This window comes from Zavarzinia marina, assembly GCF_021568905.1.
In the GTDB taxonomy this organism is placed as follows: domain Bacteria; phylum Pseudomonadota; class Alphaproteobacteria; order Zavarziniales; family Zavarziniaceae; genus Zavarzinia; species Zavarzinia marina.
The window spans coordinates 340,750-453,294 of sequence record NZ_JAKGSB010000002.1; the positions used below are offsets into that span (position 1 = coordinate 340,750).

The following is a 112,545-nucleotide window of genomic DNA, read 5'->3' on the forward strand; positions in this document are numbered from 1 at the left end:
AGGGCCGCGAGCTGACCGCCACCCTGATGTTCGAGATCGAGGATCCGTTTCGCCGCGCCCGCATCCTCGCCCGCCTCGGCGGCGTCGAGGATACGATCGAATTGCGCCTGGGCGCCCATGTGATCAAGGCGGTTCCCGAAGGCGACGTCGAGCGCACCCGCGAGGACGGCAAGACCTCCGCCGTCCATTTCCTGCATTTCCCCTTCACCGATGCCGCGATCGCGGCACTGGGCGATCCCGCCGTCGAGGCCAGCCTCGGCTTCACCCACCCCGAATACGGCCACATCGCCCTGCTGCCCCCCGCCACGCGCGACGCCCTGGCGGCTGATTTCGCGTGACGGCGGGAGCGAATGGTTTCATCGCAAAACATAGTCTATTATAGTCTAGTTTGATCCAGCCCATGGACAGAAGATGAACGACCGCCCCTGGACCGTCAGCGAAGCGAAGGCCCATCTTTCCGAAATCCTGCGCCGGGCCCGGACCGAGGGGCCGCAGCGGATCGGCGCGCGCGAGACCTTCGTCGTGGTACCGGAAGCGGAATGGCGGCGCCATGTCGAGCCACGACTGCCCCTGGGCCGATGGTTGCTGGAAAACATGCCGACCGGGGATGAAGTTCCCCTGCCCGACCGCCGTGATCCCGAACGCCCCCTGCCCTTTGCCGAACCGGAAAAGGCATGACCGGCTTCCTGCTCGACACCAATCTGGTTTCCGAGACGGCACGCCCAGCGCCAGCGCCCGAGGTTCGAGAATTCCTGGAGCAAAGTCGGGATACTTGGCTTTCGGTCGTCACCATTCACGAGTTGACCTTCGGTATCCGGCGCCATCCGTCACCGCGCCGAAGGGCGGAACTGGACGATTTCATGTCGAGCCTGCTGGCGGAATATGGCGATCGAATCATTCCCGTCGACCGTGAAGAAGCCGAGGCCGCGGCAGCCATGCGCGCTGCCGCAGCTGCCGTCGGCCGTACGTGTCATCTGGCGGACGCCCTTATCGCCGGAACCGCCAAGGTTCACAGTCTGACCCTGGCGACACGAAATACCGGGGATTTCGAGGCTCTCGGGATCGCCCTCCACAATCCCTGGCAGGCCTGATCTCACCCGCCCCGGACGCGGCGCATGATTTTCCGCGCCAGCGGCAGAACGCGGCGGCGGAAGCGGCGGTCGGGGTCTTCCTGGCGGATTTGCAGCAATTCGTCGAGGCCGCTTTCGATCGCCGCCGAGACTTCGTGGCGCAATGCCCAGGCATTCTCGTCGGTCACCTCGCCCTTGAAACGGCTCGCGTCGATCGCGGGGGCGAATTTGAAGTAATAGCGTTCGGGGCGCGGCAGCGCGGTGAGGCCGAGGCCGCGATAGAGACCGATATAGTCGGTCTTCAGCTTCAGCCGTTCGGCCAGCGCGGCGGCGCCCGGGATCTTCAGGATTTCGTCGGAGCCGAGCAGGATCGAATAGCTGTCGTCGGCGCCGACCGACGAGAAGGGGATCACCGGGCAGCCGGCCTCGATGGCGAGGCGCGCGAAGCCGACCCGCTGCTTCCAGCGAAGCGCATATTTCTCGCCCTTCCGCTTGAAAACCTCGCCGACGCCGCCGGGAAAGACGATGACATGGGCACCGATCGCCATCAGGGACCGGAAGCCTTCGGGCGTGCCCTCGACGGCACCCGCCGCCTTGAACAGGTCGCGCCAGCGCGGAATGGAGAAATGGACATGATCCGCGAGGCCGCGCGGCCAGATGCCGAGCCGTTCCCGAAGCCCGAAGACCATGACCGCCGCATCCAGCGTGCCCATCATGCCGTGATTGCCGACCAGCAGCGCCGGCCCGTCGAGGGGGATGTTCTCGATCCCGATGAACCGGGGATCGGTCAGCGCCGTCCAGGCGTCGACCGCCGGCCCGATGATCCGCCGCAGCTTCCTGAAATCCTCGTCCCCATAGGGGGTCACGGGCGCTGCGGCATCGGTCATGGCGGGATTCCTATGTCCCGCCGCAGACGGGGCAAGCGGGATCGCGGGCGAGACGGAGGGTTCGGAAGCGGGTACTCAACGCGTCGTACAGGAGAAGACGCCCGGCCAGCGATTCCCCGGCCCCGGTCAATTCCTTCAGCGCCTCGACCGCCATCAGGCTGCCGACGACGCCGGTCACCGCGCCCAGCACCCCCTGGCCCGCGCAATTGGCGGCTTCGGCGGCGCCTTCCGGCACGAAGCAATGGTAACAGGGCTGATCGCCGCCAAGATGACCTTTGCCAAGGTACCCCTTGAAGGTGGCGACCTGCCCTTCGAACTGCGCGACGGCGCCCGAGACCAGCGGACGGGAGACGGCGACGCAGGCACGGTTCACCACATGCCGGGTCGCGAAATTGTCGGTCCCGTCGAGGACCAGATCGTAATCCTGGATCAGGGCGCGGGCCGACGCATCCTCCAAATGCAGGTCGTGGGCGATCACCGTCACGGCGGGATCGAGTCGGTGCAGGGCCTCGGCCGCCGCCGTCACCTTGGGCCGGCCGACATCCTCGGTCCGATAGAGGATCTGGCGCTGGAGGTTGGACAGCGCCACACGGTCGTGATCGACGAGGCCGATGGTGCCGACCCCCGCCGCCGCGAGATAGACTGCCGCCGGCGCCCCCAGCCCGCCGGCGCCGACGATCAGCACCCTCGACGCCAGCAGCCGCGCCTGCCCCGCCCCACCCACTTCGCGCAGGATGATGTGGCGGGCATAGCGGTCGAGCTGTTCGTCGGTCAGCATGGGGCACCTTCGGCGAGGGGACACCACCGCAAGATGGACCGCCGGCCGCGCCGGGAAAAGCCCCTCAGCTTCCCACCCCCTTCATACCCTCCGGCGTATAGCGCGCGCCCGTCGCCGCGCCGAGGGGGAAGAGCGCATCCAGCGCCGCCATCTCCTCGCCCGTGAGCACGATCGCCGAGGCCGCCGCATTCTCGCGCGCCCGCGCCGCCTTGGTGGTGCCGGGAATGGCGATGGCATGGGGCTGTTTCGCCAGCAGCCAGGCCAGCGCCATCTGGGCCGGCGTCACCGCCCGTGCCGTGGCGAGCGCGGCAAGCCCCGCCGCGAGATCGAGATTGCGGGCCATGGCGGCGTCCTGGAAGCGGGGCAGCGCGCGGCGCACGTCGTCCGCCGCCAGGTCGTCCGGCCGGCGCAGGGTGCCGGTCAGGAACGCCCGGCCCAGCGGACTGTAGGCGACGAAGGCGGTGCCGAGATCGCGGCAGGCGTCCATCACGCCGTCCGCCTCCGGATCCCGGGTCCAGAGGGAATATTCGCTCTGCACCGCCGCGATGGGATGGACGGCGGCGGCCCGGCGCAGGGTCGCGGCCGAAACCTCGGACAGGCCGAGGTGGCGGACCTTGCCCGCCTCCACCAGCCGGGCCATGGCGCCCACGGTCTCCTCGATCGGGCGGGCGGGATCGATGCGGTGGGCGTAATAGAGATCGATGGTCTCGACGCCGAGGCGTTTCAGGGAAGCGTCGCAGGCGGCGGCGACATGGGCCGGCGAATTGTCGATCCGGCGTTCATAGGCGCCCGGGGCGCGGACGATGCCGAATTTGGTCGCGATCACCACCCGGTCGCGCCGGCCCTTCAGGAAACGGCCGAGCAATGCCTCGTTATGGCCATGGCCATAGGTATCGGCGGTATCGAAGAAGTCGATGCCGGCATCGAGGGCCGCTGCTAGGGTCTCGAGAGACGAGTCGTCGCTGCGCGGGCCATAGAATTCCGACATGCCCATGCAGCCGAGGCCGATGGCGGAAACGGCGGGGCCCGACGGCCCCAGGGAACGGTGTTCCATGATCGAACTCCGGGAGAGAAGACGGATGAGGATGGGTGGACCTTCGGCCGAAGGCAGAAGTAAACTATACCGTACCGTTTATATTGTCCAGCCATGACCGATACGCCCTCTCTCTCCCCCAGGGCCCGGAAGCCCGCCCAGATCCTGGCCGCCGCAAGGCGCCTGTTCCTCGCCCAAGGCTATGCCGGTACGTCGATGGATGCGGTGGCGGCGGCGGCCCCCGTCTCGAAGCGCACGCTCTACCAGCATTTTCCGAGCAAGGAGGCGCTGTTCGGCGCCGTCGTGCTGCAGGTCTGGCAGGGCCTGACGGCGGAGGATGCGGCGCCCCGGGGCGACGAGCCGCGCCAGGCGCTGCGGGATTACAGCCATCGCCTGATGGCCCATTGGGACAATCCGGACGTGATCGGTTTCCTGCGCCTGATCATGGCGGAAGGGCCGTCGTCGCCCGAAATGACCGCCGCCTATTACGCCCGGGGCAAGGCGCCGGCGGTCGCGGCGCTGGCCGCCTATCTCCGCCCGCTGGCGGCCGCCGGACGTCTTTCGACCGGCGATGCCGAACTGGCGGCGGTGCAATTCCTCGGCATGATCAAGGAAGCGCTGTTCTGGCCCCGCGTGCTCGGCGTGCCGACCGGCTTTTCACCCGAGACGGTGGTGGAGGCGGCGATCGACCGCATCCTGACCTGACCGATCAGGCGGCCTCGGCCGTGCCCCAGGCATCCATGGCCAGAATGCCATAGGTGTAGGAGCGGTGGCGGGCCGCCAGCCTTTCCCCCGCATCGGCCGCGCCGAGCACGGTGAAGAGCGGCAGGAGATGTTCCTCCGTCGGGTGGTTGCGCGGGCCGAAGGGCGCGCGGGCGCGATAGTCGAGCAGGCTTTCGATGTCGCCGGCGTCGAGCCGCTCCGCCATCCAGTCGGCGAAGGCGACGACCCAGGACTTGGGCGGCTGTTCCTGCACCGGGCTGCGGAATTCATGCAGATTATGGGTCAACGAGCCGGAGCCGACGATCAGCACGCCTTCGTCCCGCAGGGGCCGGAGCGCGCGACCGACGGCCAGGGCATGAGCGGGACCCAGATGGCTCTGCACCGACACTTGGGTGACCGGGACATCCGCCGCCGGATAGGCCAGTTTCAGCGGCACCCAGGCGCCATGATCGAGGCCGCGCGCCGGATCGATGCGGGCGCCGGGGACCAGGGCCGCGACGCGCGCCGCGAGATCGGGCGCGCCGGGCGCGGGATATTGCATCTCTAACAGGGCGCGGGGGAAACCGCCGAAATCATGGATGGTGCGGGGCCGTGCCACGGCCGAAACCAGGGGATCCGCGCTTTCCCAATGGGCCGACACGACGAGGATCGCCTTCGGCCGCTCGAGCGTGGTGCCGAGCCCCGCCAGAAAGCGGTGGGCGGGGCCGTCGTCGAGCGCCAGCATGGGCGAACCATGGCTGACGAAAATCGCGGGATGGCGGGACATGGGGTTCTCCGATCGTCCGGGCCCCGGCGTGGGTCCGGGGCCCATCATACATGTTACAGCCGGGCCAGCCGGCCCGGCAGCTTGCGCCCCAGGGCGAAGGCGCCGGGCCCGACCAGGGCGGAAGCGATGAGCAGCACGGTCCAGGCCACCGGGAATTCCCAGCCGCCGCCGGCGGACGAGAAGGACCAGCCGTTGCCCAGATGCTCCAGCGTCGCGCCGATCAGCACGGGCACGAGACCGAGGGCGGCGAGGCGCGGCAGCACGCCGAGGATGAGCGCGAGACCGCCCACAACTTCGGCCAGAATGACGAGATAGGCGAGCGCGCCCGGATAGCCGATCGATTCGAAATAGCCGGCCGTGCCGGCGGGGGTGAAGGTCAGGACCTTCAGGATGAAGCCATGGGCGAAGGCCAGCACGCCCAGGGTGATGCGCAGCAGGAAGGCGCCATAATCGGCGGTGGCGGGGGTCGTCGGGGTCACGCGTCGTCTCCAATTCGAAATCCGATGGCCCGACTATGATGCGGGCCCATCCATTGTTGAAATTGATGTTGATGACGATGGATATTGATTTTCATGATATCAGATCGTCTCGACCTCAATCTGCTGCGCCTGTTCGAGGCGGTGATGCAGACCGGCAATGTCACCCGCGCCGCCGAGCGCCTGGGCCTGACCCAATCCGCCGCCTCCAACGGCATCGCCCGCCTGCGCGAGAGCCTGGGCGATCCCCTGTTCCTGCGCCGCCCCGGCGGGGTCGAGGCAACGGCGCGGGCCCATGAGCTGGCCGGGCCGGTGGCGGCGGCGCTGGCCGGGCTTCGCGCCGCGCTGGACGGCCAGGCGCAATTCGATCCCGCCAGCCTGGAGACCGAGGTCGTGATCGGCACCTCGGACCATGCCGAGCTGGTGCTGGGGCCGCGCCTCGCCTGCCTTCTCGAGCGAAAGGCGCCGGGCATCGCCCTGACCTTTCGCCATTGCGACCGCGCGGACGCCCTCGCCCTGATCGACGAGGGCGGGATCGCGCTCGCCGTCGGCGCGCTGCCGGAGCCGCCCGCGCGCATGACCCGCCAGTTCCTGCTGCGCGAGGGTTTCGCCGTGCTCCTGCGCCGCGACCATCCCGCCGCCGGCCGCCTGGATCTCGACGCCTATCTGGGGGCGCGCCACATGCTGGTCTCCGCCGTCGCCAGCCGGCTGGGCGCGGTCGACCGGGTGCTGGCGGAACGCGGGCTGTCGCGCCGATTGGGGCCCGTGGTCTCCCATCATCTGGCGGCGGGGGCCATGATCGCCGGCAGCGACCTGCTGCTCACCCTGCCGCGTTCGGTCGCGGCGGTGCTGGCGCCGGCCTTCGACCTGGCGATCGGGGATGTGCCGCTGGAGATGCCGCCCGCGCGTCTGTCCATGATCTGGCACCGGCGCGACGACGCGGCCCCCCTGCACCGCTGGCTGCGGCGCGAACTGGCGGGGCTGGTCCTGGCACGCTAGAGTGCGCCGCCATGACCACCCGCTTTCCCGCCGCCGCCGACCCGACCGCCTGACCATGCCACGCCCATCCGGCCGGCCGGCGCCCGATGCCGCCGAGATCGAATCCCGCGTCCTCTACAAGGACAGCCTGATCCTGGTGATCGACAAGCCGCCGGGCCTGCCGGTGCATCAGGGCCCGGGGGGCGGGCCCAACCTGGAACAGAGTTTCGTCCATCTGCGCTATGGCCTGCCGCGCGCGCCGGCCCTGGCGCACCGCCTGGACCGGGACACCAGCGGTTGCCTCGTCCTCGGCCGCCATCCGAAGGCCCTGGCGAAACTGGGCAAGCTCTTTTCCGGCGGACGGGCGGAGAAGACCTATTGGGCCGTGGTCCGGGGCCGGCCGCCGGAAGACGCCGGCACCATCGACATGCCCCTGGCCAAGCTGACACCCAAGCGCGGCTGGCGCATGGTGGTCTCCCCCCAGGGCCAGCCGGCGGTGACCGACTATCGCCTGATGGGTACCAGCGCCGACGGTGCCCTGTCGTGGCTGGAACTGTCGCCGCGCACCGGCCGCACCCATCAGATCCGCGTCCATTGCGCCGAGATCGGCTGCCCCATCGTCGGCGAGCCGATCTACGGCCGCCCGGAGACGTCCAGCCCGGAAGGCGCGCCGGAACCGGAGGAGGTGCTGCACCTGCTGGCCCGCGCCATCCGCCTGCCGCTCTATCCGAGCCGCGAGCCGGTCGAGGTCACGGCAGCACCGCCGCCCCATATGCTGGCGGCATTGCGCGCCTGCGGCTATCTCGGCTGAACCGCGCCCGAGAGCACGGCGGCGGCCCGGCCGATGCCGAGGCGAAAGGCATCGTCGAAGGAAATGCCGCTGCCCGACCAGGGCGCGACGTCCCGCCCCGGCATCGTCCAGGTCACACGCCAGCCGAGCCCGGCCTCGTCCCAGACCAGATGACCGACGAGCAGGGCGTCGGCGCCGGCCGGCGCGGAATCGGCCGGTGCCGGATCGTCGGTCGCGGGCAGGACCAGCGGCACGCCGAAACGGGCCCCCGCGGCCAGCAGCGCCTCGACTTGGGCGCCGGCCGTCACGCCGTCGACACCGGGCACAACCCGCCAACGCCGCGCATATTGTTCCGCCGTCGCGACCACCGCCAGCACCGGCCGGTCCGCCGGCCAGACCCGCAGGCCGAGATCGGCCAGCATCGCCTCGATCGCCGCCGGCTCGAAGGTGGGGCGCAGGTAGAAGGGCCGGTCCCGGGTCCCCTGTTCGTCACCAAGTGGTAACCCCTTCATGCGATCTTCATATTCGAGGTCTTGCAATGCGTCTCGTGCACGCATCTTCATCGCCTCCAACCTGGGATCGTCCGCCACGGCAGGCTGCCCCGAAACACGGACGAGGACTTCGACCAGGCAGATCCCGAGGCCACGCTCCCGTTCCGCCGGCCCCTGCCCGGTGACGATCGTCTCGCACCAGGTCGGACGATCGATCACGCGCGCGGCCGCGTCGCCGGCCCCGGTCGAGGAAGCCGCCGCAGCCAGGAGGGCAATGCGGATCGCGGACATGACGCGCAGCATAGCGTGCCGCCGTACTCCGGCGCGGCAAAATTCACCGCAACAAAAACAGTGACACGGACGCGGTAACAGAGTAAGAGGTACGCGCAATTTGTAGTATGCGAGTGATCCAAAACAACTAGATAGACGTATAGCGACAGACATCTACTCAAATCCCCAAGCCCATCCAGCCATGCCGAAGAAGACACCCGTACGCCAATATGCCGCCCTCCCGATCGATCTTCGGTCGGGCACGGTGGAGATCGTGCTGGTCACGTCTCGCACCACCGGGCGCTGGATCATTCCGAAGGGCAAGCCCGAGGCCGGCCTGCCCGGCCACGAGGTGGCCCGCCGGGAAGCCTTCGAGGAAGCGGGCCTGATCGGCGCCACCGCCCGCAAGGCACTCGGCACCTTCGACAGCGTCAAGGGCATGGGCACCGTCGACCAGCCGGTGCGGGTCTCGGTCTATCCCTTCCGGGTGGACGGCGACACGGCCGACTTCCCGGAACGGGGACAGCGCGAAATCCTGCGCGCGTCCTTTCTCGAATCCCTGATGCTGCTTTCGGACGGTGGTCTCATTTCCCTGCTTCTACGTTACGAGGACGAACTGGTCGATCTCCTGCCCCCCCTCGACAAACGAGGCGGCGCACGCTAGCAGACAGGAGGGACCGGGAGGGGGGCACCGGCATGACGATGGAAGATGGGCGCCAAGCCCAGCCGAACGGCGGGACCCCGGCGGGCCGGCGGGCGAAGACCCGCACCAAATCGGGCGAGACGCGCGACCGCATCGCCGACGTCGCCCGCGACCTCTTCAACGAATACGGCTATCTGGCGGTCACCACCAACCGCATCGCCCGCGCCTGCGGGATTTCGCCGGGCAACCTCTACTATCACTTCCGCAACCGCGAAGACATTCTCTGGTACCTGTTCGAGGGGGTGGAGAACCACGTGCGGCAGCTCTTCTTGACCGGCGGCGCGGCGCGCGGCGACGGGCTCGAGCGTCTGCGGCGGCAGATGACCGAAGCCGGCGCGATCCTGGTCGAGTTCCGCTTCTTCTTTCCCGACCATGTCGCCATCATCCGCCGGGAGGAGCGCCTCGAGGAAGCCTTTCGCAGCCTTCAGCGCGGCGTGACCGAAGCCGTCGCCGCGAACCTCGCGCAGATGACCGGAGAGACGGCGGCGCAATCGCTGGCACTGTCCCGCGCGCTGTGGATCGTCGCCACCGGCTGGGTTTCCTTCCTCCTCGTTCAGGGCGAACGCGTCGACATGGACTCGATCGAGGGCATGGTGGACACGGTGATCGCCCTGGTGGCGCCCCGGGTCAGGCCCGCGGCGGCCCGAGCCTGACCGCCCCCGCCATCGGCGGCGTGCCGCCCTGGCCCTGGGCGCTTGCCTGGACATGGCGCGCATCCTCCTCGCCGCGGGCGCGCAGACCGCGCCCGAAATGGCGCGCCATGAACGCCCGCACGTCGTCGACGATGGTGTAGACCACGGGGACGAAGATCAGGCTGAGCAGGGTCGAGGTGATCAGCCCGCCGATGACGGCGATCGCCATCGGGGCACGAAATTCCGTATCGGCGCCGATGCCGACGGCGATGGGCAGCATGCCGGCGCCCATGGCGACCGTGGTCATGACGATGGGGCGGGCGCGCTTGTGGGCGGCGTCGATCAGGGCCTCGCGCCGGCTCATGCCCGCCGCGCGTTGAAACAGCACGTACTCGACCAGCAGGATCGAATTCTTCGCCGCGATCCCCATCAGCATCAGGATGCCGATCAGCGCCGGCATCGAGAGCGCGTTGCTGGTCACGAACAACAGGCCGAAGGCACCGCCGATCGAGAGCGGCAGGGCGGTCAGGATGGTCGCCGGATGGGCGAAACCCTTGAACAGCAGGACGAGCACGACATACATCAGGAACACGCCGGTGCCGAGGGCGACGAGGAAGCCGACCATCAGTTCCGCCAGATTCTCGACATCGCCCGTCGGCAGTTCCTGAACGCCCGGCGGCAGGTTTCTCATGCTGGGCAGGGCATGGACCCGTTCCGCCGCGACGCCAAGCGGAATGCCGATCAATTCGCCCTCGATGGCGGCGCTGGAGCGGCGATCGAGACGATAGATCTGGGCCTGGCCGGTGGCGAATTCGATATCCGCCACCGCCGACAGCGGCACCGAGGCACCATCCGCCGTCGGCACCCGCAAGGTGCCGAGCAGATCGACGTCGTTGCGCGACTCCTCGGGCAGCATCAGGCGGATCGGGATCTGGCGGTCGGGCAGGTTGAACTTGGGCAGGGCCTGATCGACGTCGCCGATGGTGGCGACGCGGGCGACGGCGGCCAGCGTCTCGGCCGAGACGCCGAGGGCCGCGGCCTTGTCGGGCTTCGGCACGATGCGGATCTCGGGCCGGGACAGATTGGCGGTCGAGGCGACATTGACCAGCCCGTCGATGCCGCGCATCTCGCGTTCCACCTGGCGCGCCACGGTCGAGAGCAGCACGGGATCGTCGCTGACCAGGGCGAGCTGGAGCTTGGCGCCGGACGAACCGTCGGCGCCGAAGCGCACGCGCGCGCCGGGCACCTGGCGCAGTTCCGCGCCCACCTCGTTCTCGAAATCCTGCTGCGACAGGCGGCGGTCGCCGCGCGGCACCAGATTGATCACCACGGTCGCGCGCCGCACCTCGCCCAGGATGGCGCCGCCGCCGCCCGGTCCGCCGGTGACCGTATTGGTGCCGATGGAGACATAGATCGACTTCACCTCGGGCCGGTGCTCGATCCGGGCGACCAGTTCCTTCACGGCGGTATCGGTCTCGTCCATCGAGACGCCGGGCGGCAGTTCGACCGACATCACGGAACGCCCCCGGTCGCTGACCGGCACGAAGTCGTTGGGCAGCAGGGTGGTCAGCCACAGCGAGCCGGCGAAGATGCCGATGCCGGCGAAGAGAACGACGAAGCGGCGATTCAGGCACCAGCCGAGGAAACGCAGATAGCCCGGCATCCAGCCCGGCTCGCGGTGGGGGTGGGCATCCTCGCCCCGCAGCATGTAGGCGCCCATCAGGGGGGTCAGCATGCGCGCGACCACCAGGGAGAAGGCGACCGAGACGCAGGCGGCGATGGCGAAGGACTGGAAGAACTGGCCGACCACGCCGGGCATGAAGCCGACCGGCATGAAGACGGCGATGATGGTGGCGGTGGTGGCGACGACCGCGAGGCCGATCTCGTCCGCCGCCTCGAGCGCCGCGCGATAGGGCTTCTTGCCCTGGGAGATGTGACGCACGATGTTCTCGATCTCGACGATCGCATCGTCGACCAGGATGCCCACGGTCAGCGAAAGGGCGAGCAGGCTGACGATGTTGATCGACTGGTCGAGGGCCAGCATCACCGCGAAGGTCGGGATCAGCGACAGGGGCATGGCGACGGAGGCGATGAAGGTGGCGCGCCCGTCGCGCAGGAACCACCAGACCACGAGCACCGCGAGCAGCGCGCCCAGCGCCAGCGCCTCGATCGAGGCATTGTAGCTCTCGATGACGAAATCGACGCCGGCCGTCACTTCCTCGAAGGAAATGTCCGCCCGTTCCCCGTCCATCTCGGCGATCGCCACGCGCACCCGTTCGGCGACATCGACTTCGGAGGTGCCCTGGGTGCGCATGACGCTGAAACCGACCACTTCCTCGCCGCCGAAACGCGCCCTCGTGCGCGGCTCGGCGAAGCCGTCCTCGACCGTGCCGAGGTCGGCGAGGCGGACGGAACGGCCGTCGGCCAAGTCGACCCGGGTCGCCGCCAGGGCTTCGATGGACGAGGCGGAGCCGACCGTGCGCACCGCCTGTTCGCCGGTGCCGATCGTGACCCTTCCACCCGGCAGATTGGTGTTGGCCCGGCGCAGGGCATAGGAGACGGCCTGTGCCGTGACCCCCAGCGCCGCCATCCGCTCGGGCGACAGGCGCACGCGGATCTCGCGGTCGACGCCGCCCTCGCGCACCACGTCCGCGACGCCCTTGATGGCGAGGAGACGCTTGGCGACGTCGTTGTCGACGAACCAGCTGCGTTCCACCGGCGTCATGTCGGGGGCGCGGACGGCATAGGTGAAGAGCACGCCGCCGGAGGCATCGACCTGCGACACCACCGGATCCTCGGCATCGCCGGGCAGATCGGCGCGGATTCCCGATACGGCGTTGCGGACGTCATTGGTCACACGATCGAGATCGACGCCCAATTGGAACTGGATGTTGGTGACGGAAATGCCGTCACTCATGGTCGAGGTGATGTGCTTCACCGAGCCGAGGCCGGCGACCGCATCCTCGACATGGCGGGTGACCTGGGTCTCCAATTCGCTCGGGGCGGCGCCCGACTGGGCGACGGTGACCGTGACCACCGGGATGTCGACGTCCGGCGTATTGTTGATGCGCAGCGACATGAACCCGGCGATGCCGGCCACCGTCAGCACCAGGAAGAGGACGACGACCGGAACCGGATTGCGGATCGACCAGGATGACAGCCCGTTCATGACCGCGCCTCCACCACGCCGACCGCGTCGCCGTCCTCGAGGAAGCCCGCACCGCGCAGCGCCACAGCGGCGCCGGGGGCGAGGCCGTCCCTGACCTCGACCAGGCCTTCGCGGCGCAGCCCCGTCCGGACCGGGGTGAAGCGCGCGACGCCTTGGCCTTGGCGATCGCCGTCGATGGTGAAGACACCCTGCACGCCGTCGCGCCAGACGATGGCGGCGACCGGCAGCATCAGGAGATCGGCGGCGCCGAGGTCGATGTCGCCGGTGGCGAACATGCCCGGCTTGAAGCCCGAATCCGCCGGCAGTTCCAGATGCGCGATGCCGAGCCGCGTGCGCGGATCGACCGTCGGCGCGAGGGCGCGGAGCCTTGCCGCCACGGGCGCATCCAGACCTTCGGCATGAACCCTGGCGGCAAGGCCGGCGCGCAGACGGGCGAAGTCGGATTCCGGCACCTCCGCTTCCAGTTCCAGGCGGCCGTCGCGGATCAGGCGGAACAATTCGCCGCCGACCACCACCACCTGGCCGACATTGGCGTCGCGTCGCGCGATGACGCCGGCGAAGGGCGCGCGGATCACGGTCTGGTCCAGGCGGGCGCGGATTTCCGCCAGACTCGCCTCGGCGACCGCGACCTGGGCCGCGGCGGTGCGTTCGGCGGCGATGCGGGCGTCCAGGTTCTGGCGGCTGACGGTGCCGCGCGGCTGCAGGTCGCGGGCACGCGCCAGATTGGCCCGGGCTTCCTTCAGGACCGCCTGGGCGGCGGCGAGATTGGCCACGCCCTGGGCTTCCTGTGCCTCGATCACCGCGGCGTCGAGCCGGGCGAGGACCGCGCCCTGTTCGACCGCGTCGCCTTCCTCCACCGCGACCTCGGCGATGGCGAGGCCCTGAGCCTCGGCGGCGATGACGATTTCCTCCCACGCCCGGACGGTGCCCGAGGCGACGACCCGGCGCGACATCGCCCGCACCTCGGCCGGGACCACGCTGACCGTCAGGTCCGGGCCGCGCGCCGCCACCGGCGCCTCGCCCGCGCCGTCGCAGGCGGCGAGACCGAGGAGCAGGACGAGAATCAGCGCACGCAGAGGACGGGCACCGATCGACGGCGAAGGAATGGACAGGGCCATGACGAGTCTCGCGACGTTCGGGATCTCTTATGGGATATATTGACTAACTCGTCGGTCAATGAAAAAATCGTCGCATGAAGCAGGAATTTCCGCCATCAGACATCGGCGGCGCCAACAACGGCGCCGCGACCGACAATGCGCCCATCGCCAATACGCCCACCGACAATGCGCCCATGACCAATGCGCCCATGACCGAAGACAACAGGAGCCCGGGTGTGCGCCAGCGCCGCAAGGCGGCGCGCCCCGGCCAGATCATCGACGCGGCCTTCGCCGAATTCGCGGAAAAGGGCTATGCCGCCGCGCGCCTCGAGGATGTGGCGCGCCGCATCGGCGTGACCAAGGGCACGATCTATCACTACTTCCCGGGCAAGGAAGACCTGTTCAAGGCGATGATCCTGGCCCATCTGCTGCCGCTGATCGACGGCATGAAGGCGATCGCCCTGACCGGCGAAATGGGCGGCCGCGCCCTGCTCGAAGCCCTGATCGAACGGGCCTATCGCGACATGGTCGGCAACGAGAAATCGCGCGAATTCGTCCGCCTGATGATCGGGGAAGCGTCGCGGGTGCGCGAACTGGCCCTGTTCTTCCATCACGAATTGTTCGACCGGGCGGACGAGTTGATCATCACCGTGATCGAGCGCGGCGTCGCCACCGGCGAATTTCACCCCCAGGCGGCCAATCGCGTCGCCGGCTTCCCCGACGCCATCGTGGCGCCGGCGGTCATGGCCTGCATGCAGGCGGTGCTGTCCCATTCGATCGGCCTGCCCATGCCCGACATCGAAGCGATGAAGGCCGCCCATCTCGACCTGCTGCTGAACGGCCTGATGGCGCGCCCCATCGGCTGAATCAGAGCCCGGCCAGGATCTCCGTCGCCAACCGGCGCAGGGTTTCGCGGTCGGCGCCGATCGGCAGGCGATAGGCGAGCCAGAGGAAGAATTTCTCTTCCTCGGTCAAGGGCCCCTTCGCACCGCTGGCATATTCCCCGCGCCCGCCGAGGCCGAGCGCGCGCAGCAGCACCCGGGCAAGGCAATTGTCCGCCTCCACCTGCGGCAGATCACGGCGGATACGGATCACGCTGTTGTGCAGCTCCCGCACCCGAAGGGGATGACCGGACATCGTGAATACGCCGCAACCGGCACCGGGCGTGTCCTCCGGTGCCGTCGCGGTGTAATAGGGAAAACGAAGCGCCATGAATTTTCGATCGGCCGCGTCGAGGCCCGACTTCAGATCGTTCCGCCATTCCACGAGCAGGACAGGGGTCCGGTCGAACGCTTCGCTGTCGAAGGGAGGTTCGGGGCCGATGCCGGTGAGGCTCCGGATCTCGTCGAGGATCGGCGGCTGGTAGCGGGAAAGACGCCGCCAATTGACGAAAATCAGGCTCGATCCGTCAGGCAGGCGCGCGAGTTTGCCGGTTTCGACCGGCAGCAGGAAAATATTGTAATAGGGCGGCCCGCCCAGCGCGGCATCCAGGAACCGTTCGACGATGTCCGGTTGTCTTGCCAATGCGGCCGCGCCGGGGGGCGGGGGCGGTGCATCCGCGAATGCCGAGCCGCAAACGAGTGTCAGCAGCGCCATGATCAGCAGGCGCCGCACGCCCGTCACCCTTCCACGCGGATGATCAGCGCGTCGATCGCGGCGAGCGCTTCCGGCTCGTCCAGGAAGGGGGCATGGCCGCGCGCCGTGACCTCGACCACCGCCAGGTCGGGCTTGGCCGCCTTCATCTTCTCGACCGTGCTTCGGGCGAGAAGGTCCGACAGGGCGCCGCGCAGCAGCAGGGTCGGGATCTGCGCCAGGCCGGCGAAGATCGGCCACATGTCGGCCGGCGGGCCGGCGGCACGCATGGCATCGCCGATCTTCGGATCGTAATTGGGGCGAAGCCCACCGTCCGGCTTCTCGACGAAGACGGCGCGGGCGAATTTCAGCCAGATCGCGTCGGCGAGGTCGGGAAACTGGTCGCCATTCACTTCGCGCAATTGCGCCACCGCCGCCGCCCAATCCGCCGGATCGCCCTGCTTGCCGGCATAGGACGCGATCCGCGCCAGCCCGGCGGGATCGAGCTCGGGGCCGATGTCGTTGAGGACCGCGCCCGCCACCATCGCGGGGGCGGCCAGCGCGACGAGCTGGGTGACGATGCCGCCGAGCGAGGTGCCGATGAAGATCGCGCGCCCGATGCCGAGGGCGGCGAGCAGGCCGATCACGTCGCCGGCATAGGTCGGCGGGACATAGCGCATGAATTCGGGATCATGGGCCGATTTGCCCCGGCCCCGGAAATCGGGCGAGAGCACCCGCCGCCCGCCGGCGGAAAGATGCGTCGCCAGATCCTCGAAGTCCGCGGAATTGCGGGTAAGGCCGGGCAGGCAGATCACCGGCAGGCGCGGATCGGCGGCATCGCCATAGTCGCGGTAATAGAGCGACAGCCCATCGGCGGACGTGTGGAATTGCGCGCGGTAGGCCGCCATCTTCCCCCCTTCGAGGTGTGTGGTTTCTTCTTGTGCTCAGTTGATGCTGGCGCGATGGGCGCTGTCGACCACCGGCGTGGTGCGCGCGCCGGCGCCGCGCAGGAGGTCGCGGGCGATGCCCATGGGCACCGGCTTGTTGCCGTTGAGGCGCAGGCGATAGACCTGGGTATTCTCCAGCACGCGCTGGACGTAGTTGCGCGTCTCGCCGAAGGGAATGCGCTCCACCCAGTCGACCACGTCGACGGAGGACGAGCGCGGATCGCCGTAGCGGTTGATCCAGCGGTCGATGCGCCCGCCGCCGGCGTTATAGGCACCGATCACCATGGCGTAGGAGCCGCCGAAGTCGCCGAGCAATTCGTCGAGGTGGGCGACGCCGAGGGTCATGTTGTAGCGCGGGTCGCTGGTCAGCTTCGTCTGTTCGAAACGCATGCCGAGACTGCGCGCCACCAGTTTGGCCGTGCCCGGCATGAGCTGCATCAGGCCGCGCGCGCCGGCCGGGCTGACCGCGTCGGCACGGAACTCGCTCTCCTGCCGGGTCAGGGCGAGGGCGAGCGCCCGTTCGGTCAATTGCCCGTTCGGCATGGACAGGATCGGATAGGCGCGATTGACCAGCACCGTGCCGGCATAGATGGCCGATTTCGCCGCGATCACACCCGCATGGGTGCCGCCGGTGGCGGCCGCCATTTCGGCGATATGGGCCCTGGCGCCCGGTGTCGGCGCCGCGTCCATGGCCGCGCGCACGAAGGGCCGGATGCGACCGGCCTCGTCGATCTCGATCAGCATGCGCACCAGGCGATACATCTCGAGCGCCTCGGCCGAGGCCCGGTCCTGGGCCGAGATCGGCGGATCGACCGGCAGGGGCCGCGCCATGGTCTCGCCCAGGGCATAGGCGGCGAGTTGGCCGTAGAAGGTCTGGGAATGCACGGCGGCGCGCCCGTACCAGGCCTGGGCCGCCTGCATGTCGCCCCGCGCGGCGGCGGCGCGCCCCGCCCAATAGGTGGCGCGCGACGACGAGATCGGTGTCTCCACCTTGGTGGTCAGGGCCGTGAAATGGCGCAGCGCCACATCCGCCTGGCCGAGGAAGCGGAGCGCGATCCAGCCCGCCATCCATTCCGCATCGAAATAGTCGACGCCGTCGCCGAGGCCATGCGCACGGACCACGCGATAGGCATCGGCATAGCGCCCGTCGTCGATCAGGCGCTGCCCGGCATAGCGAAGATTGGTCCACCAGGCTTCGGGATCGAGGGCGGTCGTGCCCGGCGGCATGGCGGCGATCAGGTTCACCGCCTGATCGTCATGGTCGAGCACGCGCAGATAGCGAATGCGGGCATAGAGCAGGCCGGGATCGTTGCGCCGCGCCGCCGGCACCGCCGCATAGGCCTTGTCGGCACTGGAGGAGCGCATGAGATAGGCGACGGCGGCGGTCCCGGCGGCGCGATAGTCCGACGGCACCAGCGCCAGCATGCGCCGCGCTTCCGACGCGTCACGGTCCATCAGCAGGCGCTGCAGGCGCGCGACGTGATCGACCGTGGTCAGGTGGGACTGATAGCGCGACAGGATCTCGCTCTCGGTCGCCGAGGGCATGTCCGCCTCGACCCAGCCCTGGCGCAGCAGCAGAAGGCCGCGCGCCTTTTCCCCCGTGGTCAGCAGGGCGGCGCCATAGCGCAACTTGCCGAGACCGCTGACCGGCGGATACTTGGAGAACCAGGCCAGTTGCGCCGCGACCGGGGTGCGGGCGTCGATCGCCGCCTCGGCCCGGGACAGCATGGTTTCCAGCCTGGGCCAGCCCGGGGTGCGCTGCACGAAATAGGTGATGTTCTCGAAGCTCGCGTTGGCGCTGCGCGACTGATAGGTCTGCCATTCGATCATGCGCGCCAGCGTGCGGTCGCGGGCAGCCGCCGCGATAGTGGCGGCCCCCTCCCAATCGCCCTGGCGGGCCCTGGCGAAGGCGCGCTGGTAGATCGCTCGATCGCCGGCGCCGAGGAGCGAGGGATATTGGCTCGCCGCCTCGGCCGTCGGGTTCGCCACGGGCGCCGCGGTCATGACGCCCGACAGGCCGGCGGTCAGAGCGACGGCGAGCGCGGCGCGCCCGATACGGTATCTGGCTATACCCATGGTTCGAGCCCCTCTCCCGACGGCGGCGGAACGCCTGGCCCGCCGACGAATCAACGCGATCAGCCCACGGAAAGTGTAGCGACGGCGGGGCCCGGATTCCAGCCGTGGCCCCGGGGTTTTCGGCCCATGCGGCGGATTTCCGCCCGGTGAGTCCCGTCCCTTGATTCGGGATCCGGGCGCAGCCGCCGCGCCAGGCACGACCGGGACCGGCCCAGATCGGGACCAGCCATGATCGGGGCGCGGGGCCGCACCGCCGGCCCGGCGCCCCACTGGCTGTTGAAGCCCGGAAACTCTGTCGCTATGGTCTGCGGCTCCTGTCAATCGAGGCTCGATGGTCATGTCCGACGTCCGCGCCCGCCTTCGCGGGTCGATTACCGCTCTCGTCACCCCGTTTCGCGACGGCAAGGTGGACGAGCGTGCGTTTCTGGATTTCGTGGACTGGCAGATCAAACAGGGCACCCATGGCCTCGTGCCCTGCGGCACGACCGGCGAGAGCCCGACCCTGAGCCATGACGAGCACCACCGCGTCGTAGAGCTGGCGATCGAGGCTTCGGCCGGCCGCGTGCCGGTGATCGCCGGCGCCGGCTCCAATTCGACCAATGAAGCGATCTCGCTGGCGAAGCACGCCAAGGCGGCGGGCGCCGATGCCGTCCTCGTGGTCACGCCCTATTACAACAAGCCGACCCAGGACGGCCTGTTCGCCCATTACGCGGCGATCGCCGAGGCCGTGGACATTCCGATCATCGTCTACAACATCCCGGGCCGCTGCGTCGTCGACATCACGCCGGCGACCATGGCGCGGATCGCCACCCTGCCGACCGTGATCGGCGTGAAGGAGGCGACGGGCGACGTTTCGCGCTATGCCAAGCACCGCGAGCTGATCGGTCCCGACTTCCTGCAGTTCTCGGGCGACGATGCCCTGGCGCTGGCCGCCATCGGCACCGGCGCCCATGGCTGCATCTCGGTCGGCTCCAACATCGTGCCGCGCGCCTATGCCGACCTGCAGGAAGCCGCGCTGGCCGGCGATTTCGCCACCGCGCTGCAGATCCAGGACCGGCTGGCGCCCCTGAACGAGGCGCTGTTCGCCGAGCCGAACCCGTGTCCCGTGAAATGGGGCGCGGCCCGTCTCGGCCTGATGCAGCCCGACCTGCGCCTGCCCATGGTGCCGGTCGGTCCCGCCACCGCCGACCGCATGGAAGCGGCGCTGAGGCGGTCCGGCGCCCTGAACTGAGGGCGCCATGGCCCCCAACAAGAAGCGGGAAGAGGCCAAGCGCTTCATCGCGGAGAACCGGAAGGCCCGACACAACTACACGATCCAGGATCGGATCGAGGCCGGGATCATCCTGAAGGGCTCCGAGGTGAAGGCGCTGCGCCTCGGCCAGAGCAATATCGCCGACAGTTACGCCGGGGCCAATCAGGGCGACGGGCTGTGGCTCTACAACGCCTATATCCCCGAGTACAAACAGGCCAACCGCGAGAACCACGAGCCGCGCCGGCCGCGCCAGCTCCTGCTGCACCGGCGCGAAATCGCCCGCCTGCACCAGGAAGTGACGCGCGGCGGCATGACGCTGGTGCCGCTGTCGATGTATTTCAACGACCGCGGCATGGCCAAGGTCGAACTCGGCCTCGCCAAGGGCAAGAAGCTGCACGACAAGCGCGAGGCCGAGAAGGAACGCGACTGGAACCGCGAAAAGGCCCGCGTCCTGAAGAACCAGGGCTGATACAATTCCTATTCTCGTCGTCATCCCGGCGAAGGCCGGGATCTCGTGACGAGAATGCGCCCTTATCGGCGAAAGATCCCGGCCTTCGCCGGGATGACGCAGCATTTCGAGGCAACGGCCATGGCGGACGAGGACAAGCCCGGCCTGATCGGGCAGATCAAGGACAAGCTGATCGGCACCAAGGAGAAATGGGCCCGCGAGGGCCGTCTCCTGACCGGCACCACGGCGGAGCACACGCAGCGCCTGCCACCCGGCCAGCGCCTGGTGAAGGATTGGCCGGTGCTCGATCTCGGGGTCCAGCCCTCGGTGCCGACCGACGTCTGGCGCCTCGATGTCGATGGCGCCGTGGTCAATGCCCTGTCGTGGTCCTGGAGCGACTTCATGGCCCAGCCCCAGGTCGAGGATGTCTCGGACATCCATTGCGTCACCGCCTGGTCGCGCTACGACAATCATTGGACCGGGGTCTCGGCCCAGCATCTGCTGGCGCTGGTGCAGCCGAAGCCGGAAGTCCGCCATGTCGTGCTGCATTCCTACGATGGCTATACGACCAACGTGACCCTGGCGAACCTCGCGGCACCCGACGTCCTGATCGCCCATGCCTGGGAAGGCCGGCCCCTGACCCGCGAGCACGGCGGCCCGGCGCGCCTGATCATGCCGCAATATTATCTGTGGAAATCCGCGAAATGGCTGAAGCGGATCGAGTTTCGCGCCGACGACAAGCCCGGCTTCTGGGAAGTGCGCGGCTATCACAACGAAGGCGATCCCTGGAAAGAGGACCGCTATAGCTGAGGCGCCGCTTGAACCCGACGGTCACAGCCATTAGTTTCCGCCGAACTTCAAGACAGGACCGGCCGTGAGCATTCTGGAAAGCGCGATCGAGAGCCGGCGCACCTTTGCGATCATCTCGCACCCGGACGCCGGCAAGACCACATTGACCGAAAAGCTGCTGCTGTTCGGCGGCGCCGTGCAGCAGGCGGGCGCCGTCAAGGCGCGCGGCGACCAGCGGCGCGCGCGCTCCGACTGGATGAAGGTCGAACAGGAACGCGGCATCTCGGTCACGGCGTCCGTCATGACCTTCGAGGCGGACGGCTGCACCTTCAACCTCCTCGATACGCCGGGCCACGAAGACTTTTCGGAAGACACCTATCGGACCCTCACCGCAGTCGACAGCGCCATCATGGTGATCGACGCCGCCAAGGGTATCGAGGCGCGGACCCTGAAGCTGTTCGAGGTCTGCCGGCTGCGCGACGTGCCCATCGTCACCTTCGTCAACAAGATGGACCGCGAGGCGCGCGACCCGTTCGAACTGATGGACGAGATCGAGAAGACCCTGGCGCTGGACGTCACCCCCGCCACCTGGCCCATCGGCCAGGGCAAGGATTTCCACGGCTGCTACGACCTGATCCACGACGAGCTGATCCTGATCGACCGGGGCGCCGGCAACAAGAAGCCGGAGATCGAGAAATGCTCCGGCCTCGACGATCCCAAGATCGACCAGAAGCTACCCGCCGACCTCGTCGCGAAACTGCGCGAGGATGTGGAGATGATCCGCGAACTCTGCCCCGCCTTCGACGAGGAGAGTTACCGCGCCGGTCACCTGACGCCCATGTTCTTCGGCTCGGCGCTGCGCTCCTTCGGGGTGCGCGAACTGCTGCAGGGCCTGGCGGAAATGGCGCCCTCGCCCCGGCCGGCGAAGGCGGCGGCGCGCCTGGTGCAGCCGACCGAGGGCAAGGTCTCGGGCTTCGTCTTCAAGATCCAGGCGAATATGGACAAGAACCACCGCGACCGCGTGGCCTTCATCCGTCTCGTCTCGGGCGAATTCAAGCGCGGCATGAAGATGAAGCACGTGCGCTCGGGCCGCATGCTTTCCATCAACAATCCGGTGCAGTTCATGGCCGGCGATCGTGAGACGGCGGACGTTGCCTTCGCCGGCGATATCCTGGGCATCCCGAACCACGGCACCTTGCGCATCGGCGACACGCTGACCGAGGGGGAGGATCTGGCCTTCCTGGGCGTGCCCTCCTTCGCGCCGGAAATGCTGCGCCGGGTGAAGCTGGACGATCCCATGAAGGTGAAGCACCTGCGCCGTGCCCTCGACCAATTGGCCGAGGAAGGCGCATCCCAGGTGTTCCGGCGCCAGATCGGCGGCGATTATGTCGTCGGCGTGGTCGGCGCCCTTCAGTTCGACGTGCTGAAGAGCCGGCTGCTGGCGGAATACGGTCTCGACATCGAATTCGAGGGCGTGCCCTTCGAGATGGCGCGCTGGGTCGATGCCGACGACAAATCCGTGCTCGAAGCCTTCTCCCAGGCCAACCGCATGAATCTGGCGGAAGACCACGACGGCGCCCTGGTCTATCTGGCGCGGAACGGCTGGTACCTGCAACGGGCCCAGGACGATTTTCCCAAGGTCCGCTTCCTCTCGACCCGGGAACAGATCACCGGTTCCGGCGACCGCCTGACGGCGGCGAGCCAGACCCACTGAGATGAGCACCGCCCGGCGCCGGGAGATGCCGCCGGGCGGCGGATTCGCCGAGATGGTGCGCGCGGGCACCCGTCTGCGCATCGCCCGCTTCACACCGCAAGGAACGCCGCGCGGCGCTTTCGTCGTGCTGACCGGGCGGAACGAATTCATCGAGAAATATTACGAGACCACGGCCGACCTGTTGGACCGGGGTTTCGCCGTCCATCTGATGGACTGGCGCGGACAGGGCCTGTCGGACCACCCCCTGGCCGATCGCATGAAGGGGCATGTGCGGGACTTCGAGGATTACGTCGGCGATCTCGAGGCCTTGATCGAACGCGTGGCGATGGAGACCACGGCCCCGATCTTCGCCCTCGGCCATTCCATGGGCGGCCATATATTGGCGCGGACCCTGGCGACACGGCCCGCCACGCGCGCCCGCCTCGCCGGTGCCGTGCTCTGTTCGGCGATGATGGAAATCGATACCGGTCGCATTACCCCCGCCTGGGCCGGTCGCATCGCCCACGCCCTCGTCCTGTTCGGCCTCGGCGAGCGGGCGATCTCGGCGCCGAAGGAGACGGGGCCCGGCTTCAACGTCCTGACCTCCGATCCCGAGCGGGCCGGCGATCAACCCCATTTCGTCGCCGCCGAACCCCTGCTCGATCTCGGCGCCCCCACCTTCGGCTGGCTCGACGCCGCCTTCCGGTCTTCCGCCCTGTTGAAACGCCCGGGCGCGGCGGAAGCGATCGATCTGCCGGTGCTGGTGGCCGTCGCCGGGGCCGACAAGGTGGTGAGGCCCGCCGCCGAACGCGCCTTCGCCGCCCGCCTGCCCCGCGCCACCCTCGTGGAGATCGAGGCCGCGCGCCACGAGATCCTGAAGGAGCGGGACGAGTTGCGCGGCCGCTTCCTCGCCGCCCTGGACGATTGGCTTGCCGTCATCGATATGCAATCTTCTCGTTGAATCAGATCATTGTTGCCATCGGTGGCTGTTTGGTAATGATGCATACAGCATTACCCAAGGCAGTTCGAACCATGGCCCCTATCGCTCAATTCGGAAAATCCTTCACATTGGCGGTGCTGGTCGCCGGCCTTGCGGTCGGCGGCTGCGCCGAGAAGCGGCTCGGCGCGCCGGGTCAGGCCCCGCCGCTCGAAACCATGGCCATGAAGGGCGAGCCCCTGGCCGTCGCCCAATGCACGCTGCAGCACATGCAGGAAGCCGACGAATGCGACACGATCGACTGGGGCCTGGGCGTCACCAGCGACGAAGTCACGGGCGCGAGCCGGCTGACCTGCTATAACGTCACGCCCAGCGCCGTCGCCGTCGGCGCGGCCTTCGGTCTGATTGGGGTGCTGGTCGGTGCCGCCGTCGGCGAGAAGGAGGACGTCGGCGAAAGCAACAAGCGACCGCCCCGCTATACCGCCGTGTTCAAACCGGTCGGGCCCGGCGAGATCGAGACCAGCTTCTGGGTCGCGACCACGATGGAGGGGCCCGAGCATTACATCGGGATCCTGAAGACCGCCATGGCCCCTTGCGACGGTGCCGGACTGGAGCCGGCCGCCGCGACGGGCGCAACGCCGATGCCGGCCACCCCGACCGGCACCGAGACGGCCGCGCCGCAATGAGACGCCATGGCGCCTGGGTCGTCGGGTTCTGTCTCGCCGCCTTCGGCCTTGCCGGCTGCGTCGAGGATCGGGCGGCCCGCCGGGTACGGCTGGACACGCTGCCGCCGCGGACCCTGACGGGGAACGGCGATCCGGTCGGCATCGCGCAATGCGTCTATGACCGTGTCCTGACCCAGGACTGCCAGGGCGATACCCAGCGCACCATCCTGACCAGGTCGCCGGCGACCGGCGATATCGTCGTCATGTGCGACGAACACCCCGGCTACGGTGGGCTGAACGGCGGCGGCTATTACGGCGGCGGCACGCCCCAGGGCGCGGTGCTCGGTGCCCTGGTCAATGCCCAGGTGGCCCAGGAATCCGTCCGGGTGGGCCGCATTCCGGGCCATTTTCCGATCTATTCGCTGGCCCTGCGGGCGCGGCCGGCCGGCGCGCTCGAAGGCACGGTCTGGGCCCTCGGCGAAGAGACCGGCGAGTCGCGTCTGACCATGATGACCGAGGCTTTCGAGGCCTGCGCGACGCCTTGATCCGGTCGGCGGCGGCCCCGTTCAGCCGTTGAGCAGGCCCAAGATCTCGTCGTGCAGGCGGGCGTCGCCGGTGGCGAGCACGGTGCCGCCGTTCTGGCAGTCGCCGCCGGTCCAGTTCGTCACCTTGCCGCCGGCCCCTTCGACGATGGGGATCAGGGCCTGGATGTCATAGGCTTCGAGCCCGGTCTCGATCACCGCATCCACCTGCCCCGCCGCGATCATGGCATAGGCATAGCAGTCGCCGCCGTAGCGCACCAATTGCGCGCCCGCCGCCACCCGATCGAAGGCGGCGCGATCCGCCTCGGTGCGGAACAGATGGGGGCTGGTGGTCATCAGGCGGGCGTGGGCGAGCGTGGGGCAGGCCCGGGTCTTCAGCGCCCGTGCGCCGAGGAAGGCGCCCGTGGCATTGCCGATGAAACGCTCCCCCGTGAAGGGCTGGTCCATGATGCCGATCACGGGCCTGGTGCCGTCGTTCAACGCGATCAGTGTGCCCCACAGCGGCAGGCCGGTGATGAAGGCCCGCGTGCCGTCGATCGGGTCGAGCACCCAGGTCAGGGGCGCCGTGCCTTTCTTTTCGCCGAATTCCTCGCCCAGGATGCCGTGGGCGGGATATTCCGCCTCGATCAGGGCGCGGATGGCGGCTTCGGCGGCCCGGTCCGCCTCGGTCACCGGGTCGTAACCCTTGGCCCCGCCCCAGAGGTCGGCCTTGTCGTCGACCGGCATTTCGGTCCGGAAGAAGGGCAGGATCACCGCCCGCGACGTATCGGCCAGACGGCCGGCGAATTGGGTCAGGGATTCGATTTCATTGGGGGAAAGCGTCATGACAACCTCGCTCGATGGCCGGCAACCTAGGGGCGCCAACCATCAAGCGCAAGCGGTCAGAGCGGACGGGCTCAGGCCAGCCAGATGGCGGTCAGCCCGATGGCGAAGATCCAGTCATAGGCGGCGCAGAAGGGCGGATACCAGGCCCGGGGCGCCACCAGGTCGCGGCTGTGCTCCAGACCGTGGTGCAGCCAGTCCCAGACCCCGTGCAGGGCATAGGCGACCGGCGCGATCCAGGGCGAGACCCAGAAGCTGGCGAGCCCGGCCACGATGAAGAGATTGGCCACCGTGCCCTCGACCAGCATGACGCGCAGCGACCCCGCCTGGATGGCGAACCCGAAATAGATGGCGCCGATCACCGCGATCAGCGTCCCCGCCAGTTCGATCGACGTCTGATGGTCGACCAGCAGGTGGATCGGCAGCGTCGCGAGGCTCAGCACGATGCCGATCATGGATGGCGCCATAATGCCGTGGCGGTGTCCGGTCGAAGCGATGGCCATGTCCCTCTATCCCCTCAGGTGGTTTGACGGGACGATAGAATGGCGCTTTGATGTCCGAAATGACGTTAATCCCGGTTTTTATGCCATGACACGCGCCATCCGCTTCCTGGTCTATCCGGGCTTCGTGCTGTTCGACCTTTCGGGGCCGCTGGAAGTCTTCAATGTCGCCGCCATGCTCTCGGGCGGCGCCTACGGCTTGAGCGTGATCTCCATCGGCGGCGGGCCGGTGGTCAGCTCGTCCGGCATCGCGGTGGTGACCGAAGCGCCGGCCGCCGCCCCCTGCGACACGCTGATCGTGCCCGGATCGCCCGCCCCCCTGGCGGACGAGAGTGCCGACGATGTGGCCGCGCTTCTGGCGGCGATGGCGCCCGATGCGCGACGCGTCGCGTCGGTCTGCACCGGGGCCTTCCTGCTGGGCGCGGCCAGGCTGCTCGACGGGCGGCGCGCCACCACCCATTGGTTCGCCGCCCCCCATCTGCAGGCGCGCCACCCGACGGCGCGGATCGATGCCGACCGGATCTTCGTCCAGGACGGCGCGGTCTGGACCTCGGCCGGCATGTCGTCCGGGATCGACATGGCGCTGGCCCTGGTGGAGGAGGACCTGGGGGCCGATCTCGCGCAGCAGGTCGCGCGCATGTTGGTGGTCTATTGCCGGCGCCCGGGCGGGCAGACTCAATTCTCGTCGCTGCTGGATCTCGATCCCGGCTCGGACCGCATTCGCCGGACCCTGTCCTTCGCGCGGGAGAATCTGTCGGCCGAGCTCCCGGTCGACCGGCTCGCCGAGGTGGCGGGCCTGAGCACGCGCCAGTTCGCCCGCGCCTTCGGCGCCGCGACCGGCCTGACGCCTGCCCGCGCGATCGAACGCCTGCGCATCGAGGCCGCCCGCCCCCTGGTGGAGGACGGGCGCCGCACCTTCGACGAGATCGCCCGCGAGACCGGCTTCGGCGATCCCGAGCGCATGTGCCAGGGCTTCGTCCGCACCCTGGGGCGGACCCCCCAGGACCTGCGGCGCGACGCGAGGCGCGCTCAGACCTTCAGCCGATAGCCCGAGCGGAAGATCCAGGCGATGCCGCCGAGGCAGAGCGCCAGGAACAGGGTGGTCATGCCCAGGCTCACGCCGATGCTCACCTCCGACTGGCCGAAGAAGCTCCAGCGGAAGGCGGAGACCAGATAGACCACGGGGTTGAACAGGCTGACCGCGCGCCAGAACGGCGGCAGCATGTCGATCGAATAGAAGCTGCCGCCGAGGAAGGTGAGCGGCGTCACGATCAGCAGGGGCACGAGCTGCAGCTTCTCGAAACCGTCGGCCCAGATGCCGATGATGAAGCCGAACAGGCTGAAGGTCACCGCCGTCAGCACCAGGAAGGCCAGCATGGCGAAGGGATGGGCGATCGACAGCGGCACGAAGAGGGTCGAGGTCGCGAGGATGATGAGCCCCAGCATGATCGACTTCGAGGCCGCCGCGCCGACGTAACCCGCGACGATCTCGAAGGGCGAGATCGGCGCCGACAGCACTTCGTAGATCGTGCCCGTGAAGCGCGGGAAATAGATCCCGAAGGAGGCGTTGGAAATGCTCTGCATCAGAAGCGTCAGCATCATCAGGCCGGGCACGATGAAGGCGCCGTATTCGACCCCTTCGATCTGGTTCATGTGCTGGCCGATGGCGGCGCCGAAGACGACGAAATAGAGCGAGGTGGAAATCACCGGCGAGATGACGCTCTGCATCACCGTGCGCCAGGTGCGGGCCATCTCGAACAGATAGATGGCGCGGACGGCGTGGAGATTCATGGCTTGGTGCTCACCAGGTCGACGAAGATGTCCTCGAGCGAGGATTGGTCCGTCTGCAAATCGTGGAAACGGATGCCGGCATCGCCGAGCGCGCCGAGAAGGGCGGTGATCCCCGTCCGCTCGCCCTTGGTGTCATAGGTATAGACGAGGGCATGGCCGCCGTCGGCGAGCGTCAGGTCGAAGGACGCCAGCGTGCCGGGCACGGCGGCCAGCGGCTGCTGCAGATGCAGGGTGAGTTGCTTCTTGCCGAGCTTGCGCATCAGTTCCGCCGTCTCCTCGACCAGGATGATCTCGCCCTGGCGGATGACGCCGACGCGGTCCGCCATCTCCTCCGCTTCCTCGATGTAATGGGTGGTCAGGATGATGGTGACGCCGGTCTCGCGCAGGCGGCGCACCATCTCCCACATGTCGCGGCGCAGTTCGACGTCGACGCCGGCGGTCGGCTCGTCGAGGAAGAGGATGCGGGGTTCGTGGGACAGCGCCTTGGCGATCATCACCCGCCGCTTCATGCCGCCGGACAATTGGCGCAGCTGGCTGTCCTTCTTGTCGAAGAGCGAGAGATCGCGGAGGATCCGCTCGATCAGGGCCGGGTTGCGCTTCTTGCCGAACAGGCCCCGGCTGAAGGAGACCGTGTTCCACACCGTCTCGAAGGCGTCGGTGGTCAGTTCCTGGGGCACGAGGCCGATCAGGGCACGGGCGGCGCGATAATCCTTCACGATGTCGTGGCCGCCGGCCAGCACCATGCCCGAGGTCGCGCGCGCGGTGCCGCAGACGATGCTGATCAGCGTGGTCTTGCCGGCGCCGTTCGGGCCGAGCAGGGCGAAGATCTCGCCCGGCATGATCTGGAGGTCGACGCCCTTCAGGGCGGTGAAGCCCGTGTCGTAGCGTTTCACCAGGTGCCGGATGTCGATGATGGGCTTTTCGGAGATCGGCTTCATGGGGCCGGACCATACCCCAGGGTCAATGCGGCACGAAGCCCCGCCCACGCATGGCAGGGCTGAGAAGGTTCCCTGCCGTGAGATTCGCCGCCGCGCCTCTTTGCCATGCTCCCGACCCCGAGAAGTGCTATGACGTCTGCGATGGGCCGTGCGGCAGGTGGGCATGACGGAACGATTTGATCTGGTGGTGATCGGCGGGGGCATCAACGGCGCGGCGGTCGCGCGCGATGCGGCCGGCCGGGGGCTTTCGGTCCTGCTGGCGGAAGCGAACGATTATGCGGGCGCGACGTCCTCCGCCTCGTCGAAACTGATCCACGGCGGCATCCGCTATCTCGAGCAATATGAGTTCCGCCTGGTGCGTGAGTCGCTGCGGGAACGCGAGACCCTGATGGCGATCGCGCCGCATCTGGTCTTCCCCCTCGAATTCCTGGTGCCGATCACGCAGGGCCAGCCGCGCCCGGCCTGGATGGTGCGGCTCGGGCTCTTCCTCTACGACGTGCTGTCCGGGCGGCGCCTTCTGGCCAAGAGCGGCCGTGTTCCCCGGCCTGAATGGAACCGGGTGCCGCGCCTGAAGCAGGAGCGCCTGAAGGCCATCCTGCATTATCCCGACTGCTGGACCGACGATGCCCGCCTGACCCTCGAAACCCTGCTGGATGCGCGAAAGCGCGGCGCCGACATCCGCAACTACCGCCCGGTCACCCGGATCGCGGCGAAGACGGACGGTTTCGACGTCACCTACCGCGAGGACGGCCGGCCGGTGACCGTGCATGCGCGCTTCGTCGTGAACGCGGGCGGCCCCTTCGCCACCGACGTCATGCGCAAGGTCGAGGGCATGGCGGCCCCCGCCAGGAAGCTGCGTCTCGTGCGGGGCAGCCATATCGTGCTGCCCATGCCGGCACCGGTCGAGCACCGCGCCTTCACCCTGCAGAACGACGACAAGCGCGTCGTCTTCGTCATTCCCTGGATGGAACGATTCCTGATCGTCGGCACCACCGACGTGCCCCATGAGGAAGCCGCGGCCAAGCCCCGCTGCACCGACGCCGAGCGGGACTATCTGCTGGATTGCTATCACCGCTTCTTCGATCACCGGGTGGGGCCCGAAGACGTGCTGTGGTCCTGGTCCGGCATCCGGCCCCTGGTCGACGACGGGGAAGACAATCCCTCGAAGGTGACACGGGAATACGAACTGGTGACGGCGCGCCGGGGCAAGGGCGCCCTGGTCTCGATCTACGGCGGCAAGATCACCACCCACCGCAAGCTCGGCGAACTGGTGATGGCGGAATTGCGTGGCCTGGGCGCCGATATGGGCCCGTCCTGGACGCGGGAGAGCCCGATCCACGGCGGCGAGATGTCCCGCGAAGCCCTGGCCGCGCTGGCGGAACAGGGGCCGGAGGAGATCCCCCTCGAAACCCGGCGGCGCTGGGTCTTCACCTATGGCGCCGAGACCCGGACGCTCTACGAGATGCTGCGCCAGGAGCCGGCGCTGGCCCGGCCGATCGGCATCGTGCCCGAGGCGGAACTGGTCCATGCCGTCACGGTGGAGGATGCGCGCACGGCGGAGGACTTCCTCTATCGCCGAACCAAGGTCTTCATGCTCATGGATCAGGACGGCATCGACGCCGTGAATGCCTGGTTTGCCCAGCGCCGCAATCCGGCCGGCCCCTGAAACCCGGGACCATGCTGCCCCTCGGCGATTTTCCGGCGGCGGCCCGCGCCGCCATCGACTTCGTGCTGACCGACGTCGACGACACGCTGACCCATGAAGGCCGCCTGCCCGCCACCGCCTTCGCCGCCATGGAGGATCTGACGGCGGCCGGAATCGGTGTCGTGCCGGTGACCGGACGGCCCGCCGGCTGGTGCGACATGATCGCGAGGCAATGGCCGGTCGCCGGCGTGATCGGCGAGAACGGCGCCTTCTTCTTCGCCCTCGACGGCGCGAGCGGGCGCCTGAGACGGCGCTACTGGAAGCAGGATGCGGCGGAACGCGCCGCCGACCGCGCGAAGCTAGCAACCCTGGCCGAGAGCATTCCGCGCCAGGTGCCAGGGGCCGCCATCGCCACCGACCAATTCTGCCGCGAGGCCGATCTCGCCATCGATTTCCGCGAGGATGTCGCCCCCCTGCCCTGGGACGCGGTCGACCGCATCGTCGCCCTGTTCGAGGCGGCGGGGGCGACGGCGAAATATTCGACCGCCCATGTCAACGGCTGGTTCGGCGACTGGGACAAGCTGGCGATGACGCGCATCTTCTTCGCCGAGCATCTGGGTCTCGACCTCGACGCGGCCCGGGACCGCGTCGCCTTCATCGGCGACAGCCCGAACGACGTGCCGATGTTCGGCTTCTTCCCCCATGCGGTCGGGGTGGCCAATCTGGATTTCTTCGGCGACCGCCTGACCGCCCTGCCCCGCTATGTCACGCGGGCCCGGGGCGGCCACGGCTTCGCCGAACTGGCGGCGGCCCTGCTGGCCGCGCGCGGCTGATCGAGATCCCGGCCGTTCAGGCGGCGATCGACGCCCCGGCGGCGCGTTCCGGCGTCGCCGTGCTCATGGCGCGGACGAGGTCGAGCAGGCGCTCGCGCTGGAGGTCCGGCAATTCCATGAACAGGCGCGCCATGTCGGCGGCATCGCGGCTCAGCACCTCGCCCTCCACCACTTCGCCGTCATAGAAATAGGCGATCGGCACGTCGAGCGCCTTGGCCAGCGCCGACAGGCGGCCCGCCGAAACCTTCGCCCCGCCCGTCTCGTACTTCTGGATCTGCTGGAACTTCAGGCCGACCCGGTTCGCCAGCTTTTCCTGGGAAAGGCCGAGAAGCCAGCGGCGCTCGCGGATGCGGCGGCCGATCTGGAGATCGAGCGGGGTGATGGGCATGGGGAAATCTCCAATACGGTGATATTTTTCCCCATATTGGTGTTATATTTCGCCCGTGGCAACATCGAATGCACCCTGTCGCGCGAAAGGCCATCTACCCCCGGTTGGGCGGATGGCCTTTCGGCTTGCGCGACCGGCCGGGCGCCGAGCCCCCGGCAACGGATCGGAGCGTGTCGGTCGGATGCTTTCGTCTCAGGCGCTTTCGGCGGCGCGCGACATGCGCTTGCGCTCGTTGCTGTCGAGATAGCGCTTGCGCAGGCGGATCGACTTCGGCGTCACTTCCACCAGTTCGTCGTCGCCGAGATAGGCGATGGCCTGCTCGAGGCTCATCTTGCGCGGCGGCGTCAGGCGGATCGCCTCGTCCTTCGAGGTGGTGCGGATGTTGGAGAGCTGCTTGCCCTTCAGCGGATTGACCTCGAGATCATTGTCGCGGGTGTGCTCGCCGATGATCATGCCCTCATAGACCTTCACGCCCGGGTCGATGAACATCGGGCCGCGGTCTTCGAGGTTCCACAGCGCGTAGGCGACGGATTCGCCGGCCCCGTTCGAGATCAGGACGCCGTTGCGCCGGCCCGGGATCGGCCCCTTGTAGGGCGCGTAATCGTGGAACAGGCGGTTCATCAGGCCGGTGCCGCGCGTATCGGTCAGGAATTCGCCGTGATAACCGATCAGGCCGCGCGACGGGCAGTGGAACACCAGACGGGTCTTGCCGCCGCCGGACGGGCGCATTTCCTTCAGCTCGCCCTTGCGGGTCGAGACCTTCTCGACGACGACACCGGTGAATTCCTCGTCGACGTCGATCACCACTTCCTCGATCGGTTCCATGCGCTGACCGTCGACTTCGGTGAAGAGCACGCGCGGCCGGCTGATCGAAAGCTCGAAGCCTTCACGGCGCATCTGCTCGATCAGGATGCCGAGCTGAAGTTCGCCACGGCCCGCGACTTCGAAACTGTCGCCGCCCGGCGCATCGGCGATCTTCAGGGCCACATTGCCTTCCGCCTCGCGCATCAGGCGCTCGCGGATGACGCGGGACTGAACCTTGCTGCCCTCGGTGCCGGCCAGCGGCGAATCATTGATCGAGAAGGTCATGGCCAGGGTCGGCGGATCGATCGGCTGGGCCTTCAGCGGCTCTTCCACTTCAAGGGCGCAGATCGTGTCGGCGACGGTGGTGACGGTCAGGCCCGCGATGGCGACGATGTCGCCGGCCGATGCCTCTTCCACCGGCACGCGCTCGATACCGCGGAAGGCCAGCAGCTTGGACAGACGGCCCTGCTCCAGCACCTCGCCGCCGGCGCGCAGTGCCTTCACGGGCATGTTCTGGCGGGCGATGCCCGACTGGATGCGCCCGGTCAGGATCCGTCCGAGGAAGGGATCGCTTTCCAGCGTCGTCGCCAGCATGGCGAAGGGCTCGTCCGTGTCGTTGACGACCGAAGGCTGCGGCACATGGTCCAGGACGAGGTCGAACAGCGGCGCCAGGGTCTCGCGCGGGTCGTCGATGTTGTGGACCGCCCAGCCCTGCTTGCCGGAAGCATAGAGCACCGGGAAGTCGAGCTGTTCCTCGTTGGCGTCGAGGGCGGCGAAGAGATCGAAGACTTCGTTCAGCACGTCGTCGGGACGGGCGTCGGAACGGTCGATCTTGTTGATCAGCACGATCGGCCGGAGACCGAGGCGCAGCGCCTTGCCGGTGACGAACTTCGTCTGCGGCAGCGGGCCTTCGGCGGAATCGACCAGGACGACGACGCCGTCGACCATCGACAGGATGCGCTCCACCTCGCCGCCGAAGTCGGCGTGGCCCGGGGTGTCGACGATGTTGATGCGGGTATCCTTCCAGACCACCGAGGTCGGCTTGGCCAGGATGGTGATGCCACGCTCCTTTTCGAGGTCGTTGCTGTCCATCACCCGTTCCGCCACCTGCTGGTTGGCGCGGAAGGTGCCGGACTGCTTCAGGAGCTGGTCGACGAGCGTGGTCTTGCCGTGGTCGACGTGGGCGATGATGGCGATATTGCGGATCTGCATGAACACGACTTCCGGGGCACTGCTGGCATCAAGGGCCCGCTGCCCTGTCAGACGCCGCGCAATCGGCGGGGGCAGACCGGAAACGATGGGCCGTATTTCGGGTTTGGAGCCACTTTACGGGCGGGCGCGGAGTATAGCCAGTGTTTGTGGCAGTGCAATAACAACGGCCATGCGAATGGCGCATGGCCCGCTGCCCGGCCCGATGTCCGACCCGCTGGCTGCCCGGCCCGATACCGGCGGTCAGCCGCGATCCTTGCCGACCGAAAGGGGCGGCGGTTCCATGCGCTCGCCCTTGCCGCGCGGCGCCGGCTTGGCCGCCAGGGCGGCCATCAGGCTGCGCGGGCGCGGCTTTTCGACCGGAGGCTCGGCTTTCGGAGGCTCGGTCTCCGGGGCCTCGGCTTCCGGGGCCTCGGCTTCCGAAGGCTCGACTTTCGGGACGTCGACTTTCCGGGCTTCCGGTCCGGTGGCCGCCGGTTCCAGCGCCCACGGGTTGGCCGTCGCCGGGTTGGCCGTCGCCGGGTCGGGCGTCGCGGGATCGGCCATCCAGGCATCGCCGGTCTCGGCCGGCGGCGCTTCCTCTTCGAGGGTGAAGGTCGCACCCGCTTCCCTGGGCGCGGGCTTTTCCTTGCCCCGGCGCAGGCTGGCGGCGAAGAGGGCGACGAGCAGGGCGACGCCGGCCGCGCTGCCCCAGGCGGCGGGCACCGACCAGACCTCGGCGAAAGTCTCGACCCGGGCGCCTTCCGGGTTGCTCTTGGAATAGCCGAGGGTGACGCGCTCGCCGGGGCTGAAACTGCCCGGCGGCAGGGAGCGGTCCTCATATTCGATCGGGGTGCCGTCGGCGGCGGTGAAGCGGATGGTGGCGGCGCCGCCCTGATCGACCGCGACCACCGTGCCGCGCGTGCGCGGATATTGATTCAGGCTGTCGACCACCGTCTCATATTCGGTCCAGGCGACGGCGATCAGGCCGAAGGCCACCGCGAACAAGCCGAAGCGCAGGACGAAGGGCACGCGCGGCATGTCCTCGGGCCGGCGGCGTCGGCTGGTCAGCATGGCAAGCCCGATGACGGCCCCCAGGATGCCGCCGCCGACCGGCACCGCGGACGGCGCCCAGATGGCGATCAGGTCGCCGGTCTCGGCGAGGTCCGGACGGCCCGGCGGATGCAGCAGATGGACGGGCGTGCCGATGGCGGCATCGGGCCGCGACACGGGCGGCAGGGCGGCCTCGTGGCGCTGGCCATCCTCGCCGACGAAGGCGGCGATCGGGATCGCGCCCTGACCGCCGGGGGCGGGATCGAAGCGCACCAGTTCGGCGATCACGTCCTCGGCCCGGGCGACACGCTTCCAGGTGGCGATGCCGTCCTCGGCACCGAGCCATGTGAAGATGCCGCCCGCGACGAGCAGCAGGAAACCGAGCAGCCTTATCATGAAGAAAGCGTTACCTCATTTGCCGCGCCGATGCCACGCCGAGCATGGATTTTCCCCCGCCGCCGGCGAGGCGGCGGCTCAGAGCTTCAGGACCACATGCATCACGTCCGGTTCGGCCGGCATGGGCTTGGCGACGAAGCCGAGTTCAGCGGCGAGTTGAAGCATGGTGCGGTTCTCGCGCAGAACCTCGCCATAGATCTCCTGCAGGCCGCGCTCGCGCCCGTAGGAGACGATCCGTTCCATCAGCAGGCGGCCGAGGCCGCGGCCGATGCGGTCGGAGCGGACGAGCACGGCATATTCGCCCTTCTCGCCGTCGGGATCGGAGACGAGGCGCCCGGTGCCGAACCAGGGCGCTTCGCCCGGCGGCCCCTCGCCGACCAGGACGAAGGCCATCTCGCGGTCGTAGTCGATCTGGGTCAGCTTGGCGGCGAAGGCGTGGCTGAGCTCCTTCATGGGCGCGAAGAAGCGCAGCCGCAGATGTTCGGGGCTGACGGTCGAGAAGCCCTGGATCAGCGGCGTCTCGTCCTCCGGCCGGATCGGGCGCAGCGTATAGGCATCGCCCTTGTCGTCGACCACATGCTGCTCGAGGGCCTGGGGATATGGCCGGATGGCGATCCGCTTCGAGCCCGGCAGTTCGGGCGCGGCAAGGCGCAGCCGCGCGTCGAGCACGATCACCCCGCCCGGATCGGCGACCAGGGGATTGATCTCCAGCTCGACGATCTCGGGATGGTCGACCGCCATCTGGGACACCCGCATCAGGGCGAGTTCGACCGCGCGCATGTCCGCCGCCGGACGCCCGGCATCGGCGCCGAGAAGGCGCGCCACCCGGGTCCGCGCGATGGCATGGCGCGCCAGCGCCAGATTGAGGGGCGGCAGCGCGATGACGCGGTCGCCGATCACCTCGCAGGCGGTGCCGCCGTGGCCGAACACCACGACCGGGCCGAACTGCTCGTCCTCGACCATGCCGAGAAGGAGTTCGTGGCCGTCGGGGCGGATCACCATGGGTTCCACGGTGAAACCGTCGATGCGGGCCTGGGGCGCGCGGGCCGCCACCCGGCGCAGCATGAGTTCGGCCGCGCGGCGCACGTCGTCCGGCTCGTCGAGGCCGAGGGTGACGCCGCCGACATGCTTCTTGTCGATCGGATCTCGCGTGGCGATCTTCAGGACGATGACGGCGCCGATGCGCCGCGCGTGTTCCGCCGCTTCCTCGGGTGTCGCGGCGAAGATCGGCCGGACGGTCGGAAAGCCGTAGGCGGAGAGGATGCGCAGCGCGTCCGGCCCGTGGATCCATTCGCGGCCCGCCGCCATGTGGTCCGCGATCTCGGCCGCCGCGGCGTCGCGGTCGAAGGTGAAGTCGGGCGGGATCGCCGCCGGGGTTTCCGCCAGCAGTTCCTGGTTCCGGCGATAGGCGACCATGTGCATGATCGCGCGCGCCGCCTGGCGCGGGGTCGAGAAGGTCGGCACGCCCGAGGCGCGAAGTGCCGCGCGGGCCGCGCGGGCCTCGGTCTCGCCCATGAAGCAGGTGATCAGGCGCGGCTGACGCCGCGTGCCGAAGCCCCGCAGGGTCGATTCCGCCGCCGACAGGGCGGAGGAGACGGCGGACGGCGTGTTCATCACCAGAACGCCGTCGATGCCCCGGTCCGCCGTCAGCACCGGCAGGACCTCGGCATAGCGTTCGGGTGGCGCGTCGGGGCCGATGTCGATCGGGTTCTGGTCCGACTTCAGGCCCGGCATCGTGGCAAGCGCCGCCAGCGTCGCGGTGGAGAATTCGGCGAGCCTTGCCCCCCGCGTCAGCAGGTGGTCGCAGGCGAGCAGCCCGGCGCCATAGCCGTTGGCGAGAATGGCGATGCGCTCGCCCATGGCGGCGCCCGGAAAGCCGAGGGTGGCGGCGGCGTCGAACAATTCCTCGATCGCGGCGACGCGCACGCAGCCGGCCCGGGCCAGCACGGCGCCGAAGATGCCGTCCTCGTCCGCGAGGCGGCGAATGGCGGTGGTCGCGGGCGGCGGCGGGCCGTGGCGCCCGGCCTTCAGCACCACGACCGGCTTGATGCGGGCGGCGGCGCGCAGCGCCGACATGAACTTGCGCGGCCGCGTGATCGTCTCGAGATAGACGATGATCGCCCCCGTCGTATGGTCGAGGGCGAGCCAGTCGAGCACGTCGGCCAGATCGACGTCGCATTTGGCGCCCAGCGAAATGGCGCGCGACAGGCCGATGCCGTTGCCGGCCGCCCAGTCGATCAACGTGTCGAGGATGCCGTTGGAATGGGTGACGAAGGCGAGCCGCCCCGGCTCCGGCAGGACGGGGGAGACCACGGCCTGCAGGCCGATCGCCGGGACCGCCAGGTTGAAGGCGCCGGGCCCGACGATCCGCGCCCGGTGGCGCCCCGCCGCCTCCAGCATGGCGTTGACCACATCCTGGTCTTCCGGCGGCGCGCCGACCGCCATCACCACCCGGCAGCCCTTCTGGCAAAGCGCCTCGATCAGGGCGGGCGCGCGATCGAGATCGCCGTTCAGGATGGCGAGGTCGGGCACGGCCGCCAGGGCATCGACCGCCTCGACCGAATCCTCCGCCGTCAGCAGACGGCCCTTGAATGGGGCCCGCTGCAGGCCGTTGGCGATGGCGGCGGCCACCGGATCCTGCGGATTCTCCGGCCCCAGCAGGGCCACCACCCCGGGATTGAACAGTTGATCGAGATAACGCACGGTCATGCCGGCATCATCCCAGAAAGACGGCCGTCCGTCCCGAGATCTTATCGTGACGGCCGCCAACCGAGAGCAGAGGCATGAAGGCGATCATCGCGACTGAATTGGGCAGGGGGCCGCGCGGCCTGGACTATCGGGACATGCCCGATCCCCTTGCGAAAGAAGGGGAAATCGTGATCGCCGTGCGCGCCGCCGGGGTCAATTTCGCCGACAGCCTGATGCTCGCCGGGCGTTATCAGACGCGCCAGCCCCTGCCCTTCTCGCCGGGGCTCGAAGTCGCGGGCACGGTCGAATCGGTGGGGCCCGGCGTCGCCGGCTTCGCCCCCGGCGACCGGGTGCTGGCGATCCCGTCCCATGGCGGCTATGCCGAGAAGGTGGCGGTCGCCGCCGATCGCGCGGTGCCGATTCCCGAAACCATGGATTTCGTGACCGCCGCCGGTTTCCCGGTGGCCTATGGCACCTCGCATCTCGGTCTCGCCCATCGCGCGCGCCTCGTTCCGGGCGAGAAACTGCTCGTGCTGGGCGCCGCCGGCGGCGTCGGCCTGACCGCGGTCGAACTGGGCGTCCTGATGGGGGCGGAGGTGATCGCCGTCGCCAAGGGCGAGGCCAAGCTGGCGGTCGCCCGCGACCAGGGGGCCCACCACCTGATCGACGCCGGCGTCGACGACCTGAAGGGCGCCATCATGGCGGTATCGGGCGGCGTCGACGTGATCTACGACCCGGTCGGCGGCGCCCTGTTCGAGGCGGGCCTGAAGGCGGCCAATTTCGAGGCCCGCGCCCTGATCATCGGTTTCGCCAGCGGCGAGGTGCCCCAGATCGCGGCCAACCGCCTGCTGGTCAAGAATGTCGACGTGATCGGCTTCTGGTGGGGCGCCTATGCCGACAAGGCGCCCGCGATCATGGCCGACAGTTTCCGCGCCCTGATCGACTGGTGGCGCGCCGGCCGGCTGCGCCCCCATGTCTCGGACACGAGGCCCCTGGCCCGGGCGGCGGAGGCGCTGGAACTGGTCCTCGAGCGCCGCTCGACCGGCAAGGTGGTGATCACCGTCGATCCGTGATCGCCGGCGCGGCGGCATGAGGGATCGCGACCTGGCGCCCGCCGATCCGCGTTTCCGCCGGCCATTCCTGTTCGAAGAACACGAGATTGCGCAGGAACAGCGAAGCCGTGGCCGCCCAGGTGAAGCCCAGGGCATGGTCGCGACAGGCGGCGGGGTCGAGGGTCAGGGCACGGCGGCAGGCCGCCGCCAGATCCTCGTCCATCGCGCCGACGGATGGCGAGAGAATGTCGATGGGACCCGGCACCGGATAGGCCGCGACCGGCAGACCGCAGGCCAGTGCCTCGAGCATGACGAGGCCGAACGTGTCGGTGCGGCTGGGAAAGACGAAGACGTCGCCGGCGCGGAAATGCGCCGTCAATTCCTCGCCATGGCGCGCCCCGGCGAAATGGACCTTGGGATAGGCGGCCTTCAGGCGCGCCATCTCCGGTCCGTCGCCCACCACCAGCTTGGAACCCGGCAGGTCCAGGGCCAGAAAGGCGTCGATGTTCTTTTCGACCGCGAGCCGGCCGACATAGGTGAAGACCGGACGGGGCAGATGCGGCAGCAGATCCTTGTCGCCCGGGGTGAAACGTTCGAGGTCCACCCCGCGCGACCATTGGCGGATGTTGGTGAAGCGCCAGCGGGTCAGTTCCTGGCGAATCGAATGGGTCGCCACCATCAGGCCGCGCGACGGCCTGTGAAAGCGACGCACGACGCCGTAGGAGACGGCAAGCGGCACGCGAAAGCGCGCGCGGACATATTCGGGAAAGCGCGTGTGATAGGCGGTGGTGAAGGGCAGGCCGCGCTTCATGCAGTAACGCCGGGCGCTCCAGCCGAGCGGCCCTTCGGTGGCGATGTGGATGGCGTCGGGCGCGAAGCTCTCGATCAGCCGGGCAAGGCGCCTTCCCGGCAGCAGCGCCAGTCGGATCTCGGGATAGGTCGGCGTCGGCACGGTGCGGAACAGATCCGGCGAGACGAAGCCGACCGTGTGGCCGAGCAGGCTCGCCTCCCGCGCCACGGTGTCGAGGGTGCGCACGACGCCGTTCACCTGGGGGTACCAGGCATCGGTCACCACGAGGATACGCAGGGGCCGGTCGGCCGGGACGTTTTCCACGATCGACGGCAGGGCGTTGGCGAGTTCGTTCATCCGGCGGTGACGAGCTTGGTTTCGCGGTTGCGGCGGGCGAACAGGCGCTTCTCGTATTCGGGCGCCCAGCGCAGGATTTCCAGGCGGCCGTCGGCATGTTCCACCAGGGCGGTGCAGCTCTCCACCCAGTCGCCGTCGTTGCAATAGGTGATGCCGTCGATCTCGCGGATCTCGGCATGGTGGATGTGGCCGCAGATCACGCCGTCGACGTGATGGCGCCGCGCCTCCTCGGCGACCGCGGTCTCGAAGCTGGAGATATAGTCGACCGCGTTCTTCACCCGGTGCTTCAGATAGGCCGACAGCGACCAATAGGGATAGCCGAGGCGCCGCCGCAGGCGATTGAACCAGGTGTTGAGGGTGAGCGCGATGTTGTAGGCCCAGTCCCCCAGATGGGCGAGCCATTTGGCGTATTTGACGACACCGTCGAAGGCATCGCCGTGCAGCACCAGGAAGCGCCGCCCGTCCGCGCCGGTGTGAACCGCATCCATCATCACCGCGACGCCGCCGAAATGGAGATCGGTATAGTCGCGCGCCGCCTCGTCGTGATTGCCGGGGATATAGATGACGCGGGTGCCCTTGCGCGCCTTGCGCAGTACCTTCTGGATGACGTCGTTGTGGCTCTGCACCCAGTACCACGAACGGCGCAGGCGCCAGCCGTCGATGATGTCGCCGACCAGATAGAGCGTCTCGCTCTCGTTGTACTTGAGGAAGTCGAGCAGCATGTCCGCCTGACAGCCGCGGGTGCCGAGGTGTATGTCGGACAGGAAGATGGTGCGGTAGCGTCGCTTCTCGGTCTTGCCGTCGCCGTCACCGTCGTCGTCCTGGCCATCGTCGCCCTGGCCATCGTCGCTCAGGGCCGGCGCAATGCCGTCCGCCGTCGCCGCCAGCGCGTTGGCAACCATCGCTGGATCATGTCGGCGGCCAAACGCCGGCAACATCCGTGTCAACAAAACGCCACCCTCCCGTCATAAAAGGGAAGTAATCCGAAACAGTTTTGTTGTTGATACCACAATATTTAGTTTAGACAGAACGCCTTCGGGAGAAAGGTTGTGAGTGTGGCCCATAATACTCAAGAAATGACGCTTTCATGAATATTGTGACAACACGATGAATCACCAATTCCTCGCCACCGGACGGCCGCTGGCGGTGCTCTACAACCCGGCCGCCGGCCAGCGCCGCAGGCGCCTGTTCCAGGCCAGCCTGGCGGCGCTGCGCGAGGCCGGCTTCATTCTGGAACTGCTGGAGACGCGGGGCCCGGGCGATGCCACCCGACTCGCCGAGACCGTCGCGACTCGGGAACGCCCGCCCGCCGCCCTGGTGGTCGCCGGCGGCGACGGCACCATCAACGAGGCGGTGAACGGCCTCGCCGGCCACGGGCTGCCGCTGGCGGTGATACCGCTCGGGACCGCCAACGTGCTGGCGCTGGAACTCGGGCTGCCGCGCGACCCCCTCGGCATCGCCGCCGGCCTCGTCGCCGACCGGCGGCGCGAGATCCATCTCGGCCATGTCGAATCGGCGGCGGGCAGGCGCCATTTCGTCATGATGGCGGGGGTCGGCTATGACGCCCATGTCGTCGCCGGGGTCTCGCCGCGCTGGAAACGGCGCGTCGGCAAGCTCGCCTATGTCGGCGAGATGTTCCGCCAGCTCGGCCGCTTCCATTTCACGCCCTATCGGCTGCGCTTCGACGGCGGCGGCGAAATCGTCGCCGCCTCCGCCATCCTGGCCAACGGGCGGCATTATGGCGGGCCCTTCGTCTGCGCGCCGGACGCCGATCTGGGCGCCGAGCGGCTGGATGCCTGCCTGTTCCGGGACGGCGGGCGCCTGGCGGCGGTGAAATACGGCATCGTGCTGGGCCTCGACCGCATTCCGCGGCTGGCCTCGGTCGATCTGCGGAGCTTCCGGCACCTGACGATCGAGGGGCCGGCGGGCGATCCGGTCCAGGGCGACGGCGACATCATCGCCCGCCTGCCCGCCACCATCAGCCTGGCCGGTACCCGGATCACCGTGATCCGGGCCGCGTGAGGCGCAAACCGTTGGCGGGATTGGCGATTCGGGGCGCCGGAAGGCCCCTGATCCGTGCCGACTCGCCCCGGATCGAGCCGGAGTCGCACCGGAACGACAGATGTTCGCCACCTCCCGGATTCCGGCTCATAAGTTTCGAGACTTTGCTCTAATTTGAAACATTCTTGTTTGTCAGTGGCTTGCGCCGTTGCAGACAATTTTTTCAAGAACGGGGCTTGGCTTTTCCGCGCCGCAATGTCATATTGTGCATCGCGGCATCAGCTTGCTGGTGTCGCTGCCCTTCCTGGGCGTTTCCTCCCTAAACTTGGGCCGCGTTCTACGCGGCCCCTTTTTTTGGTTCCCACCCGTCACGCGGGCAGGGTGAGCTGCATCAGCACGCTGTCGAGCCAGCGCCCGCGCTTCAGCCCGACGTTCCGCAATGTCCCCTGATGGACGAAGCCGAGGGCGCCGTGCAGCCCGACGGAAGCTGTGTTGGCGCTGTCGCCGATGACGGCGACGATCTGGCGAAAGCCGCAATCCCCCGCCGCCGCGGTCAGCGCCACGAGCAGTGCCCGCCCGGCGCCGCGCCCCATGGCCTCCGGCGCGACATAAACCGAATCCTCGACCGTGTAGCGATAGGCGCTGCGCGGCCGATAGGGCCCGAGATAGGCATAGCCGAGGACCGTGTCCCCATCGGCCGCCACCAGATAGGGAAAGCCGGCGGCGCGCAGCGCCTCGAAGCGCCGTGTCATTTCCGCAAGGTCGGGCGCCACTTCCTCGAAGGAGGCGAAGCCCGTCTCGACATGATGGGCATAGATGCGCCGGATGGCCGGCAGGTCGCCCGCCACGGCCTGCCGCACGACCACGCTTCCCCGGCTTGGCGCCTCCGTCACCGGCGTGCTCAGAATTCGGGCTTCAGGCCCTGTTCCGGCATGTCCGCCAGGGCACCGATCAGGATGTCGAGATCGCCCTTCAGGCCGTCGAAGCCGTCGGTCGGCTCCAGCCGGCGCTCGTCCATGTAGAGGGCGCGGCTGATCTCGATCTGCAGGGCATGGCGGCCCCGGCGCGGGCGGCCGTAGTGATGGGTGATATAGCCGCCGGCATAGGGGTCGTTGCGCCCGACCCGATAGCCGAGATCGCGCAGCACCGTCTCCGCCGTCTCGATCACCTCGGGCGCGCAGCTCATGCCGAAGCGATCGCCCAGCACGATGTCGGGCCGGGCCCGGGTGCCGCCCGCGCCGCCGGGCCCGGCGGCGGAAGGCATGGAATGGCAGTCCAGCAGCACGGCCATGCCATGGCACTGCTCGGCCCGGGAAATCGCCTCGGCGAGGGCGGCGTGATAGGGCCGATAGCATTGGGCGATGCGGTTTTCGGCATCGGCGAAGGCGAGCTTCTCGCGGTAGATCTCGGCCCCGTCCGCGACCACCCGGGCAATGGTGCCGAGCCCGCCCAGCACCCGCAGCGAGCGGGTATTGGCGAAGGCCGGCAGCGTGTCCCGGAACATGGCGGGATCGAGCTCGTAGGGCTCGCGGTTGGGATCGACATAGGCGCGCGGGAAGAGGGCGCGCACAAGGGTGGCGCCCTTGCCGGGGGCGCCGGCGAACAGGCGATCGACGAAACAATCCTCGGAGCGGCGCAGGCTGACCGGGTCGAGCCGCGACTGGCGCAGGAAATCCGCCGGATAGATCGCGCCCGAATGGGGCGAACTGAGCACCAGGGGACGCGGGTCGACGCCCGCCGCCGGCCGCAGCACCGCGACCGCCGCACCGTCGTCCTGCCCGCGCGGCGCGGGCTGAAAGTCGGTATCGGGAGTGAGGACGGTGGCGATGGACACGGAATGGGTTCTCGAAGCGGCTTGACGACACCCTAGAATGATCCGAACCGGGCCCGAGGTGAAGGCCCGACCTGCCGATCACGCGCCCGAAGCCTCGACCCGCCGCAAAATCCCGCACGAAAACTGTTGCAAGCGCCCGGCCGATCCCTTAAATACGCGGCTCCCGGCCGAGGGCAATTCCCACCGCCCCGGTCCCCGGACCGACGTACGCAAGACGATCGACGTACGCGAGGCTGAGGTCCGCCGACATGGCGAGGGCGCGTAGCTCAGTGGGAGAGCACTACGTTGACATCGTAGGGGTCGCTGGTTCAATCCCAGCCGCGCCCACCATGAACTGGTAGCAAGATCGGAATACGGACGGCCGATGCGCCTCAGGAAACCGCCCCGCGGCCCTGCGCGCCACGGAGAAGCCGTGCTCTTCCGCGCCTTGCTCGCTCACTCACTCGGCCTTGTTGCGTGCGGTCATCGCGTCCATCGCCTTTGTGAAGCCCGTCAGCGACAGGGGAAAGGCGATCGGCTTGCCCTGCACGTCCAGCACCGCCACCGAACCCTTGTCATGGGCCCGGAACGGATCGAGCACATCCGCCGCCACCAGCTTCTCGACGAGGCATCCCTGCGGTCCGCAGCGCGTCACCGGCCAGTCCGTGATGTCCGGCCCCTCCTCAATGCGCACCAGAACGCCTGATGGAATGAGGAAGCCGAGGGGCAGCAGGATCTGAACCGCATATTGCCCCTTGTCCGCGAGATAGGCGAAAGAGACCCGCATCACTGTCTGGCCCGTATCGCGATTGGTCACCGCCTGCCCGATGTCGCATGGCGGCACTGCGCCCTCCTGTGTCACGCAGCGCATGGTCCAGGCCCCGAAGGTCTGGGTTTCCATATCCGGCGCCGGCGCCTCCTCGCTGGCCCGCGCCGTGATCCCGCCGAGCGTCAACACCAATCCGGCCAACGCAATCAGCCAATTCCCGGTCTTCATGATCAGAAACTTGCCCCCAGTTGAAAGAATAGGCGGGCCGAGCCGGGTTCGGCCGACGCCGCCGGATGATGGAGCGGGAAGGCGACTTCCCATCCCCCGAAGAGCCCAATGTCGAGCTGTGCCCTGGTGCCGAGCCCGGTCGACGACAGCGAGTCGCGGCGTCTCTCCGTAGCCGGCGAAGACCGCTGCCAGATCGCCCCCCCTTCGACGAAACCGTAGGTCTGGCCGTAGACTGTCGCGTCGATCTCGTCCGCATCGAGGGCCCACAGCCACATCGCCTCCAGCCGGCCGCCGAGACCGCTGTCGCCTGTAATCTCCGACGGCTCGAAGGCCGAACCGAAACGGTTGCCGCCAAAGCCGATCTCGGCGGACGCCAGCAGGGGATCGAAGGCATATTGGAAGCGCGCCCGCGTGACGAGGGCGAGGTCCTCCGTCAGGGGCTGGGTCCGATGCAGGTCGCCGCCGATGACGGTGAACGCGGGTTTCCCGTTCGCCCGCGACAGATCGAGGGCGCCGGCTTTGCTCGCGCCGAAGGCGTCGAGGCCCTGCTCCAGCTTCAAAGACAGCGTATCGCGGCCGCCCAGGCCGTCGACCGCCACGAGCCGCATGCCCGCTCGAAGGATCCGCAGATGATCGTCGTAGACCCGGGTTCGCGCGGTCGAGACGAAGAAATCCGACCAGGTGTCGCGCCAGTCGAGGCCCAGCGACAGATTGAGCGAGAGGGCGCGGGAGCGCACCAGCGGATAGTCGAGCCCGAAATCCAGGGCCACCGAGCGCCCGTCATTGTCGAAGGGCGCGAGATCGGCTCCCGGATGGGTCCAATTGACCGATGCGCCCAGGTTCAGGGATAGGCCATCGTGGCCGATCGGCTGGTGGATACGGCCCCGGATGAAATAGAGCTCATCGTCGGCGGGAGTCATGAACAGGGTCAACCCCGCCTCACCGTCCAGGCCGATCGGATCATTGATCTGCAATCCCACGGCAATCTGGAACGGCCCGAGAGTATCGGATCCCCGATTGTCGACCGAAAAGAACCCCTCCACCGGATTCCGCGTAACGACGAGCGTCAGGTCCGCCGCGCCCAGTACCGTCGCCGAAGGAGCCAGTACGGAGCGCACGGAGACCCCCGACAGATCCTGGATCAGCAGGAGATGTCGTTCCAGTGCCGCTGCGGTCAGTGGCCGGGTGGCCGCGATCAATCCGCCCATGGCGGCGATCCGGCCGGAAGGATCGTCCCCGTCCACGATCACCCGATCGACGAAGCCCTCGACGACTCGGATCGTCGCCTGTCCGCCCTCGATGCGCTGGGCGGGGATCAGCGCCTGACTGAGGATATAGCCTTCGGCGCGATAGGCGGCCGTGATCCGCGCGGCGATGGCATAGAGATCGGCCAGGGAGACCTCTGTGCCGAGTGCATCGGTATAGAGAGCGCGAAGATCCGCCGTCGCCAGCGCCGCATTGCCCTCGAGCGTGATCCCGACCAGGCGAAAGCGCAGTTCCTCGGCCCCCTCGGGCGGCACCTCCGGCCGCGTTTCCGGTACCACGAGAGGTGCGGTGGCCGGCTCGGCCGGCGGCGGCGGCACCTGCTCGAACACCCGCCCCGGATCCGCCTTGCCGGGCAGAACCTGCCCCTTGGCCGGCCCGGCCGCGAGGGCGGCGCCGATCGCGATCACGGGGCACGCCGCCAGACCGGCCCGGGCCAGCCGCCTCACCCCTTCGTCTCCCCTCGCCGCCGAGGGGCCCGCAGGGTATGGCCGGTGGAGGCCGGAGGGACGTCCGCGTCCATCGAATTCGCTGCCCTTCATACCGAGTGTCGACCAGCCCTGCCCTGCAGGTCAGGGCGCCGGCGCCGACCAGATCAGCCAGTTCTGCAGACCTGCGGTGGCGCCTTCACCGGGGGCCAGATCCGCGCGGGTCGCGCCGAAGATCGTCGCCGTCGCGCCCAGCGACCCCAACTCCGAGTCCTCCGGCGCAGCCCCGTAGATCAGGAAATAGCCGTCGGGCGCGAGCGCGAAGGCGCCGCCCTGGTCGAAGATCCGCGGCGCGACGATGACGGCGCCATAGCCGGCCGCCTCGCTCGACACCGTCCCGGTCAGATCGAGTCTCGCGTCCGCGCCGTCGAGGAACAGATCGATCGTGCCCGTGCCCCGGGTCGACAGCGTGCCGTCGAGATCGAAGGCAGCGGCCGTCGCATGGATTTCGAACGAGATCCCTTCGACACCGACCAGATCGCCGCCGCTGGCATCGAAGAGTGCGGCGGGGCCCGCAAGCTCGCCCGCGGCGCCCGCCAGGGCACCCGAAAGCGCCTGCTGGGATCCGAGCGCCGTGCGCAGCCGGAGGCTCTGATCAGCCAGCGCCAGATCCGACGCCCCGGCCACCTCGAGATCCGCCGCCGCCGCGCCGACCAGGGACGAAGCTTCGACGCCCGTCGCCATGGTCACCATCCAGTCATCGTACCAGGCCAGCACCATACCGTCCGCGGGTTCGGCATCGAGCGCCAGATAGAAACGGCCGTCCGCCCCGGCGACCGCCGTGCCGACACGCTCGCCGTCTATCGCCAGCGCCACCGCCGCACCGGCTTGCGCCGTTCCGCTGGCGACCGCGGGGCCGGTGGCGAAGCGCCACTTCAGATAGGGATGGGATATCCCCTCGGCATGGCCCCAGAGCGTATCGTCCAACCCGCCGGGCAGGCCCGACGACAGCGCCGCCGCGTCCAGCCCCTGGCCCGCCGGCGTCCCGACGCCGACGCCGTCCATCACGCCGCTGGTCTGCATGTTCCAATAGGCGTCGTTGACGACGGCCCCCCGCTCCCGCCAGCCGATGAGGCCGCCGGCCATGCCATCGCCGCCGTGGACCAGGCCCGACGCGAAGGCACCGTCCACGGTACCCCGCATCCGGCCGGCCAGGCCGCCGCCATAGCGGGTGGTCCAGACCGCGCTCGTCGCATAGCTGTCCTCGATGCGCGCGGACGCGCTGCCGTGACCGACCAGGCCGCCGGTGTAGTCGAGGCCGCTGACCACCGCGCCCTCGGCATAGCTTTCCCGAACCAGCCCATCGAGACGGCCCACCAGGCCGCCGGCCCCCTGTTCCGCCTGCACGGTGCCGGCGGCGCGGCTGTTGGCCACGGTTCCATACATCTCGCCCGCGAGACCGCCGCCGTTGACCAGCGCCGTGACATCGCCCAGGGCGGTGCTGTTCGTGATCGTGGCGGTCGCGCCGCCGAAGCCGACCAGACCGCCGATGTCGCGGGCGCCCTCGACGTCGCCGCTCGCCATGGCATCGGTGACGCTGGCGAAGGTCCGCCCCACGAGGCCGCCGACGAATGTGTCGCCTGCGACCGCGCCGGTGGCCGTGCCGCCCACCACCGCGACATCCAGAAGGCCGGCCAGACCGCCCACATAGCTGTCGCCCGTGACCGCACCAGTCGCAAGGCCGTCCGTGATCGCGCCCTGATCGCTGAAGCCCACCAGGCCACCAGCATAATTGCCCGTCGCGGTCACCGCGCCATGCGCCGTGCCCTCGGTCACGATGCCCCGCGACTGTCCGACCAGGCCGCCCAGGATGCTGCTGCCCTCGACCGCGCCGTTGGCCGTGCCGCGCAGGACGACACCACCGGGATTGATCAAGCCGACGAGGCCGCCCACGGCCCGGACGCCCGTGACATCGCCCTGCGCCGTGCTGTCGCTCACCATGCCCGAGAGCGTGCCGACCAGGCCGCCCACATTGCGATTGCCTTCGACCGCGCCGGTCGCCAGGCTGTCCGTGACGGTACCGCCTTCGCCAAAGCCGACCAGCCCGCCCACGAAGATGCCGGTGCCCGTCACATCACCGTTCGCCGTGCCCTGGGTCACGGTGCCGCGCAACCGCCCGACCAGGCCGCCCAGGGCCGAATCGCCGCTCACCGTACCGCTTGCGGTGCCCCGCAGGAGGTGGCTGTCGCTGTCGAGCAGACCGACCAGGCCGCCCGCACCCCGGCCGCCCGTGACCGTCACGTCGGCCACGGCATCGGTGATATCCCCCGTCAGCAGGCCGGCGACGCCGCCGCCATAGGCCCCCGCCGCGACCGTGCCCGTGACCTCGACGTTCGTGATCATGGTGCCGCGCAGCCCCCGACCCAGCAGACCGCCGGCATGGCCCGGCGCCGTGATCGACACGTTGGACAGCACCAGATCCGACAATTCGGCGTCATAGGTGGTCGCGAACAGGCCGGCATTGCCAGTGTTCGCATGCACGATCAAGCCGTCGATGACATGGCCGCCGCCGTCCAGGCTGCCCTTGAAATAGGCGATGCCGCTGCCCAGGGGCGTGAAGCCGGCACCATCCGGATTCCACATGTCCGCGCCATCGGCGAAGGCCGCGCCGAAATCGATGTCGGCCGCGAGCACATAGTCGGCGCCGCGGTCGAGCGCGATCAACTGCAGATCGTGGCTGTTGCGGATGGTCAGCGTGTGTTCGCTGCGCAGGATGGGCCGGGTATTGCCGTCGCTGATGTACCAGACCGTGTCGAAATCGAAAGCGCCGTAGCTGGCGAGGGCATAGGGGCTGTCGAATCCGGTGCCGAGGCCGGTGCCGCCGGCACTGACGGTCTGATCCGTGGTGTCGATGTCGAAATAGGCATCGACCAGCGTGGGGCTGCCATCGGCATAGCCGATCAGGCCGCCGGCCACGCTGGGTGGTCCCGTGACCTTGCCCGTTGCATAGACACGGCTGAGATCGGCCGAGTTCGAGCCGATCAGGCCGCCGATCCGCTCGGCGATGCCGGTGACCGATCCGGTCGCATAGGCGTCGGTGATGGAGAAGCCGTCATAGGTCGACCCGAACAGGCCACCCGCATAGCCGAGCGCCGAAATGTCGCCATGGGCGTGGACATTGGTCGCCACGCCGTTGCCGCTGGCGGAAAAGCCGATCAGCCCGCCGATATGATTGCCGCCCGGGGCCGTGACGTCGACATCGGCATCCGTGTAACCGATGTAGAAACTGTCGCCCAGGGAGCCGATCACGCCGCCGACGCCGCTGCCGTTGCTGGTGACCGTGCCGTCGACATGGACCCCGAAGACCACCGTGTCGCCCTGGGCGCGGCCGATCAGGCCGCCGCTGTCACCACCGCCATTGATCGAAACATTTTCCAGCCGGAGATCGCGGATCGTTCCCGTCGACGAACCGAAGAGACCGGCATTCTGCGCCGTGGCGGTGTCGACGGTCAGGCCGGTGATGGTATGGCCCAGGCCCTCGAAGATGCCGCCGAAGCGGTTGCCACTGGTGCCGATCAGGGCGCGGCCATAATCCGCATCCGCCGCAAGATCCTGCGCCAGGGCATAGCGGCCGGTGGCGGTGACGATCGAGCCCGAGCCGTCGGTGGCATCGACACCGTCGATGGCATCGAGTTCCGCCATGGAGGTGAGCAGCGTATAGGCCTCGCCGTTGATCGACAGGGAGCCGCCGGTGCCGGTGAAGGTCAGGGCGGCGCCGCCCCGGAACATGAGATTGGCCGGATCGGCCGCGTCGAAACCGAGTGCGACCGCCGCCGCGTCATTCGCCGTGATCGGTGCATTGACCGCAAGCCGCCCGCCGGCGCTCAGGCCGAGGGTTCCACCGTCGGCGGCCATCGCGGCATTGACCGTCAGATCGCCGCCGGCAATCAGGTTCAGGGCTCGTCCGGCCGGCACGGTCACCGCCGCATCGACCGACAGCGGCACAGCCTCGGCGGTCAGGAGCGCGAAATCGGCGCTCAATGTCGGCGCCACGTCGATCGAGAAAGCGCTGCCTTCGGCGAAAAAGGCAACCCGTCCCGCGATCGCCGCCAATGTCGCCACCGCCCCGTCGTCGCCGCTGGCGATGGTGTCGGCGGCGGCGAAGAGGCCGCTTGGATCCGGCAGGGCCGACAGCAGTTCGACATCGGTCGCGCCGATCAGATGACCGGACAGCAGGTCGGCCTCCGTGGCGACCAGACCCGCGCCGGCGGTCGCCAGCCTTGCCGCCGCGAAATCGGCACCATAGATCAGGAGATCAACGCCATCGGCGAGGCTTCCCGCCGGCAGGGCCGCGTAATAATAGCCGTTGGCACCCGAATAGCCGCTGGCCAGCGTCTCACCCCCGGTGGAAACCGAGACCCGGTGTCCACTCGTGACCGCGCCCTGCGCACCGAGCAGGTTACCGGTCACCGCCTGCACGCCCGAGGGATAGTACCAGGTAAGATAGGGATAGAGGCCGCTGTCCGTCGCCCAGACCCCTTCGCCGAAGACGTTCGGCAGCACCCCGCCCTGGAGGAGTGTCCCCGTCTGGAACTCGGCGGTGGTCAGCCCGGTCCCGGCGCCGCCGGTAACGCCTGTCGTCTCCCTATCGTAGTAACTGTCGATGATCTCGTTTTCATACACAATATGAACGATCACAAAGACCTCGTTATAACCGATCAAGCCGGAAACACCATTTGTTCCAGTGACTTGTCCGGTGGCGTAGGAGCGCCAAAGCCTGACGCCGCCATACCGGGTATCTCTTCTCGCCTCACCGAGCAAACCGCCGACATTATTTCCACCCGAAACCGCCCCGGTGGCATAGGTGTCGGAAACCGTCAAATAGGGCCGGGCGGAACCGACCAGGCCGCCGGTGTTGTTGCCGCCCGAGACCGAACCGAGCGCGAAGGATTCGGCGATCCAGTTCGTGGCGCTGCCGACCAGGCCACCGGTGCTCGACCGGCTGCTGTCGCCGTCGACCGTAACATTGGTCCAGCTTCGGCTGATGTTCGCGGTGCTGTCGCCGACAAGGCCGCCGAGCGAACCGCCGCCGGCTGTCCCCGTCACCCGGCCGGTGGCGTGGACATTGACGATGCTGCCATTCGCCGTACCGGCCAGGGCGCCGGTATCGAAAGCCCCCGTGATGTCCACATCGACGAGGCCCAGATTGGCGATCGTCCCCGCCACGACCCCGAACAGGCCGACGTCATCCGCCGTCGCATTGTCGACGAACAAGCTGCCGACGACATGGCCCTGGCCGTCGAAATCACCGGAGAAGGCGGTATCGGAATCGCCCACCGGCACGAAACCCGCGTCGCTCCACACGTCGGCGAGGTCGGCCGTGCCCGCGAGATCGATGTCGGCAGCGAGCACATAGTCGGCGGCGGGATCCAGCGCCATCATTTGCAACTGATGGGGCGCTACGATGGTGGTCGCATATTCGCCGGCCAGCATCGGCCGCGTCTCGCTGTCGATCTGGTACCAGACGTCGGTGAAATCGAAGCCGGCGTAATTCGTGTCGTGGTCATAGCGATCGGCCGCGACATCCGTCGCCGCGGTGCCGGCGCCCCCCTGCCCGCTGGTGCCCGAATCCCAATAGGCCGTGGTCGGCGTGCCGACGCTGCCGCCACCGACCAGGGCCCCGCCCGTGCCCGTCACCAGGCCGCTGGCATAGACCCAGTCCAGGGTGACGCCGCTCTCGCCATAGCCGATCAGGCCGCCGACATTGCTGCCGCCCGTAACAGCTGCCGTTGCATAGCTGTCGCTGATCGCATTGTCCTTGGCCCGGCCGAACAGCCCGCCCACATTGTTCGCCCCGGCCACCGTGCCGCCGGCATAGGTGCGGGCGAGCGCCCCGCCGTCGGAATAGCCGACGATGCCGCCCACATTGTCCCGCGTGCCGCCATTCACATCGGCGATCGAGAAACTGTCGGTGATGGCGCCATCACTGTAGCCGGCGATGCCGCCGGTCGAACCGTCGATGCCGTCGGCCGTGACCGTACCGGTGACGAAGACATTCGAGATCGTGGCGGAGGAATGGCCGACCAGGGCGCCGACGTCGAGGAAGCCGGGGACGCCGGACAGGCTGCCCGTGATATCCGCATCGACGAGGCCCAGATTGGCGATCGTCCCTGCCGCGACACCGAACAGGCCGACGTTGTTCGCCGTCGCATTGTCGATGAAGAGGCCGCTGACCATATGGCCCTGGCCGTTCAGCGTGCCCGAGAAGGGCATCGCCTCGGTACCCACGGGGACGAAACCGGCGCCGCCGTTCCAGCCCGCCGTGGCGCTGGCGTCGATATCCTTCGACAGCGCATAGGTGCCCGCCAGATTGTCCGCCATCGCCTGCAGGTCGTCGACGTCATGCACCAGCATATAGGCGTTGAAGGTGCCGGCGCCGCCATCCGAGAAGGCGGTCGGGCTCGCGTAACTCGATGGGTTGTAGAAGATTTCGTAAGTACTGCCGGCCGCCATCGACGGCGCGTTCAGCAGCCCCAACGAGCCGATGCCGATGCCCGAATTGTCGGCTCGCAGGATCAGATGGCCGTCGCCGAGGGCCGTGAACGGTGCCGACGACGCGCCAATACTGTGCTCGATGTTGCGATAGGCCGAGAGCTCAAGGGTGGCTGCCGAAGACCATGCGATCTCGCCCCCGACAGCCACGAAGATGTCGCCGTTGCCGCCCGTGCCCGACGCCGTCGTCTCGATCAGGACATTGGTGCCGCCGTCGAGGGCCGAGGCATAGGTCGGCGCATTCCCACTATGCAGTACGAAGTCGTCCGGATCGGTCAGCCAGGTGCCGCCGACGCCGGCGTCGACAGTGGCGTCGTCGATCAGCACCTCGAGGCCCGAGGTCTCGATAAAGCCGCCCGCCGTGGTGCCGCCCGCCAACAGGCTGCCCGAAACTTTCGCGACCTGATCGCCCCAGACGACGATGTTGCCGCCCGCCCCGTCGGTGCCCTTTGCACTGACCGTGGCGCCGGCCTCGATGGTCGTCAACCGTGCCGTCGGCACCGGCGCCGGGCTCAGTTTCTTGCCTGCGTCCTTCCCGCCCCGGACATCGCCGCCCAACAGCACCGTGCCGCCCGAGGCGCCATCCGCCTTCACCTTGGCGCCGCTCGCCACCGTGACACCGGTGCCCGTCGCCGTCACCGTGCCGCCCGCGCCCGTCGCCTGCCCGGCCGACGCATCAACCTCGCCCGAGATCGTGACGGCGCCCGCGCCGCCATCCAGCACGATGGCGCCGCCGTCGACTCCGATCGCCGTCGCCCGCGTGATGCCGCTGACGTTGATTACGCTGGAAACGACATCGGACGCAGCATCCGCCGACAAGACGACGGTCGTGCCTTCGACCACGCCCGCCTGTTGGAGTTTTTGGCCGGCGCCGGTCACCGCCAGTTCGACCAGCCCGTCGCCCGCCAGATCCAGCGTGAACGTATCGCCGGCGGCAAGGTTCACCCGCCCAGCCGTCGCCTTCACCGTGCCCCGGTTCTCGACGTTGGGCGCGACCAGGGCGGCGATGCCCGCGCCCTCGACCGTGATCGCGCCTTGGTTGACGACGGCCGCCCCCGGATCACCGCCCGGGGTGAATCTCAGGTTCTCGTCCCCGGCCATGAAGCCGTCGACGTCGATCCGCGAGGTCGAGGCGACCACGCCCGCCGCGTCGATCCGGCCGGTGGGGCCGATCAGCACGCCCGACGGATTGAGGATCACCACCTGGCCGTTGGCCGAGACCTGCCCGTCGATCAGGCTGGTGCCGCCCTGGGTGACCCGGTTGACGGTGATGGCGCCTGCGTTCGGCTGTTCGAAACGGACCGTGGCATCCTGGCCGACGTCGAAGCCGCGCCAGTCGACGACGGCACGATCGCTCGCCTGGTCGACAATCATCGTGCCGGCTTCCGGCTTGCGGATCGCGGCCGATCCGGCGGCGACCACGCCCCCGTTGGGAAGGGTCAGGCGATCCTGGGCGACGGCCGTCCCGCCATGTCCGGCCGCAGCCCCGGCCAGACCGGCCAACAAGGCCACACGTACCGGCAGCAAGGCCGTGCTCGCGCACAGGGCTTCCTTCAGGCGCTTTCCGATGACGCTTTCGACAGCCACTATCCGTCCCCCTCGACAGTGCCGCAATTGCTGGGGCGCCGAACCGCACCCGTCATGTATACAATAAGCCATTGCATCGCGGTGTGCCTGCCTATCGCCACGAAATTTGGGCCATATCGGTGGCACGAAAATCGAGCATTCCTACCGAAAAAACTCCCTATGGTTGATCGCTCTCTCACCCGGAGCCCCCGTTCCCGCCCCATGGACGCCGGGATAGCCCGGTGCCATCATCGGGCCGTCATGCCGTCGACCTTCTTCACGTCCGACACCCATTTCGGCCATGAGCGCATGGTCCGCCTGCGCGGCTTTGCCTCGAAGGACGCGATGGACGCGGCCCTGATCGAACGCTGGAACCGCATCGTCGGGCCGGACGACACGGTCCATCACCTGGGCGACGTGTCGTTCCGGAACACGAGCGAGACGCGCGACATCCTGGAACGCCTGAACGGCACGCTCCACCTGGTCGAGGGCAATCACGACAGCCGCCAGATCCGCAACCTGCCGCGCTGGGCCTCGGTGTCGCAGATCGCCGAGATCAAGCTGGACGGCCTGCCCGCCGTGCTCTGCCATTTCCGGATGGCGGTCTGGAACCGCAGCCATCACGGCGCGCTCCACTTCCACGGCCATTGCCACGGCGCCATGGCCGGCGACAGCCAATGCCTGGACGTCGGCGTCGACACCGCCTGGGCCGACCTCGGCCCGATCGGCAACGACACCATCCGCCGCGTCCTGGCGGCGAGCCCCGCGCATCGGGAACCCTTTCAGCGCCGCTACGAAACCACCTGAGTTTCAGGCCAGCGCCACGCTCTTCATGACGACATGGACGGCCCTTCCCGGCACGAGGCCGAGGTCGGCGACGGCGGCCGGGGTCAGGCGCGACAGCAGCGCGGCACCGCCGCAGTCGAGGCGGAGGTCGAGTTCGCCATCGTCGCGGGGCGCGATTTCGCCGACCACGGCGGGCAGGATGTTGCGGGCGCTGATGCCTTCCGGCCGCGCGGTCGCGACGATGACGTCGCGGGCATGGACCCAGAGCCGGCAGGCGCTGCCCGGCGCCGCCTGCGACAGGGGCACGAAGAGGCGCCCGACCGGGCCTTCGAGCATGGTCAGCCCCGCCGCCGGGTCATGAGCCGCGACGGTGAGTTCGAGGAGGGCGCCGGCGTCCGGGCGCTGGCTGAGGGCCTTCACATCGAGCCGGGACATGACCTCGGCCAGGGGGCCGGAAGCGGCGACACGGCCCCGGTCCAGCACCACCAGATGATCGGCCAGCGCCACCACTTCCGCGAGATCGTGGGAGACATGGACGATGGGCACCCCGGCCTCGTCCCTGAGCCTTGCCAGGAAGGGCAGGATCTCGCGCCGCCGCGCCTCGTCGAGGGCGGACAGCGGTTCATCCATGAGGAGGAGACGGGGCCGCGCCAGCAGGGCGCGGCCGATGGCGACGCGCTGCTTCTCCCCGCCCGAGAGCAGGGCGGGGCGGCGGTCGAGGAGATGGCCGATGCCCAGCATCTCCACCACCGCGTCGAAATCCGCCACATCCCCCTCGCGCGGGGCGAAGAAACGGCCGTAATTGAGGTTGCGGCGCACGTTCAGATGGGGGAACAGGCGCCCTTCCTGAAAGACGTAGCCGATGCGCCGGCGGTGCGGCGGCAGGCAGAGACCGGCCGCGGTATCGACCAGACGGACACTGTCGACGGCGATCCGCCCGCTTTGCGGCCGGGTCAGGCCGGCGACGACATTGACGATACTGGTCTTGCCGGAGCCGGAAGGCCCGAACAGGCTGATCACCCGGCCGTCGGCGGCGAAATCGACGTCCAGCGCGAAATCGCCGACGCGATGGCCGATGGAAACCTCGAAGCTCATGACCCCGCCCTCACGCCAGCCGCTTGCCGAGGCGGCGCGCCAGCACTTCCGACGCGATCAGGGCGGCCATCGAAATGGCGACGGAGATCCCGACCAGACGGAAGGCGGCGGCATCGCCCCCCGGTACCTGGGTCAGGGTATAGATCGCGGTCGGCAGGGTCTGGGTCTCGCCCGGGATGTTGGAGACGAAGGTGATGGTGGCGCCGAATTCGCCCATGGCCCGGGCGAAGGCCATGATCATCCCGGCCAGGATGCCGGGCAGCACCATGGGCAGGGTCACCGTCAGGAAGACCCAGAACGGCGAGGCGCCCAGGGTGCCCGCCGCCGCCTCCAGCTTGCGGTCGACCGTATCGAAGGAGAGGCGGATCGCCCGCACCATCAGGGGAAAGCCCATCACCGCGCCGGCCAGCGCGGCGCCGGTCCAGCGGAAGGCGAAGACGATGTCGAAATTCTCCGCCAGGAAAGAGCCGATCGGCCCGCGCCGCCCGAACAGGATCAGCAGCACGAAGCCGGTCACCACCGGCGGCAGGGTCAGCGGCAGATAGACCAGGGCGTCCAGGATCGCGATCCCCGGAAAGCGCCCGCGCGACAGCACATAGGCGGTCAGCACGCCGAAGGGCAGGCTGACCGCCACCGCCCAGAAGGCCACCTTGAGCGACAGCAGGATCGCGGTGACTTCTTCCGGGCTCAGGTCCATCGAAGCCTCAATTGGTCGAGGGGGCGTTCACCACGGTGAAGCCGGCGGCGGTGAAGCTGGCCGCCGCCGTGGCCGATTTCAGGAAGGCGACGAAGGACGCGGCGGCCGGGTTCTTCGATTCGGCCAGCACCGCGACCGGATAGACGATGGCGGGATAGGAACCCTCGGGGAAGGTGCCGACCACCTTCACCTGCGGGTCCGCCGCCGCGTCTGTCGCATAGACGATGCCGAGCGGTGCCTCGCCCCGGCCGACCAGGGCCAGCGCGGCGCGGACATTGGCGGCCTGGGCCAGCCGCGGCTCGACCGAGGCGAAGAGGCCGAGGCTTTCCAGCGCCGCCTTGCCATAGGTGCCGGCCGGGACCGAGGTGGTCTCGCCGATGGCGAGATGGCCGTCGCCGAGAAGGCCGGCGAGATCGAGATCCCTGGTGATGGTGACGGGTTCGAGCGGGGAATCGGCCGGCGCCACCAGGACGAGGCCGTTGCCGAGCAGCGGCTCTTCCGTCGCCTTCACCGTGAGCCCCTTTTCGGAGAGGACGTCCATCCATTTGGTGTTGGCCGAGATGAAGACATCGGCCGGGGCGCCGGCCTCGATCTGCTTGGCGAGCGCCCCCGAACTGGCGAAGGACACCTGCACCTCGGTGCCCGTCTCCTTCTCATAGGCTTCGGCGAGGCTGCCCACCGCTTCCTTCAGGGAGGCGGCGGCGAAGACCAGCAGCGGCCCGTCGTCCGCCCTGGCCCCCGAGGCCAAGGATGCGGAAAGGCCGACGGCGGCGGCGAGAGCGATCAGATCGCGACGCGACAACAGCATGACGGACACCTCATATGGTTACCAGTGTTGACGTTTCTCCCGCCCGATCAAGCGGGAGCGGTTTATCCATTCGGCGAAGATCGCGCCGATATTCTCCCTTTGTTCCCCATCGGCCGTGGCGGTAGACTGCGTCATGGCCGAAGACACCTCCGAAACCGGCCCCACTGGCGCGCGCAAGATCATCCATGTCGACATGGATGCCTTCTACGCCTCGGTGGAGCAGCGGGACGACCCCGGCTTGCGCGGCAAGCCGCTGGCGGTGGGGGGTGCCCGTGCCCGGGGCGTGGTCGCGGCCGCCAGCTATGAGGCGCGGCGCTTCGGGGTGCGTTCCGCCATGCCCTCGGTCACGGCGCAGCGAAAATGCCCGGATCTGATCTTCGTGCGCCCGCGCTTCGATGTCTATCGTGCGGTCTCGGCCCAGATCCGCGACATTTTCGCCGAATTCACGGCGCTGATCGAACCGCTGTCCCTGGACGAAGCCTATCTGGACGTGACCGGCAGCGGCTTCGGCGGCGGCTCCGCGACGCGGATCGCCGAAGCGATCCGGGCCCGCATCCGCGCCGAGACCGGGCTGACCGCCTCGGCCGGCGTCTCCTACAACAAGTTCCTCGCCAAGATGGCGTCGGACCAGCGAAAACCCGATGGCCTCTTCGTCATCCGCCCGGCGGAAGGGGCGGATTTCGTCGCCGCCCTGCCGATCGGCAAATTCCACGGCATCGGCCCGGCGACGGCGGCGCGCATGCAGCGCCTCGGGGTCGAGACCGGCGCCGACCTCAGGGGTCTCGACCTCGAGGTCCTGCAGCGTCACTTCGGCAAGATCGGGCACTATTACTATTGGCTGGCGCGGGGCCGCGACGACCGCCCCGTCTCGGCGGAGCGGGTGCGCAAGTCGGTCAGCGCCGAAACCACCTACGACACCGATCTCTTCACGCCCGAGGCGGTGCGCGCGGCCCTGGCCGAACTGGCGGCGAAAGTGTGGCGCCATTGCGCGGCGGCGGGCGTCGCCGGGCGCACCGTCACCTTGAAGCTGCGCCATCCGGATTTCCAGCAGGCGACGCGCAGCCGCACCCTGGCCACGCCCGTCGACAGTCTCGCCACCCTGATCCGGATCGCCGAGGACCTGGCGGGGGCGGAACCGGCCGGGCCGAAGGGCATCCGCCTGCTCGGCGTCGGCCTCTCGTCCCTGGTCTCGGCAAGCGATCCGGCGCCGCCGCCGCAATTGCCCCTGCCGCTCTGAGCGCATCGCCGTCAGATCAGCAGGCGGGGAAAGTCGGCGCGCGGCGCCGCCGGCCGTTCGGCGGGCCGTCCGATGAAGAAGCCCTGCAACTCGTCGCATCCCATGGCGCGGAGGGCGTGGAGCTGGCCGCGCGTCTCGATGCCTTCCGCCGTCACCGCGACGCCGAGCGCGCGGGCGAGACTGACGACCGTGCGGACGATGGCGACCGAGCGGCTGTCGGTCTCGATGTGGGAGACGAAGGCGCGGTCGATCTTCATGCGGTCGAAGGGAAAGGTGCGCAGGATCGCCAGCGACGACCAGCCGGTGCCGAAATCGTCGAGCGCGATGCAGACACCGATCGCCTTCAGGGCCTGCATCGCGGCCATGACCGCCCCGGTATCGGTAATCAGCGTCGTCTCCGTGATCTCGAGTTCGAGGCGCGCCGGATCGAGGCCGCTTTCCGCCAGCACCCGGGCGACGGTGCGGGGAAAGCCGGGATCGACGATCTGCTTCGGCGAGACGTTGACGGCGACGCGCGTGCGCGCCGGCCAGGTCGCGGCTTCGCGGCATGCCGTCTCCAGCACCCAGGCGCCCATGGGCAGGATGAGACCCGACGCCTCCGCGACAGGGATGAAGACTTCGGGCGAGACGGGCCCGCGTTCGGGGTGATGCCAGCGCATCAGCGCCTCGTATCCGTGCAACGCGCCGTCGGCGGCGGCGACCATGGGCTGATAGGCGAGATGGAAGGCGTCTTCCGCGATGCCGGCGGAAAGGTCGGCGCGAATGTCCCAGGCCTCGGCCGGGCGCTCGCCGACCGTGGGCGCGCTGTCGCGCCCGACGCCGCCGCCGCCCCGGCGCTTGATCCGCCGCATGGCGCTTTCGGCCCGATGGCGCAGGCGCTGCGGCGTGCCGGCATCGTCGGGAAAGACCGAAAGGCCGATCGCGGCGCCGACGGTGACGGTGGCCCCGGCGATATCGGCCGGCTCGGCGATCGCCTTCAGCAGCGCGACCGCCCGATCCTCCGCCGTGGCGCCCGCCTCGCTGGGATCGAGCCCGGTGAGGATGAGACAGAATTCGTCGCCGCCCATGCGAAAGGCGGTACCGCATTCGCCGGCGAAGGCCTGAAGCCGCTGGGCGACGATCTGGAGCATCTGGTCCCCGACGGCGAAGCCATGGACGTCGTTCACCGTCTTGAAGCCGGCGAGGTCGATCGAGAGCACGGCGAAGCGATAGCCGTAGCGCCGCGCGCTGTCGGTCGCCGCGACCAGGGCGGCGCTCAATTGGGAGCGGTTGGACAGGGCCGTCAGGTGATCGTGGCCCGCCAGATATTTCGCCCGCTCCTCGGACTCGCGCAGCGGCGTGTGATCCGTGATCGTGCCGACGATATAGGGGATCATCTGGCGCGGCCCGGGCATTCGGATCCGGCGCTTCTGGATCAGGATGACGCGCGGCGCGCCGGTCGCGTCCTGCACCACCATCTCGCTGTCGTCGGGCTCCCCGGTCTCGAGGACATGATCGTCGCTGCGCCAGATCGCCTCGCGCTGGTCGTCGGACAGATGGCCCGCCGGCGCCCGCCCCAGCACGTCGCGGGCCCGAAAGCCCAGCAGGTCGCACAATGCGTCGTTGACGATCACGAGCCGATGGTCCCGGTCCAGCACGAAGACCGGCGTCGGAACCGCATCGATGATGGCCTGAAGCGTCTCGCTGGACGCCAGGAACATGGGCAATGTGTTCATCTCGTCCCCTGGGTCGAGTACGCCGAAAAGGGCGAGAATCCCCGGGGCGGAAACCGGCTCCCGTCCCTGTCCTCGCCCGACTGGCCCCCGATCCTTCGGCCGCGACTGCCGGCTTCCATTGCCGTTTTTTCTCTTCAGCGGAATTTCAGGGCCTGGATCTCGCCAAAAGTGTTTCGCGCGAACTGCCGAAGGTCAACCCCACCTCCGATTATGGTTAATCCACTGCCGCGCGAAGGCAGGTGCATGGTGCATATTGCAGCGCAGCGGCGTAGCGTCGGATGATCCGGTGTCGGCGTTCAGGGATCGGCGTTCAGGGATCGGCGTTCAGGGATCGAAGGGGTAGGGCAAGCATGACCACGGACAGGGAGACGGCGCCGGGCGCCCCGGGCGCGGGCGCCATGGCCGCCGCGCATTCCCGTTTCGACAATATCCAGGGCCTCGCCTTCGGCGTGGTGATGATTTCCTTCGGGATCTCCCTGCTGCACGCCATGGGCCTGATCACCGGTCAGGCGGCGGGCGTCGCCTTCCTGATCTCCTATGCCACGGGGGCCGATTTCGCCCTGATCTTCCTTCTGGTGAACGTCCCCTTCTACGTCCTCGCCGTGATGCGGCTGGACCGGGGCTTCACGCTGCGCTCGATCGTCTGCGTGACCGCGATCTCCGCCCTGGCCGGGCTGGCGCCGCGCCTGTTCGAATACAGTCACGTCGAACCCTTCAGCGGCGCGGTGGTCGCCGGCTTCTGCATCGGCATCGGCCTGATCGGCCTGTTCCGCCATGGCGCCAGCGGCGGCGGGGTCGGCATCCTCGCCTATTACGTCCAGGAGAAGACGGGCTTTCGCGCCGGCTGGCTGCAATTGTCCCTGGACGTCGTGATCTTCGGCGGCGCCTTCCTGGTGCTGGACGGCTGGGCCGTCGTGCATTCCCTGGTCGGGGCGCTGGCCCTCAATCTCCTCGTCGCCTTCAACCACCGGCGCGACTGGTATGTCGCGCGATAGCAACCACCGCCGCGACTGGTATGTCGCGCGATAGCAACCACCGCCGCGACTGGTATGTCGCGCGATAGCAACCACCGCCGCGACTGGTATGTCGCGCGATAGCAACCACCGCCGCGACTGGCACGTCGCGCGCTAGCCCCAGATCAGGAGCTTGAGGGCGAGGACGACCGAAACGACGACCAGCACCGGGCGCACGATGCGGGCGCCGACGCGCACCACCAGATGGGCCCCCACCCGCGCGCCGATCAATTGCCCCAGCGCCATCGCCCCGCCGACGATCCAGACCACGTGGCCGCCGGCGACGAAGATGGCGAGGGAGGCGATGTTGGAGGTGAAGTTCAGCACCTTGGCATGGGCCGTCGCCCGGCGCAGCGAATGCCCGAGCAGGGCGACGAAGCCGATGGCGAAGAAGGATCCCGTCCCCGGCCCGAAGAAACCGTCATAGGCGCCGATCAGGGGCGCCACCGCGCCGATGAAGACGGCATCCGGCACCCGGCGGTGGGCTTCGATATCGCCCGCCCGGGGCGACAGCAGGACATAGAGCGCGACCCCGACCAGCAGCACCGGGATCATCCGTTCGAGAGCGGAAGCATCGACCATGCGGACGCCGATGGTGCCGACGGCGGAGCCGGCGAAGGTGCCTGCGATGAAGGGCCAGAAGCGGGCGAGATCGATTTCGCCCCGGCGGATGAAAGTGACGCTGGCGACCAGCGTGCCGAACGTGCCCTGCAGCTTGTTGGTGGCGAGTGCTGCCGCCGGCGGCAGCCCGGCCCAGAGCAGGACCGGCAGCGTCAGCAGGCCGCCGCCGCCGGCGATCGCGTCGATACAGCCGGCGACCAGGGCGACGGCGAACAGAAGGACCAGGACCTCGGGCCCCGCCAGGAATTCCATGATCGTGTTTCCGGTCGATCCACTAGGGCCGAAGCAGGCGGGCCCGCGCCAGCCCGAACAGGACGAGCGGCGCCAGCAGGAAATGCAGAAGATCCATGGGCGCCGACCGCGCCGACTGGCGCAGCACCACGACATCCGCCACCTCGAGCCCGAGGGCGACGAGAACGACGAGGCCGATCACCAGGAGGTGGCCGATGCCGCGCCGGGTGGCGAGCGAGATCAGCACGAGGAACAGCAGCCCCAGATAGATCTGCCCGGCCTCCGCCCCGCCGGGCAGGGCCTGGGCGACGACGAACCTCACATCGCCATACATATGCACCTCGTCGTCATCGTTAATCTTTCGTTTGCCCCCTGGGCACTAGGATGCCCGAAACATGCCACAGACCGAGCCCTGCCACCCATGGCCGACAAATACGCCGCCGTCCACCTGAACACGATCGGACAGATCGCCGAGCACGGCTATGCGCTCCGGATGGATTGCAGGAGTTGCGGCAAGGGCGCGGACGTCGACCTCGATTCGCTGATCGCGCGCCTCGGCGCCGAATTCACCCTGCCGGAACTGCGCCGCCATGCCGCCTGCCCCCATTGCGGCGGCGCCGTCGGCTTCTCCATGCGCCTTGCCGCCGCCGGCACCAAGCCGGACGGCCATCCGATGGCGATCCGCCTGAAGCCGCGGCGCTGACAAGGCGCCGGCGTCGCGATAGAACACCCTTCATTCGCGCATCCCGGATCCGCTGCCTATCCGATTGCAATATTGAAGCGCACTCCTTACCTTGCGGCGATATTTTCGACCCCAGGGACCAATCCTTCCATGTCCGACACTTTCGACGCCATCGCCGACATCATCGCCGAGACCTGCAACATCGAGCGCGAGACCATCACGCCCGAGAGCCATGCGATCGACGATCTCGGCATCGATAGCCTCGACTTCCTCGACGTCACCTTCGCCATCGACAAGAAGTTCGGCATCAAGATGCCGGTCGAGGCCTGGATGAAGGAAGTGAACGAAGGCCGCGCCGCGACCGAGGATTATTTCGTCATGGGCAATCTCGCCGCGAAGATCGACGAGCTGCGCGCCGCCAAGGGCTGACCGGGCGCCATGCGCCTCGAATATTTCCAGCTCGTCGACGGTATCGAGACGATGGATGCGGAAAAAGGCACCATCGTCTGCCGCGCCACGGTGCCGACCGAATCGACCATCTTCGAAGGCCATTTTCCGGGCCACCCGCTGATGCCCGGCGTCCTGCTGCTCGAATGCATGGCGCAGACCGGCGGCCACATGATCCTGGCGCGCAACGGCTATGAGAAGATGGCCTTTCTCGCCCAGGCCGACCGGGCGAAGTTCCGCGGCTTCGTCGTGCCCGGCGACAGTCTCGAAGTGCACAGCGAGCTGACCCACGAGGGCTCGGGCTATGCCGTCTGCAAGGCCCGCATCCTGAAGGACGGCAAGGCGGTGGCGGATGCCGAGATCCGCTATCGCGTGGTCCCTTTCCCTTCGCCCGAGTTGCGGGACAAAATGCTGGCCTTCGTCCGCACCATGGGGCATCCCCAGGCCTGATGCGGGCAGGCCCGACACCGAGGTAGATATCGTCATGACGCGCGAAGTCTGGATCACCGGCCAGGGGCTGCTGTCGCCGCTGGGCCAGGATCTGAACGAGACCTGGGACAGGCTTTCGGACGAGGCGGCGATCGCCGCCGCCGCCGATCATGCCTTCCTGCCGCCCTTCACCGTCATGCCCATGACCCTGCCGGCGCTGGACCGCTTCGTGCCGAAGCGCGGCGACCAGCGCGCCATGGGGCCCTTCATGCTGGCCGGCTGTATCGCCGCCGCCATGGCCATGGACGAGGCCGGTCTCCTGGGTGCCGAACCGGACGTGCTGAAGCAGATCAACCTGATGGTCGGCGTCGGCGGCGGCGAGCGCGACGAAGCGGTGGACGAGGCGATCCTGACCGCCCTGAACGGCAGGGACGATGGCGATGTGCTGGCGGAACAGCTCCAGACCGAACTCCGCCCCACCCTGTTCCTGGCGCAACTGCCCAATCTCTTCGCCGGCAACATCTCGATCGTGCTCGGCGTCTCGGGCTCCAGCCGCACCTTCATGGGCGAGGAGGCGTCGGGCGTCGACGCGGTCCGCGTCGCCTATGAACGGATCCAGGGCGGCCAGGACGATCTCTTCCTGGTGGGCAGCGCCTTCAACGCCTCGCGCAGGGACATTCCCCTGCTCTATCAGGCCGGCGGCTTCCTGCTGGAAGATCCGGCCCTGCCGTTCTGGCGGCGCCCCAAGGCGGGCATGGCGCTCGGCTCCGCCGGGGCCTTCCTGGTGATCGAGTCGCGCGAAAGCGCCGAAGCGAGGGGCGCCAAGCCCTTGGCCCGCCTGTCCGGCGTGCTGAACGACCGTTGTCGCCGCGAACCCGGCCAGGCCAGCGCCAATGCCGCGCGCGAATGGGCGATGCTGGCGCCGAAGCCCGGCTGCGCCGTGCTATCGGGCGCCTGCGGTTCCGGCCCGGCAACGGCGGAGGAACATGATTTCCTGATGAAGATGGTCCAGGGCGCCGAGGCGGCGCAGGTGCGGCCGACCGCCGCCGCCCTCGGCCATTCCATCGAATGCAGCTTCCTGACCAATCTCGTGCTCGCCACCAAGGCGGTCCGCGAAGGCAAACTGTTCCCGGCCCTGACCGACGACCCGGTGGAGGCGGCACCCGCCGCCGACGTCACCCAGGCCGTGGTCACCACCTGGGGCCATCGGCGCGGCGAGGGAATGGCCCTCGTCGAGCGCATCTGAGGAGGGTTCGACATGGCCTCTCGTCCCGTCGCGGTCACCGGCATCGGCCTCGTCACGTCGCTCGGCAAGGGTGCCGAGGCGAACTGGCAGGCGCTGTCGGCCGGCAAGTCCGGCATCCACCGCATCACCCGCTTCCCGACCGACAAATTGCGCACCACCATCGGCGGCTCGGTCGACTTCCTGCTGGAAGAGCCGTTCTCGGCCACCCAACTCTCCTTCGCCCTGGCGAAGACCGCCGCCGGCGAAGCCGTGGCCCAGTCGGGCATCGGCACGCCGGGCGATTTTCCGGGCGAACTCTTCCTCGCCTCGCCGCCCGTCGAGCATGAATGGCCCCAGCGCGTGCGCCTGGACCGCCAGGCCCCCGGCCAGCCCCATACCTATGGCGGCATGATGGCCGCGGCCGCCCAAGCCGGCGAAGACCTCTATGTCGATTTCATCAACGGCACCATCGCCGACCGGCTGGCGGATGAATTCGGCACCAAGGGCAGCCCGATCACCCTGACCACCGCCTGCGCCTCGGGCGCGACCGCGATCCAATTGGGGGTCGAGGCGATCCGCCGGGGCCAGACCAAGGCGGCGCTGGCGATCGGCACCGACGGCTCGATCCATATGGAAGCCCTGATCCGCTTCACCCTGCTCTCCGCGCTCTCGACCAACAACGAGGATCCGACCAAGGCGGCCCGGCCCTTCGCCAAGGGACGCGACGGCTTCGTCATGGCGGAAGGCGCCGGCGCCCTGGTGCTGGAGGACGCGGAGGCGGCCAAGGCGCGCGGCGCCACCATCCTCGGCTACATAAGGGGCGTGGGCGAGGCAGCGGACACCTTCCACCGCACCCGCTCCAACCCCAACGGCGAAGCGATCATCCGCGCCATCAGCGATGCCCTGGACGATGCCGGCGTCGCCCCCGGCGACATCGACTACATCAACGCCCACGGCACCTCGACGCCGGAAAACGACAAGATGGAAGCCTTCGGCATCCAGGCGGTGTTCGGCGACGACGCCGCCAATGTGCCGGTCTCGTCCAACAAGTCGATGATCGGCCACACCCTGACCGCCGCCGGCGCGGTCGAGGCGGCGATCTCGATCCTGACGCTCCAGCACCAGGTGCTGCCGCCCACCATCAATCACGAAGGCCCGGCGGACATTCCCCTCGACTTCGTGCCGAACGAGGCGCGCCCGGCCGAGGTGGACCTGATCCTGTCCAATTCCTTCGGCTTCGGCGGGCAGAACGTCTGCCTCGTCATCGGCCGCAATCCGGACTGACCATGGCCGGCGCGGTTCTCGTCACCGGCGGGACCGGCGGCATCGGTTCGGCGCTGGTCCGGCACCTGTCGGCCGAGGGCTGGGCGGTCAGTTTCACCTGGCGCTCGGACGGCGCGGCGGCCGAGGCGCTGGCGGACGAGACCGGGGCGGAAGCGATCCGCCTCGACCTCGCCGACCGGGCGGCGGTCGCCGCTTGCGCCGAAGCCCTCGCCGAACGGGACGCCTCCTTCGCCGCGCTCGTCCACAATGCCGGCGCCACCCATGACGCGCTGGCCGCCACTCTCGACATCGAGCGCGCGGCCGAGGTGATGCAGGTGAACCTTTTCGCCTTCATGGCCCTGGTCAAGGGCGTGGTGCGCGGCATGACGGCGGCGCGGCGCGGCCGGATCGTCGCCATCGGCGCGCTGGCCGCGGCGCGCGGCACCGTGGGCAACGGCGCCTATGCCGCCTCCAAATCCGCCTTGGAAGCCTATGTCCGCACCCTGGCGGTGGAGGTCGGGCGCCGGGGCGTGACCGCCAATGTGGTGGCGCCCGGCTGGATCGACACCGCCATGGCCGGCGACGCGGCGTCGGGCCTCGCCAAGGCGATCCCGGCCCAGCGCCTCGGCACGGCGGCGGAGGTCGCGGCGGCCGTCGGCTTTCTGTTGCGCGACGGTGCCGCTTATGTCAATGGCACCACCCTGACGGTGGACGGCGGGCTGGGCATCGCCCTTGCCGCTTCGAAGTGACGGATAGGATAGAGAAATGCTGGCGCTGCGCCTGATCGAGGAAGGCCGTACCGAACTCGTGGAGATGGAGGCGCCGCCCCCGCCGCCGCCCGGCCGGATCCAGGTCCGCATGAAGACCGTGGCGCTCAATCATATCGACGTCTGGGGCCTGCGCGGCATGGCCTTCGCCAAGCGGAAGCTCCCCCTCACCGTCGCGGTCGAGGGCGCGGGCGAAGTGGTGGCCCTAGGCGACGGCGTGACCAGCCACAGGATCGGCGACCGGGTGGCGATCTATGCCGGCGTCACCTGCGGCCACTGCAGGCGCTGCCTGAAGGGCCAGGAGAACCTGTGCGAGAATATCGCCGGCATCATGGGCTTTCACATCGATGGCGTCGCGGCGCAGTTCCTGAACCTCGATCCCCGTCAGGCGATCGCCATTCCCGACAATGTGAACGACGTCGACGCCGCCTGCGCCACCACCACCTTCGGCACGGTCCAGCACATGCTGTTCGAGAATGCCAAGCTGGAAGCGGGCGAGACGGTGCTGATCCAGGCCGGCGGCTCGGGCATCGGCACCACGGCGATCCGCATGGCGAAACAGGCCGGCGCCTATGTCTTCACCACCGTCGGCTCGGACGAGAAGATCCAGAAGGTGCTCGATCTCGGCGCCGATGTCGCCATCAACTACAACAAGGACCGCTTCGAATCGATCGTGCGCCGCGCCACCGACAAGAAGGGCGTGGATGTCGTCTTCGAGCATGTCGGGCCCGACACCTGGGCCAAATCCCTGTTCTGCCTGAAGCGCGGCGGCCGCCTCGTCACCTGCGGCTCCACGACCGGCGTCTCGGCCGAAACCAATCTGTTCCAGCTCTTCCAGATGCAACTCCGCATCTTCGGTTCCTTCGGCGCCAATTTCGCCAACATCCGCGAGGGGTTGCGCAAGATGTCCGAAGGCATCCGCCCCGTCATCGACAGCGAAATCGACCTAGGCGACATCGGCGCCGCGCTCCGCCGCATGCAGAGCCGCGACCTCTTCGGCAAGATCGTGGCGCATGTGCCGTGAGGGGGTGAGGTTCGGGTCTACGACGAGAGAATTTAGTGGAGTGTCACCGGAATTCGCGGAATTCGTCACCGGAATTCTTCGTCTTCTCCCGCTGGGTCTATCGACAGCGCAACCTTGTCGAACGGTTCTTCAACAAAATCAAACAGTTCCGGGGCATCGCAACGCGCTATGACAAGCGGCCGGAAAACTATCTCGCAGCCGTGAAGCTCGTCGCTGCGAGAAGCTGGTGTCAGAGCTTATGAGTCTACGGCCTAGCAGATGCTGCCATAGCGCATGGTTGTGTACGATGATCGGCGGCAATATCGGGAGTTTGGCGGCAGCACTGCGCCAATGTAGTAGTATTCTCAGCGGTCCACGTCGTCAAAGATTGACTGTATGTTCGAACGTGCATTGGCGGCTCGGCCAACGGGCGTTTCCACTCGATCTTCAATGTCGGGGGCACGGGTCTCATTGAGATCCTCAATCGCCTTCACGATCGCAATTCGCCCGATATCGATCTTAGTACGGTCGGTGTCATCGATCGGAAGCGCGTCCTCGATACCGTCCAATAAGCTCGACAACTCATCGAAGTGACTATCCGGGTCACTATCCCCGCAATTCGACTTCCAATCGGAAATATGAGTGTCGAGTTGATCAATAACGTCTCCCCTTACTCGTGCTAAGAGATCGTCAAACTCGGCATCTGTCAGGAGAGACCGCAGAGAGTCGTCGCGAAAAACACCTCCATCCGGGACCGTAAGAGTCGTATCGACAATGTGTTCTACGAGGCTGAGGCGCTTTTCGTCGGGCAAAAGTTTCGCCAGGTGCAGCTTCGCCAGTAGTCGATTTTCGGAGGAGTACGCCATGAATGCGCCTGGGCGGAGATCGAGAACGTCAGGCGCCTGGTCTACAACCAGCCGCAAGAACGCAGTGTCGCAGCGTTGACCGAGAAAATAGCGGATGCGGTAGTCAATGGGATGTACGAGCAAACGATTGAGAAGCGCCGGATACAACGATGGGCCGACACGGACGCTCGCGCCACGCAGTTCCACCCCGCCGCACACAACCTCCTCAAGCAGCCGTTCGAATTTCGCGCCGCGCAGGTAAATTTCGGTCAGTTCAGGTGAATTGGCGACGAGTGCAGCATAGGCATCGCCAATAGTCGGGTGCTTGAAGGTCCATTTAGGCCCCTCCGTTGTGTCAACAAGCAGGGCAAGACTTCCGCGAAGCGAATCGAGCGCGAGCCGGATTTCGGCAGCGGTTACGCCCAAAAGTTCTGTGATCAACGCTATACGGTCGTCATTCTCGATCGGTGACGCGAGTTGCCCGCCGTGCATGAAAATCAGTGCAACTGCGGCCGCTTCGCCTCGATCGAGATTGCGCAGCACGTCTTTGAGGAAATCGACGGGTCGCCGTGCAAAATCAAGCAAGCCCTCCTCATCGAGGGTCACTTTCTCCGTAAAGAATGCAGACCCGAGGCGACGAGCTGTCTCAGGAAGAAAAGATGCATCTTCCGCAAGTTTTGCCAAATGAGGCTTGATTGCCTTCTTAAACGCAGCCGGTTGATCACCGCGTTTAATGTGATTGTACAGGATTTGCGCCTTCTCGGCGGTTGCCAAGCCTTGGACGTTGATGACCACCTGAGATTTGTCGAAAAGCGGAAACGCTCCGGTTTTGAGATCGCGATGAGCTGATCGCCAGATGTAGGTGCGGGATGTCAGCAGGAAGCGCGCACCCTTGCGCAACGCGGCAGCCATTAGGGGCATCTGCCGATTCCAGGCGTCGGCAATATGGCGTTGGTACTGAGTGGCGCCGAAAGCATCATCTATCCAGAAGAACTGCTTGGGGTCATCGGGATTCCAATGCCGCATGATGTCTTCAGGACTGGTCACGCGGATCGTCGGCGCGTGCCAGTGATCGAGCGCCCCCAAAGCGAGACTCGCGGCGATGGTCGATTTTCCGGAAGCTGGATCTCCAAGCAGCAAGACAAAATTATGATTGAGTAGCGCGTCCACGCTGTGACGATGAGCATCTGTTACAACGAAACATGCCAGATCGTCCCCAAGTGCGCTCAGGACCGCGTGAGATTGCGCATAGGCCCGCTCATCAAGGATTTGGGAAAGATCTCCCAATCCATAGACCCTCGGCACCATCACCCGTAGCCGTGACGATTCCCGAATTTGCTGTGCTATCCAGTCACGCCCAAGAACGACACAGTTCTTCACGCCCACCGCTTCGAACGCCGCAGCGATTGCGTCGGCCTGCGTGCCCGATACGCTGTGATTTGTGAGAAGGATGTAGTCTTCAGCCAACCCTCTGGCTGCAAGCTTTCCGGCCTTGGTCAATTCGCCCTTCACGGCGCTCAGGCTTAGCGGTGCATCCGCCTTGCTCGTGAATTTGCATTGGATTGTCGAGCGACCGGCTGCACCTCCATTGGACCAACGGCCTAGAAATGCACCATCGCGCCCGCCGTCCTTTGAGGGCAGAAATGTCTCAACCGACCGTTTGAGCACTTCCTGAGCGATTGCTACGCACAGGTCTTGAAACGACTTCCAGCCTAAAGTGTGAAGAGCGTAATCGATTAATGGTCCTTGCGCTGATGGCAAAAATGAGCCGTCCACCTCTGTAAGGTTCGATACTCGTTTCGCTTCTTGATTATTGATTTCCAACGACACCTCAATTTTTAAGCGCTCGGCCTAGCTGACTGGATGACCATCCAGTCCAAAATCCTCAGACAGCGTCATTGGGCCAGGGAGACGCGCCCGTCTTTCAGACGATGTCGGCTCGCTTGTGCCAGATTGACGGTGTTGCGCACGAGATCGAGAATTACGGAATTACGGTGACACCCCACTAATTAATCAGTTCAAGACGCAAGTGATGCTATGAGCCGCCCCAACAGCGACAAAGGTATTTTCGTCCTGCGGTGCATTGAAAGCCGCCTCCCTGTCTGCTCACCCTACATCATGACACTGATCCAATAGATCGCCTGCACGAACCCCAGGATCTCAAACACCATCGAGACCCAGATCAGCGTCGTGGGACGGCCGTCGGTGACGAGGCTGAACAGGCGGCCCAGGGTGAGGCCGCCGGTCAGGACGGCGATCAGCACCAGGGCGGGCAGGGCCAGGGCCGGCATCCAGGCGGCGGCGATCGAGAGGGCGCCGGAGACGAGGGTGACGCCGCCCATGCCGGCGCGGGTCTGGCTGCGGGCATTGACGCCGCCGAGGGTGATGCCCAGCGTTTCGCTCGCACCGTCGGGATCGAAGAAGGGCCGCAGCCCGACCAGCACGATGATGATGCCGGTGACGATCAGAAACCCGTCCATCCCCTCCCCCTCCCGCTCGAGCGAGCACTTTCCCGGGAGGGTAGCACGGCCACGACCGCGCGCGGCAGCGGGGATCAGAGAAAATCGGCCATATATCGCCGGAGGGCCGGGATCGCCTTGGCGTCGAAATCCTCGATCAGGCGGCGGCTGAGGCCATAGAGCACCTGGCGCCGTTCCGTGAAGCCGGCGTCCTTGGGCACGGTGTCGGTCTGGCTGACGCTGACGGTGGTCTGGGCCGTGGTGGTGCCGTCGGTGATTTCGCGCCGGGCATCGAAGCGGACGTCGAGGCGGGTGGTGACGCGGGCGCCGGGCTCGTCCGTGAACACGCCCTGCACGCCGCCCGTCGTGGCCAGCCGTTCCTCGATCGCCGAAGCGTCGGTGATCGTCACCGTCAGCCTGCCGCTGCTGCCGGCGGCCTGCAGACGGTCGCCGAGCCAGTTGGTCAGGGCGGTCAGGGGCGGCACGTCGAATTCACCCTCGACATGGCCTTCGCCGAAGAAGCTGGAGCGGTCGACCACCTCGATCTCGGCGACGTTCAGGCGGAGCGGCGCGCCGCCGACATGGAACGGCGGGAAGCTGGGTGCCGGATCGGTCGCGGCGCAGGCGCCGAGCCCGGCCAGGGACGGAACGAGAGGCACGGCGACGAGAAACGCGCGACGCGAGATCATGGTCTTCTTCCGGTAGATTTTCGCCAGTCAGGCCTTGCCGATCAAGCTTCCACCGTCTCGGGGTCGAAGGCAAAGCCGGCGTTGCAGAATTCACAGGTGACGAGGATCTTCCCGTCGACCGCCATATCCGCACGGTCTTCGGGCGAAAATTGGGCGAGAACCTGCGAGATCCGCTCGCGCGAGCACCGGCAGCCGACGGAGACCACGGGGGTCGAATAGACCCTGACGTCGTCCTCGTGATAGAGCCGCCAGGCGACTTCCTCCATCCGCAGTTCCGGGCCGACCAGTTCCTCCGCCGTCACCGTCGCCGCCTTGCTGCGGGCGTTGACCCAGCGGTCCTCCGCCGCCGGATCGGGCAGATGGCCGCCGACATCGGCGCGCGGGCCGGCGCTGCCGTGGGGCAGGTGCTGGACCATCAGACCGCCGGCCAGCCACGGCCCGTCCGGCCAGGCCCGGCGGGCGGCGAGGCGCACCAGGGTCGGTATCTGTTCGGAATCGCGGAAATAGGCTTCGGCGCATTCGGCCAGATCCTCGCCCTCCAGCGCGACGATACCCTGATAGCGGTCGGTCTCCGGCCCCTGGTCCAGGGTCATGGCCAGGTAACCCTTGCCGACCAGGGCACCGAAGGCGGGATCGGGACCCAGGCGGTCCAGGGCCTCGCGGTCGAACTGGGCATAGCCGCGAACGGCGCCCGGCGTGGTGAAATCGGCGACCACCATGGAGACCGCGCCGTCGCTCTTGGTCTGGACCGTGAAGGTGCCGTCGAACTTCACCGAATTGCCGAGCAGCACGGCGACCAGGATCGCCTGCGCCAACAGGCCCGACACGGCATCGGGATAATCGTGCCGGGCGAGGATCGTATCGACCACCGGCCCCAGCCGGACATGGCGCCCACGCACGTCGAGCGTATCGATCTGAAACGGCAAGACCCGATCCAGGCCCTTCTCGTTGTCGTTCATCTATGTTCACCCTCAAGCGCCGGGCGCGCGCATCCGCGCGCTTGGCTCGCTTCGCTGAAGCTCCGCGGGGCCTCAATGGCCCAGTTGGGTGCCTCTATTCCTCAGGCGTCACATCCATTGGCGTTCATCTCCCCCAAGGGTCATCCCGGCGAAGGCCGGGATCTCCTGGGGGAAGGGCACCCGATCAGTCGGCGAGGCACCAGGCCAGGATGCCCTTCTGGGCGTGCAGGCGGTTTTCCGCCTCGTCCCAGACGATGGACTGCGGGCCGTCGATGACGTCCGACGTCACTTCCTCGCCCCGATGCGCCGGCAGGCAGTGGAGGAACACCGCGTCCTTGGCGCCCAGGCCCATGCGCCGCGCATCGACGCGGTAGGGTGCCAGCAGGTTGTGCCGGCGTTCCGCCTCGGTGTCGCCCATGGAGACCCAGGTGTCGGTGACGATGGCGTCCGCGCCCTCGGCCGCCGCGTCGGCGTCGCGGGTCACGGTGACCCTGGCGCCTTCCCTGGCCGCCCAGTCGAGGATCTCCTTCGGCGGCGCCAGTTCGTCCGGGCAGGCGAGGCGCAGCGCGAAATCGAATCGGGCGGCGGCATGGATGAAGCTGCGCGCCACATTGTTGCCGTCGCCGAGCCAGGCGAAGGTGCGACCGGCGATGTCACCCCGGTGCTCCTCGTAGGTCATGATGTCGGCCATGATCTGGCACGGATGCGACCAGCGCGTCAGGCCGTTGATCACCGGCACCGTCGCCGCCTCGGCCATCTCGGTCAGATTGCTGTGGTCCGAGGTGCGCAGCATGATGGCATCGACGTAACGCGAGAGGACACGCGCCGTATCGGCGATCGTCTCTTCGCGGTTGAGCTGCAGTTCGGTGCCGAGCAGCAGCAGGGTCTGGCCGCCGAGCTGGCGCATGCCGACGTCGAAGGAGACGCGGGTGCGGGTCGACTGCTTCTCGAAAATCATCGCCAGGATACGGCCGTCGAGCGGGCTGCCGGCATCGGGCACGCCCTTGGGCAGGCCGTGGCGCGCGGTCTTCAGCTTCTTCGCGCGGTCGATGATGGCGCGGAGCGTAGCCTTATCGAGGCGGTCGAGATCGAGGAAATGCCGAGGCGTCTTGGTGAAATTCACGACACTCATGATGCAGCCTTCATATCCGCCTTCACTTCGGCCGACAGTGCGGCGCAGGCGGTATCGAGAAGCCGGGCGGCCGCGGCCACCTCTTCTTCGGTGATGTTCAGGGGGGGCAGCAGGCGAACCGTATTCTCGCCGCCGCCGACGCCGATCAGGCCCGCGTTGCGCATGGCCGCCTGCAGGCGCTTGTTCTCGATGCCGTCGCGGACCTTGAGGCCCAGCATCAGGCCCCGGCCGCGAATGCCCTCCACGATGTCCGGATGGCTGTCGACGATCATCGCCAGCGACTGGCGGAGGCTGGACGCGATGGCATTCACCCGGTCGAGGAAGCCCGGCTCCAGCATCAGGTCGAGGACGGCATTGCCCACGGCCATGGCCAGCGGATTGCCGCCATAGGTGGAGCCATGGCTGCCCGCGGTCATGCCGATGGCCGCCTTCTCGGTGGCGAGGCAGGCACCGAGCGGGAAACCGCCGCCGATCGCCTTCGCCGTCGCCATGATGTCCGGCGCGACGCCGGCCCATTCATGGGCGAAGAGCTTGCCGGTACGGCCCATGCCGCATTGAACCTCGTCGAGGATCAGGAGGATGCCGTTCTCGTCGCAGAGCTCGCGGATGGCGCGCATCTTCTCGTCGGACAGGGGGTTGATGCCGCCCTCGCCCTGGATCGGCTCGAACAGCACGCCGGCCGTCTCATGGGTGATCGCGGCCTTGAGGGCGTCGAGATCGCCGAAGGGCACGTGGTCGAAGCCCTCGACCACCGGGCCGAAGCCTTCGACCAGCTTCTGCTGGCCGGCGGCGGCGATGGTCGCCAGCGTCCGGCCGTGGAAAGCGCCTTCGAAGGTGACGATGCGCCAGCGCTCCGGATTGCCGGTGGCGCTGTGATACTTGCGGGCCGTCTTGATCGCGCATTCGACCGCTTCCGCACCGGAATTGGTGAAGAAGACATAGTCGGCGAAGGTGGCGTCCACCAGCCGCTGGGCCAGGCGCTCCTGTCCCGGGATGCGGAACATGTTGGACGTGTGCCAGACCTTGCCCGCCTGTTCCGTCAGCGCCTTGACCAGATAGGGATGGGCGTGACCGAAGGCGCAGACGGCGATGCCGGCGGCGAAATCCAGGAATCGTCGGCCGTCGGTCGACACCAGCCAGGCGCCCTCGCCCTTCTCGAAGGCGAGGTCGGCACGCGCATAGGTCGGCAGGACGGCGGACGTGGTCACGAGTTGGCTCCTGAAAATAGAAACCCCTGCCGGTGGCCCGCCTTCCCCCATGGAATGCGTAAACCGCCAGCAAGGCCCGGAACAGAAGAGCGGCAGAGTAAATAGAGAAGGCCCCGATCTGTCAACGTTTCTGCCGGATTTCGGGGGGCTTGCCTGGGCTGGCGGCATCGGAACAATGCTGTGTTCAAGCTTGGGAGCGCCGGGGGAAGCGTCCATGCGCACGACCATCATTCTCGACGACGAGTTGCTGTCCAAGGCGCGGACCCTAACCGGCCTCACGAACCGGTCCGCACTGGTCCGAGAGGCGTTGAAAGCCTTGCTCGAAAGGGAAAGCGCGGGCCGTCTCGGTCAGCGTGGCGGAACCGAGCAGGACGCGGCGGCCGTCTTGCGCCGCCGCGCCGACCGGGCTTGACCCTGACTGGGCGTCAAGAGCGGGGCAATCGTTTCCTATGTATATGTAAAGGTCTCGATACGTCTTGCCCCCTCACCAGGTCTCGGCGAAGGGGCGGAGTTCGAGTTCGTGGGTCCAGGCGGAGCGGGGCTGGCCGTGGAGCATCCAATAGGTCTCGGCCACGGCGGCGGGGTCGAGGGCGGCATCTGCGCCCTTGCCCTCGATGAAGCCGGGCAGGAAGCCGCGCACCCGCTCGCCGTCGACCACGCCGTCGATCACGACATGGGCGACATGGATGCCCTGGGGGCCGAATTCCCGCGCCATGCTCTGAGCGATTGCGCGGAGCCCGGCCTTGGCCGAGGCGAAGGGCGCGAACATGGGCCGCCCGCGCAGCGACGCCGAGGCACCGGTGTAGATGATCGTGCCCTTGCCCGCCGGCAGCATGGCGCGCAATGCGCCCTGGCCGACCAGCATGCCGGCCAGCGGCCCCTGGCGCCACATGGTCTCGAGCACGTCCGGGGTCATCGACATGAAGTCCTGGGGCCAATTGCCGCCGACGTTGAAGACCACCAGTTCGGGCACGCGGCCGTCAGCCGCCACGCGCTCGAAGACGGCGCCGACGTCAGCGGGTTCGGTGGCATCGGCTTCGACGGCAATGGCGGTGCCGTCGGCGTCGGTGATCGCCTTCACCACATCGGTCATCTTCTCGGGCCGGCGGCCCGCGACATAGACCGGCAGGCCCGCCCGGGCCAGGCGGATGGCGGTGGCGCCGCCGATTCCGGCGACCGGGCCGACGCCGAAGACAATTGCGGCAGTCTTGGCGGGGGGCGCGCTCATGCCGCCGCCTCCTCGGCCTTCAGCGCCTCCTCGACGAAGTCGAGACGGTCCTGGCCGAAGAACATCTCGCCGTCGACGAAGAAGGTCGGCGCCCCGAAGGCGCCGCGCGCCACCACCGCCTCGGTATCGGTCTTCAGCTTGTCCTTCACCGCCGGATCGGCGATCAGGGCTTCGTAATGGCCGGGGTCGATACCCGCCGTGGTCAGCACCTCGCGCACCACCTGCCCGTCGCCCATGTTGCGGCCGTCGCGCCAGATGGCGTCATAGACGGCGTCGCAATAGCGGCAGAAATCGTCCGTCCCCGCGAAGCCGGAAGCGCCGCGCATCAGGCTGACGGTATTGATCGGGAAGAAGGGATTGAAGTTCAGCGGCACGCCGAACTTCTTCGCGTAGCGCGCCAGATCGGTGAAGAGATAGGCGCCCTTGGCCGGCACCGTGATGGGCGCCGAATTGCCCGTCGCCTTGAACACGCCGCCCAGCAGGATGGGAATCGGCTTTACCGTGGCCCCCGTCCGCTCGGCGACGGCGCCGATGCGCCGCCAGGCGAGATAGGCGGCCGGGCTGCCGAAGTCGAAATAGAATTCAACGGTCTTGGACATCGCATTTCCTCACCAGTTTTCCGACCAGGGACGCAGGTCGAGTTCATGGGTCCAGGCATCGCGCTTCTGGACGTGGAGCGACCAATAGGCATCGGCGATATGATCCGGGTTCAGGATGCCGTCGTCGTCCTTGGTCGCATAGACGCTCGGGAAATTGTCGCGGATGAAGGCGGTGTCGATCGCGCCATCGATGATGGAATGGGCGACATGGATGCCCTGGGGCCCCAATTCCCGCGCCATGCTCTGTGCGAGCGCCCTGAGCGCGTGCTTCGCCCCGGCGAAGGCGGAAAAGCCGGCGCGGCCCCGGACCGAGGCGGTGGCGCCGGTGAAGATCATGGTGCCGCGCCCGCGCGACAGCATCACCCGCGCCGTCTCCCGCCCCGCCAGGAAACCGGCGAAACAGGCCATTTCCCAGACCTTGTAATAGACCCGCGAGGTCGTTTCGGTGATGGGAAAGCGGACGTTGGCGCCGATGTTGAACACCATGACCTCGATCGGGCCGACGCCGGCCTCGATCCCCGTGATCAGGGCCGCCACCTGTTCCTCGCGCCGGGCGTCGGCGCCGAAGGGCATGGCCGTGCCGCCCGCCGCCTCGATCTCGGCGACCAGGGGCGCCAGCTTGTCCGCGTTGCGGCGAACGAGACAGGCGGTGAAACCTTCCCGCGCGAAGCGCTTCGCCACCGCGCCGCCCAGCGCGTCGCCCGCGCCGACCACCAGGGCCACCGGCTTGCCCATTCCAGAACCTCCCCTATCGCGGCTATTCCCGCTTGCTTTTCTGTATGATATGCATCATCCAGATTCACGATGATCGCCATCATGCAGATCGTCAAGCGAAATAGGAGGCGGGCGGCCATGGGCCATTCCCAGGCGCAGAAGGAAGCCAATCACGACCGCATCCTGGCGGCGGCCATGGATCTTCTGCGCGACAAGGGCCTGGACCATATGGGCGTTGCCCAGGTGATGCGCGCCGCCGGCCTGACCCACGGCGGTTTCTACAGCCATTTTCCCAATCGCGAGGCCATGGTGGCCGAGGCGCTGCGCACCGCCTTCGAGCGTGACGAGCGCCGCCTCGCCAAGGCCGCGGCCAAACACGGGCGGAGCGAACGGATGGGCATGATCGAAGCCTATCTCTCGCCCGCCCACCGCGACGATCCGGCCCATGGCTGCACGGCGGCGGCGCTGGCGGGCGATGCCACGCGGGCCGATCCGGCGCTGCGCCGGATCTTCACCGAACAGGTGGTGCGCTATCGCGACCGGATCGCCGACCTCATCCCGGCGGAACGCGACGCCGCCGAATCCCACGCCCTGTTCGGCATCGCCGCCATGATCGGCGCCCTGCTGGTCGCCCGGGCGGTGGACGACGAGGCGCTTTCGGACGACATTCTGGAAGCCGCGCGGCACCATCTGACCAAGAGCATGTAACGATAAACATAACATCCAGAGGAGAGCACGATGACCACCCCCTTCGCCTTTTCGGGCCAGCACGTCTTCGTTTCGGGCGGCACCAGCGGCATCAATCTCGGCGTCGCCGAGGCCTTCGCCGAAGCGGGCGCCAAGGTCAGCGTGCTGTCGCGCAAGCAGGACAAGGTGGACGCCGCCGTCGCCCGCCTGAAGGCGCTGGGCGGCGAGGCCCAGGGCTTCGCCGGCGACGTGCGCGACCCTGCAAGGATCGAGGAAGTCTTCGAACAGGCCGCCGCCGGCTTCGGCGAACTCGACGTGCTGATCTCGGGGGCCGCCGGCAATTTCCCGGCGCCGGCGCTGGGCATTTCGCCGAACGGCTTCAAATCGGTCGTCGACATTGACCTGATGGGCACCTTCCACGTGGTGAAGGCCGCCTTCCCGCACATGAGGAAGCCCGGCGGCTCCATCGTCAACATCTCCGCCCCGCAGGCCTATATCCCGATGGATTTCCAGATGCATGTCTGCGCCGCCAAGGCCGGCGTCGACATGATCACCAGGGTCGCCGCCCTCGAATGGGGCGACTTCGGTCTGCGCGTCAATTCGGTGGTGCCCGGCCCGATCGAGGATACGGAGGGCATGGACCGTCTGGCGCCGACGCCCGAAGCCAAGGAAGCCGCGCGCGTCTCGGTGCCGCTGGCGCGCTACGGCACCAAGCGCGACATCGCCAATGCCTGCATGTTCCTGTCCAGCCCCTACGGCGCCTATATCTCGGGCGTCGTGCTGCCGGTCGACGGCGGTTGGAGCCTGGGCGGCGTCGCCGCCATTTCCGCCACCATGAAGAAAGCCTTCATGGGCGGCTGAGGCCGTCCACCGCGACACCGCGTCGGCCGGCGCCGGACCCCTTGGGCGCCGGACGAAACAGGAAGTCGTCGGGCAGGCCCATGCGCCGGCAGGCGAGCTGGGGCGGCGTGTCCTTCAGGAGGCGGGGCACGAAACGCGCCAGGGGCCGCAGCATGGCGATGGTCGCCGCCTCGGCGGCGGCCGGGCGGCGCAGGCCGAACCTGTCCTTGGCCCAGTCGGGCAGCAGGTCGATGCCGGCATCGAAGAGAAGCCGCTTGGACCGGCGGCCGCCGACGCCCGGCACCTTGTCGCCCCGGGCGACGGCGATGAAATTGTCCATCGGCGCGCCGCGCGACAGGCGCGGCTCGAAGGAGCGGACGAAGTCTTCCGCCGCCGCCGCCGTGCGCGGAATCTCGAAGCGGCCGTAGTCGCCGGTGATCGCCGCCCCTTCCTGGATCAGGCGATCACGCTCGGCCGGGCTCAAGGGGCCGGCGACGAAACGCTCGTAGGCGCGGGCGAAGCCCATGTTGGCGGTCAGATGGACGAAGGCCATGCGCTCGGGATCGAAGGCGGTGTAACGTCCGCCGTCCGACAGGGGGCCGCGCACCTTGGCGTGGCGGCGCGCCACTTCCTTCATGAGATCCGCCTTGGCCGCCTTCGAGGCATAGGTGCTGGCCAGCGCCGCCGACAGGGTGCGCTGGGTCCGGCCCAGGGTGTCGGTCTTGTAGTCGGAGAACGTGTCGACCCCGGTGCCGACCCCTTCCTCGGCCAGTTGCAGAATGACGGCCGGCACGGCACCGATGGCGAAGACCAGCGGATTGGCCATGACCCGCCAAGTCAGGCTGTCGGGACCAAGGGCACCGGGATCGCCCGGTCCCGCCAGATAATCGACGCGATAGGCCGGATCGGCGGGGTTGTAGACCAGTTCGAACGAACGGTGCAGGGCGCCGTAGATCGGCAGCCGCGCCAGCGTGGATGCCACGAAATCGCCGATACCCATGGTCTGCTCTCCGGCCTGTACTCGATGGCACCGAGGATGACAAAGCCGAAATATGACGAAAACTCCGGTTCGGGTCGCATTGACCCGGGCACCGGCACCGACGCGCAAGCTCTTGAAGGAAAAGCGCTATCGTCCCGCCGTCGGACGTGGCGGCGCTTTGCCGGGACCCGCTGCCGCCAGCCTCACTCGGCTTTGGCGCGGGCGGCGAGGACCTTGCGGATGGCACCGGTCAGGGTCGCGATCTCGTCCTCGGTCGCGACGAAGGCCGGTGTCAGATAGACGATGTCGTTGAACGGCCGGACCCAGACCCCTTCCAAGACGAAGGCGCGTTTCAGCGCATTCAGATCGGCGATCCGGTCGAGCTGGACGACGCCGATCGCCCCCTTCACCCGAACGTCGACGACGCCCGGCAGGTCGCGGCAGGGCACCAGTTGGTCGGCCAACTGCGCCCCGATCGCCGCCACCTGGTCGAGGCGCGGCTCGCGTTCGAACAGGTCGAGGGAGGCATTGGCGACGGCACAGGCCAGCGCATTGCCCATATAGGTCGGCCCATGCATCAGGGCGGCGGAGGGGCGATCGTCCCAGAAGGCGTCGAACACGCGACGGGTGGCGACGGTCGCGGCCAGCGCCATGGTGCCGCCGGTCAGCGCCTTGGAGAGCGTGACCACGTCGGGCACCACGCCCGCCGCCGAACAGGCGAACATGGAACCGGTGCGCCCGAAGCCGACGAAGATCTCGTCGAACACCAGCAGCGCGCCGATCCTGTCCGCCGCCCGGCGCAGATGGCGCAGCACGTCCGGCCCATGCATCTTCATGCCGCCGGCCCCCTGCACCAGGGGTTCGACCAGGATCGCCGCGATCTCGTCGCCATGGGCATCGACGAAACGGTCGAAGGCTTCGGCCTTTTCATCGTCCAGCGGCAGATCGACCACGTGATGCCGCGGCAGAAGCCCGGTGAAGAGGGAATGCATCCCCTCCTCCGGGTCGCAGACCGCCATCGTGCCGATGGTGTCGCCGTGATAGCCGTAGCGGAAGGACAGGAACTTGTTCCGTCCCTTCACCCCGCGATTGATGAAATATTGAATCGCCATCTTCATGGCGATCTCGACCGAGACCGAGCCCGAATCCGAGAAGAACACCCGATCCAGATCGCCCGGCAGCAGGGCGGCGAGGCGCCGCGCCAGGGTCAGGGCCGGTTCCTGCACCAGACCGCCGAACATGACGTGCGGCAGGCGTTCCAGCTGCGCGACGGCGGCCTGTCGGATATGGGGATGGTTATAACCGTGACACGCGGTCCACCAGGACGCGATACCGTCGACCAGCTCTCGCCCGTCGGCCAGGCGAATGCGCAGGCCTTCAGTCGATGCCACCGCCAGGGGCGGCGTCACCGTCTTCATCTGGGTATAGGGCAGCCAGACGTGATCGAACCCGGCCGTGTACCAGCCGGGCGCGTCCTGGGTCATGGATCTACTCGGCGGCCTGAGCGGGGGTGGCAGCTTCGCAGGCCAGCGGCATGGGGCGGATGCCCAGGCGGTCGAACAGACGCTGATCCTGATCCTGTTCCGGATTGTCGGTCGTCAGCAGCTTGGCACCGATGAAGATCGAATTGGCGCCGGCCAGGAAGCACAGCGCCTGGGTCTCGTCCGTCATGTGTTCGCGCCCGGCCGAAAGCCGGATCATGGAGGCGGGCATCATGATCTTGGCGACGGCGATGGTGCGCACGAAATCGATCGGATCGAGCGGCGCCGCATCGTCCAGCGCCGTCCCCTCGACCTTCACCAGAAGGTTGATCGGCACGGATTCGGGATGGGCCGGCAGATTGGCCAGCGTCACCAGCAGGCCGACCCGGTCGTCCAGATCCTCGCCCATGCCGACGATGCCGCCGCAGCAGACGCTGATGCCGGCGTCGCGCACGTTTGCCAGCGTATCCAGCCGGTCCTGATAGGTCCGGGTCGAGATGATCTCGGGATAATATTCCGGCGATGTGTCGAGGTTGTGATTGTAATAGTCGAGGCCGGCGTGCTTCAGGCGCTGCGCCTGGTCGCCGTCCAGCATGCCGAGGGTGACGCAGGTCTCCATGCCCATGGCCTTCACGCCCTGGATCATCTCGATCACCTGGTCGAGGTCGCGGTCCTTGGGGCTGCGCCAGGCGGCGCCCATGCAATAGCGGCTGGCGCCCGCTTCCTTGGCGCGGCGCGCTTCCTCGAGCACGGCGCCGACGGCCATCAGCTTCGAGGCCTTGAGGCCGGTGTCGAATTTCGCCGACTGCGGGCAATAGCCGCAATCCTCGGGACAGCCGCCGGTCTTGATCGAGAGCAGGGTCGACATCTGCACTTCGTTGGCGTCGAAGAAGCGGCGATGGGCCGTCTGGGCTTCGAAGATCAGGTCGGCGAACGGCAGACGGAACAGGGCGTCGACTTCGTTGCGGGTCCAGTCGTGGCGCAGGATCTGCGGCGGAACGGCGGCGTCGGGCGAAGCGGCGGCAATCTCGGTCATGGGCGACCCAATCCTCACAGGGCAGGACAAGCGTCGGGGCGTCGGCCCCGGAACCTCGGCGCAGACTAGGCCGCTTTGCGGTCACGTCAAGGGTGGACCAGCCCACCCGGGGGGTGCCCCCGGATTCGACGGCCGGGGGGCACCCCCCAGGGATCGAGGAGGTATTGACCGGCGACGACAATGGGACCAAGGTGCGCCGCCTTTGAGGAATTGTGTCGATCATGCGCTCGCTCGACGCCTTCGCGGCAGGCAAGCTTGACGAATTGGACGCGCGCCACCAGCGCCGCACCCTGGTCCCGACGGCCCGCCTTTCCGGCCCCTGGCTGGAACGCGGCGGCCGGCGCTATGTCTCCTTTTCCTGCAACGACTATCTGAATTTCTCGACCGATCCGCGCCTGAAGGCGGCTGCCGTGCGCGCGGTCGAAGCCCATGGCACCGGCGCCGGCGGCTCGCGCCTGATCACCGGCAACCATCCCCTGATGGAAGAGCTGGAAGCCCGCCTCGCCCACCTGAAGGGGACGGAGGCATGCTGCGTCTTCGGCTCCGGCTATTTGGCGAATGTCGGCATCATCCCGACGCTGGCCGGTGGCGACAGTCTCGTCCTGGTCGACGAACTGGCGCACAACTGCATCAATGCCGGCAGCCAGATGGCCCGGGGCCGGGTGATGCGCTTCGCCCATAACGACCTCGGCGAACTCGAAGCCCTGCTGAAGGCCCATCGCGCCGATTTCGCCCATGTCCTGGTGGTGACCGACGGCGTCTTCTCGATGGACGGCGACCTCGCCCCCCTGCCGGCGATGAGCGCGCTGTGCAAGGCCCATGACGCCTGGCTGATGACCGACGACGCCCATGGCATCGGCGTGCTGGGCGGCGGCAGGGGCTCGGCCCATGCCTTTGCCGAGCCGATCGAGATCCCCCTGCAGATGGGCACATTGTCGAAGGCGATCGGCTCCTACGGCGCCTATCTCTGCGCCTCGCGCCCGGTGATCGACCTGATGAAGACGCGGGCGCGCACCGTGGTCTATTCGACCGGCCTGCCGCCCGCCGCGATCGGCGCCGCCCTCGAGGCCCTGAACATCATCGAGACCGACCCGGAGTATTGCGCCCTGCCGGTCGAGCGCGCGCGGCGCTTCACGAGGGCACTGAACCTCGCGCCGGCCGAGAGCCCGGTGGTGCCGGTGATCCTGGGGCCGGAGACCCGCGCCCTCGACGCCCAGCGCATCCTGGGCGAGGCCGGCTATCTGGTCGCCGCCATCCGCCCGCCGACCGTGCCCGCCGGCACCTCGCGCCTGCGCTTCGCCTTCTCCGCCCAGCACACGGACGAGGATATCGACCGCGTCGCCGCCATCCTGCGGGAGCGGATCCTGTGACCCGTTCCCTCTTCGTCACCGCGACCGGGACCGAGATCGGCAAGACCCTGGTCACCTGCGCCCTGGCGCACCAGTTGCGCGGCCGGAACGCCCGCGTCCTGAAACCCGTGGTCAGTGGCTATGAGCCCGAAACGGCGGCGGAAAGCGACCCCGGCCTGATCCTGGCCGCGCGCGGCGAAGCCCTGACGGAAGAGAATATCGCCGCCATCGCGCCCTGGCGCTTCCGTACCCCCGTCGCCCCCGACGTCGCCGCGCGGCTGGAAGGCAGGTCCGTGACCGCGGCCGAGGTCGCCGCCTTCTGCACGACGGCGGGGCGGGGCGCCCAAATCCTGATCGTCGAGGGCGCGGGCGGCCTGATGGCGCCGATCGCCGAGCGCGAGACCTTCCTCGACGTGCTGGCCGTCACCCGCTGGCCGTCGCTGATCGTCGCGGGCAGCTATCTCGGCACGCTGTCGCACATCTTCACGGCGGTGGAGACCCTGAAGGCCCGCGCGCTGCCCCTCGCCGGCATCGTGATCAGCGAAAGCGAGCGGGACGCGCAGTCGATCCCGGAACTGACCCGGTCGATCGCCGCATTTCTGCCGGAATTACCGGTTTCTGTCGTGCCGCGCCTGGCAGGCCCCCAGAATTGGGCTTCGGCGCCGGACCTCACACAATTTCTTGTGGACAAGTCATCATCTTGTGTGGCGCGAACGCCATAACCCGAGATATAGTTGTTTTCGTTGCAGGCAAGACCGTTTACGGGGGAGTGAGGACATCATGTCCTGGACCGACGAGCGCATCGCGACACTACGCGACCTTTGGGAACAAGGCCTGAGCGCCAGCCAGATCGCTGCTCGGCTCGGCAATGTCACGCGCAACGCCGTGATCGGCAAGGTTCACCGCCTCGGCCTGTCCGGCCGGCCGAGCCCGGTGCGCACCGAACGCCAGGCGGCGCCCGCCGCCGCCGGCACGCCGCGCACCGAAACGGCGCCGCGTTCGGCCGCGCCGGCACAGCCCCGCCCGGTGCGTCTGGTGGCCGACGGTCAGCCCCGCCCCGCCGTCGCGCCGGCGCCGGCCGCGCCGCCGACCCCGGCTCCCAAGGCCCGCGTCGTGACGGCCGCCCAGGCGACCCCGCCCCGCCCCGCCGAGACCCGCACGGTCGAGCCGGAACCCATGGTCCGCGCCACCCTGCTGTCGATCAACGACCGCATGTGCAAATGGCCGGTGGGCGATCCGGGCGATGCCGGTTTCCACTTCTGCGGCCGCCGCGCCCAGACCGGCATGCCCTATTGCCAGGAACATGCCCGCATCGCCTATCAGGCGGCGACGCCGAAGGCGCGCGAGAAGCGCGACCGGGACCGCGAGCGCGAGCGCGAGCGCCTGTTGCGGACCCTGACGTCGTAAGCGGCATTCATCCTTCGAGACGGGGCCTGCGGGCCCCGTTTTCGTTTGCAAAAAAATTCATCCGTCAGGTTGCGGCATCGCACCATTCTTAACTTCGTATTGGCATTTCTCCCCATAATGGGAGCCATGCCGCACACGCCGATTCACGCCATATCCCCACGCCTCCGCCACCGCCTCAAGGAGGTCGAATCCCTGCTCGCGCGGGACGGCGATGCCATCATGGTGTGCGAGGCCGGCGACCTGGATCCGCCCTTCCCCCGCATCGTCGACGCCAATGCCGCCCTCGCCCGGCTGACCGGCCACGATATCGAGGCCATGCTGGGCCAGACGCCGCGCCTGTTCCGCCATCCGGATGCCGATCCGGCCAGCCGCGCCGCCGTGCGCGAGGCGCTGACCGCCAAGCAGCGCCTGCATATCGACCTCCTCAACCGTTCGAAGAGCGGCGAGGACTACTGGGTCGAAACCGACATTGCCCCGGTGGTCGATCCCGACAGCGGGCGCCTGTTCTACATCGCCTTCCAGCGCGACGTGACGCGGCGCAAGCGTCTGGAGGACGAACTGAAGGCGGCCCTTGCCCGCGCCGAACGGGCGACCGAGGGCCGCAACGAATTCCTGGCCGCGGTCGCCAACGACCTGCGCGGCCCCCTGGGCGTCATTTCCGCCAATCTCGAACTGCTGGGCAAGGGCCTTCTGTCGCCGGGCCAGCACCCCCTGGTGGTCGCGGCGGAAACGGCGGCGCGCAGCCTGGCGGCCCAGATCGGCGACATGATCGAATTCGCCCGCCTGGACGCGGCGCCGGCGCCCAGCGGCCCCGCCGTACCGCTGATCCTGTCGGATTTCGTGCTGGCCATGCGGCGCGGCATCGCCGTCGAGGCCGCGCACCGCCGTCTCCACGTCGAGACCATGATCGGCCCCGGCGTGCCCGAAGTGACCCGCACCGACATCCCGCGGCTGCGCCAATTGGTCGGCCATCTGCTGGCCCACGCGCTGCGCCAGACCGAAAGCGGCGGCATCGCCCTGGTGGTCGAACGGGCGGGGGCCGACATCCGCTTCTCCGTCCACGACAGCGGGCCGGGCGGCAAGGCCGCGCACGGCGAATGGCAGCAGGCCGGGGTCGGCCCGCAGGCGATCGGCCTTGCCATCGCCGCCCATCTCGCCGCCGTGCTGCAGAGCTGGATCGAAATGGACACGGCGCCGGGCACCGGGACCAGCCTGTGGTTCGACCTGCCCGCCGGCGACGGCCAGATCCTGGACTCGGCACCGACCGCACCGATCGAATGGCGCCGGGCGCTTCGCGCCGGCGCGCGCGGCAACGAGGCGCCGCCGCCGCCCGAGGCGGAACAGGACAGCCCGCTGTCGGCGCTTCGCGTGCTGGTGATCGAGGAAGATCCCGCGCGCCGCACCACCCTGGCACGGCAGATCCATTCGCTGGGCGCCAAGGTCGACATTCTGGCCGATCGGCGCATGGCACTGATCGTCGCGACGGCCGAGACCCGCTACGACGCCGTCATCCTGCGCGACGAAGGTAGCGACGCTGCCCTTGATTTCGCCCGGGCGCTGCGCGATTCCGAGGCCGAGCACGGCCTGCCCCATGGCCGCATCGTCCTTCTGTGCGACGCGGCGGACGAGGCGCGGCTGCGCCTCTGCCGGGAAGCCGGCATCGACGCCCTGCTCGAAGCGCCCTTCGACCTGTCGAGCCTGGCCGACGCCCTGTCCGAGGGCGCGGAGAGCCTGACGCAGGAACGGCTGGAGGCGATCGACGCCGCCGCCCTGAAGGCCCGCCTGAACATCGCCGATGATTTCGAGCTGGCCGCCGCCCTCGCCGTCTTCGCCGAGGAGCTGGACGACATCCAGCAACGCCTCGAACAGGCGGTCGCGGTCAAGGACGGCGAGAGCGCGCGCGATCTCCTGCATATGCTGGCCGGCAAGGCGCGGGACAATTGCGCTCCCGGCCTCGCCGCCGCCCTGCCGCCCTGTCAGACCGCCGTCGCCGCCGGCGACTGGGGTTTCGCCACCCGCGCCCTGTCGCGCATCGGGACCGAGGCGGACCGGCTGCGCGACGCGCTGGAGCAGATGCTCACCGCCGCCTGAGCAGCCCCAATCCGGAGCCGCCTCATTCCGCCGCCTGGGCGAAGCCTTCCGGCGGATCGCCCCGGCGAAACGCCTCCAGGAGGCCGGCGCGGCTGCCTTCCGCCAACGCCATGGCCGCCGCCTTCACCGGGCCGAAACCCCGGATCCGTGCCGTCGACACCATCAGGGCGACGGCGGTCGCGTGATTGTCCGGGCGAAGGTCGCGCGCGATTTCGCCCGCCAGGTCCAGGGTCAGGTCGCGCAGCGCCCGTTCCGCCCGGCGTTCCGCCGTGTGGCCGAAAGGATCGAACCATGTGCCCCGCAGGATCTTGAAGCGTTTCAGCACGCGGAACAGGGCGAGGGTGCCGGGGCCATAGGCCTTCTTCGCCGGACGTCCGGTGGCGGGGTCGATCCGTGCGGTCAGGGGTGGGCTGAGGTGCAGGGTCAGGCGGTGGCCGTCCTCGAACATCGCCGCGATCATGCGGGCGAAGGCACCGTCGGTATAGAGGCGAGCGACCTCGTATTCGTCCTTATAGGCCATCGCGCGGAACAGCGCCTCGGCCCCTGCCCGCGCCAGATCGTGCGATCCCGGCAGCACCCGTTCCTCCGCCGCGCGCAGCGCCGCCACCGCGGCCTCGTAGCGCCGCGCATAGGCTGCGTTCTGATAGAGCGCCAGATGGGATGCGCGCCGGGCGACGAATTGCGCCAATGTCTCGGTGGGGCGGTGATGGTCCGGCAGCCCCGCGCCCTCGACGGACGCGGCGGCGGTTTCCGCTCGGGCGGGATCGAGCGCCGCCATCCGGCCCCAGCGGAACGCCCGCCGGTTCGCCTCCGCCGCCGTCCGGTTCAGGTCGATCGCCGCCTCGATGGCCGCCGGTGCCACGGGCAGCAGGCCCTTCTGGGATGCGATGCCGAGAATGAACAGATTGGTCGCCAGCGCGTCGCCGATCAGGTCGGTCGCGAGGCGCGTCGCCTCCACCGCCTGCACCCGGTCGCCGCCGCAGGCGTCCGCGATCAGTTCCAGCAGACGGGCCATGGGCAGGCGGGCCTCGGCGTCATGGGTGAATTCGGCGATGCTGCCGACATTGGTGTTGACCAACGCCATCGTATGGCCGAGGCGCATGCGCAGCCGGGCATCGGCCCCGGCCGCGACCACGGCATCGCAGCCGAGCACCAGATCGGCGCCCCGCGCCGGCACGCGGACGGCGGCACCGGGCCCGGCACCGATCCGGATGTGACTGGTCACCGCGCCGCCTTTCTGGGCGAGACCGGTCTGGTCCAGCACGGAGGCCGCCTTGCCCTCGACATGGGCCGCCATGGCGATCAGGGCCGCCAAGGTGACGATGCCGGTACCGCCGACGCCGAGGGCGAGGCCCGACCACGGCAGGGGCGCCAGGGCCGGATCCGGCAGGGCCGCGACGTCGGGCATGTCGCCACCCTTCGGATGGGGCGCGCGAAGATTCGCACCTTCGACCGTGACCATGCTGGGGCAGAAGCCCTTGAGGCAGGAATAATCCTTGTTGCAGGACGACTGGTCGATCTGTCGCTTGCGCCCGAATTCGGTATCGACCGGCACCACCGACAGGCAGTTGGACTGAATGGCGCAGTCGCCGCAGCCTTCGCACACCGCCTCGTTGATGACGACGCGGCGCTGGGGATCGCGCAGCAGGCCGCGCTTGCGCCTGCGCCGCTTTTCGGCGGCACAGGCCTGGTCGTAGATCAGCACCGTGACCCCCGGCACCTCGCGCAATTCGCGCTGCACCCCATCGAGTTCCGCGCGGTCGTGGAAGGAGACGCCGGCGGGAAAGCGCCCGGAATCATGGCGGTCGATATCCTCCGCGACCAGGGCGATACGCTCCACCCCCTCCGCGCGGACCTGGGCGGCGATCATGGCGGGTGTCAGCGGGCCATCGTGATGCTGGCCACCGGTCATGGCGACGGCATCGTTGAACAGGATCTTGTAGGTTACGTTCACGCCCGCGGCGACGGCGGCGCGGAGCGCCAGCAGGCCGGAATGGAAATAGGTGCCGTCGCCGAGGTTCTGAAACACATGGGGTGTCTCGACGAAGGGCGCCTGGCCGATCCAATTGGCGCCTTCGCCGCCCATGTGGGTGAAAGTCTCGGTCGCCCGATCCATCCATGTCGCCATGTAATGGCAGCCGATGCCGGCATGGGCGATGCTGCCCTCGGGCACCACGGTCGACGTGTTGTGGGGACAGCCGGAACAGAAATAGGGGGTGCGCCGGGACGGTGCCGCCTCCGGTGTATTCGCGCCCTGAAGGGTGACGAGGCGGGTTTCGATGTCCGCGTCCCCCATCATCGCGACGAGCCGGCGGCCCAGCGCCGCCGCGACCTCGGCCGGGGAAAGCTCGTCATGGCTCTTCAGAAGGGGCGTGCCATCCGTGTCGCGCTTGCCGAGGACGCGGGGCCGGACCTCCGCCCGGTCGTAGAGGATGGATTTCACCTGATCCTCGATCAGGGGGCGCTTTTCCTCGACCACCAGGATCTCGCCGAGCCCCTCCGCGAATTCGAGCAATCCGTCCGGTTCCAGGGGCCAGACCAGGGCGATCTTGTAGATCGCGATGCCGAGTTCGGCGCGCCGTGCTTCATCGAGACCGAGGAGGGCGAAAGCCTCCATCAGGTCGCCGTAAGCCTTGCCGGCGGTGACGATGCCGAAACGCGCCTCCGTCGAGCGTTCCACCACCCGGTCGAGGCGATTGGCGCGGGCGAAGGCGCGCACCGCCGGCAGTTTCACGAGATGGAGCCGCGCCTCCTGGTCCTGGGCCGTATCGGGCCAGCGGATATGGACGTCGGCGGGCGGCGGCGGCGCGGTGAAGCCGGCGAAACCCGGCGTCGCCGAAATCGTGCCGGAACTGTCGGCGATCTCCGCCACCAGCTTGAGGGCGGCCCAGGTGCCGGCATGGCGCGACAGGGCGATGCCGGCGAGGCCGTAATCGATGACTTCCGCCAGGTTGGACGGGGCCAGCACCGGGATCATGGCATCGACGAAGGCATATTCGGTCTGATGGGCGGTGGTCGAGGATTTGCAGGTGTGATCGTCGCCCGCGATCGCCAGCACGCCGCCCGTCGGATGGCTGCCCGCCAAATTGGCGTGCTTGAAGACGTCGCCCGTGCGGTCGACCCCCGGCCCCTTGCCGTACCAGAGACCGAAGACCCCGTCGACGCGCGGTTTCTTGTGGCCGAGCGCGATCTGCTGCGTGCCCCAGAGCGCGGTCGCCGCCAGATCCTCGTTCACGCCCGGCTGGAAATGGACGTCGACCGCCTCGAGCAGGGCTTTCACCCGGCCGAGTTCGAGATCGAAGCCGCCCAGCGGCGAACCGCGATAGCCCGAGACATAGCCGCCGGTGACGAGGCCGGCCTCGCGGTCGCGGCGCTGCTGCTCGAAGATCAGGCGCACCAGCGCCTGCATCCCATTGAGGAAGATGGGGCCGTCATGCCGGAGATATTTGTCGTCCAGGGTGACGGCGGACGGAACATTGGCGCCATCGGCCATGATCGTGCCTCCCCGATCGTGAATTCTTCTCGTCGTCTCAATATTGGCACATCGTCCCTACTGGACAAGCCACGAGGCCCGGGGCACAAGGCATCGTCCACAGAGGGAGGGACCCCGATGGCCATCGTTCGCTTCGATTCCGGTCCGCGCATGTCGCAGGCCGTCGTTTTCGGTCAGATGATCTTCCTGGCCGGCCAGGTGGCCGAAACCAAGGCCGGCCATTCGGTGACGGAACAGACCACCGAGATCCTGGGCCAGATCGACGCCCTGCTGGCCCGCGCCGGTTCCGACAAGGACCACATCCTGTCCGCCACCATCTATCTGACCGACATTTCCACCTTCGAAGAGATGAATCTGGTCTGGGAAAGCTGGGTCACCCCGGATCTGACGCCGGCTCGCGCCACCGTCGAGGCCAAGCTGGCGGCGCCGCAATACACCGTCGAGATCCAGGTGACGGCGGCCAGGAAGTAAGACTCAGGCCCCCGTCGCCGCCCCCTGATTCAAGGTCACCCCCAGGCCCGATTCGGCGACGAACAGGGCCGCCTCGTGGTGCAGCCAGTCGCGGAAATGGGCGATCGCCGGCTCGTCCGCGCGTTCGGGCAGGGTGACCGTCCAATAGGAGAAGAGATCGGGCACCTGGACGTCGAACAGACGCACCAGGCGCCCGCTTTCGAGGTCGGGGGCCACCAGCGCGCTCCGCGCCAGCGCGATGCCGCCGCCGCGCGCCGCCGCGTCGAGCAGCACGGCGGAATCCTGGAACACCGTGCCGAAGCGCAGGCTCGTGAAGTCGAAGCCGGCGGCCCGGCACCACATCGCCCAGTCGTCGAAGGAATCCCGCAGCAGGAGATAACGCCTGAGATCCGCCGGCGTCTCCGGCAGACCGCCGGCCAGCTGCGGCGAGGCGACGGCGAAGAGGTCCTCAGCCATCAGGAAGCGCACGTCGAGGCCCGGATAATTGCCCCGGCCGGAACGGATGGCGAGATCGACGCCATCGCGCCGAAGATCCGCCAGTTCGCGCCCCGTGCGCATGCTCAGGACGACCTCGGGATGGGCCTCGTGAAAACGTTCGAGGCGCGGCACCAGCCAGCGCGCCGCGAAGGACGTCAGCACCGAAATGGTCAGCGTGTCGTTCGACTGGCGGCGGACGGTGTTCATCGCCTGATTGATCTGGGCGAAGCTGCCGGTCAGCACGCCCGCCAGATGCTGGCCCGCCTCGGTCAGCACGACACCCCGGCCGCGGCGGTTGAACAGCGCCGCGCCGAGCAGCGCCTCGAGCGCCCGCACCTGATGGCTGATCGCGCCGTGGGTCAGGTGCAATTCCTCCGCCGCGCGGGTGAGGGAGAGATGGCGCGCCGCCGCCTCGAAGGCGCGAAGGGCGTTCAGCGGCAATCGGTCCATGGCTCCAATCCGTCAATTCAATTCACATATTAGACCAACCGTTCTCCTTTGTCGAATTTGCCGGCATGCCTCATTTTCTGCGCATCGCAAGCATTCGAACGGAGCACCGAGATGTACAATCAGGCTAACACCACGCACCTGCCCGCGGCGTCGGGCTTCCATCCCCTGCGCCGCCTCGCCGCCGTCGCGCGGCGTGTCTGGACCTGGCACGCGCACCGCCGGGCCATGGCCCATCTGCTGACCCTCGACGACCGCTTGCTGCGCGACATCGGCGTCGAGCGGGCGACGGTGGTGGGCCTCTACCGCAATCCCGCCGCCGGCCTTGCGCAGGACCGCGACCGGGTGCAGCGGGGCTGATCGCCTTGACGTCGAGGGGGTGGGGAAGGCGCTCGGCGACCGTCCCGGGACGGCGATCTGTCAATCGGCTTCATATGTTGTCTCAAGCTTTCTCCTTTGTCGATGCCGGGACCATCCCCCATGTTCCCGGTATCACCCTCTCTCGGCGGAGCAGTGGAATGTTGAATCGGATCCATGGCGAAGGCCTGCCCCACCCCAAGACCCCGCTCCCCTCGGCCGGTCCGCGCGTCCTGCCGCGCATCGGGGCGCTGTTCCGGCGCGCCCGGGCACGGCGCGACCAGCGCCGGTCCCTCGTCCATCTTCAGACCATCGATGCGCGCATGCTGGGCGACGTCGGCTTCGAGCGCGGCCTGCTCGCCGGACGCTTCCGGGGGCCCGGCCTCGAAATCGAACGGATCTGGTGGGGCTGACCCTCAGGCGCTTCGGGGCGGCAGGACCAGCCTGAACAGGGCGCCGCCGCCGTCCCGATCGCATGCCTCGACGCGGCCGCCATGGCGGCGCGCGACGGTGGCGACGATGGCGAGGCCGAGTCCGGCGTTGCCGCCGCCGCTCGGCGCCGTCGAGACGAAGGGCGCGAAGAGCTGGCCGGCCGGCCCCGGCGGCAGCCCCGGCCCCCGGTCGCGGACCTCGATTGCCGCGCCACCCCCCGCTTCCGCCGCGACCTCGATCTCGACCATGGTGCCCGGCGCAGCGTGACGCACCGCATTGTCGATCAGATTGCGCAGGGCTTCCGCCAGCGCCGCCGCATCCCCATTCGTCGCGACCGCCCCCTCGGGTGCCCGAAAGTCCAGTTCGCGCCCCCGCGCCAGGGCCAGAGGCGCGCCCTCCGCCACCACGTCGCGCGCCAGCGCCACCAGATCCAGCGCCACCAGGGGCGCCTGCGCCTGATCCAGCCGGGCCGAGGTCAGCAGCCGCTCGACGATCCGGCCGAGACGCTCGACGTCGGCGCCGAGACGCGCCGCGATCTCGCGGTCGGCCAGCCCGTCGAGACGGGCACGCAGGACGGCGATCGGCGTCTTCAATTCATGGGCGGCATCGGCGACGAAACGACGTTCGTGGGCGAAAGCCGCCGCCACCCGGTCGAAGGCGTCGTTCACCGCCGCGACCAGAGGCGCCACTTCGCCCGGCACGGCGGCGGGATCGAGCCGGTCCCCGCCGCCCGTCGGATCGAGGACGGCGAGGCGGGCGGTCGCCGCCGCCACCGGCGCCATCGCTCGGCGCATGGCGATCCAGGCGAAGATCATGGAGACGGCGAGCGCCGGCACCGCCGCCGGCAGGATCTCGCCCCCCAATTCCCCGAAGACCCAGCGCGCCAGGTCCGGCCAATAGTGATCGCTGCGCGCGACCGCGATCCGGACCGGCCGTCCCTCGACCGAGACCGTCAGCATGACGCCATGCACATTATCACCGCCCGGCGGCGTCAGGGTGAAACGGCTCTCGCGCCAGTCGCGCAGCCAGGAATCGCCCAGCGCCGCCCGCAGGTCGACGCTGGACCCCGGCGTCAGCCGATCGCCGTCCGGATCATAGACGACGTAGCGGAGATCCGGGATCGACGCCAGGCGTTCCGCCCAATCGTCTTCCGCCGTATCGAGGACGATGTGGCCGGCCGCATCGGCATGGACGGCGTCGGCGAGGTCGGAGGCCAGTTCCACGAGTCCCTCGTCCACCTGATTGTCGTGATCGGCGAGGCCCGAGATGATGAAGCCGGCCGAAATGCCGACGAGCGCGATCAGATTGGCGACGATCAGCGCCCGCAGGATGGCGCGCAGCAGGCTGCGGGGCGGGGCCGCGCTCACGCCGGGCCCCGCAGCATGTAGCCGACCCCGCGCACGGTGACGATCTCGACGTCGGCGCCGGCCTGGGCGAGATGGCGGCGCAGGCGCGAGACCACGGCTTCGAGGGCGTTCGGCTCCACCGCCTCGTCGAGGCCGTAGAGCGCATCGAGGGCGGCGTGCTTCTGCACCACCTTGCCGGCGCTGCGCATCAGGACCTGCAACAGGGCGCGTTCCCGCCGCGCCAGCGCCAAGGCCGCGCCCGAAACCGTCGCCTCCATATGAGTCGGATCGAATTCCACGCGGCCGAGCGCCAGCACCGGCGTCAGGCGGCCGCGCGGGCGACGCAGCAGGGCGCGCAGGCGGGCCACCAGTTCGGCATGGTCGAAGGGCTTGCCCATGTAGTCGTCGGCGCCCGCGTTCAGGCCCGCCACCCGGTCCGGCGTCGTGTCGCGCGCGGTCAGCGCCAGGATCGGCAGGCCGGGTTGGAGCCGGTGTAACGGCTCGACCAGGCTCAGTCCCTCCCCGTCCGGCAGGCGACGGTCGAGGACGGCGGCATCGAAGGCGCCGGCCTCGGCGAGCGCCAGGGCATCGGCGAGGCTCTGGGCGAGATCGACGGCGAAACCGTCGCGGCGAAGGTTTTCGGCGACGACGGGCCCCAGATCCCGATCGTCCTCCACCAGAAGAATGCGCATGGCTCGAATGACCCCGTCGTTCCGTCAATCCGCGGTCCGTCAGGCAGCCGTCAGCTTGCCCGGCGATAGTCCCGCTCGACGCCGAGCCATGCCCCACCCGGCCGGCGCACCATAGCAAGGAGCACGAGATGCGTCACCTTCTCCCCATCGCCGCCGCCGCCCTGGTGCTGTCCGCCGGCGCCGCCTTCGCCGAGGACGACATGTGCAGGGGCGACGGCCCGATGAAGCCGGAGGCCGAAGTGAAGGCCCGGTTCGAGGGCCAGGGCTATCAGATCCGCAAGTTCGACGACGAGGACGGCTGCTACGAGCTCAAGGGCATCGCCCCCGACGGCAAGAAGGTCGAGATGTACATCAACCCCTGGACCGCCGAAGTGGTGAAGACCAAGACCTATTGAGCCTTCCCCCTTCCGCATGACCTCGCGCCGGCAAGGGGTGTCGGCGCCTGGGGCCCTGTATCGGTCACCCCTGCCCCTCGATCGATACAGGGTTCACCCCTTCCGCCCCCTATCCCCCTTCTCCATTGCCGAGGATTTCCGCCATGACGTCGACGTCGCCGAAGACCGTGAAGGTCTGGGATCCGCTGGTCCGCCTGTTCCATTGGTCGCTGGTCGGCGCCATCGCCCTCGCCTGGCTGGTGGAGGAAGGCGAATGGCTGCACCGCAGGGCCGGCTATGTCGCGCTGGGTCTCGTCGCCTTCCGTATCGTCTGGGGCCTGATCGGCCCGCGCCACGCCCGTTTCGCAAATTTCGTCAAAAGCCCGTTCACGGCCCTTCGCTATCTCTTCGACGAGATGCGCGGCGCGGGCCAACGCCATATCGGCCACAACCCCGCCGGCGGCGTGATGATCGTCGCCCTGATCCTGGACGTCGCCGCCACCGGCCTCACCGGCTGGCTATCGACCACCGACGCCTTCTTCGGCGTCGACTGGATGGGCGGGGCGCATGAAATATTCGCCAACCTGATGCTGGCGCTGATCGGCCTGCATCTGGCGGGCGTCCTGTTCTCCAGCCTCCGCCACGGCGAGAATCTGGCGCGCGCCATGATCACCGGGCGAAAGCGCGCCTGAGGCGTCAGTTGCAGAAAGCGGCGACCTCCGAACGCGAGAGGGCGCCGTCGCCATTGGCGTCCAGCTTGGCGCCGCGCTCGGTCAGCTTGGTCTGGATCTCGGCCAGGGAAACGCGGAAGTCCAGGTCCGCGTCCGCCGACATCACCAGATCCGTCGTCACCGGCGTCAGCAGGAAGCGCCGCATTTCGGGATCCGGGATCTCGGTCCCGCCGGGTGTCGTCGCCGGCGGTTCCGATGGCGGCATCGGGTTGGAAATCGCGCGACGGTATTCCGGCGGATAGGTCTTCACCCGGAAGTCGGTCAGTTCGACGGGCGTGACGAAGCCGTTCGCATCCGCGTCGACCGAGGCGAAGAAGCGGGCGGCGTCGAGTTTCGCCTCCGCGAGATCGACGACACCGTCGCCATTGCCGTCGGCGCGCTGGAACCAGCGGCCTTGCGCATCGCTGCAGCTTTCGCCGCTTTCGAACAGCAGCGGCTCGCCCGAGACGGCGACCGGCGGCCCGGCGCTGTAGGCGAGCCGAGAGCGGTTGCAGCCGCCGACCGCGAGGACCGACAGGACGGCGACCGCCGTCAGGCCCGCCACCCGGATTTTCACGCGAGACATCGTTCCTCCCGCCCCGTTTCTTCCCAGGGGCGGGATCCTATGGCCCCGGCTCGCCGACGGCAAGCATGTGCCCGCACCCCGCCCGTCATTGCACTTTCGATCAGTAGACGGCGCCGCGCGGCCGGGCCCATGATCACCGTCAAGCGGCCGCAGAGCCGGGCGAGGATCGGCATGGACGGAAACGAACCGGAAAACAGCAAGGACAACGGCCCCGAAAACGGCCCCGGCGTCCGCCGGGCGACCAGCGAGGCGCCCCATGTCGAGGGCGCGGTGGCGGAGATCCTGTCGGGGATCGGGCCGGCGCCGGTCGCCTTCCTGCTGCTGTTCTGTTCGCCGAGCTATGATCTGGCGGGGGTCGCCGCCGGCCTGTCGCGGGCCGTGCCGGGCGCCACCATCGCCGGCTGCACCACGGCGGGCGAAATCACGCCCCGGGGCTATCGCACCGGCACGGTCACCGCCGTCGCCTTTTCCGCCGATCGCTTCACCGTGACCGCGCGCCTGATCGAACCCATGTCGCGCTTTCGCTTCGAGGACGGCCAGGCCCTGGTCCACGCCATGCGCGAGGAGCACGCGGCGGCGCGCGGCGCGCGCAAGGGCCGCACCTTCGCCCTGCTGATCAGCGACGGGCTTTCCATGAGCGAGGAGATCCTGGTCTCGATCCTGGGCGATGCCTTCGCCGAAATCCCGCTGATCGGCGGTTCGGCCGGGGACGACCTGATGTTCCGCGAGACCCATGTCCTCCTCGGCGGCGAGACGCGGAAGGATGCCGCCATCGTCAGCCTGGTCTCGACCGATCTGCCGTTCCAGACCTTCCAGACCCAGCATTTCGTCTCGTCCAGCGAGAAGCTTGTGGTCACGCGGGCCGATCCCGCGCGGCGTCTGGTGGCGGAGATCAACGCCGAGCCGGCCGCCGCCGAATACGCCCGCCTGATCGGACTGCGCGCCGGCGACCTGACCCCCGCCGTCTTCGCCGCCCACCCCCTGGTGGTGCGCGCCGCCGGGCGCGACTATGTGCGTTCCATCCAGCGCGTCCACGACGACGGCAGCCTGTCCTTCTTCTGCGCCATCGACGAGGGCATCGTGATGACGGTGGCGGCGTCGATCGACCTGATCGCCAATCTGTCCGACACCTTCGACGACCTGAAGCGCGGCGTCGGCCCGATCGAGGCCGTGCTCGGCTTCGATTGCGTGTTCCGCTATCTCGAGATGGAACAGCGCCAGATCCTGGGCCCGGTGCAGAACCTGATGGTCGAGAACCGGGTGACCGGCTTTTCCACCTATGGCGAACAATTCGGCATGATGCATGTGAACCAGACCTTCACCGGCATCGCCTTTGGAACGGGTGGCGGCACGGGTGTCCGCCATGGCTGACGAGACCCGCGTGGCCGACCTGGAGCGGCGCATCGACAAGCTGACGGAGATCAACCGCGCCCTGATGGGCCGGGTGGAGCGCAGCCTGGATTTCCACGGCAATGCCTTCACCCTGTTCGAGGCGGCGATCTTCCTCGACCGCAAGGTGAACGACCGCACCCGCGAGCTGACCGAAACCATGCATTCGCTGGAGCGCACCAACGACGACCTGAATGCCGCGATCATCGCCAGCCAGACCGCCCAGAACCGCCTGCACGACGCGATCGAGGCGATGTCGGAAGGCTTCGCCCTGTTCGACCGCGACGACCGCCTGATCCTGTTCAACCAGAAATTCCTCGATTACTGGCCGTCCCAGCGCGAACGCATCCGCGCCGGCGTGACCTATCACGACCTGCTGACCCGGAGTTTTCGCGCCGGCGACATCGCCATGCCGGGAGAGCAGGCGGCGGATTGGATCAAGGCGCGTCTGGCGGAACGCGAGGCGGTGCGCCGGGGCCGGCCGGCGCGCGCCGTCCACGGCCTCGCCGACGGGCGCTGGGTGCAGATGAACGACCGCCTCTCGGCCGAGGGCGGCATCGCCACGGTGCTGACCGACATCACCGACCTGAAGCGCGCCGAGGACGAGATGCGCGAACAGGCCCTGGCCGAACGCTCCCGCCACCTGCAGGCGACGATCGAGAGCATGTCGCTGGGCGTCGCCGTGTTCGACGCCGGGGGCATCCTGGTCCATGCCAACGAACGCTTCTGGCGCATGCTGGACCTGCCGCCGGTCTTCGCCATGCCGGGCGCGCGTTTCGACGATTTCGTCGCCTTCAACCGGCGGCGCGGCGCCGATGCCCTCATCCCCGGCGCGTTGCTCCCCGGCGATCAGGCGACGGACGAATGCCCCTGGATGGGCCGCTGGTTCGCCATCAAGCGCGACCCCATGCCCGGCGGCGGCTTCGTCTGTACCTTCGAGGAAGTGACCGACCGCAAGGAAGCCGAGCTGGGCCTGCGCGACAGCGAACGCCGCATCCGCCTCGTCACCGACGCCATGCCCGCCATGATCTGCTATGTCGATGCAGATCTCGTCTATCGCTTCAGCAATCGGCCCTACCGGGAAACTTTCGGCGACGGCCGCGATCCAGTGGGACTGCATGTATCGCAGATCCTGTCGCCCGCCGACTATGAGACGCGGCGCGCCCCGATGGCGCGGGCTCTCGGCGGTCAGGTCACCGCCTTCGAACTGGCGCTGCCCGGCGCGGGCCGCTTCGGCATCGCCACCTATGTCCCCCATATCGCCGACGACGGCGACGTGATCGGCTTCTTCACCCTGATCCAGGACATCACGGAGCGGCGCCGGGCCGAACGCCTGCTGGCCGAAGCCAACGAGATGCTGGAACGCCGGGTCGCCGAGCGGACCGCCAGCCTCGTCACCCTGAACGAGACCCTGCGCAGCGAGATCGCCGAGCGCGAGCGCGTCTCGGTCGAGCTGGAACAGGCGAAGCTGGAGGCCGAACGCGCCAATCTGTCCAAGACCAAATTCCTGGCCGACGCCAGCCACGACCTGTTGCAACCCTTGAACGCGGCGCGTCTCTTCGTTTCGTCCCTGACCGATCAGGCCCTGCCCGGCCAGGGCGGCGCGCTGACCCGCAAGCTCGACAATTCGCTGGCGGCGGTCGAGGAACTGCTGGGCACCCTGCTCGACATCTCGAAGCTCGATGCCGGCCGGGTGACGGTGGAGACGCGGGCGATCGCCCTGGGCCCCCTGCTGTCGGGCCTGATGGAGGAGATGGCGCCGATCGCGCGGGCCCGCGGCGTCGACCTGCGCATGGTGCCGTCATCGCTCTCGGCACGGACCGACCCGCGCCTGTTCCGCCGCATCCTGCAAAACCTCGTCTCCAACGCGATCCGCTATACGCCGCGCGGCCGCGTGCTGTTCGGCGTGCGGCGCCGGGAAGGACGGCTCAGGGTCTTCGTCCACGACACCGGCGTCGGCATTCCCGCCGACCGGCTGGAAGAAATCTTCGAGGAATTCCGCCGCCTCGATCAGCCGGACGGAACGGAGAACGGCTTCGGCCTGGGGCTCTCCATCGTGCGCCGCATCGCCCGCCTGCTCGATCACGACATCGCGGTTTCGTCGCAGCCCGGCCGTGGCTCCAGCTTCGCCATCGACCTGCCCGGGGCCGCCCCCATGGCGGCCCCGGCAAGGCCCGCGGCGGCCCCGGCCGTCGCCCCGGTGGCGCGCGCGGGTACCCGCGTCCTCGTCATCGACAACGAGCCGGCGATCCTGGACGGCATGCGCAGCCTGCTGGAGGGCTGGAGTTGCGAGGTCGCGGTGGCGCGGGGCCTGGGCGACGCCATCGCCCGCGCCGGCGATGTTCCGCCCGACATCGTGCTGGCGGATTTCCATCTGGACCGGGGCCGCACCGGGATCGAGGCCATCGGCCTGCTCCGCCACCGTCTGGGCGGGACGGTGCCCGCCGCCCTCCTGACCGCCGACCGCAGCCTGGAGCTTCAGGCCAGCGTCCGCGCCATGGAACGCTGCGCCCTGCTCTACAAGCCGGTGAAGCCGGCCAAGCTGCGCGCCCTGATGACCGCGCTGCTGGACGGCTGATCAGCCGCGCAGATCCGTCATGCGCCTGAGCGCCAATACGGCCTGGGTCCGGCTGGCGACGCCGAGCTTGTGCAGCACGGCCGAGACATGAGCCTTCACCGTGGTCTCGGAAACGCCGAGGATATGGCAGATTTCCTTGTTCAGGCGACCCTCGCCCATGAGATCGAGGACGCGGCGCTGCTGCGGCGTCAGGCTGGCGATACGGGTGAAGGGTTCGTCCGGCGCCGGGCTCCGGAGCGCCGTCTCGCCCGCGCCGTCGAGATGGGCGGCGTCGGGCACATAGATGCCGCCGGCCAGCACGTCCTCCACCGCCGCGCGGATCCGCTCCCTTCCGAGCGACTTCGGGATATAGCCGGCGGCACCGCAGGCCATGCAGCGGCTGACCGTATCGGGATCGGCCAGCGCCGAGACGATGACCACCGGCAGGTCGGGCCGCACTTTCCGGAGCGTCACCAGGCCTTCGAGCCCGTCCATGCCGGGCATGCGCAGATCGAGGAGGGCGAGGTCGAAATCATCGTCGTCCCGAACGAGGTCGAGGACGCCGTCGAGACTGGCCGCCTCCACCACCAGCGCGTCCGCCCGGACCGCCGCGACGGCGCCCTGCAGGGCTTCGCGGAACAGGGGATGATCGTCGGCGATCAGGACCTTCAGCATGCGTTTCCCCGTCGCGGCCTTTTTTCTTGTGATGGCCGCATCCCTCTATGACCCAGTCGCACTTTCGGGGCAAGGCGACTTAAGGCTGGAATTCGCGATCAGGCCGGCACGCCTTCGGCCCAGACCTCGCCGGTGACGGGCGCCGGCAGATCGGCGGCCTCCGCATCGGTGAAGACGCGGCTGCGGGTCAGGAAGCGCACGCCTTCCGGCGCCTCCAGCGAGAAGCCGGAGCCGCGCCCCGGCACCACGTCGATGATCAATTGGGTGTGGGACCAATATTCGAACTGGGCGGCGCCGATGAAGAAGGGCGTATCCGCGATCGTGCCGAGAAAGACGTCGCGCCCCCCGACGCGGAATTCGCCGCGCGGGTAGCACATGGGGGCGGAGCCGTCGCAGCAGCCGCCCGATTGATGGAACAGCAGGGGCCCGTGCAGGGCCTTCAGCTTCTCGATCACCGCGACCGCGGCATCGGTCACTTCGACGCGCGAGACCATGGTGGTTCCTTTCCTAGGAGAACTTCGTCATCCCGGCGAAGGCCGGGACCTCCATCAGGCAAAGGCGCCCTTCCGTCACGAGATCCCGGCCTCCGCCGGGATGACGAAGGGTATAAGGTGACGAAAGGGAAGGGCGGCGGCCTGAGGACCGCCGACCTTTCCGGATCAGAAGAAGCCGAGCGCCTTCGGGCTGTAGCTGACCAGCAGGTTCTTGGTCTGCTGATAATGATCCAGCATCATCTTGTGGGTCTCGCGGCCGATGCCCGACTGCTTGTAACCGCCGAAGGCCGCATGGGCCGGATAGAGGTGGTAGCAGTTGGTCCAGACGCGGCCCGCCTCGATCGCGCGGCCGAAGCGATAGGCGCGGTTGCCGTCCCGGGTCCAGAGACCGGCGCCGAGGCCATAGAGCGTATCGTTGGCGATCGACAGCGCCTCGGCCTCGTCCTTGAAGGTGGTGACGGAGACGACGGGGCCGAAGATCTCCTCCTGGAAGATCCGCATCTTGTTGTGGCCGCGAAACACGGTCGGTTTCACGTAATAGCCCGAGGCCAGCTCGCCCGGCAGCACGTTGCGCTCGCCGCCGATCAGCAGCTCGGCGCCTTCCGCCTTGCCGATGTCGATATAGGACATGATCTTCTCGAGCTGGTCGTTCGAGGCCTGGGCGCCGATCATGGTCGAACCGTCCAGGGGATCGCCCTGCTTGATCGCGGCGACGCGGGCCAGCGCCTTTTCCATGAAGCGATCATAGATCTTTTCGTGGATCAGGGCGCGGCTGGGGCAGGTGCAGACTTCGCCCTGATTCAGCGCGAAGAGCACGAAGCCCTCGATCGCCTTGTCGAGATAATCGTCGTCCTCGGCCGCGACGTCGTCGAAGAAGATGTTCGGCGACTTGCCGCCCAGTTCCAGGGTCACCGGGATCAGGTTCTCGGAGGCATATTGCATGATCAGGCGGCCGGTGGTGGTCTCACCGGTGAAGGCGATCTTGGAGATCCTCTTGTTGGACGCGAGCGGCTTGCCCGCTTCGATGCCGAAACCGTTGACGACGTTCAGGACGCCCGGCGGCAGGATGTCGCCGATCAGCTCGGCCCAGACCATGATCGACAGCGGGGTCTGTTCGGCGGGTTTCAACACCACGCAATTGCCGGCGGCAAGGGCGGGCGCAAGCTTCCAGCACGCCATCAGCAGCGGGAAGTTCCACGGGATGATCTGACCGACGACACCCAGCGGCTCGTGGAAGTGATAGGCGACCGTGTCGTGGTCGATTTCGGCCATCGTGCCTTCCTGCGCGCGGACGCAGGACGCGAAATAGCGGAAGTGATCGATCGCCAGCGGCAGGTCGGCGGCCTTGGTCTCGCGGATCGGCTTGCCGTTGTCGATGGTCTCGACCATGGCGAGGAGTTCGAGCTTCTCCTCCATGCGGTCGGCGATCTTGTTGAGGAGACGGGCGCGTTCGGCGACCGAGGTCCGGCCCCAGGCTTCCTTGGCGGCATGGGCGGCGTCGAGCGCCAGCTCGATGTCTTCCGCCGTGGAGCGCGCCATCTGCGCCACCGGCAGGCCGGTGATCGGCGTCACATTGTCGAAATACTGACCGCGCACGGGCGCCACCCACTTGCCGCCGATGAAGTTTTCATAGCGCGAGCGGAACGCGATGGATTTCGAGATTTCTTCGATGGTCTGGTGGATCATTGTTCGCTCCCTGGGCCGTTATGTCTGGTTGGGGCCACGGAGAAGCGATAGCCGAAAGCGAAGCCGGCCAGAATAGCACTATGGTACTAGGCACCGGCCGCCGCAGGCGCGAAGGAGCCTTCGCCGATGCGGCATCGAAACTGTAATCCCGTTGATCACGAAAGGCCGAGGGCGGCGGAAAGATCCGCGGCGAAACCCGGCGGCGGCGGCGGCAGGGGCTGCCCGTCGAGATGACTGACCGGCGCGATCAGGCGCAGGCTGTTGGTCAGGAACAGGGCATGGCCGGCGATCCGCTCCGGCGTCAGGCTGGCCTCGACGGCACCGGCCCCTTCGAGCAGACGGCGGCGGATGGTGCCGGGCCGGACGCCGTCCGCGACCGGCGGCGTGACCGCCCGGCCGTCGATCACGGCGAAGAGATTGGCCATCGCGCTGCCGGCGACGCCCCCCCGCGTGTTCAGGACCAGGGCATCGTCCGCGCCGAGGCGGCGGGCCTCGCCGTGCGCCAGTACATTGTCGAGATAGGACAGGCTCTTGATGCGCGACAGGGGCGAGGTCTCGTTGCGGCGAATGCCGACGGTCGCGAGCGCGACGGGCAGGAACGCCATGGCCGGCGTCCAGGGCGCCAGCGTGGCGAGGACGACCGGCGCAGGGTCCGGCGGCGGCCGCAGGCCGCGCGGTCCCGCCCCCCGACTGACCGTCAGGCGGATCACGCCATGGTCGCCCGGCATCGCCGCGACCAGGTCCGCCACCGCCCGCCGCAGGGTTTCGGGCGGCGCCGCGAAACCGAGGGTTTCACCGGCGGCGCGCAGCAGGCCCAGATGGGCCTCCAGATCGACCGGCCGGCGCCGAAGCACCAGGACGGTCTCGAACACCCCGTCGCCGAGCAGCAGGCCCCGGTCGCCGGGATCGAGGGGGATGGGCCCGGCGGGGCGGACGGTGCCGTCGAACCAGATCATGCCGCCCGCTCCAGGAAGTTGCGCAGCAGGCCGTGACCGCCTTCGGTCAGGATGGATTCGGGATGGAACTGCACGCCGAAGGTCGGATGTTCGGCGTGGGCGAGCGCCATGACCTCGCCCTCGGCCGAGGTCGCGGTGACCGTCAGGGGCTCGTCGCCGCTCAGTTCGACCACCAGGGAATGGTAGCGCCCGACCGTGAGCGGTGCCGGCAGGCCGGCGAAAAGGCCGGTGCCGTCATGGGCGACCGGCGTCGCCTGACCGTGCAGCGGCCGCCGCGCCCGCACCACCCGCCCGCCGAAGGCCTGGCCGACGCATTGATGGCCGAGACAGACACCGAGAATGGGCAGCCGCCCCGAAAACGCCCTCACGAGATCGAGGGAGACCCCGGCCCGATCCGGCGCCAGCGGCCCGGGGGAGATGACCAAGGCCCGCGGCGCCATCGCCTCGACCGCCGCCGGTGTCACGGTATCGTTGCGCAGCACGCGAACCTCCGCCCCCAGTTCCGTCAGGTAGCGGGCGACGTTGAAGACGAAGCTGTCGTAATTGTCGATCACGAGGATCACGGGCGGCATATCCGCATCGTTGATTGCTGTGGTCCTTATCTAGACAAGAAACCCTCGGCAGGGAAATGGCCACGGGCCGTCAACGACGCCCGGTCGCGGACAGCACCCGTTCGCTCTTGGTCAGGGTCTCGCGATATTCCGCCGCCGGGTCGGAGAGGGCGGTGATGCCGCCGCCGGCCCGAAAGCGCGCCGTGCCGTCCGCGATTTCCACCGTGCGGATGGCGATGTTGAAGCCCGCCGAACCGTCGAAGCCGAGCCAGCCGATCGAACCGCAATAGACGCCGCGCGGCCGGCCCTCGATCTCGGCGATCAGGCGCATGGCCTCGGGCTTGGGCGCGCCGGTGATGGAGCCGCCGGGAAAGGCGGCGGCCAGCAGGTCCAGGGCATCGCGGCCGGGCGAAAGCGCGCCCGTCACGGCCGAGACCATGTGATGCAGGCCGGCATAGGTTTCGATGGCGCAGAGTTCCGGCACCGCGACCGTGCCGGGCCGGCACACGCGCGACAGGTCGTTTCGCAGCAGGTCGACGATCATCACATTCTCCGCCCGGTCCTTGACCGAGGCGGCGAGGCGCTCGGCCCGCGCCGCGTCCGCCGCCGGATCCGGATCCCGCGCGATGGTGCCCTTGATCGGCCTGGTCTCCACCCGGCCGTCGGCGACGGTGACGAAACATTCGGGCGAGGTGGAGACGACGCCGATGCCGCAGAGATCGAGGCAGGCGGCGAAATCGCCGGGATTGGCCGCGCGCAGCACCCGGTGCAGGGACAGGAGATCGCCGTCCGCCGGCCAGGGCGCGGTGAAACCCTGGGCGATATTGGCCTGGAACAGGTCGCCGGCCAGGATCGCCTCGATCACGCGGGCGACAGCGGCGCGATAATCCCCGGCCGAGACCTCGGCCCGCCAGTCGAGCCGGGGCGCCGGCCGTATTTCGGGCGCCGGCTCCGACAGCAGGGCACGGATTCGATCCGCCCGATCGGTCGGGCCATCGGGAAACAGGCCGGTGGCGAGCGTGGCCTCGCCCGTCGCGTGATCGAAGGCGATCAGCCAGTCATAAAGACCGAAGGCCATGTCCGGGACCGGACCGTCGGGAAAGCGCGGCTGGACCTCGAACAGGCGCCCGGCCTCATAGGACAGAAAACCGACGGCCCCGCCCCGGAACGGCGCGAAATCCCCCGTCGCCGCCCGGCCGCGCGCCAGCAGGCCGCGCAGCACGTCGAGGGGCGCTCCCGCCATCGCCGTCCCCCGCCAGCGGGCCCCGCCGTCCCGCACCTCGAAGATCCCGACCGGATCGGCGGTCAGATAGGAAAACCGTCCGAGCCTGGGGTGGCGCAGGGCACTGTCCAGAAAGACGAAGCCCGGCAGCGCCGCCAGCCGCGCGGCGGCCTGCATCGAATCGAGCGGGCCCAGGGAGAAGATCGCCATGCCCCCTTGTGGCAAGCACGGCGCCGCCGGGCAACCGTCGTCAGGAGGGCAACCGCCGTCAGAGGGACAACCGTCGTCAGGAAGACAGCCGTCGTCAGGAACAGCCCTCGACCCAATGGATGGATTCGCCGCCCACGTGGATTTCGCTGACGTGAAGGTGCAACGGCTCGGACAGGTCGGCCGGATCCGCCGCCATGGTGACGAAGCGGATGCCCCGTCCCGCCCCCTCGTCCCAGACGACGACATCGTGGCCGTCGACATATTCCGCGGGCTGGATCTCGACGCTGTCACCATAGGCGGCGAGCACCTCGGCCTCGGTGCTGCCGATGGTGATGCCCCGATCGGTACCGGTGGACAGCGGACCGGAATAGACCGAGACCCGGCTGATCCTGCCGTGCTCCACCATGAAGGTGATGTCCTCGCCCTCGAGGGCCGGGGCATGGAGGTGGTGGCATTCGGGGTCCGGCGCCGCCACCGTGGGATCCGTCGGCGCCAGGGCCATGCCGAGCGCCAGGGCCGCTTCGGCCGGCGCCATGCCGATGCGGACCGGCCCGTAGCCGTCGGGCGAAAGGGTCCAGTCGACGGCCCCGGCGCGACCGCCGGCGACCAGCACGAGAGACAGCGCGACGGCGGCAAGTATTTTCATGGCGTGACCTCATTTTCGACGCGACCGGACGCCATCATCGCCCCGATTCGGCCGTCCGGCCTGTGAGCGGCCTCACCCCCGCAGGCAGGCCATGGCGCCCCGACCGTATCCCAGGTTCCAAATCGGCGGAAAAGGCACTAGATAAGCGGTCTGAAATCCGAAAGACCGCCGCGAAAGACCCTCATGTCCATCCTGTCCGACATCGCGATCCGCAAGCTGGTTCAAGAGCAGAAGATGATCGAGCCCTTCGTCGAGGGCCAGAAGCGCGATGGCGTGATTTCCTACGGGCTCTCGTCCTATGGCTATGACGCGCGGGTGGCGGACGAGTTCAAGATCTTCACCAATGTCGACAGCGCCGTGGTCGACCCGAAGAATTTCTCGAGCAACAGCTTCGTCGACCGCAAGACCGACGTCTGCGTGATCCCGCCCAATTCCTTCGCGCTGGCCCGCACGGTCGAATATTTCCGCATCCCGCGCGACGTGCTCGTCATCTGCCTCGGCAAGAGCACCTATGCCCGCTGCGGCATCATCGTCAATGTGACGCCGCTGGAGCCGGAATGGGAAGGCCACGTCACGCTCGAATTCTCCAACACCACCCCCCTGCCGGCGAAGATCTACGCCAACGAAGGCGCCTGCCAGTTCCTGTTCCTGCAGGGCGACCAGCCGTGCGAAACCTCCTATGGCGACCGGGCGGGGAAATACATGGGCCAGCGGGGCGTGACCCTGCCCAAGCTTTGAAGCGAGAGAGACCTTGCAGCGTATCGTCATCCGCGGCGGCGGCGAACTCCACGGCGAAATCCCGATCTCCGGCGCCAAGAACGCGGCCCTGCCGCTGATCGCGGCCGGCCTGCTGACGGCGGAGACCCTGACCCTCGACAATCTGCCGGAACTGGCGGACGTCGGCTTCATGCTGGGTCTCGTCGAACAGCATGGCGCCGCCCTGGTGCGCGGGCCGCGCCACGTCGAGATCACGGCGGCGGAAATCGCCAGCACCACCGCGCCCTATGACATCGTGCGCAAGATGCGCGCCAGCGTCCTGGTACTCGGCCCGCTGGTCGCGCGGATGGGCGAGGCGCGGGTATCGCTGCCCGGCGGCTGCGCCATCGGCACGCGGCCGGTCGACCTGCACCTGAAGGGCCTGGAAGCCATGGGCGCCCATATCGAGCTGGCCGACGGCTATGTCCATGCGACGGCGCCGAAGGGCCTGAAGGGCGCCACCATCCGCTTTCCCTTCGTCTCGGTCGGCGCGACCGAGAATCTGCTGATGGCGGCGACGCTCGCGGACGGCGAGACCGTGCTCGACAATGCCGCGCGCGAGCCTGAGATCACCGACCTCGCCCTCTGCCTGAAGGCCATGGGCGCGGAGATCGAGGGCATCGGCACCGAACGCCTGACCGTGAAGGGCAAGGCGTCGCTCCATGGTGCCCGCTATTCGATCCTGCCGGACCGGATCGAGACCGGCACCTTCGCCATGGCGGTCGGCGTCGCCGGCGGCAGCGTCGAACTCGTGGGCGCGCGCCCCGATACGCTGGAGGACGTGATCGACGTCCTCGACCGCTGCGGGGTCGAGGCGATGGCGACCGAACGCGGCCTTCGGGTGAAACGGAACGGTCACCGCGTGGTCGGCGTCGACGTCATGACCCAGCCCTATCCCGGCTTTCCGACCGACCTCCAGGCCCAGCTCATGGTCCTGATGGCGACGGCGGACGGGGCCGCCATGATCACCGAGACGATCTTCGAGAACCGCTTCATGCATGTGCCCGAACTGGCGCGCATGGGCGCGAATGTCACCGTCCACGGTGCCTCCGCCCTGGTGCGCGGCGTGCCGCGCCTGAAGGGGGCCCCGGTGATGGCGACCGATCTTCGCGCCTCGGTCGGGCTGGTGCTGGCCGGCCTCGCCGCCGAAGGCGAGACGGTGGTGAACCGGATCTATCACCTCGACCGCGGCTACGAGCGGGTCGAGGAGAAGCTGCGCGCCGTGGGCGCCGACATCCGGCGCGAAGCGGGCGAGTGATCGTGACGGCGCCCCGGCTCCACCTCGGCTTCACCGACGCGGACGATCTCGCCATCGTCTCCGCCCTGGTGCAGGACGCGGTGGTCAAGACGGCGGATCTGATCTATCTGGGCACCGCCCGGCGCTTCGCCCTGGTCGCCAACCGCTTCTGCTGGGAGGCGGAAGAGACCGGGCACGACGGCGGCCTGCGGCGGCGCTGCGGCCTGCATTTCGACACGGTGCGCAAGGTGCGCACCCGTGGCATCGACCGCGACGCGGTCGAACAGGTATTGAACCTCCTCGCCATCGAGGCCGAGGAGACGGAAGACGCAGTCTCGATCGACCTCGTCTTCGCCGGCGACGCCCTGATCCGCCTGGAGGCGGAGACGATCGACGGCGGCATGAAGGATCTGACCGAGCCGTGGCCGACGCCGAGGGCGCCCAACCACGATATCGAGGAAAAAGCCTGATGGTGACCCGTTCGCCCAACGAGGGGCTGGTACTCGCCCTGCCGAAGGGGCGCATCCTGAAGGAGTTGCGCCCCATCCTGGACAAGGTGGGCCTGACGCCGGAGCCCGATTTCGACAACGAGAAATCGCGCGCCCTGAAGTTCAGGACCGCCCATCCCGGCGTCTCGCTGATCCGCGTGCGCGCCTTCGACGTCGCCACCTTCGTCGCCTTCGGCGCCGCCCATCTGGGGGTCGCGGGCAACGACGTCCTGATGGAATTCGACTATCCCGAAATCTATGCCCCCCTCGACCTCGACATCGGGCACTGTCGCCTGTCGGTCGCGGAACCGGCGGAAATCGCGGGCAGCGACGATCCGACGCGCTGGAGCCACGTCCGCGTCGCCACCAAATACCCCAACATCACCCGGCGCCATTTCGCGGCGCGCGGGGTGCAGGCGGAATGCATCAAGCTGAACGGGGCGATGGAGCTGGCGCCGACCCTGGGGCTGTGCCGGCGCATCGTCGACCTGGTCTCGACCGGCGACACGCTGCGCGCCAACGGCCTCGTCGAGGTCGAGAGGATCGCCCAGATCTCGTCCCGCCTCGTCGTCAACCGCGCCGCCTTCAAGACCAGGGTCGAGGAGATCGGGGGCTGGATGGACGCCTTCAAGGGAGCCGTCGATGCCGCGTGACCTGACCACCAGATCGCCGGATTTCGCCGCCGAGTTCGAAGCCCTGATCTCGGCCAAGCGCGAGATGTCGGAGGATGTCGACGCCGCCGTCGCCGCGATCGTCGCCGACGTGAAGGCGCGCGGCGATGCCGCCGTGCTGGATTACACCAACCGCTTCGACCGCGTCGCCTTCGAGGCGATCGAGGATCTGCGCATCGGCCCCAATGAGATCGACGAGGCGGTCGCCGGCGTCGACGACGACCTGCTGGCCGCGATCGACCTCGCCGCGACACGGATCGAGAGTTTCCACGCCCGCCAGATGCCGCTGGACGATCACTATACCGACGCCGCCGGGGTCCGCCTCGGCATGCGCTGGACCTCGGTCGCGGCCGCCGGGCTCTATGTTCCGGGCGGCACCGCCGCCTATCCCTCATCCGTCCTGATGAATGCGCTGCCGGCCAAGGTGGCGGGCGTGCCCCGGATCGTCATGGTCGTGCCGACGCCGGAAGGCGTGGTCAATGCCGCCGTCATGGCCGCCGCCAAGCGCGCCGGCGTGACCGACATCTGGCGCATCGGCGGCGCCCAGGCCGTCGCCGCGCTGGCCCATGGCACCGAGGCGATCGCGCCGGTCGACAAGATCGTCGGCCCGGGCAATGCCTATGTCGCCGCCGCCAAGCGCCAGGTCTTCGGCCTCGTGGGCATCGATTCGATCGCCGGGCCGAGCGAGATCCTGGTGGTCGCCGACGGCGCCAACGACCCCGCCTGGATCGCCGCCGACCTCCTGTCCCAGGCAGAACACGACGAGAGCGCCCAGTCGATCCTGCTGACCGACGACGGCGCCTTCGCCGATGCCGTGCTCGCCGCCATCGAGACCCATCTGGAGCGCCTGCCGCGCGCGGCGACGGCCCGCAAGAGTTGGGCGGATCACGGCGCCGTCATCCGCCTGCGCGGGCTCGAGGAAGCGCCGGCCCTGGTCGATGCCGTCGCGCCCGAGCATCTGGAACTGGCGCTGGAGGACCCGGACGGTTTCGCCGCCAAGGTGCGCAATGCCGGCGCCATCTTCCTCGGCCGTCATACGCCGGAAGCGATCGGCGATTACGTTGCCGGGCCGAACCACGTGCTGCCGACGGCGCGCACGGCGCGCTTCTCCTCGGGGCTGTCGGTCTTCGACTTCCTGAAGCGCACCACCCTGGTCGGCTGCGATGCCGATGCCGTCCGCGCCATCGGCCCGGCGGCGGTGACGCTGGCCCGGGCCGAGGGGCTGGACGCCCACGCCCTGTCGGTCGCCGT

General features: G+C 68.4%; 106 protein-coding genes and 1 tRNA gene (2 of these 107 cut by a window edge). 51 read left to right on the forward strand and 56 right to left on the reverse strand.

Going from position 1 to position 112,545, the window contains the following annotated elements; genetic code table 11:
• The 3 genes from L2U69_RS07395 to L2U69_RS07405 all read left to right on the forward strand — a co-directional run.
• Window positions 1-338 carry the 3' portion of a DUF3501 family protein gene (locus L2U69_RS07395; protein ID WP_236106147.1) on the forward strand. It extends 256 nt beyond the left edge of the window, so the window shows 338 of its 594 coding nt (coding positions 257-594); its start codon lies beyond the left edge, outside the window; it ends in the stop codon at window positions 336-338.
• Window positions 339-411: 73 nt separating this feature from the next.
• Window positions 412-678 (forward strand): type II toxin-antitoxin system prevent-host-death family antitoxin, encoded by a 267-nt coding sequence (locus L2U69_RS07400; RefSeq protein WP_236106148.1) that lies wholly within the window; start codon window positions 412-414, stop codon window positions 676-678.
• Entirely contained in the window at window positions 675-1,091 is a 417-nt protein-coding gene (locus L2U69_RS07405) for a type II toxin-antitoxin system VapC family toxin (protein ID WP_236106149.1), read from the forward strand. Before L2U69_RS07400 ends, L2U69_RS07405 begins: the two co-directional genes overlap by 4 nt.
• A gap of 2 nt (window positions 1,092-1,093) precedes the next feature.
• On the opposite strand, the gene L2U69_RS07410 is transcribed toward L2U69_RS07405, so the two are convergent.
• From L2U69_RS07410 to L2U69_RS07420, 3 genes are all read right to left on the reverse strand, one after another.
• On the reverse strand, window positions 1,094-1,957 hold the full coding sequence (locus tag L2U69_RS07410) for a lysophospholipid acyltransferase family protein (RefSeq protein WP_236106150.1): 864 nt from the start codon (window positions 1,955-1,957) through the stop codon (window positions 1,094-1,096).
• 10 nt (window positions 1,958-1,967) lie between these two features.
• Entirely contained in the window at window positions 1,968-2,735 is a 768-nt protein-coding gene (locus L2U69_RS07415; RefSeq protein WP_236106151.1) for a HesA/MoeB/ThiF family protein, read from the reverse strand.
• Window positions 2,736-2,799: 64 nt separating this feature from the next.
• On the reverse strand, window positions 2,800-3,789 hold the full coding sequence (locus L2U69_RS07420; RefSeq protein ID WP_236106152.1) for an aldo/keto reductase: 990 nt from the start codon (window positions 3,787-3,789) through the stop codon (window positions 2,800-2,802).
• A gap of 93 nt (window positions 3,790-3,882) precedes the next feature.
• On the opposite strand from L2U69_RS07420, the gene L2U69_RS07425 reads away from it, so the two are divergent.
• Window positions 3,883-4,473 carry a TetR/AcrR family transcriptional regulator gene (locus L2U69_RS07425; RefSeq protein ID WP_236106153.1) on the forward strand — a complete coding sequence of 197 codons (591 nt, stop codon included), beginning with the start codon at window positions 3,883-3,885 and terminating at the stop codon, window positions 4,471-4,473.
• 4 nt (window positions 4,474-4,477) lie between these two features.
• Here L2U69_RS07425 and L2U69_RS07430 read toward each other — a convergent pair whose 3' ends face one another.
• On the reverse strand, window positions 4,478-5,257 hold the full coding sequence (locus tag L2U69_RS07430) for a dioxygenase family protein (RefSeq protein WP_236106154.1): 780 nt from the start codon (window positions 5,255-5,257) through the stop codon (window positions 4,478-4,480).
• 53 nt (window positions 5,258-5,310) lie between these two features.
• Window positions 5,311-5,736, reverse strand: coding sequence for a DoxX family protein (locus tag L2U69_RS07435; protein WP_236106155.1), 426 nt, complete (start codon window positions 5,734-5,736; stop codon window positions 5,311-5,313).
• A gap of 93 nt (window positions 5,737-5,829) precedes the next feature.
• On the opposite strand from L2U69_RS07435, the gene L2U69_RS07440 reads away from it, so the two are divergent.
• Window positions 5,830-6,732, forward strand: coding sequence for a LysR family transcriptional regulator (locus L2U69_RS07440; protein ID WP_236106156.1), 903 nt, complete (start codon window positions 5,830-5,832; stop codon window positions 6,730-6,732).
• Window positions 6,733-6,787: 55 nt separating this feature from the next.
• Window positions 6,788-7,522: an RluA family pseudouridine synthase gene (locus L2U69_RS07445; RefSeq protein ID WP_236106157.1), complete on the forward strand. Its 735-nt coding sequence runs from the start codon at window positions 6,788-6,790 to the stop codon at window positions 7,520-7,522.
• Here L2U69_RS07445 and L2U69_RS07450 read toward each other — a convergent pair.
• Window positions 7,510-8,295 (reverse strand): DUF2066 domain-containing protein, encoded by a 786-nt coding sequence (locus L2U69_RS07450; protein ID WP_236106158.1) that lies wholly within the window; start codon window positions 8,293-8,295, stop codon window positions 7,510-7,512. The genes L2U69_RS07445 and L2U69_RS07450 overlap by 13 nt on opposite strands.
• A gap of 169 nt (window positions 8,296-8,464) precedes the next feature.
• Here L2U69_RS07450 and L2U69_RS07455 point away from each other — a divergent pair, with 169 nt between their 5' ends.
• Complete coding sequence (locus L2U69_RS07455) at window positions 8,465-8,926, forward strand: NUDIX hydrolase (RefSeq protein WP_236106159.1); 462 nt, start codon at window positions 8,465-8,467, stop codon at window positions 8,924-8,926.
• A gap of 32 nt (window positions 8,927-8,958) precedes the next feature.
• Window positions 8,959-9,618, forward strand: a complete 660-nt coding sequence (locus tag L2U69_RS07460; protein ID WP_236106160.1) for a TetR/AcrR family transcriptional regulator — start codon at window positions 8,959-8,961, stop codon at window positions 9,616-9,618.
• Here L2U69_RS07460 and L2U69_RS07465 read toward each other — a convergent pair.
• Window positions 9,593-12,766 (reverse strand): efflux RND transporter permease subunit, encoded by a 3,174-nt coding sequence (locus tag L2U69_RS07465; protein ID WP_236106161.1) that lies wholly within the window; start codon window positions 12,764-12,766, stop codon window positions 9,593-9,595. The genes L2U69_RS07460 and L2U69_RS07465 overlap by 26 nt on opposite strands.
• A complete protein-coding gene (locus L2U69_RS07470) occupies window positions 12,763-13,884 on the reverse strand; it encodes an efflux RND transporter periplasmic adaptor subunit (RefSeq protein WP_236106162.1) in 1,122 nt (373 codons plus the stop codon). Before L2U69_RS07470 ends, L2U69_RS07465 begins: the two co-directional genes overlap by 4 nt.
• A gap of 74 nt (window positions 13,885-13,958) precedes the next feature.
• Here L2U69_RS07470 and L2U69_RS07475 point away from each other — a divergent pair, with 74 nt between their 5' ends.
• Window positions 13,959-14,729: a TetR/AcrR family transcriptional regulator gene (locus L2U69_RS07475; RefSeq protein ID WP_236106163.1), complete on the forward strand. Its 771-nt coding sequence runs from the start codon at window positions 13,959-13,961 to the stop codon at window positions 14,727-14,729.
• 1 nt (window position 14,730) lies between these two features.
• Here the strand turns inward: L2U69_RS07475 and L2U69_RS07480 are convergent, their stop codons facing one another.
• Genes L2U69_RS07480 through L2U69_RS07490 form a run of 3 tightly spaced genes read right to left on the reverse strand, consistent with a single transcriptional unit; the run spans window position 14,731 to window position 18,458 of the window.
• Window positions 14,731-15,477 (reverse strand): hypothetical protein, encoded by a 747-nt coding sequence (locus tag L2U69_RS07480; protein WP_236106164.1) that lies wholly within the window; start codon window positions 15,475-15,477, stop codon window positions 14,731-14,733.
• A 5-nt stretch (window positions 15,478-15,482) separates the two neighbouring features.
• Complete coding sequence (locus L2U69_RS07485; protein ID WP_236106165.1) at window positions 15,483-16,343, reverse strand: alpha/beta fold hydrolase; 861 nt, start codon at window positions 16,341-16,343, stop codon at window positions 15,483-15,485.
• Between the two features lie 36 nt (window positions 16,344-16,379).
• Window positions 16,380-18,458, reverse strand: a complete 2,079-nt coding sequence (locus L2U69_RS07490; protein WP_236106166.1) for a lytic transglycosylase domain-containing protein — start codon at window positions 18,456-18,458, stop codon at window positions 16,380-16,382.
• Window positions 18,459-18,795: 337 nt separating this feature from the next.
• Between L2U69_RS07490 and dapA the strand changes: the two genes are divergently transcribed.
• From dapA to L2U69_RS07525, 7 genes are all read left to right on the forward strand, one after another.
• Window positions 18,796-19,689 (forward strand): 4-hydroxy-tetrahydrodipicolinate synthase, encoded by an 894-nt coding sequence (gene dapA, locus L2U69_RS07495; RefSeq protein ID WP_236106167.1) that lies wholly within the window; start codon window positions 18,796-18,798, stop codon window positions 19,687-19,689.
• Between the two features lie 7 nt (window positions 19,690-19,696).
• On the forward strand, window positions 19,697-20,179 hold the full coding sequence (gene smpB, locus L2U69_RS07500) for an SsrA-binding protein SmpB (RefSeq protein ID WP_236106168.1): 483 nt from the start codon (window positions 19,697-19,699) through the stop codon (window positions 20,177-20,179).
• A gap of 120 nt (window positions 20,180-20,299) precedes the next feature.
• Window positions 20,300-20,968 carry a sulfite oxidase-like oxidoreductase gene (locus L2U69_RS07505; RefSeq protein ID WP_236106169.1) on the forward strand — a complete coding sequence of 223 codons (669 nt, stop codon included), beginning with the start codon at window positions 20,300-20,302 and terminating at the stop codon, window positions 20,966-20,968.
• Window positions 20,969-21,032: 64 nt separating this feature from the next.
• The gene (locus L2U69_RS07510) at window positions 21,033-22,661 is read left to right on the forward strand and encodes a peptide chain release factor 3 (RefSeq protein WP_236106170.1); all 1,629 of its coding nucleotides are present in this window, start codon (window positions 21,033-21,035) and stop codon (window positions 22,659-22,661) included.
• Between the two features lies 1 nt (window position 22,662).
• Complete coding sequence (locus tag L2U69_RS07515) at window positions 22,663-23,601, forward strand: alpha/beta fold hydrolase (RefSeq protein WP_236106171.1); 939 nt, start codon at window positions 22,663-22,665, stop codon at window positions 23,599-23,601.
• Between the two features lie 71 nt (window positions 23,602-23,672).
• Complete coding sequence (locus L2U69_RS07520; protein ID WP_236106172.1) at window positions 23,673-24,263, forward strand: hypothetical protein; 591 nt, start codon at window positions 23,673-23,675, stop codon at window positions 24,261-24,263.
• On the forward strand, window positions 24,260-24,787 hold the full coding sequence (locus L2U69_RS07525; protein WP_236106173.1) for a hypothetical protein: 528 nt from the start codon (window positions 24,260-24,262) through the stop codon (window positions 24,785-24,787). Before L2U69_RS07520 ends, L2U69_RS07525 begins: the two co-directional genes overlap by 4 nt.
• A gap of 21 nt (window positions 24,788-24,808) precedes the next feature.
• On the opposite strand, the gene hisN is transcribed toward L2U69_RS07525, so the two are convergent.
• Both hisN and L2U69_RS07535 read right to left on the reverse strand, forming a co-directional pair.
• Complete coding sequence (hisN, locus tag L2U69_RS07530) at window positions 24,809-25,609, reverse strand: histidinol-phosphatase (protein ID WP_236106174.1); 801 nt, start codon at window positions 25,607-25,609, stop codon at window positions 24,809-24,811.
• A 71-nt stretch (window positions 25,610-25,680) separates the two neighbouring features.
• Window positions 25,681-26,109 (reverse strand): hypothetical protein, encoded by a 429-nt coding sequence (locus tag L2U69_RS07535; protein WP_236106175.1) that lies wholly within the window; start codon window positions 26,107-26,109, stop codon window positions 25,681-25,683.
• A gap of 85 nt (window positions 26,110-26,194) precedes the next feature.
• Between L2U69_RS07535 and L2U69_RS07540 the strand changes: the two genes are divergently transcribed.
• Window positions 26,195-27,154, forward strand: a complete 960-nt coding sequence (locus L2U69_RS07540; protein WP_236106176.1) for a GlxA family transcriptional regulator — start codon at window positions 26,195-26,197, stop codon at window positions 27,152-27,154.
• Here the strand turns inward: L2U69_RS07540 and L2U69_RS07545 are convergent.
• Window positions 27,136-27,897 carry an ABC transporter permease gene (locus L2U69_RS07545; RefSeq protein ID WP_236106177.1) on the reverse strand — a complete coding sequence of 254 codons (762 nt, stop codon included), beginning with the start codon at window positions 27,895-27,897 and terminating at the stop codon, window positions 27,136-27,138. The two genes, L2U69_RS07540 and L2U69_RS07545, sit on opposite strands and share 19 nt — an antisense overlap.
• Window positions 27,894-28,835 carry an ABC transporter ATP-binding protein gene (locus tag L2U69_RS07550; RefSeq protein WP_236106178.1) on the reverse strand — a complete coding sequence of 314 codons (942 nt, stop codon included), beginning with the start codon at window positions 28,833-28,835 and terminating at the stop codon, window positions 27,894-27,896. The genes L2U69_RS07545 and L2U69_RS07550 overlap by 4 nt, the downstream gene beginning before the upstream one ends.
• A gap of 163 nt (window positions 28,836-28,998) precedes the next feature.
• On the opposite strand from L2U69_RS07550, the gene glpD reads away from it, so the two are divergent.
• Both glpD and L2U69_RS07560 read left to right on the forward strand, forming a co-directional pair.
• Complete coding sequence (gene glpD / locus L2U69_RS07555) at window positions 28,999-30,501, forward strand: glycerol-3-phosphate dehydrogenase (protein ID WP_236106179.1); 1,503 nt, start codon at window positions 28,999-29,001, stop codon at window positions 30,499-30,501.
• A gap of 11 nt (window positions 30,502-30,512) precedes the next feature.
• Window positions 30,513-31,313, forward strand: coding sequence for an HAD-IIB family hydrolase (locus tag L2U69_RS07560; RefSeq protein WP_236106180.1), 801 nt, complete (start codon window positions 30,513-30,515; stop codon window positions 31,311-31,313).
• 16 nt (window positions 31,314-31,329) lie between these two features.
• Here the strand turns inward: L2U69_RS07560 and L2U69_RS07565 are convergent, their stop codons facing one another.
• The 4 genes from L2U69_RS07565 to L2U69_RS07580 all read right to left on the reverse strand — a co-directional run bounded on the left by L2U69_RS07565 (window position 31,330) and on the right by L2U69_RS07580 (window position 37,851).
• Entirely contained in the window at window positions 31,330-31,701 is a 372-nt protein-coding gene (locus tag L2U69_RS07565) for a helix-turn-helix domain-containing protein (protein WP_236106181.1), read from the reverse strand.
• 192 nt (window positions 31,702-31,893) lie between these two features.
• Window positions 31,894-33,717, reverse strand: coding sequence for a translational GTPase TypA (gene typA, locus L2U69_RS07570; RefSeq protein ID WP_236106182.1), 1,824 nt, complete (start codon window positions 33,715-33,717; stop codon window positions 31,894-31,896).
• A 240-nt stretch (window positions 33,718-33,957) separates the two neighbouring features.
• Window positions 33,958-35,142: a DUF3592 domain-containing protein gene (locus tag L2U69_RS07575; protein ID WP_236106183.1), complete on the reverse strand. Its 1,185-nt coding sequence runs from the start codon at window positions 35,140-35,142 to the stop codon at window positions 33,958-33,960.
• Window positions 35,143-35,220: 78 nt separating this feature from the next.
• Window positions 35,221-37,851 carry a bifunctional acetate--CoA ligase family protein/GNAT family N-acetyltransferase gene (locus L2U69_RS07580; protein ID WP_236106184.1) on the reverse strand — a complete coding sequence of 877 codons (2,631 nt, stop codon included), beginning with the start codon at window positions 37,849-37,851 and terminating at the stop codon, window positions 35,221-35,223.
• A 74-nt stretch (window positions 37,852-37,925) separates the two neighbouring features.
• On the opposite strand from L2U69_RS07580, the gene L2U69_RS07585 reads away from it, so the two are divergent.
• Complete coding sequence (locus L2U69_RS07585) at window positions 37,926-38,903, forward strand: NADPH:quinone oxidoreductase family protein (RefSeq protein ID WP_236106185.1); 978 nt, start codon at window positions 37,926-37,928, stop codon at window positions 38,901-38,903.
• Here L2U69_RS07585 and L2U69_RS07590 read toward each other — a convergent pair.
• Both L2U69_RS07590 and L2U69_RS07595 read right to left on the reverse strand, forming a co-directional pair.
• A complete protein-coding gene (locus L2U69_RS07590; RefSeq protein ID WP_236106441.1) occupies window positions 38,887-39,969 on the reverse strand; it encodes a glycosyltransferase family 4 protein in 1,083 nt (360 codons plus the stop codon). The genes L2U69_RS07585 and L2U69_RS07590 overlap by 17 nt on opposite strands.
• Before the next feature lie 56 nt (window positions 39,970-40,025).
• Window positions 40,026-40,931: a UDP-2,3-diacylglucosamine diphosphatase gene (locus L2U69_RS07595; protein ID WP_236106186.1), complete on the reverse strand. Its 906-nt coding sequence runs from the start codon at window positions 40,929-40,931 to the stop codon at window positions 40,026-40,028.
• 205 nt (window positions 40,932-41,136) lie between these two features.
• Here L2U69_RS07595 and L2U69_RS07600 point away from each other — a divergent pair, with 205 nt between their 5' ends.
• The gene (locus L2U69_RS07600) at window positions 41,137-42,051 is read left to right on the forward strand and encodes a diacylglycerol/lipid kinase family protein (protein ID WP_236106187.1); all 915 of its coding nucleotides are present in this window, start codon (window positions 41,137-41,139) and stop codon (window positions 42,049-42,051) included.
• Between the two features lie 347 nt (window positions 42,052-42,398).
• On the opposite strand, the gene L2U69_RS07605 is transcribed toward L2U69_RS07600, so the two are convergent.
• Window positions 42,399-42,890 (reverse strand): GNAT family N-acetyltransferase, encoded by a 492-nt coding sequence (locus L2U69_RS07605; protein WP_236106188.1) that lies wholly within the window; start codon window positions 42,888-42,890, stop codon window positions 42,399-42,401.
• A gap of 41 nt (window positions 42,891-42,931) precedes the next feature.
• Window positions 42,932-43,864 carry an N-formylglutamate amidohydrolase gene (locus L2U69_RS07610; protein WP_329605376.1) on the reverse strand — a complete coding sequence of 311 codons (933 nt, stop codon included), beginning with the start codon at window positions 43,862-43,864 and terminating at the stop codon, window positions 42,932-42,934.
• A gap of 255 nt (window positions 43,865-44,119) precedes the next feature.
• On the opposite strand from L2U69_RS07610, the gene L2U69_RS07615 reads away from it, so the two are divergent.
• A tRNA-Val gene (locus tag L2U69_RS07615) sits at window positions 44,120-44,194 on the forward strand.
• Between the two features lie 109 nt (window positions 44,195-44,303).
• Here the strand turns inward: L2U69_RS07615 and L2U69_RS07620 are convergent.
• The 3 genes from L2U69_RS07620 to L2U69_RS07630 all read right to left on the reverse strand — a co-directional run bounded on the left by L2U69_RS07620 (window position 44,304) and on the right by L2U69_RS07630 (window position 54,670).
• Window positions 44,304-44,840, reverse strand: a complete 537-nt coding sequence (locus tag L2U69_RS07620; protein ID WP_236106189.1) for an invasion associated locus B family protein — start codon at window positions 44,838-44,840, stop codon at window positions 44,304-44,306.
• 2 nt (window positions 44,841-44,842) lie between these two features.
• Window positions 44,843-46,552, reverse strand: a complete 1,710-nt coding sequence (locus L2U69_RS07625) for a ShlB/FhaC/HecB family hemolysin secretion/activation protein (RefSeq protein ID WP_236106190.1) — start codon at window positions 46,550-46,552, stop codon at window positions 44,843-44,845.
• Window positions 46,553-46,675: 123 nt separating this feature from the next.
• Window positions 46,676-54,670 (reverse strand): two-partner secretion domain-containing protein, encoded by a 7,995-nt coding sequence (locus tag L2U69_RS07630; protein WP_236106191.1) that lies wholly within the window; start codon window positions 54,668-54,670, stop codon window positions 46,676-46,678.
• A 240-nt stretch (window positions 54,671-54,910) separates the two neighbouring features.
• Here L2U69_RS07630 and L2U69_RS07635 point away from each other — a divergent pair, with 240 nt between their 5' ends.
• The gene (locus tag L2U69_RS07635; protein ID WP_236106192.1) at window positions 54,911-55,456 is read left to right on the forward strand and encodes a metallophosphoesterase family protein; all 546 of its coding nucleotides are present in this window, start codon (window positions 54,911-54,913) and stop codon (window positions 55,454-55,456) included.
• A 3-nt stretch (window positions 55,457-55,459) separates the two neighbouring features.
• Here the strand turns inward: L2U69_RS07635 and modC are convergent, their stop codons facing one another.
• From modC to modA, 3 genes are read right to left on the reverse strand one after another with little or no spacing between them, the layout of a single operon-like run.
• Window positions 55,460-56,530, reverse strand: a complete 1,071-nt coding sequence (gene modC, locus L2U69_RS07640; protein WP_236106193.1) for a molybdenum ABC transporter ATP-binding protein — start codon at window positions 56,528-56,530, stop codon at window positions 55,460-55,462.
• Between the two features lie 10 nt (window positions 56,531-56,540).
• A complete protein-coding gene (gene modB / locus L2U69_RS07645; protein ID WP_236106194.1) occupies window positions 56,541-57,227 on the reverse strand; it encodes a molybdate ABC transporter permease subunit in 687 nt (228 codons plus the stop codon).
• A 7-nt stretch (window positions 57,228-57,234) separates the two neighbouring features.
• Window positions 57,235-58,035, reverse strand: a complete 801-nt coding sequence (gene modA / locus L2U69_RS07650) for a molybdate ABC transporter substrate-binding protein (RefSeq protein ID WP_236106195.1) — start codon at window positions 58,033-58,035, stop codon at window positions 57,235-57,237.
• Between the two features lie 133 nt (window positions 58,036-58,168).
• On the opposite strand from modA, the gene dinB reads away from it, so the two are divergent.
• Entirely contained in the window at window positions 58,169-59,272 is a 1,104-nt protein-coding gene (dinB, locus tag L2U69_RS07655) for a DNA polymerase IV (protein ID WP_236106196.1), read from the forward strand.
• 11 nt (window positions 59,273-59,283) lie between these two features.
• On the opposite strand, the gene L2U69_RS07660 is transcribed toward dinB, so the two are convergent.
• Window positions 59,284-60,987: a putative bifunctional diguanylate cyclase/phosphodiesterase gene (locus L2U69_RS07660; protein WP_236106197.1), complete on the reverse strand. Its 1,704-nt coding sequence runs from the start codon at window positions 60,985-60,987 to the stop codon at window positions 59,284-59,286.
• A 350-nt stretch (window positions 60,988-61,337) separates the two neighbouring features.
• Between L2U69_RS07660 and L2U69_RS07665 the strand changes: the two genes are divergently transcribed.
• The gene (locus L2U69_RS07665; RefSeq protein WP_236106198.1) at window positions 61,338-61,982 is read left to right on the forward strand and encodes a YitT family protein; all 645 of its coding nucleotides are present in this window, start codon (window positions 61,338-61,340) and stop codon (window positions 61,980-61,982) included.
• 132 nt (window positions 61,983-62,114) lie between these two features.
• Here the strand turns inward: L2U69_RS07665 and L2U69_RS07670 are convergent, their stop codons facing one another.
• Window positions 62,115-62,873, reverse strand: coding sequence for a TSUP family transporter (locus tag L2U69_RS07670; RefSeq protein ID WP_236106199.1), 759 nt, complete (start codon window positions 62,871-62,873; stop codon window positions 62,115-62,117).
• Window positions 62,874-62,895: 22 nt separating this feature from the next.
• On the reverse strand, window positions 62,896-63,186 hold the full coding sequence (locus L2U69_RS07675) for a hypothetical protein (RefSeq protein ID WP_236106200.1): 291 nt from the start codon (window positions 63,184-63,186) through the stop codon (window positions 62,896-62,898).
• A gap of 87 nt (window positions 63,187-63,273) precedes the next feature.
• Here L2U69_RS07675 and L2U69_RS07680 point away from each other — a divergent pair, with 87 nt between their 5' ends.
• The 7 genes from L2U69_RS07680 to L2U69_RS07710 all read left to right on the forward strand — a co-directional run bounded on the left by L2U69_RS07680 (window position 63,274) and on the right by L2U69_RS07710 (window position 68,689).
• Window positions 63,274-63,555, forward strand: a complete 282-nt coding sequence (locus L2U69_RS07680; protein WP_236106201.1) for a hypothetical protein — start codon at window positions 63,274-63,276, stop codon at window positions 63,553-63,555.
• A 129-nt stretch (window positions 63,556-63,684) separates the two neighbouring features.
• Window positions 63,685-63,963 (forward strand): acyl carrier protein, encoded by a 279-nt coding sequence (locus L2U69_RS07685; protein WP_236106202.1) that lies wholly within the window; start codon window positions 63,685-63,687, stop codon window positions 63,961-63,963.
• A gap of 9 nt (window positions 63,964-63,972) precedes the next feature.
• A complete protein-coding gene (locus L2U69_RS07690) occupies window positions 63,973-64,431 on the forward strand; it encodes a 3-hydroxyacyl-ACP dehydratase FabZ family protein (protein WP_236106203.1) in 459 nt (152 codons plus the stop codon).
• A gap of 34 nt (window positions 64,432-64,465) precedes the next feature.
• Entirely contained in the window at window positions 64,466-65,656 is a 1,191-nt protein-coding gene (locus tag L2U69_RS07695; RefSeq protein WP_236106204.1) for a beta-ketoacyl-ACP synthase, read from the forward strand.
• Between the two features lie 12 nt (window positions 65,657-65,668).
• Entirely contained in the window at window positions 65,669-66,919 is a 1,251-nt protein-coding gene (locus tag L2U69_RS07700) for a beta-ketoacyl-ACP synthase (RefSeq protein WP_236106205.1), read from the forward strand.
• 2 nt (window positions 66,920-66,921) lie between these two features.
• Entirely contained in the window at window positions 66,922-67,647 is a 726-nt protein-coding gene (locus L2U69_RS07705; protein WP_236106206.1) for an SDR family oxidoreductase, read from the forward strand.
• Between the two features lie 16 nt (window positions 67,648-67,663).
• Entirely contained in the window at window positions 67,664-68,689 is a 1,026-nt protein-coding gene (locus tag L2U69_RS07710) for a zinc-binding dehydrogenase (protein WP_236106207.1), read from the forward strand.
• 344 nt (window positions 68,690-69,033) lie between these two features.
• On the opposite strand, the gene L2U69_RS07720 is transcribed toward L2U69_RS07710, so the two are convergent.
• The 6 genes from L2U69_RS07720 to L2U69_RS07745 form a co-directional block, all read right to left on the reverse strand.
• Window positions 69,034-71,337 carry an nSTAND3 domain-containing NTPase gene (locus L2U69_RS07720; RefSeq protein WP_236106208.1) on the reverse strand — a complete coding sequence of 768 codons (2,304 nt, stop codon included), beginning with the start codon at window positions 71,335-71,337 and terminating at the stop codon, window positions 69,034-69,036.
• 287 nt (window positions 71,338-71,624) lie between these two features.
• A complete protein-coding gene (locus L2U69_RS07725) occupies window positions 71,625-71,993 on the reverse strand; it encodes a DUF4345 family protein (RefSeq protein ID WP_236106209.1) in 369 nt (122 codons plus the stop codon).
• A gap of 74 nt (window positions 71,994-72,067) precedes the next feature.
• Entirely contained in the window at window positions 72,068-72,661 is a 594-nt protein-coding gene (locus tag L2U69_RS07730; protein ID WP_236106210.1) for a hypothetical protein, read from the reverse strand.
• Between the two features lie 41 nt (window positions 72,662-72,702).
• Window positions 72,703-73,620 carry an Hsp33 family molecular chaperone gene (locus L2U69_RS07735; protein ID WP_236106211.1) on the reverse strand — a complete coding sequence of 306 codons (918 nt, stop codon included), beginning with the start codon at window positions 73,618-73,620 and terminating at the stop codon, window positions 72,703-72,705.
• Window positions 73,621-73,804: 184 nt separating this feature from the next.
• On the reverse strand, window positions 73,805-74,752 hold the full coding sequence (argF, locus tag L2U69_RS07740; protein ID WP_236106212.1) for an ornithine carbamoyltransferase: 948 nt from the start codon (window positions 74,750-74,752) through the stop codon (window positions 73,805-73,807).
• Window positions 74,749-75,960 carry an aspartate aminotransferase family protein gene (locus L2U69_RS07745; protein WP_236106213.1) on the reverse strand — a complete coding sequence of 404 codons (1,212 nt, stop codon included), beginning with the start codon at window positions 75,958-75,960 and terminating at the stop codon, window positions 74,749-74,751. The genes argF and L2U69_RS07745 overlap by 4 nt, the downstream gene beginning before the upstream one ends.
• Window positions 75,961-76,174: 214 nt before the next feature.
• On the opposite strand from L2U69_RS07745, the gene L2U69_RS07750 reads away from it, so the two are divergent.
• The gene (locus tag L2U69_RS07750) at window positions 76,175-76,372 is read left to right on the forward strand and encodes a type II toxin-antitoxin system VapB family antitoxin (RefSeq protein ID WP_236106214.1); all 198 of its coding nucleotides are present in this window, start codon (window positions 76,175-76,177) and stop codon (window positions 76,370-76,372) included.
• A 72-nt stretch (window positions 76,373-76,444) separates the two neighbouring features.
• On the opposite strand, the gene L2U69_RS07755 is transcribed toward L2U69_RS07750, so the two are convergent.
• The 3 genes from L2U69_RS07755 to L2U69_RS07765 are packed head-to-tail and all read right to left on the reverse strand — an operon-like array spanning window position 76,445 to window position 78,522.
• Window positions 76,445-77,188: an SDR family NAD(P)-dependent oxidoreductase gene (locus tag L2U69_RS07755; protein ID WP_236106215.1), complete on the reverse strand. Its 744-nt coding sequence runs from the start codon at window positions 77,186-77,188 to the stop codon at window positions 76,445-76,447.
• A complete protein-coding gene (locus tag L2U69_RS07760; protein WP_236106216.1) occupies window positions 77,185-77,787 on the reverse strand; it encodes a 2-hydroxychromene-2-carboxylate isomerase in 603 nt (200 codons plus the stop codon). Before L2U69_RS07760 ends, L2U69_RS07755 begins: the two co-directional genes overlap by 4 nt.
• 9 nt (window positions 77,788-77,796) lie before the next feature.
• A complete protein-coding gene (locus L2U69_RS07765) occupies window positions 77,797-78,522 on the reverse strand; it encodes an SDR family oxidoreductase (protein WP_236106217.1) in 726 nt (241 codons plus the stop codon).
• Window positions 78,523-78,603: 81 nt separating this feature from the next.
• On the opposite strand from L2U69_RS07765, the gene L2U69_RS07770 reads away from it, so the two are divergent.
• Window positions 78,604-79,209 (forward strand): TetR/AcrR family transcriptional regulator, encoded by a 606-nt coding sequence (locus L2U69_RS07770; RefSeq protein ID WP_236106218.1) that lies wholly within the window; start codon window positions 78,604-78,606, stop codon window positions 79,207-79,209.
• Window positions 79,210-79,239: 30 nt separating this feature from the next.
• Window positions 79,240-80,049: an SDR family oxidoreductase gene (locus L2U69_RS07775; protein WP_236106219.1), complete on the forward strand. Its 810-nt coding sequence runs from the start codon at window positions 79,240-79,242 to the stop codon at window positions 80,047-80,049.
• Here the strand turns inward: L2U69_RS07775 and L2U69_RS07780 are convergent.
• From L2U69_RS07780 to bioB, 3 genes are all read right to left on the reverse strand, one after another.
• Window positions 80,036-81,028, reverse strand: a complete 993-nt coding sequence (locus tag L2U69_RS07780; RefSeq protein WP_236106220.1) for an oxygenase MpaB family protein — start codon at window positions 81,026-81,028, stop codon at window positions 80,036-80,038. The two genes, L2U69_RS07775 and L2U69_RS07780, sit on opposite strands and share 14 nt — an antisense overlap.
• Before the next feature lie 182 nt (window positions 81,029-81,210).
• Window positions 81,211-82,491, reverse strand: a complete 1,281-nt coding sequence (locus L2U69_RS07785) for an adenosylmethionine--8-amino-7-oxononanoate transaminase (RefSeq protein WP_236106221.1) — start codon at window positions 82,489-82,491, stop codon at window positions 81,211-81,213.
• A gap of 4 nt (window positions 82,492-82,495) precedes the next feature.
• Window positions 82,496-83,524, reverse strand: a complete 1,029-nt coding sequence (gene bioB, locus L2U69_RS07790) for a biotin synthase BioB (RefSeq protein ID WP_236106222.1) — start codon at window positions 83,522-83,524, stop codon at window positions 82,496-82,498.
• A gap of 221 nt (window positions 83,525-83,745) precedes the next feature.
• Between bioB and L2U69_RS07795 the strand changes: the two genes are divergently transcribed.
• The 4 genes from L2U69_RS07795 (at window position 83,746) to L2U69_RS07810 (ending at window position 88,371) form a co-directional block, all read left to right on the forward strand.
• A complete protein-coding gene (locus tag L2U69_RS07795; protein WP_236106223.1) occupies window positions 83,746-84,894 on the forward strand; it encodes an aminotransferase class I/II-fold pyridoxal phosphate-dependent enzyme in 1,149 nt (382 codons plus the stop codon).
• Window positions 84,891-85,595 carry a dethiobiotin synthase gene (bioD, locus tag L2U69_RS07800; RefSeq protein WP_236106224.1) on the forward strand — a complete coding sequence of 235 codons (705 nt, stop codon included), beginning with the start codon at window positions 84,891-84,893 and terminating at the stop codon, window positions 85,593-85,595. The genes L2U69_RS07795 and bioD overlap by 4 nt, the downstream gene beginning before the upstream one ends.
• Before the next feature lie 58 nt (window positions 85,596-85,653).
• A complete protein-coding gene (locus L2U69_RS07805) occupies window positions 85,654-86,280 on the forward strand; it encodes a GcrA family cell cycle regulator (protein WP_236106225.1) in 627 nt (208 codons plus the stop codon).
• A gap of 126 nt (window positions 86,281-86,406) precedes the next feature.
• Entirely contained in the window at window positions 86,407-88,371 is a 1,965-nt protein-coding gene (locus L2U69_RS07810) for a PAS domain-containing sensor histidine kinase (RefSeq protein WP_236106226.1), read from the forward strand.
• Window positions 88,372-88,393: 22 nt separating this feature from the next.
• Here the strand turns inward: L2U69_RS07810 and L2U69_RS07815 are convergent, their stop codons facing one another.
• Window positions 88,394-91,864: an indolepyruvate ferredoxin oxidoreductase family protein gene (locus L2U69_RS07815; RefSeq protein ID WP_236106227.1), complete on the reverse strand. Its 3,471-nt coding sequence runs from the start codon at window positions 91,862-91,864 to the stop codon at window positions 88,394-88,396.
• A 117-nt stretch (window positions 91,865-91,981) separates the two neighbouring features.
• Here L2U69_RS07815 and L2U69_RS07820 point away from each other — a divergent pair, with 117 nt between their 5' ends.
• Complete coding sequence (locus L2U69_RS07820; RefSeq protein WP_236106228.1) at window positions 91,982-92,335, forward strand: RidA family protein; 354 nt, start codon at window positions 91,982-91,984, stop codon at window positions 92,333-92,335.
• Window positions 92,336-92,338: 3 nt separating this feature from the next.
• Here the strand turns inward: L2U69_RS07820 and gcvA are convergent, their stop codons facing one another.
• Window positions 92,339-93,262 (reverse strand): transcriptional regulator GcvA, encoded by a 924-nt coding sequence (gene gcvA / locus L2U69_RS07825; RefSeq protein ID WP_236106229.1) that lies wholly within the window; start codon window positions 93,260-93,262, stop codon window positions 92,339-92,341.
• A gap of 111 nt (window positions 93,263-93,373) precedes the next feature.
• On the opposite strand from gcvA, the gene L2U69_RS07830 reads away from it, so the two are divergent.
• Both L2U69_RS07830 and L2U69_RS07835 read left to right on the forward strand, forming a co-directional pair.
• Window positions 93,374-93,619 carry a DUF1127 domain-containing protein gene (locus tag L2U69_RS07830; protein WP_236106230.1) on the forward strand — a complete coding sequence of 82 codons (246 nt, stop codon included), beginning with the start codon at window positions 93,374-93,376 and terminating at the stop codon, window positions 93,617-93,619.
• 158 nt (window positions 93,620-93,777) lie between these two features.
• Window positions 93,778-94,029 carry a hypothetical protein gene (locus tag L2U69_RS07835; RefSeq protein WP_236106231.1) on the forward strand — a complete coding sequence of 84 codons (252 nt, stop codon included), beginning with the start codon at window positions 93,778-93,780 and terminating at the stop codon, window positions 94,027-94,029.
• 3 nt (window positions 94,030-94,032) lie between these two features.
• Here L2U69_RS07835 and L2U69_RS19245 read toward each other — a convergent pair whose 3' ends face one another.
• On the reverse strand, window positions 94,033-95,415 hold the full coding sequence (locus tag L2U69_RS19245) for a sensor histidine kinase (protein ID WP_236106232.1): 1,383 nt from the start codon (window positions 95,413-95,415) through the stop codon (window positions 94,033-94,035).
• Entirely contained in the window at window positions 95,412-96,086 is a 675-nt protein-coding gene (locus L2U69_RS07845) for a response regulator transcription factor (protein ID WP_236106233.1), read from the reverse strand. Before L2U69_RS07845 ends, L2U69_RS19245 begins: the two co-directional genes overlap by 4 nt.
• A gap of 128 nt (window positions 96,087-96,214) precedes the next feature.
• Here L2U69_RS07845 and L2U69_RS07850 point away from each other — a divergent pair, with 128 nt between their 5' ends.
• Both L2U69_RS07850 and L2U69_RS07855 read left to right on the forward strand, forming a co-directional pair.
• Window positions 96,215-96,481 (forward strand): PepSY domain-containing protein, encoded by a 267-nt coding sequence (locus tag L2U69_RS07850; RefSeq protein ID WP_236106234.1) that lies wholly within the window; start codon window positions 96,215-96,217, stop codon window positions 96,479-96,481.
• A gap of 143 nt (window positions 96,482-96,624) precedes the next feature.
• Window positions 96,625-97,152, forward strand: coding sequence for a cytochrome b/b6 domain-containing protein (locus L2U69_RS07855; protein WP_236106235.1), 528 nt, complete (start codon window positions 96,625-96,627; stop codon window positions 97,150-97,152).
• A 4-nt stretch (window positions 97,153-97,156) separates the two neighbouring features.
• On the opposite strand, the gene L2U69_RS07860 is transcribed toward L2U69_RS07855, so the two are convergent.
• On the reverse strand, window positions 97,157-97,756 hold the full coding sequence (locus L2U69_RS07860) for an EF-hand domain-containing protein (RefSeq protein ID WP_236106236.1): 600 nt from the start codon (window positions 97,754-97,756) through the stop codon (window positions 97,157-97,159).
• Window positions 97,757-97,927: 171 nt separating this feature from the next.
• Here L2U69_RS07860 and nosP point away from each other — a divergent pair, with 171 nt between their 5' ends.
• Entirely contained in the window at window positions 97,928-99,127 is a 1,200-nt protein-coding gene (nosP, locus tag L2U69_RS07865; protein WP_236106237.1) for a nitric oxide-sensing protein NosP, read from the forward strand.
• On the forward strand, window positions 99,120-101,723 hold the full coding sequence (locus tag L2U69_RS07870; protein WP_236106238.1) for a hybrid sensor histidine kinase/response regulator: 2,604 nt from the start codon (window positions 99,120-99,122) through the stop codon (window positions 101,721-101,723). The genes nosP and L2U69_RS07870 overlap by 8 nt, the downstream gene beginning before the upstream one ends.
• Here L2U69_RS07870 and L2U69_RS07875 read toward each other — a convergent pair whose 3' ends face one another.
• From L2U69_RS07875 to L2U69_RS07905, 7 genes are all read right to left on the reverse strand, one after another.
• Window positions 101,724-102,377: a response regulator gene (locus L2U69_RS07875; RefSeq protein ID WP_236106239.1), complete on the reverse strand. Its 654-nt coding sequence runs from the start codon at window positions 102,375-102,377 to the stop codon at window positions 101,724-101,726. It lies immediately after the preceding gene.
• Window positions 102,378-102,475: 98 nt separating this feature from the next.
• Window positions 102,476-102,871, reverse strand: coding sequence for a DUF779 domain-containing protein (locus L2U69_RS07880; protein WP_236106240.1), 396 nt, complete (start codon window positions 102,869-102,871; stop codon window positions 102,476-102,478).
• Between the two features lie 165 nt (window positions 102,872-103,036).
• Complete coding sequence (gene adh / locus L2U69_RS07885) at window positions 103,037-104,557, reverse strand: aldehyde dehydrogenase (RefSeq protein WP_236106241.1); 1,521 nt, start codon at window positions 104,555-104,557, stop codon at window positions 103,037-103,039.
• 155 nt (window positions 104,558-104,712) lie between these two features.
• Window positions 104,713-105,513, reverse strand: a complete 801-nt coding sequence (locus L2U69_RS07890; RefSeq protein WP_236106242.1) for an aminotransferase class IV — start codon at window positions 105,511-105,513, stop codon at window positions 104,713-104,715.
• Window positions 105,510-106,076, reverse strand: a complete 567-nt coding sequence (locus tag L2U69_RS07895) for an anthranilate synthase component II (protein ID WP_236106443.1) — start codon at window positions 106,074-106,076, stop codon at window positions 105,510-105,512. The genes L2U69_RS07890 and L2U69_RS07895 overlap by 4 nt, the downstream gene beginning before the upstream one ends.
• A gap of 79 nt (window positions 106,077-106,155) precedes the next feature.
• Window positions 106,156-107,496 carry an aminodeoxychorismate synthase component I gene (pabB, locus tag L2U69_RS07900; protein WP_236106243.1) on the reverse strand — a complete coding sequence of 447 codons (1,341 nt, stop codon included), beginning with the start codon at window positions 107,494-107,496 and terminating at the stop codon, window positions 106,156-106,158.
• A 94-nt stretch (window positions 107,497-107,590) separates the two neighbouring features.
• Window positions 107,591-108,142 (reverse strand): hypothetical protein, encoded by a 552-nt coding sequence (locus L2U69_RS07905; RefSeq protein ID WP_236106244.1) that lies wholly within the window; start codon window positions 108,140-108,142, stop codon window positions 107,591-107,593.
• A gap of 183 nt (window positions 108,143-108,325) precedes the next feature.
• Between L2U69_RS07905 and dcd the strand changes: the two genes are divergently transcribed.
• The 5 genes in view from dcd to hisD are tightly spaced (at most 13 nt apart) and all read left to right on the forward strand, a layout consistent with a single transcriptional unit that may run on beyond the window.
• Window positions 108,326-108,880: a dCTP deaminase gene (gene dcd, locus L2U69_RS07910; protein WP_236106245.1), complete on the forward strand. Its 555-nt coding sequence runs from the start codon at window positions 108,326-108,328 to the stop codon at window positions 108,878-108,880.
• A gap of 13 nt (window positions 108,881-108,893) precedes the next feature.
• Window positions 108,894-110,156, forward strand: a complete 1,263-nt coding sequence (murA, locus tag L2U69_RS07915) for a UDP-N-acetylglucosamine 1-carboxyvinyltransferase (RefSeq protein ID WP_236106246.1) — start codon at window positions 108,894-108,896, stop codon at window positions 110,154-110,156.
• Complete coding sequence (locus L2U69_RS07920; RefSeq protein ID WP_236106247.1) at window positions 110,153-110,605, forward strand: DUF2948 family protein; 453 nt, start codon at window positions 110,153-110,155, stop codon at window positions 110,603-110,605. Before murA ends, L2U69_RS07920 begins: the two co-directional genes overlap by 4 nt.
• On the forward strand, window positions 110,605-111,276 hold the full coding sequence (gene hisG / locus L2U69_RS07925; protein WP_236106248.1) for an ATP phosphoribosyltransferase: 672 nt from the start codon (window positions 110,605-110,607) through the stop codon (window positions 111,274-111,276). Before L2U69_RS07920 ends, hisG begins: the two co-directional genes overlap by 1 nt.
• Window positions 111,266-112,545, forward strand: partial view of a histidinol dehydrogenase gene (hisD, locus tag L2U69_RS07930; RefSeq protein WP_236106249.1) — the 5' portion only. 22 nt of this gene lie beyond the right edge of the window; only the first 1,280 of its 1,302 coding nucleotides appear in the window; it begins with the start codon at window positions 111,266-111,268; its stop codon lies off the right edge, out of view. The genes hisG and hisD overlap by 11 nt, the downstream gene beginning before the upstream one ends.

Bases quoted from the DNA above. Each gene is read 5' to 3' on its own strand.
- L2U69_RS07545 (WP_236106177.1), bottom strand. From the start codon at position 27,897: ATGAATCTCCACGCCGTCCGCGCCATCTATCTGTTCGAGATGGCCCGC.
- L2U69_RS07470 (WP_236106162.1), bottom strand. From the start codon at position 13,884: ATGGCCCTGTCCATTCCTTCGCCGTCGATCGGTGCCCGTCCTCTGCGT.
- hisN (WP_236106174.1), bottom strand. From the start codon at position 25,609: ATGACGCTTTCCCCCAATGAAATCGAATCCCTGACCCAATTCGCCGGC.
- L2U69_RS07860 (WP_236106236.1), bottom strand. From the start codon at position 97,756: ATGTCTCGCGTGAAAATCCGGGTGGCGGGCCTGACGGCGGTCGCCGTC.
- L2U69_RS07805 (WP_236106225.1), top strand. From the start codon at position 85,654: ATGTCCTGGACCGACGAGCGCATCGCGACACTACGCGACCTTTGGGAA.
- L2U69_RS07820 (WP_236106228.1), top strand. From the start codon at position 91,982: ATGGCCATCGTTCGCTTCGATTCCGGTCCGCGCATGTCGCAGGCCGTC.
- L2U69_RS07440 (WP_236106156.1), top strand. From the start codon at position 5,830: ATGATATCAGATCGTCTCGACCTCAATCTGCTGCGCCTGTTCGAGGCG.
- L2U69_RS07520 (WP_236106172.1), top strand. From the start codon at position 23,673: ATGGCCCCTATCGCTCAATTCGGAAAATCCTTCACATTGGCGGTGCTG.
- gcvA (WP_236106229.1), bottom strand. From the start codon at position 93,262: ATGGACCGATTGCCGCTGAACGCCCTTCGCGCCTTCGAGGCGGCGGCG.
- L2U69_RS07445 (WP_236106157.1), top strand. From the start codon at position 6,788: ATGCCACGCCCATCCGGCCGGCCGGCGCCCGATGCCGCCGAGATCGAA.
- L2U69_RS07450 (WP_236106158.1), bottom strand. From the start codon at position 8,295: ATGCTGCGCGTCATGTCCGCGATCCGCATTGCCCTCCTGGCTGCGGCG.
- L2U69_RS07485 (WP_236106165.1), bottom strand. From the start codon at position 16,343: ATGGCGGCCTACCGCGCGCAATTCCACACGTCCGCCGATGGGCTGTCG.
- L2U69_RS07775 (WP_236106219.1), top strand. From the start codon at position 79,240: ATGACCACCCCCTTCGCCTTTTCGGGCCAGCACGTCTTCGTTTCGGGC.
- L2U69_RS07405 (WP_236106149.1), top strand. From the start codon at position 675: ATGACCGGCTTCCTGCTCGACACCAATCTGGTTTCCGAGACGGCACGC.
- L2U69_RS07420 (WP_236106152.1), bottom strand. From the start codon at position 3,789: ATGGAACACCGTTCCCTGGGGCCGTCGGGCCCCGCCGTTTCCGCCATC.
- L2U69_RS07890 (WP_236106242.1), bottom strand. From the start codon at position 105,513: ATGATCTGGTTCGACGGCACCGTCCGCCCCGCCGGGCCCATCCCCCTC.
- L2U69_RS07460 (WP_236106160.1), top strand. From the start codon at position 8,959: ATGACGATGGAAGATGGGCGCCAAGCCCAGCCGAACGGCGGGACCCCG.
- L2U69_RS07680 (WP_236106201.1), top strand. From the start codon at position 63,274: ATGGCCGACAAATACGCCGCCGTCCACCTGAACACGATCGGACAGATC.
- L2U69_RS07580 (WP_236106184.1), bottom strand. From the start codon at position 37,851: ATGACCGTGCGTTATCTCGATCAACTGTTCAATCCCGGGGTGGTGGCC.
- L2U69_RS07700 (WP_236106205.1), top strand. From the start codon at position 65,669: ATGGCCTCTCGTCCCGTCGCGGTCACCGGCATCGGCCTCGTCACGTCG.
- L2U69_RS07730 (WP_236106210.1), bottom strand. From the start codon at position 72,661: ATGATCTCGCGTCGCGCGTTTCTCGTCGCCGTGCCTCTCGTTCCGTCC.
- L2U69_RS07410 (WP_236106150.1), bottom strand. From the start codon at position 1,957: ATGACCGATGCCGCAGCGCCCGTGACCCCCTATGGGGACGAGGATTTC.
- L2U69_RS07690 (WP_236106203.1), top strand. From the start codon at position 63,973: ATGCGCCTCGAATATTTCCAGCTCGTCGACGGTATCGAGACGATGGAT.
- L2U69_RS07875 (WP_236106239.1), bottom strand. From the start codon at position 102,377: ATGCTGAAGGTCCTGATCGCCGACGATCATCCCCTGTTCCGCGAAGCC.
- L2U69_RS07760 (WP_236106216.1), bottom strand. From the start codon at position 77,787: ATGTCCAAGACCGTTGAATTCTATTTCGACTTCGGCAGCCCGGCCGCC.
- bioB (WP_236106222.1), bottom strand. From the start codon at position 83,524: ATGACCGAGATTGCCGCCGCTTCGCCCGACGCCGCCGTTCCGCCGCAG.
- L2U69_RS07525 (WP_236106173.1), top strand. From the start codon at position 24,260: ATGAGACGCCATGGCGCCTGGGTCGTCGGGTTCTGTCTCGCCGCCTTC.
- L2U69_RS07725 (WP_236106209.1), bottom strand. From the start codon at position 71,993: ATGGACGGGTTTCTGATCGTCACCGGCATCATCATCGTGCTGGTCGGG.
- L2U69_RS07660 (WP_236106197.1), bottom strand. From the start codon at position 60,987: ATGAACACATTGCCCATGTTCCTGGCGTCCAGCGAGACGCTTCAGGCC.
- L2U69_RS07665 (WP_236106198.1), top strand. From the start codon at position 61,338: ATGACCACGGACAGGGAGACGGCGCCGGGCGCCCCGGGCGCGGGCGCC.
- L2U69_RS07560 (WP_236106180.1), top strand. From the start codon at position 30,513: ATGCTGCCCCTCGGCGATTTTCCGGCGGCGGCCCGCGCCGCCATCGAC.
- argF (WP_236106212.1), bottom strand. From the start codon at position 74,752: ATGAGTGTCGTGAATTTCACCAAGACGCCTCGGCATTTCCTCGATCTC.
- L2U69_RS07780 (WP_236106220.1), bottom strand. From the start codon at position 81,028: ATGGGTATCGGCGATTTCGTGGCATCCACGCTGGCGCGGCTGCCGATC.
- L2U69_RS07620 (WP_236106189.1), bottom strand. From the start codon at position 44,840: ATGAAGACCGGGAATTGGCTGATTGCGTTGGCCGGATTGGTGTTGACG.
- L2U69_RS07880 (WP_236106240.1), bottom strand. From the start codon at position 102,871: ATGGTCTCGCGCGTCGAAGTGACCGATGCCGCGGTCGCGGTGATCGAG.
- nosP (WP_236106237.1), top strand. From the start codon at position 97,928: ATGGACGGAAACGAACCGGAAAACAGCAAGGACAACGGCCCCGAAAAC.
- L2U69_RS07850 (WP_236106234.1), top strand. From the start codon at position 96,215: ATGCGTCACCTTCTCCCCATCGCCGCCGCCGCCCTGGTGCTGTCCGCC.
- L2U69_RS07855 (WP_236106235.1), top strand. From the start codon at position 96,625: ATGACGTCGACGTCGCCGAAGACCGTGAAGGTCTGGGATCCGCTGGTC.
- L2U69_RS07675 (WP_236106200.1), bottom strand. From the start codon at position 63,186: ATGTATGGCGATGTGAGGTTCGTCGTCGCCCAGGCCCTGCCCGGCGGG.
- L2U69_RS07635 (WP_236106192.1), top strand. From the start codon at position 54,911: ATGCCGTCGACCTTCTTCACGTCCGACACCCATTTCGGCCATGAGCGC.
- L2U69_RS07905 (WP_236106244.1), bottom strand. From the start codon at position 108,142: ATGAAAATACTTGCCGCCGTCGCGCTGTCTCTCGTGCTGGTCGCCGGC.
- L2U69_RS07785 (WP_236106221.1), bottom strand. From the start codon at position 82,491: ATGACCCAGGACGCGCCCGGCTGGTACACGGCCGGGTTCGATCACGTC.
- L2U69_RS07755 (WP_236106215.1), bottom strand. From the start codon at position 77,188: ATGAGCGCGCCCCCCGCCAAGACTGCCGCAATTGTCTTCGGCGTCGGC.
- L2U69_RS07535 (WP_236106175.1), bottom strand. From the start codon at position 26,109: ATGGCCATCGCTTCGACCGGACACCGCCACGGCATTATGGCGCCATCC.
- L2U69_RS07400 (WP_236106148.1), top strand. From the start codon at position 412: ATGAACGACCGCCCCTGGACCGTCAGCGAAGCGAAGGCCCATCTTTCC.
- smpB (WP_236106168.1), top strand. From the start codon at position 19,697: ATGGCCCCCAACAAGAAGCGGGAAGAGGCCAAGCGCTTCATCGCGGAG.
- modC (WP_236106193.1), bottom strand. From the start codon at position 56,530: ATGAGCTTCGAGGTTTCCATCGGCCATCGCGTCGGCGATTTCGCGCTG.
- glpD (WP_236106179.1), top strand. From the start codon at position 28,999: ATGACGGAACGATTTGATCTGGTGGTGATCGGCGGGGGCATCAACGGC.
- L2U69_RS07835 (WP_236106231.1), top strand. From the start codon at position 93,778: ATGTTGAATCGGATCCATGGCGAAGGCCTGCCCCACCCCAAGACCCCG.
- L2U69_RS07540 (WP_236106176.1), top strand. From the start codon at position 26,195: ATGACACGCGCCATCCGCTTCCTGGTCTATCCGGGCTTCGTGCTGTTC.
- L2U69_RS07475 (WP_236106163.1), top strand. From the start codon at position 13,959: ATGAAGCAGGAATTTCCGCCATCAGACATCGGCGGCGCCAACAACGGC.
- hisG (WP_236106248.1), top strand. From the start codon at position 110,605: ATGGTGACCCGTTCGCCCAACGAGGGGCTGGTACTCGCCCTGCCGAAG.
- L2U69_RS07815 (WP_236106227.1), bottom strand. From the start codon at position 91,864: ATGGCCGATGGCGCCAATGTTCCGTCCGCCGTCACCCTGGACGACAAA.
- typA (WP_236106182.1), bottom strand. From the start codon at position 33,717: ATGCAGATCCGCAATATCGCCATCATCGCCCACGTCGACCACGGCAAG.
- L2U69_RS07685 (WP_236106202.1), top strand. From the start codon at position 63,685: ATGTCCGACACTTTCGACGCCATCGCCGACATCATCGCCGAGACCTGC.
- L2U69_RS07770 (WP_236106218.1), top strand. From the start codon at position 78,604: ATGCAGATCGTCAAGCGAAATAGGAGGCGGGCGGCCATGGGCCATTCC.
- L2U69_RS07695 (WP_236106204.1), top strand. From the start codon at position 64,466: ATGACGCGCGAAGTCTGGATCACCGGCCAGGGGCTGCTGTCGCCGCTG.
- L2U69_RS07845 (WP_236106233.1), bottom strand. From the start codon at position 96,086: ATGCGCATTCTTCTGGTGGAGGACGATCGGGATCTGGGGCCCGTCGTC.
- L2U69_RS07490 (WP_236106166.1), bottom strand. From the start codon at position 18,458: ATGGGTATAGCCAGATACCGTATCGGGCGCGCCGCGCTCGCCGTCGCT.
- L2U69_RS07600 (WP_236106187.1), top strand. From the start codon at position 41,137: ATGAATCACCAATTCCTCGCCACCGGACGGCCGCTGGCGGTGCTCTAC.
- L2U69_RS07430 (WP_236106154.1), bottom strand. From the start codon at position 5,257: ATGTCCCGCCATCCCGCGATTTTCGTCAGCCATGGTTCGCCCATGCTG.
- dinB (WP_236106196.1), top strand. From the start codon at position 58,169: ATGGCCGAAGACACCTCCGAAACCGGCCCCACTGGCGCGCGCAAGATC.
- L2U69_RS07565 (WP_236106181.1), bottom strand. From the start codon at position 31,701: ATGCCCATCACCCCGCTCGATCTCCAGATCGGCCGCCGCATCCGCGAG.
- L2U69_RS07455 (WP_236106159.1), top strand. From the start codon at position 8,465: ATGCCGAAGAAGACACCCGTACGCCAATATGCCGCCCTCCCGATCGAT.
- L2U69_RS07810 (WP_236106226.1), top strand. From the start codon at position 86,407: ATGCCGCACACGCCGATTCACGCCATATCCCCACGCCTCCGCCACCGC.
- L2U69_RS07585 (WP_236106185.1), top strand. From the start codon at position 37,926: ATGAAGGCGATCATCGCGACTGAATTGGGCAGGGGGCCGCGCGGCCTG.
- L2U69_RS07750 (WP_236106214.1), top strand. From the start codon at position 76,175: ATGCGCACGACCATCATTCTCGACGACGAGTTGCTGTCCAAGGCGCGG.
- L2U69_RS07415 (WP_236106151.1), bottom strand. From the start codon at position 2,735: ATGCTGACCGACGAACAGCTCGACCGCTATGCCCGCCACATCATCCTG.
- pabB (WP_236106243.1), bottom strand. From the start codon at position 107,496: ATGGCGATCTTCTCCCTGGGCCCGCTCGATTCGATGCAGGCCGCCGCG.
- L2U69_RS07765 (WP_236106217.1), bottom strand. From the start codon at position 78,522: ATGGGCAAGCCGGTGGCCCTGGTGGTCGGCGCGGGCGACGCGCTGGGC.
- L2U69_RS07575 (WP_236106183.1), bottom strand. From the start codon at position 35,142: ATGATAAGGCTGCTCGGTTTCCTGCTGCTCGTCGCGGGCGGCATCTTC.
- L2U69_RS07425 (WP_236106153.1), top strand. From the start codon at position 3,883: ATGACCGATACGCCCTCTCTCTCCCCCAGGGCCCGGAAGCCCGCCCAG.
- L2U69_RS07505 (WP_236106169.1), top strand. From the start codon at position 20,300: ATGGCGGACGAGGACAAGCCCGGCCTGATCGGGCAGATCAAGGACAAG.
- L2U69_RS07735 (WP_236106211.1), bottom strand. From the start codon at position 73,620: ATGAACGACAACGAGAAGGGCCTGGATCGGGTCTTGCCGTTTCAGATC.
- L2U69_RS07830 (WP_236106230.1), top strand. From the start codon at position 93,374: ATGTACAATCAGGCTAACACCACGCACCTGCCCGCGGCGTCGGGCTTC.
- L2U69_RS07515 (WP_236106171.1), top strand. From the start codon at position 22,663: ATGAGCACCGCCCGGCGCCGGGAGATGCCGCCGGGCGGCGGATTCGCC.
- L2U69_RS07795 (WP_236106223.1), top strand. From the start codon at position 83,746: ATGCGCTCGCTCGACGCCTTCGCGGCAGGCAAGCTTGACGAATTGGAC.
- L2U69_RS07595 (WP_236106186.1), bottom strand. From the start codon at position 40,931: ATGGTTGCCAACGCGCTGGCGGCGACGGCGGACGGCATTGCGCCGGCC.
- modB (WP_236106194.1), bottom strand. From the start codon at position 57,227: ATGGACCTGAGCCCGGAAGAAGTCACCGCGATCCTGCTGTCGCTCAAG.
- L2U69_RS07465 (WP_236106161.1), bottom strand. From the start codon at position 12,766: ATGAACGGGCTGTCATCCTGGTCGATCCGCAATCCGGTTCCGGTCGTC.
- L2U69_RS07670 (WP_236106199.1), bottom strand. From the start codon at position 62,873: ATGGAATTCCTGGCGGGGCCCGAGGTCCTGGTCCTTCTGTTCGCCGTC.
- dcd (WP_236106245.1), top strand. From the start codon at position 108,326: ATGTCCATCCTGTCCGACATCGCGATCCGCAAGCTGGTTCAAGAGCAG.
- L2U69_RS07705 (WP_236106206.1), top strand. From the start codon at position 66,922: ATGGCCGGCGCGGTTCTCGTCACCGGCGGGACCGGCGGCATCGGTTCG.
- L2U69_RS07870 (WP_236106238.1), top strand. From the start codon at position 99,120: ATGGCTGACGAGACCCGCGTGGCCGACCTGGAGCGGCGCATCGACAAG.
- dapA (WP_236106167.1), top strand. From the start codon at position 18,796: ATGTCCGACGTCCGCGCCCGCCTTCGCGGGTCGATTACCGCTCTCGTC.
- adh (WP_236106241.1), bottom strand. From the start codon at position 104,557: ATGATCCACCAGACCATCGAAGAAATCTCGAAATCCATCGCGTTCCGC.
- L2U69_RS07550 (WP_236106178.1), bottom strand. From the start codon at position 28,835: ATGAAGCCGATCTCCGAAAAGCCCATCATCGACATCCGGCACCTGGTG.
- L2U69_RS07710 (WP_236106207.1), top strand. From the start codon at position 67,664: ATGCTGGCGCTGCGCCTGATCGAGGAAGGCCGTACCGAACTCGTGGAG.
- modA (WP_236106195.1), bottom strand. From the start codon at position 58,035: ATGCTGTTGTCGCGTCGCGATCTGATCGCTCTCGCCGCCGCCGTCGGC.